The sequence below is a fragment of the Streptomyces sp. x-80 genome (genome assembly GCF_046549095.1).
In the GTDB taxonomy this organism is placed as follows: Bacteria; Actinomycetota; Actinomycetes; order Streptomycetales; family Streptomycetaceae; genus Streptomyces; species Streptomyces celluloflavus.
Genome location: NZ_JAJPWM010000001.1, coordinates 115,343 through 230,685 on the forward strand (window position 1 = coordinate 115,343; position 115,343 = coordinate 230,685).

General features: G+C 72.5%; 80 protein-coding genes, 1 pseudogene and 1 riboswitch (2 of these 82 running past the window's edge). Of the genes and pseudogenes, 37 read left to right on the forward strand and 44 right to left on the reverse strand.

The window, feature by feature from the left end:
* The 5 genes in view from ACLJWH_RS00465 to ACLJWH_RS00485 are tightly spaced (at most 26 nt apart) and all read left to right on the forward strand, a layout consistent with a single transcriptional unit that may run on beyond the window.
* A protein-coding gene (locus ACLJWH_RS00465; RefSeq protein WP_411139482.1) for a cytochrome P450 crosses the window boundary here: on the forward strand, positions 1 to 588 show its 3' end. It extends 603 nt beyond the left edge of the window; only the last 588 of its 1,191 coding nucleotides appear in the window; the start codon falls outside the window, past its left edge; the stop codon is at positions 586 to 588.
* Positions 589 to 594: 6 nt separating this feature from the next.
* Positions 595 to 1,287: a TenA family protein gene (locus ACLJWH_RS00470; protein WP_411139483.1), complete on the forward strand. Its 693-nt coding sequence runs from the start codon at positions 595 to 597 to the stop codon at positions 1,285 to 1,287.
* 26 nt (positions 1,288 to 1,313) lie between these two features.
* Positions 1,314 to 2,726, forward strand: a complete 1,413-nt coding sequence (locus ACLJWH_RS00475) for an MFS transporter (protein ID WP_411139484.1) — start codon at positions 1,314 to 1,316, stop codon at positions 2,724 to 2,726.
* The gene (locus tag ACLJWH_RS00480) at positions 2,726 to 3,925 is read left to right on the forward strand and encodes an FAD-dependent monooxygenase (protein WP_411139485.1); all 1,200 of its coding nucleotides are present in this window, start codon (positions 2,726 to 2,728) and stop codon (positions 3,923 to 3,925) included. Before ACLJWH_RS00475 ends, ACLJWH_RS00480 begins: the two co-directional genes overlap by 1 nt.
* A complete protein-coding gene (locus tag ACLJWH_RS00485) occupies positions 3,922 to 4,767 on the forward strand; it encodes an NAD(P)H-binding protein (protein WP_411139486.1) in 846 nt (281 codons plus the stop codon). The genes ACLJWH_RS00480 and ACLJWH_RS00485 overlap by 4 nt, the downstream gene beginning before the upstream one ends.
* A gap of 163 nt (positions 4,768 to 4,930) precedes the next feature.
* Here the strand turns inward: ACLJWH_RS00485 and ACLJWH_RS00490 are convergent, their stop codons facing one another.
* From ACLJWH_RS00490 to ACLJWH_RS00515, 6 genes are read right to left on the reverse strand one after another with little or no spacing between them, the layout of a single operon-like run.
* On the reverse strand, positions 4,931 to 5,299 hold the full coding sequence (locus tag ACLJWH_RS00490; protein ID WP_411139487.1) for a SchA/CurD-like domain-containing protein: 369 nt from the start codon (positions 5,297 to 5,299) through the stop codon (positions 4,931 to 4,933).
* Entirely contained in the window at positions 5,299 to 5,502 is a 204-nt protein-coding gene (locus ACLJWH_RS00495; RefSeq protein ID WP_411139488.1) for a ferredoxin, read from the reverse strand. The genes ACLJWH_RS00490 and ACLJWH_RS00495 overlap by 1 nt, the downstream gene beginning before the upstream one ends.
* Before the next feature lie 8 nt (positions 5,503 to 5,510).
* Complete coding sequence (locus tag ACLJWH_RS00500) at positions 5,511 to 6,719, reverse strand: cytochrome P450 (protein WP_411139489.1); 1,209 nt, start codon at positions 6,717 to 6,719, stop codon at positions 5,511 to 5,513.
* 32 nt (positions 6,720 to 6,751) lie between these two features.
* Complete coding sequence (locus tag ACLJWH_RS00505) at positions 6,752 to 7,426, reverse strand: TenA family protein (protein ID WP_411139490.1); 675 nt, start codon at positions 7,424 to 7,426, stop codon at positions 6,752 to 6,754.
* A 23-nt stretch (positions 7,427 to 7,449) separates the two neighbouring features.
* Positions 7,450 to 9,291 (reverse strand): asparagine synthase (glutamine-hydrolyzing), encoded by a 1,842-nt coding sequence (gene asnB, locus ACLJWH_RS00510; protein WP_411139491.1) that lies wholly within the window; start codon positions 9,289 to 9,291, stop codon positions 7,450 to 7,452.
* 20 nt (positions 9,292 to 9,311) lie between these two features.
* Positions 9,312 to 10,460, reverse strand: a complete 1,149-nt coding sequence (locus tag ACLJWH_RS00515) for a nucleotide disphospho-sugar-binding domain-containing protein (RefSeq protein WP_411139492.1) — start codon at positions 10,458 to 10,460, stop codon at positions 9,312 to 9,314.
* A gap of 170 nt (positions 10,461 to 10,630) precedes the next feature.
* Between ACLJWH_RS00515 and ACLJWH_RS00520 the strand changes: the two genes are divergently transcribed.
* The 11 genes from ACLJWH_RS00520 (at position 10,631) to ACLJWH_RS00570 (ending at position 17,382) form a co-directional block, all read left to right on the forward strand.
* A complete protein-coding gene (locus ACLJWH_RS00520) occupies positions 10,631 to 11,314 on the forward strand; it encodes an SDR family NAD(P)-dependent oxidoreductase (RefSeq protein WP_411139493.1) in 684 nt (227 codons plus the stop codon).
* 115 nt (positions 11,315 to 11,429) lie between these two features.
* On the forward strand, positions 11,430 to 11,765 hold the full coding sequence (locus ACLJWH_RS00525) for a TcmI family type II polyketide cyclase (RefSeq protein ID WP_411139494.1): 336 nt from the start codon (positions 11,430 to 11,432) through the stop codon (positions 11,763 to 11,765).
* Positions 11,762 to 12,190 (forward strand): cupin domain-containing protein, encoded by a 429-nt coding sequence (locus tag ACLJWH_RS00530; protein WP_411139495.1) that lies wholly within the window; start codon positions 11,762 to 11,764, stop codon positions 12,188 to 12,190. Before ACLJWH_RS00525 ends, ACLJWH_RS00530 begins: the two co-directional genes overlap by 4 nt.
* Entirely contained in the window at positions 12,187 to 13,479 is a 1,293-nt protein-coding gene (locus tag ACLJWH_RS00535; protein ID WP_411139496.1) for a beta-ketoacyl-[acyl-carrier-protein] synthase family protein, read from the forward strand. The genes ACLJWH_RS00530 and ACLJWH_RS00535 overlap by 4 nt, the downstream gene beginning before the upstream one ends.
* Positions 13,476 to 14,726 (forward strand): ketosynthase chain-length factor, encoded by a 1,251-nt coding sequence (locus ACLJWH_RS00540; RefSeq protein ID WP_411139497.1) that lies wholly within the window; start codon positions 13,476 to 13,478, stop codon positions 14,724 to 14,726. Before ACLJWH_RS00535 ends, ACLJWH_RS00540 begins: the two co-directional genes overlap by 4 nt.
* A complete protein-coding gene (locus tag ACLJWH_RS00545; protein ID WP_411139498.1) occupies positions 14,723 to 14,983 on the forward strand; it encodes an acyl carrier protein in 261 nt (86 codons plus the stop codon). The genes ACLJWH_RS00540 and ACLJWH_RS00545 overlap by 4 nt, the downstream gene beginning before the upstream one ends.
* Before the next feature lie 2 nt (positions 14,984 to 14,985).
* Positions 14,986 to 15,453: an SRPBCC family protein gene (locus ACLJWH_RS00550; protein WP_411139499.1), complete on the forward strand. Its 468-nt coding sequence runs from the start codon at positions 14,986 to 14,988 to the stop codon at positions 15,451 to 15,453.
* Positions 15,454 to 15,465: 12 nt separating this feature from the next.
* A complete protein-coding gene (locus tag ACLJWH_RS00555; protein ID WP_411139500.1) occupies positions 15,466 to 15,927 on the forward strand; it encodes an anthrone oxygenase family protein in 462 nt (153 codons plus the stop codon).
* A 44-nt stretch (positions 15,928 to 15,971) separates the two neighbouring features.
* A complete protein-coding gene (locus ACLJWH_RS00560) occupies positions 15,972 to 16,724 on the forward strand; it encodes an SDR family NAD(P)-dependent oxidoreductase (RefSeq protein ID WP_411139501.1) in 753 nt (250 codons plus the stop codon).
* Positions 16,724 to 17,083, forward strand: coding sequence for an antibiotic biosynthesis monooxygenase family protein (locus tag ACLJWH_RS00565; protein ID WP_411139502.1), 360 nt, complete (start codon positions 16,724 to 16,726; stop codon positions 17,081 to 17,083). The genes ACLJWH_RS00560 and ACLJWH_RS00565 overlap by 1 nt, the downstream gene beginning before the upstream one ends.
* Entirely contained in the window at positions 17,080 to 17,382 is a 303-nt protein-coding gene (locus ACLJWH_RS00570) for an antibiotic biosynthesis monooxygenase family protein (protein ID WP_411139503.1), read from the forward strand. The genes ACLJWH_RS00565 and ACLJWH_RS00570 overlap by 4 nt, the downstream gene beginning before the upstream one ends.
* Positions 17,383 to 17,617: 235 nt before the next feature.
* Here ACLJWH_RS00570 and ACLJWH_RS00575 read toward each other — a convergent pair whose 3' ends face one another.
* The 7 genes from ACLJWH_RS00575 to ACLJWH_RS00605 all read right to left on the reverse strand — a co-directional run bounded on the left by ACLJWH_RS00575 (position 17,618) and on the right by ACLJWH_RS00605 (position 27,435).
* Positions 17,618 to 18,991, reverse strand: coding sequence for an FAD-dependent oxidoreductase (locus ACLJWH_RS00575; RefSeq protein WP_411139504.1), 1,374 nt, complete (start codon positions 18,989 to 18,991; stop codon positions 17,618 to 17,620).
* A gap of 77 nt (positions 18,992 to 19,068) precedes the next feature.
* Positions 19,069 to 19,683, reverse strand: a complete 615-nt coding sequence (locus tag ACLJWH_RS00580) for a PadR family transcriptional regulator (protein WP_411139505.1) — start codon at positions 19,681 to 19,683, stop codon at positions 19,069 to 19,071.
* A 191-nt stretch (positions 19,684 to 19,874) separates the two neighbouring features.
* Complete coding sequence (locus ACLJWH_RS00585; RefSeq protein WP_411139506.1) at positions 19,875 to 21,383, reverse strand: right-handed parallel beta-helix repeat-containing protein; 1,509 nt, start codon at positions 21,381 to 21,383, stop codon at positions 19,875 to 19,877.
* A gap of 2,276 nt (positions 21,384 to 23,659) precedes the next feature.
* Complete coding sequence (locus ACLJWH_RS00590; RefSeq protein ID WP_411139507.1) at positions 23,660 to 24,904, reverse strand: ABC transporter permease; 1,245 nt, start codon at positions 24,902 to 24,904, stop codon at positions 23,660 to 23,662.
* Complete coding sequence (locus ACLJWH_RS00595; RefSeq protein WP_411139508.1) at positions 24,901 to 25,662, reverse strand: ABC transporter ATP-binding protein; 762 nt, start codon at positions 25,660 to 25,662, stop codon at positions 24,901 to 24,903. The genes ACLJWH_RS00590 and ACLJWH_RS00595 overlap by 4 nt, the downstream gene beginning before the upstream one ends.
* Positions 25,659 to 26,804, reverse strand: a complete 1,146-nt coding sequence (locus tag ACLJWH_RS00600; RefSeq protein ID WP_411139509.1) for a hypothetical protein — start codon at positions 26,802 to 26,804, stop codon at positions 25,659 to 25,661. The genes ACLJWH_RS00595 and ACLJWH_RS00600 overlap by 4 nt, the downstream gene beginning before the upstream one ends.
* Positions 26,791 to 27,435: a hypothetical protein gene (locus ACLJWH_RS00605; RefSeq protein ID WP_411139510.1), complete on the reverse strand. Its 645-nt coding sequence runs from the start codon at positions 27,433 to 27,435 to the stop codon at positions 26,791 to 26,793. The genes ACLJWH_RS00600 and ACLJWH_RS00605 overlap by 14 nt, the downstream gene beginning before the upstream one ends.
* A gap of 111 nt (positions 27,436 to 27,546) precedes the next feature.
* Here ACLJWH_RS00605 and ACLJWH_RS00610 point away from each other — a divergent pair, with 111 nt between their 5' ends.
* The 4 genes from ACLJWH_RS00610 (at position 27,547) to ACLJWH_RS00625 (ending at position 32,326) form a co-directional block, all read left to right on the forward strand.
* The gene (locus ACLJWH_RS00610; RefSeq protein WP_411139511.1) at positions 27,547 to 28,323 is read left to right on the forward strand and encodes a response regulator transcription factor; all 777 of its coding nucleotides are present in this window, start codon (positions 27,547 to 27,549) and stop codon (positions 28,321 to 28,323) included.
* The gene (locus tag ACLJWH_RS00615; protein WP_411139512.1) at positions 28,313 to 30,202 is read left to right on the forward strand and encodes a sensor histidine kinase; all 1,890 of its coding nucleotides are present in this window, start codon (positions 28,313 to 28,315) and stop codon (positions 30,200 to 30,202) included. Before ACLJWH_RS00610 ends, ACLJWH_RS00615 begins: the two co-directional genes overlap by 11 nt.
* 194 nt (positions 30,203 to 30,396) lie before the next feature.
* Positions 30,397 to 31,188 carry a Pr6Pr family membrane protein gene (locus ACLJWH_RS00620; protein ID WP_411139513.1) on the forward strand — a complete coding sequence of 264 codons (792 nt, stop codon included), beginning with the start codon at positions 30,397 to 30,399 and terminating at the stop codon, positions 31,186 to 31,188.
* Positions 31,189 to 31,651: 463 nt separating this feature from the next.
* The gene (locus ACLJWH_RS00625; RefSeq protein WP_411139514.1) at positions 31,652 to 32,326 is read left to right on the forward strand and encodes an HdeD family acid-resistance protein; all 675 of its coding nucleotides are present in this window, start codon (positions 31,652 to 31,654) and stop codon (positions 32,324 to 32,326) included.
* A 423-nt stretch (positions 32,327 to 32,749) separates the two neighbouring features.
* Here ACLJWH_RS00625 and ACLJWH_RS00630 read toward each other — a convergent pair whose 3' ends face one another.
* Entirely contained in the window at positions 32,750 to 34,384 is a 1,635-nt protein-coding gene (locus ACLJWH_RS00630; RefSeq protein ID WP_411139515.1) for an ABC-F family ATP-binding cassette domain-containing protein, read from the reverse strand.
* 526 nt (positions 34,385 to 34,910) lie between these two features.
* Here ACLJWH_RS00630 and ACLJWH_RS00635 point away from each other — a divergent pair.
* Positions 34,911 to 38,303, forward strand: coding sequence for a HelD family protein (locus ACLJWH_RS00635; protein ID WP_411139516.1), 3,393 nt, complete (start codon positions 34,911 to 34,913; stop codon positions 38,301 to 38,303).
* A 232-nt stretch (positions 38,304 to 38,535) separates the two neighbouring features.
* Here the strand turns inward: ACLJWH_RS00635 and ACLJWH_RS00640 are convergent, their stop codons facing one another.
* The 3 genes from ACLJWH_RS00640 to hcp all read right to left on the reverse strand — a co-directional run bounded on the left by ACLJWH_RS00640 (position 38,536) and on the right by hcp (position 41,780).
* Positions 38,536 to 38,925, reverse strand: coding sequence for a cupin domain-containing protein (locus tag ACLJWH_RS00640; RefSeq protein ID WP_411139517.1), 390 nt, complete (start codon positions 38,923 to 38,925; stop codon positions 38,536 to 38,538).
* A gap of 93 nt (positions 38,926 to 39,018) precedes the next feature.
* Positions 39,019 to 40,119: a 2Fe-2S iron-sulfur cluster-binding protein gene (locus tag ACLJWH_RS00645; RefSeq protein ID WP_411139518.1), complete on the reverse strand. Its 1,101-nt coding sequence runs from the start codon at positions 40,117 to 40,119 to the stop codon at positions 39,019 to 39,021.
* On the reverse strand, positions 40,116 to 41,780 hold the full coding sequence (gene hcp / locus ACLJWH_RS00650; RefSeq protein ID WP_411139519.1) for a hydroxylamine reductase: 1,665 nt from the start codon (positions 41,778 to 41,780) through the stop codon (positions 40,116 to 40,118). The genes ACLJWH_RS00645 and hcp overlap by 4 nt, the downstream gene beginning before the upstream one ends.
* A 147-nt stretch (positions 41,781 to 41,927) precedes the next feature.
* On the opposite strand from hcp, the gene ACLJWH_RS00655 reads away from it, so the two are divergent.
* On the forward strand, positions 41,928 to 42,623 hold the full coding sequence (locus ACLJWH_RS00655) for a Crp/Fnr family transcriptional regulator (protein WP_411139520.1): 696 nt from the start codon (positions 41,928 to 41,930) through the stop codon (positions 42,621 to 42,623).
* Positions 42,624 to 42,794: 171 nt separating this feature from the next.
* Here ACLJWH_RS00655 and ACLJWH_RS00660 read toward each other — a convergent pair whose 3' ends face one another.
* Positions 42,795 to 43,544: a thioesterase II family protein gene (locus ACLJWH_RS00660; protein ID WP_411139521.1), complete on the reverse strand. Its 750-nt coding sequence runs from the start codon at positions 43,542 to 43,544 to the stop codon at positions 42,795 to 42,797.
* 267 nt (positions 43,545 to 43,811) lie between these two features.
* Between ACLJWH_RS00660 and ACLJWH_RS00665 the strand changes: the two genes are divergently transcribed.
* Entirely contained in the window at positions 43,812 to 44,603 is a 792-nt protein-coding gene (locus ACLJWH_RS00665; RefSeq protein WP_411139522.1) for a SpcZ, read from the forward strand.
* Positions 44,604 to 44,764: 161 nt separating this feature from the next.
* On the opposite strand, the gene ACLJWH_RS00670 is transcribed toward ACLJWH_RS00665, so the two are convergent.
* The 7 genes from ACLJWH_RS00670 to ACLJWH_RS00700 all read right to left on the reverse strand — a co-directional run bounded on the left by ACLJWH_RS00670 (position 44,765) and on the right by ACLJWH_RS00700 (position 68,846).
* On the reverse strand, positions 44,765 to 45,640 hold the full coding sequence (locus ACLJWH_RS00670; protein ID WP_411139523.1) for a TauD/TfdA dioxygenase family protein: 876 nt from the start codon (positions 45,638 to 45,640) through the stop codon (positions 44,765 to 44,767).
* Positions 45,641 to 45,733: 93 nt separating this feature from the next.
* Entirely contained in the window at positions 45,734 to 46,429 is a 696-nt protein-coding gene (locus ACLJWH_RS00675; protein WP_411139524.1) for a hypothetical protein, read from the reverse strand.
* Positions 46,392 to 47,435 carry a GSCFA domain-containing protein gene (locus ACLJWH_RS00680; RefSeq protein ID WP_411139525.1) on the reverse strand — a complete coding sequence of 348 codons (1,044 nt, stop codon included), beginning with the start codon at positions 47,433 to 47,435 and terminating at the stop codon, positions 46,392 to 46,394. The genes ACLJWH_RS00675 and ACLJWH_RS00680 overlap by 38 nt, the downstream gene beginning before the upstream one ends.
* A gap of 17 nt (positions 47,436 to 47,452) precedes the next feature.
* Complete coding sequence (locus tag ACLJWH_RS00685; RefSeq protein WP_411139526.1) at positions 47,453 to 48,220, reverse strand: thioesterase II family protein; 768 nt, start codon at positions 48,218 to 48,220, stop codon at positions 47,453 to 47,455.
* A 27-nt stretch (positions 48,221 to 48,247) separates the two neighbouring features.
* The gene (locus ACLJWH_RS00690; RefSeq protein ID WP_411139527.1) at positions 48,248 to 57,481 is read right to left on the reverse strand and encodes an amino acid adenylation domain-containing protein; all 9,234 of its coding nucleotides are present in this window, start codon (positions 57,479 to 57,481) and stop codon (positions 48,248 to 48,250) included.
* Positions 57,481 to 61,605, reverse strand: a complete 4,125-nt coding sequence (locus ACLJWH_RS00695; protein WP_411139528.1) for an amino acid adenylation domain-containing protein — start codon at positions 61,603 to 61,605, stop codon at positions 57,481 to 57,483. The genes ACLJWH_RS00690 and ACLJWH_RS00695 overlap by 1 nt, the downstream gene beginning before the upstream one ends.
* Positions 61,602 to 68,846 (reverse strand): amino acid adenylation domain-containing protein, encoded by a 7,245-nt coding sequence (locus ACLJWH_RS00700; RefSeq protein ID WP_411139529.1) that lies wholly within the window; start codon positions 68,844 to 68,846, stop codon positions 61,602 to 61,604. The genes ACLJWH_RS00695 and ACLJWH_RS00700 overlap by 4 nt, the downstream gene beginning before the upstream one ends.
* A 1,075-nt stretch (positions 68,847 to 69,921) precedes the next feature.
* Here ACLJWH_RS00700 and ACLJWH_RS00705 point away from each other — a divergent pair.
* Complete coding sequence (locus tag ACLJWH_RS00705) at positions 69,922 to 72,936, forward strand: non-ribosomal peptide synthetase (protein WP_411139530.1); 3,015 nt, start codon at positions 69,922 to 69,924, stop codon at positions 72,934 to 72,936.
* Between the two features lie 33 nt (positions 72,937 to 72,969).
* Here the strand turns inward: ACLJWH_RS00705 and ACLJWH_RS00710 are convergent, their stop codons facing one another.
* From ACLJWH_RS00710 to ACLJWH_RS00725, 4 genes are all read right to left on the reverse strand, one after another.
* Positions 72,970 to 73,182, reverse strand: coding sequence for an MbtH family protein (locus ACLJWH_RS00710; protein WP_411139531.1), 213 nt, complete (start codon positions 73,180 to 73,182; stop codon positions 72,970 to 72,972).
* A gap of 107 nt (positions 73,183 to 73,289) precedes the next feature.
* Entirely contained in the window at positions 73,290 to 75,575 is a 2,286-nt protein-coding gene (murJ, locus tag ACLJWH_RS00715; protein ID WP_411139532.1) for a murein biosynthesis integral membrane protein MurJ, read from the reverse strand.
* A 208-nt stretch (positions 75,576 to 75,783) separates the two neighbouring features.
* Positions 75,784 to 76,842: a chitinase gene (locus ACLJWH_RS00720; protein ID WP_411139895.1), complete on the reverse strand. Its 1,059-nt coding sequence runs from the start codon at positions 76,840 to 76,842 to the stop codon at positions 75,784 to 75,786.
* 593 nt (positions 76,843 to 77,435) lie between these two features.
* Positions 77,436 to 79,586, reverse strand: a complete 2,151-nt coding sequence (locus ACLJWH_RS00725; protein ID WP_411139533.1) for an endo-beta-N-acetylglucosaminidase — start codon at positions 79,584 to 79,586, stop codon at positions 77,436 to 77,438.
* A 715-nt stretch (positions 79,587 to 80,301) separates the two neighbouring features.
* Between ACLJWH_RS00725 and ACLJWH_RS00730 the strand changes: the two are divergent.
* Positions 80,302 to 80,756 (forward strand): annotated as a pseudogene (locus ACLJWH_RS00730) (ASCH domain-containing protein).
* Positions 80,757 to 80,828: 72 nt separating this feature from the next.
* On the opposite strand, the gene ACLJWH_RS00735 reads toward ACLJWH_RS00730, so the two are convergent.
* Together ACLJWH_RS00735 and ACLJWH_RS00740 are read right to left on the reverse strand one after the other, a co-directional pair.
* A complete protein-coding gene (locus ACLJWH_RS00735) occupies positions 80,829 to 81,560 on the reverse strand; it encodes an HAD family hydrolase (RefSeq protein ID WP_411139534.1) in 732 nt (243 codons plus the stop codon).
* A 25-nt stretch (positions 81,561 to 81,585) separates the two neighbouring features.
* Positions 81,586 to 82,065: an Lrp/AsnC family transcriptional regulator gene (locus ACLJWH_RS00740; protein ID WP_411139535.1), complete on the reverse strand. Its 480-nt coding sequence runs from the start codon at positions 82,063 to 82,065 to the stop codon at positions 81,586 to 81,588.
* 279 nt (positions 82,066 to 82,344) lie between these two features.
* Here ACLJWH_RS00740 and ACLJWH_RS00745 point away from each other — a divergent pair, with 279 nt between their 5' ends.
* Entirely contained in the window at positions 82,345 to 82,575 is a 231-nt protein-coding gene (locus tag ACLJWH_RS00745; RefSeq protein WP_411139536.1) for a LuxR C-terminal-related transcriptional regulator, read from the forward strand.
* Positions 82,576 to 82,686: 111 nt separating this feature from the next.
* On the opposite strand, the gene ACLJWH_RS00750 is transcribed toward ACLJWH_RS00745, so the two are convergent.
* Positions 82,687 to 83,106, reverse strand: a complete 420-nt coding sequence (locus ACLJWH_RS00750; RefSeq protein ID WP_411139537.1) for a CBS domain-containing protein — start codon at positions 83,104 to 83,106, stop codon at positions 82,687 to 82,689.
* Positions 83,107 to 83,482: 376 nt separating this feature from the next.
* Here ACLJWH_RS00750 and ACLJWH_RS00755 point away from each other — a divergent pair, with 376 nt between their 5' ends.
* The 4 genes from ACLJWH_RS00755 (at position 83,483) to ACLJWH_RS00770 (ending at position 87,721) form a co-directional block, all read left to right on the forward strand.
* Positions 83,483 to 84,481 carry a dihydroxyacetone kinase subunit DhaK gene (locus ACLJWH_RS00755; RefSeq protein ID WP_411139538.1) on the forward strand — a complete coding sequence of 333 codons (999 nt, stop codon included), beginning with the start codon at positions 83,483 to 83,485 and terminating at the stop codon, positions 84,479 to 84,481.
* 28 nt (positions 84,482 to 84,509) lie between these two features.
* Positions 84,510 to 85,214 (forward strand): dihydroxyacetone kinase subunit DhaL, encoded by a 705-nt coding sequence (gene dhaL, locus ACLJWH_RS00760; protein ID WP_411139539.1) that lies wholly within the window; start codon positions 84,510 to 84,512, stop codon positions 85,212 to 85,214.
* 172 nt (positions 85,215 to 85,386) lie between these two features.
* Positions 85,387 to 86,460, forward strand: coding sequence for a lysylphosphatidylglycerol synthase transmembrane domain-containing protein (locus ACLJWH_RS00765; RefSeq protein WP_411139540.1), 1,074 nt, complete (start codon positions 85,387 to 85,389; stop codon positions 86,458 to 86,460).
* Between the two features lie 232 nt (positions 86,461 to 86,692).
* A complete protein-coding gene (locus ACLJWH_RS00770) occupies positions 86,693 to 87,721 on the forward strand; it encodes a zinc-dependent alcohol dehydrogenase family protein (RefSeq protein ID WP_411139541.1) in 1,029 nt (342 codons plus the stop codon).
* A gap of 233 nt (positions 87,722 to 87,954) precedes the next feature.
* On the opposite strand, the gene ACLJWH_RS00775 is transcribed toward ACLJWH_RS00770, so the two are convergent.
* Both ACLJWH_RS00775 and ACLJWH_RS00780 read right to left on the reverse strand, forming a co-directional pair.
* Positions 87,955 to 88,686 (reverse strand): BPL-N domain-containing protein, encoded by a 732-nt coding sequence (locus tag ACLJWH_RS00775; protein WP_411139542.1) that lies wholly within the window; start codon positions 88,684 to 88,686, stop codon positions 87,955 to 87,957.
* Between the two features lie 130 nt (positions 88,687 to 88,816).
* The gene (locus tag ACLJWH_RS00780) at positions 88,817 to 92,836 is read right to left on the reverse strand and encodes a Pls/PosA family non-ribosomal peptide synthetase (protein WP_411139543.1); all 4,020 of its coding nucleotides are present in this window, start codon (positions 92,834 to 92,836) and stop codon (positions 88,817 to 88,819) included.
* Positions 92,837 to 93,010: 174 nt separating this feature from the next.
* Here ACLJWH_RS00780 and ACLJWH_RS00785 point away from each other — a divergent pair, with 174 nt between their 5' ends.
* Entirely contained in the window at positions 93,011 to 93,628 is a 618-nt protein-coding gene (locus ACLJWH_RS00785) for a cold shock domain-containing protein (protein WP_411139544.1), read from the forward strand.
* A 456-nt stretch (positions 93,629 to 94,084) separates the two neighbouring features.
* Here the strand turns inward: ACLJWH_RS00785 and ACLJWH_RS00790 are convergent, their stop codons facing one another.
* Positions 94,085 to 95,242, reverse strand: a complete 1,158-nt coding sequence (locus ACLJWH_RS00790) for a serine hydrolase domain-containing protein (RefSeq protein WP_411139896.1) — start codon at positions 95,240 to 95,242, stop codon at positions 94,085 to 94,087.
* A gap of 399 nt (positions 95,243 to 95,641) precedes the next feature.
* Positions 95,642 to 98,428 carry a helix-turn-helix transcriptional regulator gene (locus tag ACLJWH_RS00795; protein WP_411139545.1) on the reverse strand — a complete coding sequence of 929 codons (2,787 nt, stop codon included), beginning with the start codon at positions 98,426 to 98,428 and terminating at the stop codon, positions 95,642 to 95,644.
* A 209-nt stretch (positions 98,429 to 98,637) separates the two neighbouring features.
* Between ACLJWH_RS00795 and ACLJWH_RS00800 the strand changes: the two genes are divergently transcribed.
* Complete coding sequence (locus ACLJWH_RS00800; RefSeq protein WP_411139546.1) at positions 98,638 to 99,552, forward strand: MBL fold metallo-hydrolase; 915 nt, start codon at positions 98,638 to 98,640, stop codon at positions 99,550 to 99,552.
* Positions 99,553 to 99,573: 21 nt separating this feature from the next.
* Positions 99,574 to 101,064, forward strand: coding sequence for a carboxylesterase/lipase family protein (locus ACLJWH_RS00805; RefSeq protein ID WP_411139547.1), 1,491 nt, complete (start codon positions 99,574 to 99,576; stop codon positions 101,062 to 101,064).
* Between the two features lie 62 nt (positions 101,065 to 101,126).
* On the opposite strand, the gene cobF is transcribed toward ACLJWH_RS00805, so the two are convergent.
* The 7 genes from cobF to ACLJWH_RS00840 form a co-directional block, all read right to left on the reverse strand.
* Positions 101,127 to 101,903 (reverse strand): precorrin-6A synthase (deacetylating), encoded by a 777-nt coding sequence (gene cobF, locus ACLJWH_RS00810; RefSeq protein WP_411139548.1) that lies wholly within the window; start codon positions 101,901 to 101,903, stop codon positions 101,127 to 101,129.
* 183 nt (positions 101,904 to 102,086) lie between these two features.
* Positions 102,087 to 102,872, reverse strand: coding sequence for an enoyl-CoA hydratase (locus tag ACLJWH_RS00815; protein ID WP_411139549.1), 786 nt, complete (start codon positions 102,870 to 102,872; stop codon positions 102,087 to 102,089).
* Complete coding sequence (gene mmsB / locus ACLJWH_RS00820) at positions 102,869 to 103,789, reverse strand: 3-hydroxyisobutyrate dehydrogenase (protein ID WP_411139550.1); 921 nt, start codon at positions 103,787 to 103,789, stop codon at positions 102,869 to 102,871. The genes ACLJWH_RS00815 and mmsB overlap by 4 nt, the downstream gene beginning before the upstream one ends.
* The gene (locus ACLJWH_RS00825) at positions 103,786 to 104,871 is read right to left on the reverse strand and encodes an enoyl-CoA hydratase/isomerase family protein (RefSeq protein ID WP_411139551.1); all 1,086 of its coding nucleotides are present in this window, start codon (positions 104,869 to 104,871) and stop codon (positions 103,786 to 103,788) included. The genes mmsB and ACLJWH_RS00825 overlap by 4 nt, the downstream gene beginning before the upstream one ends.
* Positions 104,868 to 106,016: an acyl-CoA dehydrogenase family protein gene (locus tag ACLJWH_RS00830; protein ID WP_411139552.1), complete on the reverse strand. Its 1,149-nt coding sequence runs from the start codon at positions 106,014 to 106,016 to the stop codon at positions 104,868 to 104,870. The genes ACLJWH_RS00825 and ACLJWH_RS00830 overlap by 4 nt, the downstream gene beginning before the upstream one ends.
* Positions 106,017 to 106,021: 5 nt before the next feature.
* Complete coding sequence (locus ACLJWH_RS00835) at positions 106,022 to 107,545, reverse strand: CoA-acylating methylmalonate-semialdehyde dehydrogenase (RefSeq protein WP_411139553.1); 1,524 nt, start codon at positions 107,543 to 107,545, stop codon at positions 106,022 to 106,024.
* A 265-nt stretch (positions 107,546 to 107,810) separates the two neighbouring features.
* Positions 107,811 to 108,009: riboswitch (cobalamin riboswitch) on the reverse strand.
* 151 nt (positions 108,010 to 108,160) lie between these two features.
* Positions 108,161 to 109,591, reverse strand: coding sequence for a short-chain fatty acyl-CoA regulator family protein (locus ACLJWH_RS00840; RefSeq protein WP_411139554.1), 1,431 nt, complete (start codon positions 109,589 to 109,591; stop codon positions 108,161 to 108,163).
* A gap of 183 nt (positions 109,592 to 109,774) precedes the next feature.
* Between ACLJWH_RS00840 and ACLJWH_RS00845 the strand changes: the two genes are divergently transcribed.
* From ACLJWH_RS00845 to ACLJWH_RS00860, 4 genes are all read left to right on the forward strand, one after another.
* Positions 109,775 to 111,295: an MmgE/PrpD family protein gene (locus tag ACLJWH_RS00845; RefSeq protein ID WP_411139555.1), complete on the forward strand. Its 1,521-nt coding sequence runs from the start codon at positions 109,775 to 109,777 to the stop codon at positions 111,293 to 111,295.
* Positions 111,295 to 112,200, forward strand: coding sequence for a methylisocitrate lyase (prpB, locus tag ACLJWH_RS00850; protein ID WP_411139556.1), 906 nt, complete (start codon positions 111,295 to 111,297; stop codon positions 112,198 to 112,200). The genes ACLJWH_RS00845 and prpB overlap by 1 nt, the downstream gene beginning before the upstream one ends.
* A 20-nt stretch (positions 112,201 to 112,220) precedes the next feature.
* Positions 112,221 to 113,360: a bifunctional 2-methylcitrate synthase/citrate synthase gene (locus ACLJWH_RS00855; RefSeq protein WP_411139557.1), complete on the forward strand. Its 1,140-nt coding sequence runs from the start codon at positions 112,221 to 112,223 to the stop codon at positions 113,358 to 113,360.
* Between the two features lie 140 nt (positions 113,361 to 113,500).
* The gene (locus ACLJWH_RS00860) at positions 113,501 to 114,280 is read left to right on the forward strand and encodes an SDR family oxidoreductase (protein WP_411139558.1); all 780 of its coding nucleotides are present in this window, start codon (positions 113,501 to 113,503) and stop codon (positions 114,278 to 114,280) included.
* 744 nt (positions 114,281 to 115,024) lie between these two features.
* On the opposite strand, the gene ACLJWH_RS00865 is transcribed toward ACLJWH_RS00860, so the two are convergent.
* Positions 115,025 to 115,343: the 3' portion of a winged helix-turn-helix transcriptional regulator gene (locus tag ACLJWH_RS00865; protein WP_411139559.1), read on the reverse strand. Its footprint extends 65 nt past the window's final position; the window shows 319 of its 384 coding nt (coding positions 66–384); its start codon lies beyond the right edge, outside the window; its stop codon occupies positions 115,025 to 115,027.

Below are 115,343 nucleotides of genomic sequence, written 5' to 3' on the forward strand. Positions count from 1 at the left end.
GACGACGTGCTGATGGCCCTGATCCACGCGGCCGACGACGGCGACCGGCTCGACGACGACGAACTCCTCGCCTTCGGCTACACGCTGCTCGGCGCGGGCTACCACGCCACGACGTCCGGCCTGGTACACGCGGTGCTCACCCTGCTGCGTCGACCCGCCGACCTCGAACGGCTCCGGGCGCACCCCGAGCTGCTGCCCCCCGCCGTCGAGGAACTGCTGCGCCGCTCCCAGGCGGGCGGGGGACTGGGGGCGCTGCGCATCGCCCTGGAGGACGTCGAGATCCAGGGGGTGCGCATCGCCGCCGGCGACGCCGTCCTCCCGCTGATCAACGCCGCCAACCAGGATCCCGAGGTCTTCGCCGACCCCGGCGAACTGCTCCTGGACCGGTCACCCAACCCGCATCTCTCCTTCGGCCACGGCATCCACCACTGCCTGGGAGCCCAACTCGGCCGTATGGAACTGGCGGCGGGGATCGGCGCGCTGCTGCGCGAACTGCCCGGCCTGCGGCTGGCGGTGGCGGAACGGGACCTGGAGTGGAGCCGCGGGCTGGCCTTCTCCCGCCCGCACACCGTCCCCCTCGCCTGGTAGCCGGCCATGCTCTCCGACGACCTCGCCGAGCTGGCCGCACCGGTTCTCCGCGAGGTGCTCGACCACCCCTTCTGGGCCGGCCTGCGCCGGGGCACGCTGCCCGGCGAGGCCCTCGTGCGCTTCGTGGAACAGGACACCGGCCACCTCCTGCCCTGCTACGGGCGGGCCTTCGCCCGATGCGCGGCGGGCACTGCGGATGACACCGACTTCGTCCTGCTCTCCCGCTGCGCCGTCGAGACCCTCGCCTCGGGCCCGCGGCTGTGGACGGCGCTGGCCGGTCTGGCGCCCGCACTCGGGGTGCGCCGGCCCGATCCGGGGGCCGGCCCCCACCACGCCGCCCGTGCCCAGTGCGCCACGGTGACCGCGGCCGCCGCCACATCGTGGGCGGCCGGCATCGGCGCGCTGCTGCCCTTCATGCTCTTCCACCTGGAGGTCTGCCGGGACCTGCGGGCACGGCACCTCCCGGACTCCCGCTATCTGCCGTGGCTGGCGGCCTATCTGCCCGGTGACGGCGCGGTGCACGCGGTGCACGCGGTGCGGGAGCTGACGGACAGGTTCGGTGCGACGGCTTCACCCGTCGAGACCGCGGAGACGGCCGACTGGTTCCTGCGCGGCGCCCGGTGCGAACTCGCCCTCGCGGACGCCGCCCTCGACGGCCCGGCCCCCGGCTCCGCCGCCCCTGCTCAGCCTCCCTGCTGAGCCCGCCCTCCACCACGAGGTCCGCCATGAGACAACCGTCCCCACCAGGGCTGCCGCCCGACGAGGCCGTCCCGCCCTCCCGTAGCACGGCCTCTCTGGTCGCCGCGCTGGTGCTCGCGGCGGTCGCCTGCCAGCTGTGCATCTCCATGCCCACCCCGGCGCTCCCGGACATCGCCCGGCGGCTGCACGCCGACACCGCCGCCGTGGGCCTCGCCCAGGCCCTGTTCTTCCTCCTGGGCGGGCTGCTCTCGGTGATCCTGGCGGCCTGCAGCGACTACGGACGCACCCGCACCCTGATGATCGGCGCGCTGGCGCTGGCCGTCGTCGGGGCGCTTGTCGCGGCGGCCGCTCCGACGATGGCCGTGTTCGTCCTCGGCCGTACCGTGCAGTCCACGGCGACCGCGGTGTTCCCCCTGGCGCTGCGCGTGATGCGGCAGACCCTGGAGCCCGGGCAGTTCGGCCGGGCCATGGGCCTGATCACCGCCGCAAACGGCGGCATCGTCGGGCTGGACGGCCTGCTCTCCGGTTGGCTCACCGACCGGTACGGCTACCGGTCGGTCTTCCTCGTCATGGCCGCTTTCGGGGTGCTCACCGCGATCGTCCTGGGCCGGACCGTGCCGGAGCCGGAACGGGTCGCGACGGGCCGCCTGGACTGGCTGGGGCTCATGGTGCTCTCGCTCGCCCTGGCCTGTGTGGAGCTGGGCATCGGCATGGCTGCCAACGCCCCGGCGGGTGGTGTGGCGGGGTTGCTGGTGCTCGGCGCTCTGCTCCTGGTCGCGTTCTGGAGCATCGAGCGCCGCCGGCCGAACGCGCTGCTGCCGCCTCGATATCTGAGATCCCGCCAGGCATGGCCCGTCCTGCTCACCTCGATCCTCGTCACCATGGGCATGCTCAGCACCATCAACTTCGTCATACCGGTGTTCAGCCAGAACCACGACGCCGGCTACGGCCTCTCCGCCACTGAGGCCGCGCTGCTCTTCATCGTGCCGGTGTGCCTGGTCAACGTTCTTCTGGCGCCCGCCGTCGGCGCGCTCGCCTTCCGGGTGGGCTGGCGCCGTGTGCTGCGCGTCGCCACCGCACTCACGGTACCGGTACTGGCCGCGCTCGCCCTGGGCCTGTCCTCACGATGGCTGGTGCTGGCCCTGGTGGTCCTCGTCGGCTTCGGTCTCGCGGGGGCCATGACACCGCTGAACGGTCTGAGCGCCCTTCTCGCCGCACCCCAGAGCCCCAGCCTGCTGCCCGGCATCAACTCCGCCGCCTACGGCGTGGGTTCGTCCCTCGGTTTCGTCCTGGCCGCCCAGCTCGCCGGACCGGCCGGGGTGCACTCCGCCGACGGCTACCGGGCGGCGGTGTGGACGGCCGCGCTCGTCATCGCGCTCGCGTTCGTGGCGTCGCTGCTGATCACCGGACGGCCCGACGCACCCGGGGAGCGGATCTGATGGCCGCCGACACGTCCGGCCACCCCTATGCGGTGGTGGTCGGGGCCGGTATCGGCGGACTGGCCGCAGCGGCCGGGCTGACCCGGATGGGACGGTCCGTGCTGGTGCTGGAACGCGCCGAGGCCCTGCGGGCCGACGGCGCCGGAATCTCCCTGCTGGCCAACGCCCAGCGCGCACTCGACCAGCTCGGAGTGGGCGACCAGGTCAGGGAGTTGGCGGCCACCATGCTGCCGGGTGGCGAGGGGGTGCGTACAGCCGGGGGGCGGCGGCTGATGAAGCCCACCGACCCCGCGTTCGTGCGACGCCACGGGCTCTCCACCGCCGTGCTGCCCCGGCCGTCCCTCCACCGCACCCTGCGGGATGCCGTACCCGCCGCCCACGTTCTGACCGGTGCCGAGGTCACCGGCGTGGAGCAGCGGGCCGACGGCACCGCACTGGTGCACTACCGGCGCGGCGCGGCCAGGATGAGCGTTCCGGCCCGGGTGGTGATCGCCGCCGACGGCCTCAACAGCCGCCTGCGCGCGCAGCTGTGGCCCGCCGCGGTGCCCCCGGTCTACAGCGGGCACAGCGTCTGGCGGGGGATCGCGGAGGTCGACCGTGAGGAGCCCGGCGGGACGACCTGGGGGCGCGGCCGGGAATTCGGCAGGATGCCACTCGCCGACGGCCGGGTCTACTGGTACGCCGTCGCCAACACCCCCCGGGGCGAGCACCACCTGGACGAACACGCCGAGGTGGTGCGCCGGTTCGGCACCTGGCACCGGCCCATCCCCGACCTGCTGGGCTGCACCCCGCCCGGCGTGGTCCGCCACGACGACGTCTTCGAACTCCCTCTCCCGCTCCCGTCGTTCGCCGCAGGAAACGCCGCGCTGCTCGGTGACGCCGCCCACGCGATGACCTCCGACCTCGGGCAAGGCGCCTGCCAGGCCCTGGAGGACGCCGTCGTGCTGTGCGCCGCACTGGCCGCCCACGCGGACCCCGGGGAGGCGCTCGCCGACTACGATGCGCGCCGGCGCCCCCGCGCCCAGGTGATCGTGGCGGCATCGCGCCGGGTTGGCCGCATGAAGTTGCGTGAGCGGTGGTGGCAGGTGCTGGCGCGGGACGGCCTGACGGCCCTGGCGCCGCCGCGGACCGGGGAGGCGGCGCTCGCCCGGATCGGCGACTGGCACCCGCCGCAGCTCCCCGCGGGAGCCGCCTCGTGATCACCGTGATCGGAGCCACCGGGAACGTCGGCCGCCCGCTCGTGGCAGGCCTCGTGGCGCGCGGGGCGCGCCCGCGGATCCTGACCCGTGACCCCGGCCGCGCCCGGCTCGTCCCGGGAGCCGAGACCGTCATCGGCGACCTCGACGCCCCCAGGTGCGCCGACGCCCTGCTGGCCGGTGCCGACGCCGCCTTCGTGGTGACGGCCGGCCCGGATGCGGCGGCCCACGACCGGAAGATCGCCGCTGCCGTCGCACGCCACGGGGTGCGCCGGGTGGTCAAAGTGACGTCGGTGGCGGCGCTGCCCCCGGTCCACGATTCCTACGGAGCGGCCCACGCCGCCGCCGAGGACGCCTACCTCGCCACCGGCGCCCACTGCACCTTCCTGCGGCCGGCCGCCTTCATGTCCAACACCCTGCAGTGGAGCTGGTCGGTCACCGGCAGCTCCACCGTCTTCCAGCCCTTCGGAGACCTCCCGCAGGCAGTGGTGGACCCCGCCGACGTCGCCGAGGTGGCGCTGCGGGTGCTCGACGCCCCCGGGGCGGGCGGCTGTGCCTACACGGTCACCGGCCCCGAGTCGCTGACCCCCCGTCAACGTGCGCAGCGCCTCGCCGCAGCCCTGGGCCGCTCCCTCACTTTCGTCGATGCACCCCCCGAACAGGCCCGTCGTGCGATGACCGACGTCGGGCTGCCCCCCGCCTACGTCGATGGCCTCCTCGCCTCCCAGTCCGACCCCGACCCCGCCCGCGGCGCCTTGCCCCTGCCCACCGTCCGGGACCTCACCGGCCACCCCCCGCGCACCTTCACCGCCTGGCTGGCCGCGCACGTGGACCTGTTCCGCTGACCCGGGGCGGGGGAGCTGCAGGCCCCCTGCTCCAAGTGGTTCGGTGGCCCTCTCCCCGTACGGGGAGAGGGCCACCGGCGGTCCGGGTGCCGGCGCTTCGGCCCGGGTGTACTGCGAAGTCCGCCCCGGCAGTCGTGAGACGGCCGGGGCGGTGGCGGGGCGCTCAGTCGCGGGGGGCGCCGAGGTGGGTGATGCAGCGCAGCAGACTTTGGTGGAAGGTCCGGACGAAGCCTTCGGGGGTGTCGGTGTCGCGCGGGGAGTTCAGGTAGGGCTTCAGCCGCCGTTCGACCTCCTGCACACTGGGCTGGCAGGCCATGTGGCGGGCGACGGCGTCGAGGTCGCCCTCGTACTCGATGACCCGCACCAGTGTCGCGTCGCGGAGGAACACCGCGGTGGCCAGGAGCCGGGCGGCCGGCGAGGCTCCGGTGCCGGGTACCGACGGGGAACCGACCCGGCGGAAACCGGCGAAGACCTCAGCCACCTCGTCCTCGCAACCCGGCCGGATGTCGTAGGTGAGCGCTGCGAACGGCACTACTGGCCCTCCTCGTCGATGTGGATCGAGCGGGTGGGGCAGCTGCGGGCGGCGTCGCGCACCGCCGCCCGGGCGGCGTCGTCCTGCGGTTCCGGGACCAGGACGACGACATGGCCCTCCTCGTTCTGGTCGAAAACGCCCGGAGCCCGGTAGACACACAGACTGCTGACGGTGCAGGTGGCGCGGTTGGCGGTAACGCGCATGGTTCCTCCTACCAGGTGACGGGGATCTCGGTGAAGCCCTCGGTGAACCCGCCCAGACCGCGCGGGAGTTGGTCGCCGGTGACCGCGAGTCGCAGATCCGGCAGTCGTTCGAGCAGCGACCGGGTGGCGACCTGGAGTTCCATACGGGCCAGTGCCGCCCCCGCGCAGTAGTGGAGACCGGCGCCGAACGTCATGTGGTGGTTGTCCGTACGGCGGATGTCGATCGTGAACGGTTCGGGGAACACCTCCTCGTCCATGTTCGCCGACTCCTCGGACAGCAGGACGCTGGTGCCTTCGGCGATCACGGAGCCGTCCGACAACGGGATGTCCGCCACTGCGTACCGCATCGTGCCGATCGAGGAACCCATGATCTGGGTCCGCAGCAGCTCCTCGACCGCGCCCGGAACCAGCGACCAGTCCGCCTGGATTTCCTCGACCAGGTCACGGTGGTACAACAGCACCGCCGTGCTCGCACCGATCTGACTGGCGGTGGTGACGTACCCGGCGATCAGCAGACCCTGGGTCCAGAACTGCAACTCGTGCTCGGAGAGGCGGTTGTTGTCCTCGTCCTGGGCTTTGATCAGCCCGCTGACCAGATCCTCGCCGGGATGCGCGCGCTTGCTGTCGATCAGCTCGCCCAGGTAGTGCCACAGCCCCTCACGGCACCGCTGCATCTCCTCGACCGGCAGTTTGCTCACGGACAGGAATCCGTCGACGAGGTAACGGAAGCGGTCCATGTCCTCCAGTGGCACTCCGAGCAGCCGGCAGATGACGCGGATCGGCAGGGGAAAGGCGAACGCCTCGTTGAGGTCGAGCGGGCGGGGACCGGCGACCATCGCGTCGATGAGCTCGTCACACACGGACTGCGCCACCGGACGCAGCGCCTCGACCCGGCGCGCGGTGAAGGCCCGGGTCACCAGGCCGCGTACCCGGATGTGGTCCGGCGGGTCCGGGTTGATCTCCGGGTCGGCGAACAGCTCGTTGTCGGCCGATATCCGTGCGACGTCGGGGCGTTGCCGGCGGGAGATGTTGCGGCTCAGCCGGTGGTCGGCGAAGAGGGAGCGCACGTCGGCGTACCGGGTGACCATCAGCGCGCGGTCACCGCTGGGCAGCGTCACCTCGACCGCCGACCTGCTGCGCAGCCCGCGCAGCGCCTCGGGTATCTCCATCGGCGGGGACCAGGGGAACGGGTAGCGGACGGGGGTTGGGGAAGTCATCGACGTCCTTGCCTCTCGTGGTGGGAGCAGGGTCAGGGTTTGACGGGCCAGTCGGGACGCGCCCAGGCGCTCTCGGCGAACGTCCACTCGTAGCGGACGCCCAGCGAGAAGAAGTCGGCGAGCTGTGCGCGGTCGTGGTCCGACCCCCGCTGCGCCGTTTCCTCGGCGACGCCCAGAAAGCGCTCGACGACGCGCGCATAGCCCTCCGTGGGCTGGTACAGCGCGGCCCAGGGCGCGTAGCGCGAACCGGGCGCGCAGCGCCGCGCCAGATCGGTGGAGACCTGGTGGTTGAACCAGGCCATGGGCAGCAGCGCGCCGAGGGCGGCCGCCGGTGACGTGGCCGCCGCGGCCTGGAAGAAGGAGCAGTGGGCCCGGGTGAGGGGGTCCGCCGGTGCGTCGATGGCCGGCGAGCGCAGGCCGAGGTCGGGGGCGGTCCCGGTGAAGGCGTCCCGCAGCCGGTCCCGGGCCTGGAGCGTGCCGACCGCGGATCGGGCGAAGAATGCTGCGTGCGCATCGTCCGCGGCGCCCGCGGCGCACCGGGCCAGCGCCCGTCCGTACGCGGGCAGCAGATGCCCGGTGTCCTGCTCGACGAAGTGGGTCAGCGCCTCACCCGGGAGCGAGCCCGAGCGCAGCCCCGCCCAGAACGGATGGTCGAGCACCTCGTGCAGCACCCCATCGGCGCTCGTGATCAGCTGGTCCCGCAGCATGGGAGCATCCTCTCTGGTAGGTGTCACAGCGCCAGCCGGACGTGATAGTGCCGCAGCCAGGCGTCGAGTTGGAGCACCATCTCCACGTCGCGGCGCTCCCCCCAGCCGGTGGTCCGCACCGGCCGGCCCTCCGCCAGCAGCTGCTTGGCGGCCGGCACGTTGAGCAGGGGCCGCACCGGGGAGTGCGGATCGGCGACCAGCTCCGCGAGCCGGTCGCGCAGCACCTGCCCGTAGCCCGGGTCCTGGGTGATCGGGAACGGGCTCTTGGGACGGTGCAGCACCCGCTTCGGCAGCAGCCCGGCCAGCGCCGCACGCAGCGGGCTCTTCTCCTCGCCGCCGTACCGCTTCAGCCGCCAGGGGATGTTGAAGGCGTACTCGACCAGCCGGTGGTCGCAGTAGGGCACCCGCACCTCCAGCCCGACCGACATGCTCAAGTGATCACTGCGGGTCAGCAGCAACGGCAGCCACCGCGTCATGTGGAGGTAGCCGACACGGCGCAGCAGGGCCTCCCGGGCATCCTCGCCCGGCACCGTGGGCACCTCGCGCACCGCCTGGACGTAGCGGTCCGCCGAGTAGCCGGGCACATCCACCTTCTCCAGCAGCGAGCGGTCCAGCAGTCCGGTGCTCATGCCGTGCGGGGCGACCCCGAACCCCATCGTGACCCAGGGGAAGTTGCCGCTGTCCACGAGGTTCTCGTCGCTGAACGACCGGTATCCGCCGAAGAGTTCGTCGGCTGCCTCGCCCATCAGTGCCACCGTCGAGTGCTGCCGCACGGCGCGCAGCAGCAGGTACAGCGAACGGTCCATGTCCGGGGTGGGCCTGGGCAGGTCCTGCGCCGTCATCGCGGCGTGCCCGACCACAGGGTCGGCCAGGTCCTCGGTGCGCAGCACGACCGGCTCGTGGTCGGTCCCCACGAAGGCGGCGACCTCCGCCGCGTGCGGGGCGTCCGGGCTCTGGTGCCAGAAGTCCTTGCGGAAGCGCTCCGCGTGCCCCTCGAAGTCCACCGCGAAGGTCGGCGGCCGCCGACCGTGCCGCGCCGCCAGTGCGACGAGGGCGCTGGAGTCCAGCCCACCGGAGAGAAGGGTGCACAGCGGGACGTCGGCCACCAGGTGGGAGGCCACCGCCTCGGACAGCAGCCCCCGCACGGTGTCCACCGTGGTGGGCCGGTCGTCGGTGTGCTCGCGCCCCGGCAGCGACCAGTAGGCGCGCTCACGGATCCCGCCGTCCCGGACGGTCAGGATGTGTCCGGCCCGCACCTGCCGGACACCGGAGTAGACGGCGTGCCCCGGCGTGGCGATGTACGACAGCAACTCCGCCAGCCCCTCGCCGTCCACCGCCGAGTCGACCAGTGGGTGGGCGAGGAGCGCCTTGACCTCCGAGCCGAACAGCAGGCCGCGGCGGGTCGGCGCGTAGTACAGCGGCTTGACCCCGAGCCGGTCGCGGGCCAGCAGCAGTTCCTGACGCCGGATGTCCCACACCGCGAAGGCGAACATCCCGTCGAGCCAGTCGACGCACCGCTCACCCCACTCCAGGTAGGAGGCCAGTACCACCTCGGTGTCGCCCGACGTGCGGAAGGTGTGGCCGCAGGCCGCCAACCGGGTCCTGAGCTCCCGGTAGTTGTAGATCTCACCGTTGTACACGAGGACCGCCCGCACCTCCCCGTCCCGCTCCGCAGTCATCGGCTGCCGGCTCCCCGACGGGTCGATGACGGCCAGCCGCCGGAAGCCGAGCGCGACCCGCCGGCCTGCCCACACCGCCTCGGCGTCCGGCCCGCGGTTGGACATCGCGGCCACCATCGTGCGGACCGTGCTGCCGTGCTCGGTCAGATCCCGCTCGAAGTCGATCCACCCGGCCACTCCGCACATGTCGTCCCCTCGTCAGTTGTCTAAGACCGGACGCGCCGGCCGGCGGCGGACACCAGGGCGCCGACACGTGCGGACGGCGGAGGCTGCCGTCGCATCTCCTCCCGCAGACGCCGGGCGGCCGTCCGCGCGGCGCCGTCCTCCAGCAGCCGCCGGCACTCCTCCCGCAGCCGCTCCGGCGTCGCGTCCGCAGCCGGCAGAAGCCTCCCGGCACCCACGCCCGCGACCACCCCCGCATGCCCCGCATGGTCCGGCAACTGCGGTATCAGCAGCAGCGGGAGACCGCGGCGGAGCGTGGTGAGGACGGTGCCGGCGCCGCCGTGCGCGACCACTCCGTCGCAGGTTTCCAGCAGACTGTGCAGCGGCGCGTCCACCACCACCCGCACGCCCTCCGGCAGCCGGCCGAGCAGCGGCACCTGCGCCGCGGAGACGGCCGCCACCAGCTCCACGCCGAGCGGATGCAGGGCGCGCAGCACCTCGGGGAGGAGGAACCGCCGGTCCGACAGCTTCGCCATGGTGTGTCCCCAGGTCACACAGACCCGAGGCGCGGCCGGTTTCGGCAGCGTGACCGGTCGGCCGCCGCCGTTGAACGGCACGTACCGCACCGGGACGGCCGGCGGCGCGGCGGACGGCCGCAGCGACGGGGGAGTGGGGTCCAGGGTCAGGGCGGAGAACGGGTCGACGGCTTCCAGCCCGTACCGCGCGGCCAGCGGCGCCAGCAGCCCCGGCAGCACCTGCCCCGCCCGGGCCATCAGATCCGTTCCGTACAGATGACGCACGGCCGGTACCCCTTCTGCCGCAGCGGCCAACGGGCCCGCCAGCGCGGTGGGTTCGTACACCACGACGTCCGGGCGGAACTCCGAGATCAGCTCGACCAGCCCGTCGGTCATGGACTCGGCGTGGGCGAGGAGCATCTCCGCGGCCCGCGGACCGCCGCCGCGCCCACCGGCACCGGAGCGCGGCGCGCCGATCACGTAACGCCGCACCATGGCCACCGCATCCACGTCATGGCCGGTGACGGCCGCCGGCAGCCCGCACCGGCCGATTTCCTCGGCCAGCGCCGGCTGACTGGCCACGAGCACCTCGTGTCCGGCGGCGCGGCACGCCCAGGCCTGTGGCACGAGCGCGTACAGGTGCGACGGCCAGGCCCAGGTGGTGAACAGCAAGCGCATCTCGGTGCGTCCTTCCGCCGCGGTTGCCGGTCATCGTGTGCGGCGCCGCTCGTGCCCGGCTCGAAGACCGCTGGGCACCCGGGCGGGCGCCGCCTCAGTGGGCGTCGAGCCCGCACGGCGAGGGTGGGTCCCGTCCGCACACCGAACCCGTCCGCACGGAGAGGAGAGCGATGGCGACCCCCCGCACCGCCCTGGTCACCGGGGCCAACCGCGGTATCGGCCTGGCCACCGCCCAGGCCCTGCACGGCGCCGGATGGCGTGTGGTGCTCGCCGCCCGGGACCCGGACGCGGCCCGGACCGCCGCCGCCGAGACCGGTTCCCGCGCGGTGGGCGTACCCCTGGACGTGACCCTGCCCGAGAGCGTGGCGGCTGCCCGGGCCGCGGCCGGTCCGGTGGACGCGCTGGTGAGCAACGCCGGCGTGCTGCTGGATGCGGGGTACGACCCGCTGACAGTCCCCGTCGATCTGGTCCGCGCCACCCTCGACGTCAACGTCCTGGGCGCCTGGCGGGTCTGCCAGACCTTCGTACCCGACATGGTCCGCGGGGGCTGGGGACGGGTGGTCCTCCTCTCCAGCGGCGCGGGCACGTTCAGCAACGGACTGTTCCCCGGTGCCCCCGGCTACGCGATGTCGAAGACCGCCGTCAACGGGCTCACCACGCTGCTGGCCACCGCGACGCGGGGCACCGGTGTGCTCGTCAACGCGGTCAACCCCGGGCCCACCCGGACCCGGATGCTGCCGGACGGCCGAGGCACCGCGCGGCAGGCCGCCACCGACGTCGTGCAGGCCCTCGGGCTGCCTGACGACGGCCCCACCGGGGCGCTGTTCCGCAGCGGGCGGATTGCCGGGTGGTAGCCCACCGGCGCGGCCCCGGCCCCGCTCCACACCCGATTGACGGCACCTCCAGCCGACTTCCAGAACGCTCTGCGACGGTCGGCCGAACAGCTCACGCACCCACGAGGAGGGCGATATGCACCGCACGTTGATCGTCGCCAGGCTGAAGACCGACGATCCCGCGCGCATCGCGGACGTCTTCGGCGCGTCCGACGCGACCGAGCTGCCGCACATGGTGGGCGTGTCCCGCAGGACGCTGTTCACCTTTCACGACCTGTACTTCCACCTGGTCGAGGCGGACGAGGACATCGGCCCGAACCTCCACCGTGCGCGCAGCCACCCGCTCTACTCCGACATCAACACCCGGCTCAGCGCGTTCGTGTCGCCGTACGACCCCGGCTGGAAGGAGCCCAAGGACGCCATGGCGTCACCGTTCTACATCTGGACGGCGGGGCAGGGGAGGCTCCGGTGACCACGGAAGGGCTCCGCAAGCTGAACGTCGTCGATGTCCCTGCCAACCGCCGCAGGGGCGGTGAGCTGAGGGTGACGCTCAGCCCCCGGACCGTCGGCTGCACCTCCGGCTTCGGGGGCGTACTGCACCTCGCCCCGGGCGAGGCCATCACCGAGCACTACCACCCGTACTCCGAGGAGTTCCTCCACGTGGTGGGCGGAGTGGTGGAGATGACGATGGACGGGGAGCCGGTCGTGCTCGCCGCCGGGGACTCGCTGTTCGTACCGATCGGGGTGCGTCACCGGCTGGTGAACGTCGGGACGGAGACCGCCACCGGCGTCTTCCACCTCTCACCGCTGGCCCCGCGCCCCGAGCTCGGCCACGTCGACACCGAGCCGGTCGCCGCCGCCGGTGAGCCGCACCCCGACGTCCGGGCGGACCGGTGAGCGCTGAGAAGGCGGTCATCACCGGGATCGGCGTGGTGGCACCGGGCGCGGTCGGGCGGGAGGCGTTCTGGGAGCTGCTGGCCGCCGGCCGCACCGCCACCCGGCGCATCACCTGCTTCGACCCGGCCGCCTTCCGCTCCCAGGTCGCGGCCGAGGTCGACTTCGACCCGGGGGCGTGCGGCCTGACGCACCAGGAGGTCCGGCGGATGGACCGGGCGGCGCAGTTCGCCGTGGTCAGCACGCGGGAGGCGCTGGCGGACAGCGGGCTGCACATGCCGACGGACGACCCCGGACGAGTGGCGGTCTCCCTGGGCAGCGCCGTGGGATGCACCACCAGCCTGGAGCGCGAGTACCAGGTTCTGTCCGATGACGGACGGAACTGGCTGGTGGACCACACCTACGGAGTGCCGCACCTCTACGGCTACATGGTGCCCAGCTCGCTGGCGGTGGAAGTGGCCCGGGAGGTGGCTGCGGAGGGGCCGGTGGCGCTGGTCTCCACCGGCTGCACCTCGGGCCTGGACGCGATCGGGCACGGTGCCCAGCTCATCGAGGAGGGCTCCGCCGACATCGTCCTCGCCGGGGCGACCGACGCGCCGCTCTCGCCCATCACCTCGGCCTGCTTCGATGCCATCCGGGCCACCTCGCCCAACAACGACGACCCCGCGCACGCCTCCCGCCCCTTCGACGCCGATCGCGACGGCTTCGTCCTCGGCGAGGGCGCCGCGGTCCTGGTCCTGGAGCGTGCCGGCGCGGCGCAGGCACGCGGTGCACGGATCTACGCGGAGATCGCCGGCTTCGCCAGCCGCAGCAACGCCCACCACATGACCGGACTCCGGCCTGACGGCCGCGAAATGGCCGAGGCGATCACGACCGCACTGCGGCGGGCCCGCCTCGCGCCGACTGCGGTCGGCTACGTCAATGCCCACGGCTCCGGCACCCGGCAGAACGACCGGCACGAGACGGCCGCCTTCAAACGCAGCCTGGGTGCCCACGCCTACGAGGTACCGGTCAGCTCCATCAAGTCCATGATCGGGCACTCGCTCGGCGCCATCGGGTCGCTCGAGGTCGCCGCGTGCGCCCTCGCCCTGCGCGAGCAGGTGGTTCCGCCCACCGCCAACCTGCGGACCCGCGACGCCGAATGCGATCTCGACTATGTGCCCCTGATCGCCCGGGAACACCGTATGCACACCGTCCTGAGCGTCGGCAGCGGATTCGGCGGGTTTCAGAGCGCAGCCCTGCTGTCCCACCCCCGCACCGGGCGGGTGCCCGCCGGAAGGGGGCGGCCGTGACCACGCCCCGCGGAGCCGTCGTCACCGGCCTCGGCGTGATCGCGCCCACCGGCCTCGGCGCGGACACGCACTGGCAGGCCGTGCTGGCGGGGAAGTCGGGCATCGGCGCCATCAGCCGCTTCGACCCCTCGCCCTACCCGGTCCGGCTGGCCGGTGAGGTACCGGGCTTCGATGCCCTGGAGTCGCTGCCCCGTCGGCTCGTCCCGCAGACCGACCGCTGGACGCACCTGGCCCTGTGGGCCGCACAGGCCGCGCTGGCGGATGCCGGTGTCGACCCGGCCGCCCTCCCCGAATACGGCATGGCGGTGGTGACGGCGAGTTCCTCGGGCGGGACCGAGTTCGGGCAGCACGAGATGGAACGCCTCTACCGCAACGGCCCGTCGTGGGTCGGTGCGTACCAGTCGATCGCCTGGTTCTACGCTGCCACCACGGGACAGATCTCTATCCGGCACGGAATGCGCGGACCGTGCGGCGTCCTTGCCTGTGAACAGGCGGGCGGGCTCGATGCGATCGGCCAGGCCCGGCGCCTGCTGCGGGACGACGTGCAACTGGTCGTCACCGGTGGCACGGACGCCTCCCTGTGCCCCTACGGTCTCACCGCCCAGCTGGTCGGCGGCCACCTGTCCACCGTGGAGGACCCGGCCCGCGCCTACCTCCCCTTCGACCGGGACGCGCGCGGCGCCGTACCGGGCGAAGGCGGGGCGATCCTTGTGGCCCAGGATGCCTCGACCGTCCCGGCCGGTGCCGGGTACGGCGCCATCGCCGGCTACGCCGCCGGGTTCGACCCGCCCCCGGGCTCGACCCGCCCGCCGGTCCTGCGCCGCACCCTGGAGCGCGCCCTGGAGGACGCCGGGACCACTCCGGGCGAGGTGGACGTCGTCTTCGCGGACGGCAGCGGGGTGCCGGAGAGCGACCTCACCGAAGCCCGGGCGATCAGCGCTGTCTTCGGGCCGTACGGGGTGCCGGTGACCGTGCCCAAGGCCCTCACCGGACGGCTCTACGGCGGCGGCGCGGCTCTCGACGTGGCCACCGCGCTGCTCGCCCTGCGCGACGGCGTCATCCCGCACACGGCGGGAACCACCCGCCCGGCGCCCGGCTGCGACATCGACCTGGTCACCGCGGCCCCGCGCCGCCGCCGACTGCGGGTGGCCGTCGTCCTCGCCCGCGGGCACGGCGGCTTCACCTCGGCCATGGTCCTGCGCCGGTCCGGGGCCGGTGCGAACGACGAAGGAGAGGAGACGGAATGAGCGACTACACGCTGGATGACCTCCGTGTGGTGATGCAGGACAGCGTGGGGGTGGACGAGTCGGTCGACCTGTCGGGGGACATCGCCGATGTCGCCTTTGCCGACCTGGGATACGACTCGCTCGCCGTACTGGAACTGGCGAACCAGGTACAGCGTGCGGTGGGGGTCCCCATCGCCGACGAACCGGCCCTGGAGGCAACGAGCCCGGGCGCCTTCGTGGCCTGCGTCAACCAGGCACTGACCGAAGCAGGGAGCTGAGCATGTCAGGACACGTCGACAACACCATCGTGATCGACGCACCGCTGTCCCTGGTGTGGGCGATGACCAACGACGTCCCCTCGTGGACGACGCTGTACAGCGAGTACGCGGAGGCCACCGTCCTGGAGCGGGAGGGCAACCGTGTCCGGTTCCGGCTGTCGTTGCACCCCGACGCCAACGGCACGACGTGGAGCTGGGCCTCGGAGCGGGTCAGCGACCCGGACGCCCACGTGGTCCACTCCCGCCGCGTGGAGACGGGGAACTTCAAATACATGTGGATCTACTGGGAGTTCACCCAGGAAGCTGACGGCGTGCACATGCGCTGGGTCCAGGACTTCGAGCTCAAGCCCGGTCTGCCGCTGGACGACGCCGCCATGACCGCCCGACTGCACACCAACACGGGCACCCAGATGCGGCGCATCAAGGAACAGATCGAGACGGCCGCCCGGCGCACCGACGCTCCCCGCTGAACAGGTACGGACGTGACGGCCCTCGTCGTGCCCCTCGTCCTGCTCGCCAACGGCCTGGCGGCGGGCGTCCTGATGGGCACCCAGCTCGGCGGCTGGCCCCTGCTGGCCTCCCTGCCGCCGCGGCACTACGTCCACGCCCATGCCTTCTTCGCCACCCGCTACGACCCGTTCATGCCCGTGTGCTTCCTCGGCACGGCCCTCGGCGACATCCTCCTCGCCGCCGGGGAGTCTCAGGCCGCGGCCCGCTGGGCCTTCGGCACGAGCGCACTTCTGGTGCTGGCCGCGGTCATCATCTCGGTCACCCGCAATGTGCCTATCAACCGGTGGATCCGCTCGCTCGACCCGCAGGACCTCCCGCCGGACTTCGCCGACCGCGACCCTCGCCCGGGCTGGGGGGCGTGGAACCGCGGTCGCTGCGTCCTCGCCGTCACCGCGTTGCTCACCAACTGCCTGGGATGCGGCCTGCTGCTCTGAACGGGCACGCCGCCCCCACCACCACTCATGAAGGGAAGGCTGCTGTGCAACTCAACCTGGAGGGCAAGAAGGCCCTGGTAACCGGCGGAACTCGCGGCATCGGACGCGCCGTGGTGCTGGCACTCGCCCGGGCAGGCGCCGACGTCGTCACCTGCCACCGCCAGGAGGGCGACGCCGTCGCCTCCCTGGAGAGCGCGCTGAAGGAGACCGGCGGTAACCACCATGTCCTCCGCGCCGACCTCGCCGATCCCGAACAGGTCGCCGGCCTGCTCCGGGAGTGCGCCGACCGGCTGGGCACCCTCGATGTCGTCGTCAACAACGCCGGGGCCATCAGCCATGTGCCCTACGGCGATCTGCCGCTCGCCGAATGGCAGCGGATCATGGACACCAACCTCACCGCCGCCCATCTGGTCATCCAGCACGCCCTGCCGATACTTGCCGCACGTGCCTCCGTCATCAGCCTCGGCTCCAAGTCCTCCGAGGTCGGCATCCCGCTGCGCGCGCACTACACCGCCACCAAGGCGGCGCTGCGCGGTCTGACCCGCTCGTTGGCCAAGGAGTTCGGCTCCCGCGGTCTGCGCTTCAACGTGCTCGCCGCCGGTGTCATCGCGACCGAGGCCCTGGACGCCATGAGCCCGGAACAGGCCGAGGCGATGCGCACCCGCTACAGCGCCAAGACGGCCCTCGGCCGGCTCGGCACCCCCGACGAGATCGCGGCGGCAGTGCTCTGGCTGGCCAGCGACCTCTCCAGCTACGTCACCGGGGCCACCCTCGCCGTCGACGGGGGGATCTCCTGATGGGCGGCGCGGCGCAGCCGTTCCGGGTGATGCTGCGGATGCAGATCAAGCCGGGCATGGAGCAGGACTTCGAGAAGGTCTGGCGGGAGGTCGGCACGTCGGTCACCTCCCACCCCGCCAACCGGGGGCAGTGGCTCTCCCGCAGCCTCGACGAGGACGGCGTCTACTACATCGTCAGTGACTGGGTGGACGAGCCCCGCTTCCGGGAGTTCGAGACGAGCCGCCGCCACCTCGACCACCGCCGCCATCTCCACCCCTACCGCAGCGGCGGTTCGATGACCACGATGACGGTCGTCGCCCACCTCACGGCGGACCCGGACGCGGCGACCGGCCACCAGGACTGGGAGGCCGAGGGATGAGCGAGGAGGTCCGGGTCCTCGTCCGGCACGTCGCCGAGGACGCCGCGGCGATCGAGAGCGCCTACCACCGGGTCAGCAAGGAACTGGCCGGAGTGGCGGGCATGCTCGGCAACGAGCTGTGGCGGGGCATGGGCGATGATGGCGTCTTCGTGGTGGTCAGCCGGTGGCGGGACGCGGCCGCGTTCCGCACCTGGGAGGCTGGAGCCGCGCACCGGGACAGGACCTCACCGCTGCGCCCGTTCCGAGACCACGACGGCGGCCGCCCATTCGAGATCTTCCATGTCTCCGCGGCCTACTGACCGCCGTGGACGGACGAAGGCGGCCGCGGGAACATGGCACGCCGTGGGGCGCGCCCTGCTGAACATGCTGGCCCACCTGGGGTATTCCGCCGGATGGCTGGTCGGTGTCCCGTTGCTCCCGTGGCCGGAGGAGGAGCCGGAACCCGGCGGCCCGCGGGTCCCGTGACCTGTCCGGAACACGCGGGGCACCCGCGTGTTCCGGACGGCGCGCGAGGCATCCGGCCCGCCCGTCAGGTCAGTCCTCGTCCTCGCGACCTGCTCCGCGGAACGAGCTTTCGGCGAGTACGATCTTGCGCTTGACCGGCGGCAGATGATTCATCGTGCGCATCGCGGTGCGCATACCCGTCCGAGCCAGAGTGCCGAGCAGGTCGCCCTTGTGCATGACGGAGTGACCGTCCATCTGGGCACGGGACTTGATGACGGCGTCCCAGGCGTAAGACGTCATGGTGGACTCGTACCCGCCCACCGCGTCGAGGAGGGACAGCTCCCCGCGGTGCGCGGCGGCCAGCTTGCGGGTGAGCAGCTGGGCATCGCGCAGCGCGGTGTTGGCGCCCACGCCGCGGCCCGGCGTCATGGTGTGGATAGCATCACCGATGAGCGTGACGCTGCTCGGCTTCCACGGGTCGATCGGCTCGGACGTCCGGATCACCAGGGGGAAGCTGCTGTCCGGGTCCCCGAGCGAGAAGATCCGTCGGTAGTCGGGGTGCCACGAGGCGGTCTTCTCCATCACGAGCTGCTGGATCCCGGCGCCGCGCAGCTGTGTGACGTCCTTCGGCAGCCACCGGTCCGACGCGGCGAAGCCCCACATGATGTAGTCGCGGCTGTTGTCGTAGAGCATCCCGGGCCAGGCGCGCAGCGCCTCCGTGTCAGTGCTGCCGATGCCGGCCTTCGGCCTTCCGTCCTCGTCCCACTTGAAGCGCATCACATGCAGGATGCACATGAACCCCTTCGGTCCGTGCACCATAGTGACGCCCTCCAGGACCTCCTTGGGCAGCAGCGCCCGGGTCTCGTCGGTGAGCGGCGTCTTGCCGGTGATCCCGATCAGCCCGGTGTCGACCAGCTTCGCGTGCGGCAGATACTGCTGGCGGACGAGGGAGTTGGCCCCTTCGGCGCCCACCAGGACATCCCCGGTCGCGGACTCGCCGTCCGCGAAGAAGGCAGTGACCCGCCCGTCGGCGTGCTGCTCGTAGTGGGTGAAGCGCTTGTCGAAGTGGACGATGTCCTCGACACCCGTCAGCAGGACCTGACGCAGCGTCATGCGGCTCACTGACTCGTCGGCGTCATCCTCCGAGGGTTGGTCCTCCGCCTTCAGTACCTCGGGACCGGCCGAGAAGAGGAACTTCTTCTCGTGCGTCATCTGGTTGCCGTACAAGGGGCGTTGAGCGCAGGTGGCGAGGAAGGTGCTGTACAGCTCGGGCGACAGGTTGGCCCGAAGGGCCCGCTTGCCGTCGGCGTCGATGCCGACCCGGTAGCCCTGCAGGCCGTCGCGACGGGTGCGGTCACGCTCGTAGACCGCGACGCTGACGCCCGCCCGCTTGAGGCCCTGCGCGAGGCAGAGTCCGCCCGTTCCGGCGCCGATGATGATGACATGTAAAGGTGAACCGGGCATTGGGGTCTCCCATTTCGTCATGAGGGTGGCGCGTCGGCGCCGTGGTCCGGGGCGCGGTGGCACGCCGCCGGCAGGTCCTAGCGGGCGTGGGCGGCCGCCATCGCGGCCAGCCACTCCTTGGTCCAGGTGATGCGCCCGGAGTGCAGATCTGCGATCACCGATTCCACCCAGTCCAGCTCCGCGGCGGTCGTGGCCCGCATGCACTCCATCTCCAGGGTGAACAGCCGGCCCCATTCGCCCGACGCCGTGATCTGCGCGTCGAGCCGGGCCAGTTCGGTGGCGAGGTTGGTGTGGCGCTTCTCCAGCTGTTCGGCCACCTCGTGCGGTTCGAGAAGAGGGACGAACGCCATGGCGGCCAGGAACTCCGGGTACTCACGGGTCGGAGCCGCCAGCGCATCGAGCATCCACTCGCGCCACACGGCGCGGCCCTCGTCCGTGAGGGCGTAGAGCGTCCGCTCGGGGCGGTTGTGCTCGCGACTGCTCTCCCGTACCTCGATCAACCCCTTGCGGTGCAGACGGTCGATGGTGCGGTAGAGGCTGGCCCGCTGGCCCACGTTGACCACTTCGCCCTTGCCGCGGTCCTTCATCAACCGCTGCATCTTGTAGGGGTGCATGCCGGGCTGCTGTTGGTGATCCACCTCGGCCAGCAGGGACAGTACGGCCAGAGCCAACGTTGAGCGCCTGTACGTCATAGTGTCCAGGTTACTAGTAAGGGTGCAACTAACTCAAGCGCCTGCGGTCGGGCCGACGCGCACACGTATGTGGCCGGTGGGCAAGCCCACCGGCCACATACGCAGAACTCCGGGCCCCGTCGCATACGTGGGGACGGCGCCCGGAGTTGTGGTGCGCCTTGCTGCGCCGTTCCGTCAGCCGTTCCGTCCGGTCACAGACCGGCTCCTTGGTCCGCCCCCATGTTCGGGTGCGCGGCGGGGACGGGGTTGCCGAAGAAGTCGCGTGGCGCGTCCTGGGGCAGGCGGACTCCGCTGCCCAGCGCCGGGGAGGACTTCTTCAGCTTGTACCCGGCGGCGTCGTCGACGGAGGTCGCGGTGCCGGGGCTGACGAACCGCGGGTCCCCCACCACCCGATGCGCGTCCCCGGGGGCCGTCGAGACGTTCCGGTAGAGGTTCCCGCTGAAGGTGCTGGTGGTGTCCTTGAAGGCCGAGCCCCCGGGCTTGCCGACGAAGATGTTGTTCGCGACCAGCGGGGTGTCAGGACTGGTGTTCCACCACAGTGTGTCGGCCGTGGGGGCGTAGACGGTGTTGCCGTAGATCGAGATGTTCGTCTGCTCGGTGCAGCCCAGGATGATCACGCCACCGGAGGCGTCGCGGTCGTTCTGGCTGATGTTGTAGCGGATCGTCGGCCGGTCCGACGGCAGCCCCTCGACCGAGCAGATCAACATCATTCCGCTGTTGTCGTGGCTGACGTTGTACTGGTAGAGATCGTCGACGTCCGCGCCGTCGACGTCGAAGGCGAACGCCCCGAACTTGCCGGCGTCGCCACCGCCGATGGTGTTGTACTGCATCGTGGTGTAGTCGGAGTTCCACGCCCAGATGCCTGCGTGATCGGTGGTCGCCTTGAGGCCGAACCCCTCGACGGTGTTGTGTTGGATCATCGCGTGCTGGCCGTTGGTGATGTTGATCCCGTCACCGCCGAGCCGGCTTAGGTGGTTGCGCTCCACCACGACGTCCGTGTCGGGTCCGTAGGCGCTGCCCGGTCCGCCCGGGTAGAGCGCCCGGCGGGCCCAGAGTGACGAAGTGCCGATCCCGATGCCGCTGACGTCGCGGAGGGTGTTGTCGGTGACGGTGATCCCGGAGAAGGCGGTGACCTTCCGGGAGCCAGTCGCGTTGAAGACGATCCCGCCGCCTGGCTGGCCCGGGTTGGTGCAGTCGCAACCGGCGACGTCGTGCACGTAGTTGTCGGCGAAGACGTAGTGCGAGCCGGTGCCGTAGTCCGTCAGCTCGACGTAGATGCCGGTGCGGGGATCGGTGACGTTGTCGCCCGGGGCGGAGATGTCCAGGCCGCGGATCTCCCAGCCCTCGGCGTTGTGCAGATAGACGGTGGCGCGTGCGTCGGAGGCCACCAGCTTCGGCCGGGCGCCCGATCCGTAGGACATGACCTTGATCGGCGACTTCGCCGAGCCCGAGCCCTGGGGTGTCAGCTGGCCCCGGCAGGTGGAGCCCTTGTGGAAGAGGATGTTGTCCCCGGGGTGGAAGGCGACGCTGTTCACCTTCTGCAGCGTGCGCCAGGCTGTACCGGCAGAGGTGCCGGCCCCGGTGTCGTTCCCTGAGGAACAGTCGACGTAATAGGTGGCCCCACTCAGCCGGTGCTTGTCGGCCGCGGTGGAGGTGGCCATGGCGGCGGTCGAGCAGGCGAGAATGAGGGTTGAGATCAAAGCTGTCGCGGACTTTCGCGCATGTAACACGGAACTCTTCGCTCCCCCGTTGTTGTGTTTCCGAAGTTCCGGGTGCGTCTTCCTTCGCTGTCGTGTTCCGGTGCGGACCGTCCCGCCGTGGCGGGGGTATCGACGTAGGGCGTCGTATCCCGCGCCAGGGAAGAGGCTGCCCGAAAGCCGCCGGAAGAACGGCTGATTACCGTATTTCTGGATGGCGAACGCAGGATACATGATGGTCGGTCTTTTGTGTCGTGAAAAATAGAATTGCTTCAGCGCCGCTGACGTGTGAATTGTCCGGAGAGGTTTCGGAGGATTGCTTTCCGATTTGTCTCGCCGGAAACTTTCATCTCAGATGCCTATCTGGAGGGCCGCTCGGGTTCCGCTCAAGCTGCGGACTCGCCGCCTCGGTCGGGCGCCGCACCGGGGCCCGCGGCCAATCTTGTTCGTGACAAGCAGAGGTCGACGCGCGAACAAGATCGGCGCGAGCACTTCACGACCACCCGCCCGAGCCCGATCCCCGCCCTGCGGGGGCCTCGCCACCGTCGGCGGAAGTGGTCGCTGAGCCGACCCGGGGTGAAGGTGATGGGCTGGCCGGCGCCGAGATCGGTGCCGATGATGAACTCGGGATACGACCGGCGGTTGTGTATGGGGAGGCGAGGCTGGCCGGTGTGGAGTCGATGGACCGGATCAGGTGCTTGCCGCACAGGCGCACGAAGGTTGGTGGTCCCTCGTGGCCGCTATTGACGTCGAAGACGCTCACCTTCGTGCGGGCGGTTGCCATGAACCATGGGTCGGTCGTGGTGTCGAGATCCAGTCGTACTGGACGACGAGGAAGCGCTCGCGGACGGCCAGGTAGCGGCGCAGCGGCAGTGCTGCTACCTCGAGGCGAAGGTAGATGTCGTCGCGGTAACGCGGACACGCTTTTGGTCGCGGCCAGCGCCGTCGGGTATATGGCAGCTGCCGTCGGGGCGGTCGACTTCGCCTGCCGACGACACCTGTGAGCCACCCGGGTGTCTGAACTGCCCATCCGAACGCCCAGCTCGTAGCGTGTTTCTGTGACCTTGTCATCGGTCGACGCCGTGACCACGGTCTCGATGTGCTTCCTGCAGGCGGCACAGCAGTACGCCGGAGTGCTCTCGCCGGTGACCAAGTGATTTGTCCCCAGTCTGCTGGAGAGCATGGCGACCTGGCTCGCCGATGTGTTCTGCGCCCGTCATTACCTCCGTTCTCAAAACCGGTACAGGATCCTCCAGAAGATGACGCGCGACCGCATCGCCGTCTTCGTGGAGGGCAACTGTGGACGGTGTTGGGCCGCGACTTCGGCAAATCTGCGGAACTGTTCGAACTGGCCGAGTGCTGCACGGTCCACGCCGCAGGCTGTCTGGCTCAGCTGACAGATCGTTCCTGGGCCTGATTGACAGAGCCCTTTCCCAGTGGGCTGTGCCGCCGACCTGCCTTGACCAGGTCAGGCGGCAGCTCCATCCGACACAGCACGTCACCGACCGCAGCGTCATCGACGCCGCGGCGGCTGTCCTGTACCGACTGCGCGACGACGACCGGTTGTCCCCCTGAGACGTCGTCCTGGCTCGTGTCTCCACCTGATCCAGAGCCCGTGCGGGGCGAGTGGGAACTTACAGACCGCCGGGATGCCGTCGGCGGCCAGACAGCGTTGAGCTGGCGCCGATCCACTGCCGACCATTGGGCGCCGGAATCGATTACCCTGACGGTCGTCTTAGCGGAGTTTGGCGGACACGAATCGCGATAATCCGCGCCGTCAGGTGAGGCTGACCTTTCTCGGGTGACGCATCGACGCGACGAGCCGGTTGAGGCCCGAGCACGAGTCCGGGCCCGGTCACGCTGCCGCGTCTGTGCGTCTGCGCGTCCGCCTCGGCGGGCCCGGTCAGGCCGGGGGCGACCAGGTGCTTGCGGAAGTCGCCGGCTACGCCGTACGGACAGTCGCACTCACCTCCCAGGCTGTCGGGTCCGCCCGGGGAAAGCTCCCCCCGTATGCGTTGGTCCCATGGACCGTGGCCGTGAGGCAGCTGTCGCCCACTTTCCTGACGGTCACGGCGTCCAGGTGTCCCCGCCCCGGCCTCGTTCGAAGGAGCGGGGACCGGCCGACGCGCGCAGCCCGGCCTCGTCGGATCCGGTGTTCCGCGTCACCCGGTCATTCCACCGGAGGAGGGGCGCGCCGCGCTGCGGCACCGGGCGGGGGTCGGCGCATATCGCCTCCGGCGGCCGCCCGACCCGGATTCCGGGCCCCGCCGGGCGCTCCCTCACCCCGTCGCCAACGCCTCGGTGGGCGCCAGTCGCGCAGCCCGCATCGACGGGTACACGCCCGCGACCACCCCGATCGCGATCGCTCCGGCGGTGCCGGCGCCCACTGCTGACAGGGGGATGACCGGGGGCCAGCCCTGATAGATGGCGTAGGCGAGGGAGGTCAGGACGCCTACGGCGGTGCCCAGGATGCCGCCCAGGAGGGACAGGGCCACCGACTCGGTGAGGAACTGGCCGCGGATCTGGCCGCGGTGGGCGCCCAGAGCGCGGCGGAGGCCGATTTCGCGGCGGCGTTCCAGTACGGAGATGTACATCGTGTTGGCGACGCCGACGCCGCCGACCAGCAGGGCGACGCCCGCGAGGCCGAGGAAGAGGGCCGAGAACGTCGATGCGGTGGCGCGTTTCGCGGCCAGGGCGTCGGAGGGGCGGCTGACCTGGATCAGGCCGGGGGTCTGCGGGTAGACGGTGGCCGCGAGTACCGAGGCGACGTCTTCGATGGAGTCCTCGCGTGCCGTCGTGTAGACGACCGTCGGATGCCCGTCGAAATGCAGGGTCTTTTTGGCGGCGCCCCAGCCCACCAGGACGGAGCGTTCCAGGTCGGGGGCGAGACGCATCGGGCCGAGGATGCCGACGACGGTGAAGTAGGTGTCGTCGATGATGACCTGGGGTGGTTCCTGGCCGGGGGCCAGGCGGGGGATGCCGAGCCGGGCCGCCGCCTCGTAGCCGAGGACGACCGTCGGGAAGTTCTCGGTCGCGGCCTTCAGGAACGTACCGGACTGGACGGTGCCGTTCACCGCGGGCAGCAGGTCGGTCCGGGCCGCGAGCACCGTCAGGCCCAGTCCGTCGTTGGGATCCGTGCGGTCCGAACGGCGCACCAGGGCATGGGTGTTGGCGACGGCGCTCGCATGGGTGACCGGGCCGATCCGCCGGACCATGTCCGGTGCCTCCTCGGGCAGCAGGACGGGCGTTTTCTGGTTGGTCATGGGCTCGGCGCGCAGCGTGTTCGTGCCCAGCGCGGACAACTGCTGGTCGAGGTGGCGCTGGCTGGAGGCCGGGATGCTGGTCACCAGGATCAGGGTGGCGATGCCGATGGAGATGCCGAGCGCGGAGAGCGCGGCGCGCATCCGGCGGGTGCGGATCCCGAGCAGGCCCAGACGCAGCACGTCGGAGGGGGCGAGCCGGACCGGGCGGCTGGGGTCGGCGTCCAGGGCGGTCGGGGCGGGGACGGTGTCGGTGCGTTTCACTGGGGGCCCTCGGTGTGCGCTGCGGTGTCGGCGACGATGCGGCCGTCGCGGATCTCGATCCGGCGCGGGAGCCGGGCCGCGAGGTCCCGTTCGTGGGTGATGACCGCGATGGTGGTGCCCTCGGTGTTCAGCCGGATGAGCAGGTCGAGCACGGCCTGGCTGTTGGCCGTGTCGAGGGCGCCGGTCGGCTCGTCGGCGAGGACCAGCGCGGGCCGGTTGACGAGTGCGCGGGCGATGGCCACGCGCTGGCGTTCACCGCCCGAGAGCTGGTGCGGCAGGTGCCCGACACGGTGGCCGAGCCCGACCCGTTCCAGCGCGGCGACCGCCAGCGGTCTGCGCTGCCGCCGGGGCACGCCCGCGTACAGCAGTCCGGTGGCGACGTTCTCCGCCGCGCTCAGGCCCTCGGTGAGGTGGAACTGCTGGAAGACGAAGCCGAGCCAGCGTCCGCGCAGCGCCGACAGGCGGCGGTCGGACAGCTGGGCCGGGTCCTTGCCGCCGATCTCGACCGAGCCGCTGGTCGGCAGGTCGAGGGTGCCCATGATGTTCAGCAGCGTCGATTTGCCGGATCCGGACGGGCCGACGATGGCCAGCAGATCGCCTTCGGCGATGGTGAGCGAGACGTCGTCGAGCGCCTTGACGCCGCCGTGGTACGCCTTCGTCGCGTTCCGGACGGTGAGGACGGGTGAGGCGGGATCGCGGGGGAGGACGGCGGCCGGCGACGCGTCGCCGGCCGCCGGTGGGGTGTACGGCAGGCTCACGACGTGGTCACCACCCGGTCGCCTTCCTTGATGCCCGCGCCCGAGACCTCGACCATGCCCTTCGCGAACAACCCGGTCTTGACGGCGACGAGTTGCCCGCCGGGCCGCTGGAGCGCGTAGCCGCCCTCGCGCAGCGCCAGCAGCGCGCCGACCGGGACGGTGAGCACCTGCTTCCGCGTCTCGGCGGTGAAGGTGACCTGCACGGATGCCGATTTGAGGTCCTTCACCGCGGCGCTGTCGACCGGCTCGACGGTGACCTGGAGCGTCGCTTCGGAGGCCGATGCCGAACCCGGGGCGTCCGCCTCGGGCCCGCCCTGCACGGTCTGCCCGATCGACGTGACCTTGCCCGGCACGGTCTTGGTGCTGGGCAAGGCGAGGGTGACGGGGTCGCCCTTGTGGATCGGACCGGCGTCCCGCGCGTCCATCTTCACCTGGACCGACTTGCGGACGGACGTGAGGGTCAGCACCTCTTCCGCCACCGGGTCGCCGAGCTGCGCCTTGAGCCCGCTGACCCGGTACGGTCCGGGCACCACGACGACCTCCCCGGGGACGAGCTTCCCGGTCTCCTGCTGTCCGGTGTCGTGCTGCCAGCGCTTCAGGGCGGCGAGCAGCGTGGCGGTCAGTTCGGTGCCGGGCTCCGCGCCCTGGCCGGAGCCGCCCGCCCGCGGGGGCGGGGCGCTCGCCACCGGGCCGGTGTCGTAGCCGAGCGCCCGGAGGTTCTCGGCGAGCAGGGTCACGTCCCGCCCGTGCACCCCCGCGGTGCCGAGGGCGCGGAAGACGGGGGTGTCGCCGAAGAACACCATCACGGGCCGGTCGTCGACCCAGTACAGCGGCTTGCCGCGGGCCACCGCCGTATCCGCCTTCGGCAGCCGGGTCAGGAGCCCCTTGCCCACGCCCTTGACCGTGGTCTGCCCGCCGAAGCCGAGGGTGCCGGTCAGCGTCCGGCTGTCGGCGAGGTCCTGCCGCGCGACGGCGGTCGTCTGCGCCGAGGGGACGCCCGCTTCCTTGGGCTCCTGGTCCCGGCCGTGCGCGGAGAGCGCCACCGCGCCGACGGCGCCTCCGGAGAGCACGGTCAGGGCCGCCGCCACGGCCGCGATCCGCCTGCCCCGGCCGGACGCCGGGGCGTCGTCACTTCTTGCCACCGAACGCCTCCAGCTGGCACTTCTTGTCGATCTTGGTCTGCTCGGCGTCGGAGAGCCCGCCGTTGCCGTTGTCGTCGTAATTCCAGCCGTTCGCGATGCCGTGCTCGTCCTGGAGCATGTGGACCCGCATACCCGAGCTGTTGATGCACTTCACGTAGCTGCGGTAGTCGTCCGTGTAGTGCGGGTTGATCTCCGGGTCCTGCTCCGGTGGCTGCCGGGGCTTCTTCACCAGACACGCGTCGAAGGCCGGCTTGTACTTCGTGGTGATGTCCTTGCCCTGCATCGGCGCCGCCTGCTTGGCGCCCGCCAATTCGGCCCGCTTGGTGTTCATGGGGACGCCGTGGGACTGGAGGCAGGCGTTGTAGGCGTTGTCGAGCTTGTCGATCTCCTCCTCCGTGCTGTCCATGCGCAGTTGCGGCCGCCGGGAGTCGGTCTTCGCGGACGCGGACGTATCGGACTTGCCGCTCGGTGCCGGGCTGCCGGATTCCAGGGTCGAGACGCCGTCCTTGGCGCCCTTGACACCGGTGTCGCCGCCCGCACCACAGGCGGTCAGCACGGTTGCTGCGAGCAGCGCGCAGACGGAGAACGCGGCGGTACGGACCGCGGGGGAGGGATGTTTCGTGTTCCGCATGATGGCAAGCATCGCGATGACTTGTCAGAAAGCTGTCAGGAACTCATGGTGTGCTCATAGGGGTCGCGCACGGCCGCCCCGGGCGGCGCACGGTATTCCTAGACTCACCGCATGTGTGCACGTGTGGTCGTCGCCGAGGACGACGGGAAACAGGCGGATCTGGTCCGCCGCTATCTGGAACACGAGGGCCACGACGTGGTCGTGGTGTACGACGGTGCGACGGCGCTCGCGGAACTCCGGCGCCGGCTGCCCGACCTGCTGATCCTCGACGTGATGATGCCGTTCGTCGACGGTCTCGACGTGTGCCGGACCGTGCGCGCCGAGGCGGGCCTCGCCGCCCTGCCGGTGCTGATGCTGACCGCCCGTTCCGCCGAGGACGACCTGCTGCTCGGCCTGGACCTGGGCGCGGACGACTACCTGCGCAAACCGTCCAGCCCGCGCGAACTGGTGGCCCGCGCCCGGTCCCTGCTGCGGCGCGGCGGCCGCGCGGGCACGGGCGGGGGCGTGGTCGTGCCGGACCCCGTACTGCGGGTCGGGCCGCTGACCGTGGACCCCGGGCGCCACGAGGTGTGGGCCCACGACCGCCGTATCCACTGCACACCGGGCGAGTTCCGGCTCCTGGAGGTGCTGGCATCGCGGCCGGGACAGGTTTTCAGCCGGGCGCAGATCCTGGAGCAGCTGCACGGCTTCGACCGCTACCTCAACGTCCGGACCGTGGACATGCACGTCATGAACCTTCGCAAGAAGATCGAACAGGACCCGCGCAGAGCTCGCCGGCTGGTGACGGTATACGGCTTCGGCTACAAACTCGTCGGCAAGGAGCCGCCCGCCGACCGGGCGGACCCCGGCCCCGCCACCGGCCGGAGGAACCCGGACCATGGGCTCTGACCCGAACCGGACCGGCGGCGATCCGGCAGCCAAGTCCCGCCGCCGCACGGCCCGTTGGCGCATCATGCCGAAACCGCCGCGCCGTGAGGTACCGCTGCGCCACAGTCTGCTGCTGCGGCTGCTGGCGGTGTCCGTGGTCGTGTCCGTCTGCTCGGTCGCCGCCACCGCGTATGTCGTCGTCCAGATGACGGCCGTCGCGATCCGCGAGGAACAGGGCCAGGCGCTGGCCGACGACGCCAAGGCGTACGACGCGCTGCTCGGCTACGCGGCCCGGCATCCGGACTGGTCGGACGTGAGCGGCACGGTGGCCGCGCTCGCCCGCAGGACGGGCCACCGCATGGTGCTGACCGTCCGGGGCCACCCGCGGCCGGTCGCCGACTCCGACCCGGAACCCGGTGTACCGTTCCGGCCGCCCGCCAAGCCCACTGCCGTCATCGACCCGCTCTCCGTCGACCCCGACCTGCTGCCCCGCTCGGCGAGCGACCGGATCGACCCGCGTGCGGCGGGACCGTTCCTGCTGCCCAGGGACGAACGCGACATGCTCGACGTCCTCGCCTCGCGCCTCCAGGCATGCCTACAGAGGACGGCCGGTGCCGACACCCGTATCGAGCGGGGGCCGAGCGGGCGGCCCCGGCTGCTGCCGGCCGGTGTGAGCGCCACCTCCGGGTGCCCGACCACGGCGCTCGCCGAGCCGACCCCCACCGAGACGAAGGCGCTGTCCGCGCTGAGTACCCTCGTCAACACCTGCCTCGCCCACCGCGGCGTGCCCGCCGTGACCCTGTCGCTCGACGCCGGCGGCAGGCCGGTGGCCGCGGGGCGCTGGTCCGGCGGGACCCAGGTCCCCTCGTGCGTCGCCGCCGGCCGCGCGGAACAACTCGCCCCGTACGTCGCGCCCGCCGCGCAGCTGTACGTCGCCAGTCCGGGCCGCGCCGCGACCACCTTCTTCGCCCTGTCCCCGGCCAACAAGGCGCGGATCGCCGGGAGCGCGGCGCTGGTGCTGCTGGTGACCGTCGCCGTCACCGTCCTGGCCGGCATCCGGCTGGTGCGTCCGCTGCGCGCGCTGACCGCCGCGGTGCAGCGGCTGGCGGAGGGTGACGCGTCCGCCCAGGTGCGGGTGACCGGCGGTGACGAGATCGGCCGGCTGTCGGTCGCCTTCAACTCGATGGCCGGGCGGCGCGCGGAGCTCGAACGGCTGCGCAAGGCGATGGTCAGCGATGTGGCGCACGAGCTGCGCACGCCGCTGAGCAACATCCGGGGCTGGCTGGAGGCGGCGGAGGACGGCGTCGTCGACAATGACGGGGACCTGCTGGCCTCCGTACTCGAAGAGGCGCTGCTGCTTCAGCACATCATCGACGACCTGCGCGATCTGGCGGCGGCCGACGCGGGCGAGCTGCGGCTGTGGAAGGTGCCGGTGCAGGTCGCGGACGTGCTGGCGCAGACCGCGAACGCCCACCGCGCCGACGCGGACGCCGGTGGCGTGACGCTCACCGTCACCGCCGCCGACGAAACGCTCATCGACGCGGACCCGGTCCGGCTGCGGCAGATGACCGGCAACCTGGTCTCCAACGCGATCCGGCACACACCCCGCGGCGGCACGGTGACCCTGCACTCCCGGGCGGCGGACGGGACCGTACGGATCGACGTGGCCGACACGGGTGCGGGCATCGCGCCGGACGAACTCCCGCACGTCTTCGACCGTTTCTGGCGCGCCGAGAAGTCCCGCAGCAGGCAGACCGGCGGCAGCGGCCTCGGCCTGTCGATCGTGCGCAAACTCGCGGAGACGCACGGTGGCACCGTCACGGCGCGCAGCACCCCGGGCGTGGGCTCCGTCTTCCGGCTCACCCTTCCGCTGCTCCCGCGGACGGTCGACGACGGCTGACGGCGACGGGCCCGGCGGCGGCCCGGACGGACCACGGTGCCGTCCGGGCCGCCGCCGCAGCGGTGTGCCGGGCGCCGATCAGGCAGCCACGGCGGCCGGTTCACGGCCTGGAGAGTGCGCCGCCGCACAGCGGTGGCCGACGCGCGGTACGTCGGCACGGAGGCCGTCTCGGAGCCGGGCCGTACGGTGGACCAATGCTTGATCCGAAACCCGCCACCACTCCCACGGCCCTTGCCGCTTCCGCCGAGTCCGTGGCCCGGCCCGGCCTCCCCGAAGATCCGGCCGCCCGCACACCCTCCTCAGGAGGCCGCCGCCCTGTCGCGGCGGCCTTCCGGGCGCTCGCGGCCCTGACCGGGGTCACCGGCATCGTCCTGGACACGATCGCCTCCCATGATCTGGGCCGTCTCTTCAGCTACTTCACGATCCAGTCCAACATCCTGCTGGCCGTCGTCTTCGCCTGGTCCGCCCACCGGGCCTGGACCGGGCGTCCCGCCCTCTCGCCGCGGATCACCGGCGCAGCGCTGCTCTACATCTGCATCACCGGGCTCGTCTTCCACTTCGTCCTGTCGAACGACTCCAGTGGCTTCTCCATGACCAGCCACCGAACGCCCCTCGAAACGGCCGCCAGCCAACTCCTCCACACCGCGACCCCCCTTGCCGCCGTTCTCGACTGGCTCGTCCTCACCGCCCCCGGCGCCTTCCTGCTCCGCCACGCCGGGCAGTGGCTCGCCTATCCCTTCTTGTACCTTCCCTTCGCCCTCATCCGCGGCGCCCTCCTCGCCCCCGGCACCGATGGCCGTTACCCCTATCCCTTCCTCGATGTCGACCTCCAGGGCTATGCCGGTATCGCCACCAACACCGTCGTCTTCGGCCTGGCCTTCTACGTCCTGGCCCTCGCCCTCGTCCTCCTCGACCGCATACGCCCCCACCTTCGCCGCCCCCGGAGCCGGATGTCGTCCATGGGCCCCGGCCCGCTGGACGGCTGACGCCAAGGGGTGCGCAGCACGCACGTCAGGGGCGAGGAAGCCCGAGGAGTGGGACGTCAGCGTTCCCTTCTTCCGGCCGGGGCGCCGGGGCGCCGGCCGCGACGGTCCGGCAGAACCGGCAGCGCACAGGGCAAGGCCGAGGCCGTGCAGGCCCTCGCGATCGCATCGAGCGCCATCGGGCCGGCCGGGAGGACGGGATCCCGCGCAAGGTGATCGGCCGGATCCTGTGCGTGCTGCCGGTTCTCCGCTAGATGCTGCCGGTTCTCCGCCTGCCGGCCTGGTGGGAAGCGGCGCCGGTACCGGACCGGATGGTGACGGACCGGTGACGGAGGGAACGCGGTAAGTACCCGGGACGGGCGTCTTCCCGCGCGCGACGAAGCGCTCCCCGAGCGGGACGGGGCTGACGGGGTGACGATGGAAGCGTCCGTATCGACCGTGCTGATCCATGAGAGAGGTGGGAGGTATGACAGACCCCTCCACAGCCTCGGGCGACAGCCCGCCGCAACCCCGAGCCACCTCGGCGGAGGGCGAAGCCCTGGGCATCCTGGCCAACCTCGGCTGGCAGACCCTGTTCACCATCGGCCTGGCGTCGATCGCCCTGGGTGTGGTCGTCCTGGTGTGGCCGGGCAAGACCCTGCTCGTCGTCGGCATCGCCTTCGGCGCCTACCTGTTGGTCAGCGGTGTCTTCCAACTGGCCAGCGCCTTCGGCTCACACGTTCCCGGGCATCTGCGGGCACTGCACTTCATCACAGGCGCGATCAGCGTGCTCCTCGGACTCATCTGCTTCCGGGGCACCATGCAGTCGATCCTGTTGCTCGCCCTCTGGATCGGCTTCGGCTGGCTGCTGCGCGGCATCCTGATGACCGCGGCCGCCGGTTCGGCACCCGGAGCGCCCGCACGTGGCTGGCAGCTCTTCGTGGGCATCATCACCCTGCTCGCAGGCATCGTGCTGATCATTTCGCCGTTCGGCTCGATCGCCGCGCTCACGTTGGTGACGGGCATCATGGCCATCGTCCTGGGCATCGCGGAGGTGGCCAACGCCATCCGTCTGCGTATGGCCATCGGACGCGGCACCAAGGGCACCACCACCAAGCACCGGCGGTCCATGTTCCAGCCACGCCCGCACCCGCAGCACTGACACCCCGACGCCCGCCGCAGGCCGATGGCCCGATACCCCATCGGTCTGCGGCAGCGTGCCGGTCCGGGCTGTCCGGCCGGCGGGTGCGGAGCGTCCTTGAGGGGCCGTTCCGCCCGGCCGCGCCGATGGCCCGGCGTCGGGAAGTGCCCGGCGTCCGGGTGCGGTTGCGCCGGGAATTGCTGCGATCAGGGACTCATGTGTGGTGGCGTCGAGCGTCACCGCGGTGTCCTTGGGGCGGGCGGGGCCGGGTGAGATCTCCGGCTCCGCCCGCCCTGACCTCGTCCGCCGAGGGTGCGGACGAGGTCAGGGCGAGGTCGTGGGCGTGCAGGGCGTGCCGGGGCATGGAGTCCGTCCCACGTGACCGGTGCTCGGCCCGTGGGGCGGAACGCCTCGGGCGCGGACCGGGCCTGACGCGCCGGCGGCTCACACCTCAGGGGCTCCCGTCTCCGTCAGCTCGCCGGCGGTCAGCCGCAGCCACCGGTTCACGCGGATCTCGCGGAGGAACCGCTCATCGTGGCTGACCACCACGAAGGCACCCTGATAGGAGTTCAGCGCGCTCTCCAGCTGGCCCGCGCTGATCAGGTCCAGGTTGTTCGTCGGCTCGTCCAGGAGCAGCAGGTGCGGGGCGGGTTCCGCGCACAGTACGCAGGCCAGGGTGGCGCGCAGCCGCTCGCCGCCGGAGAGCACCCCGACGGGCAGATGGGCGCGGGCACCACGGAAGAGGAAACGGGCGAGCAGGTTCATCCGCTCGGCCTCCGGCCGCTCCGGGGCGAAGGCGGCGAAGTTCTCGGCGACCGTACGGTCCAGGTCCAGCAGGTCGAGGCGCTGCGAGAGGTGGGCGACGCGTCCGTCGGCCCGCTTGAGCTCGCCGCTGTGTGGTGTCAGATCGCCGTTGAGCAGACGCAGCAGCGTGCTCTTGCCGGCACCGTTGGGGCCGGCCAGGGCGATACGCTCCGGGCCCCGTACGGTCAGGTCGACGCCCTGGCCGGCGAACACCTCCTTGTCGCCGAGCCGGACGCCGAGCTGTTCACCGAGGAACAGGTTGCGTCCGGCGGGCACGTGGGTGTCCGGCAGGTCCAGCGTGATGCGCTGCTCCTCGCGCAGCGCGCGCCCGGCCTCGTCCAGCCGGGCCTTCGCGTCGCCGACCCGGCCGGCGTGCAGCTGGCCTGCCCGGCCCGCGGACTCCTGCGCGCCCCGCTTCATGTTGCCGGCGAAGATACGGGGCAGACCGGCGCTCTTCAGGTTGCGCGCGGCGTTGCTCTGCCGACGCTCGGCGCGCTCACGGGCCTGCTGCATCTCCCGCTTCTCCCGCTTCAGTTCCTGTTCGGCGTTGCGGACGTTCTTCTCGGCGACGTCCTGCTCGGCCCGCACGGCCTGCTCGTACTCGGTGAAGTTGCCGCCGTGGAAGGACAGTTCGCCGCGGTGGAGTTCGGCGATGCGGGCCATGCGGTCGAGCAGGGCGCAGTCATGGCTGACCAGGAGCAGGCAGCCGTTGAAGTCCTCCAGCACGTCGTAGAGCTTGTGCCGGGCGTCGAGGTCGAGGTTGTTGGTGGGCTCGTCGAGCAGCAGCACGTCGGGCCGCTTCAGCAATTGGGCGGCGAGCCCGAGGGAGACGATCTGGCCGCCGCTGAGGGTGCCCAGGCTGCGGTCCAGGGCGAGGCCGGCGAGGCCGAGGCGGTCCAGCTGGGCGCGGGTGCGTTCCTCGATGTCCCAGTCGTCGCCGATGGCGGTGAAGTGCTTCTCGTCGACGTCCCCGGACTCCACCGCGTCGATGGCCCGGACGACCGCGGCGACGCCCAGCACCTCGGCGACCGTGAGATCGCTGGTCAGGGGGAGGCTCTGCGGGAGGTAGCCGAGGGTGCCGGTCACGGAGACCGACCCGCTGACGGGCCGCAGCTCACCGGCGATGAGCCTGAGGAGCGTGCTCTTGCCGGTGCCGTTGGGCGCGACGAGACCGGTGCGGCCGGAGCCGATGGTGAAGGAGAGATCCCGGAAGACGGGAGTGTCGTCGGGCCAGCTGAAGGACAGGTTCGAGCAGACGACGGAAACGCCGGACATGGAGATGACCTCGTGAGGACGGAGGCAGAAATGACACTTCTGCCTCGGCGGGCAGCAGACAAGAAGAAGGGGGAACGACAACGAGGCCACGACAGCGGTGCTTCCGCGCACCGGCCGGTGGCCAGTCGAGTCCGGGTATCACCCGGAGATGTCGTCGTCCACCACCATGTCCGGTCTCCTCCATACACGATCAACGTCTTCGCCACTGTAACAGCGGGTGTTGGACCGGAGGCGCGACGGGTCACCCGGCCTCTCCCGGACCACGGGCCGCGCCATGCTCCGCCGCCCGCACTGTTCCGCGGCAGCGGAGACGGCCCGCCGCGCGTCCGGTCGCAGCCGCGCCCGGGAGGCCCTTGGCGCCAGTACGAGAGAGGCCCCACGTACGACCCGGTGCGCGCCCGGCGGGCGGCGGCCGAGGAACTGACGTACTGACTGTTCGGCACCGTCCGGTCTCTGATAGTTGTTTCAGCGGGGTACGGGCACAGGTCCGTGGCGGTGTCCCTTCGGCACCGCAGGGAGGACATACATGAGCACCACCACTCGGGACGATGTCCTTGCCGTCGAGCAGGAGGCGGTGGACCACGCCTACGACTGCTATGCCGTGCGGCTGGCCGAGATGAGCGGAACGTCGGCCGCCATGGCGTCGGCGAGCGGCAAGGACGGCATCGCCAACCGGCTCGAAGTGGAGGCGCGGGCCGCCGCATATGACGGGCTCGGCGACGAGGCCCTCGTCTTCACCCGCGTCGACGTGCCGGAGGAACCCGGCGCGGCACCCCGCCCCTGGTACATCGGACGCCGAGGTGTGCAGGACGCCTCGAACGAGCCGGTGGTCCTGCTGTGGACCAGCCCGCTGGCGAAGAAGTGGCGGGAAGCCCGCCCCGAGAACCCGGGCGAGGTCGTCCTACGACGCCAACTGCGCTGTGTGCAGCGGGTGGTTGAAGGCTATTTCGACGAGATCGCTCCGCCGGTTTCCGAACCCGCCCCCACGTCCGTCCCGAAGCCCCGGCAGACCACCGACGGCGCCGGGACGGAGACTCCGCGCGAAGTCCCCACCCCGGTACGGAAGGAGCACCGCGAGCCGGCCCCCGCCCCTGGCGACACCGTCCGGCGCCGGCGCCCCAAACCGCTCCAGCCGGACGACTTCCTGCTGCGGGAACTCCAGCGCTCGCGCAGCGGCCGCATGCGGGACATCGTCGAAACCATCCGCCGTGATCAGATGGACCTGGTCACCGGCTCCCCCTCGGACGTCCTCGTCGTGCAGGGCGGCCCCGGCACCGGCAAATCCGCGGTCGGCCTCCATCGCGTCACCTGGCTGGTCAACAACGACCACTTCAAAGCCCAGGACATCCTCGTCATCGGCCCCCACCAGCGGTTCCTCGACTACGTCGGCCAGGTCCTCCCGACCCTCGGCACCCGTGACGTCAACGCCGTCCAGCTCAGCCGCCTGTGGGAGGGCGAGGTCCTCGGGACCGACTCCCCGCGGGCCCGGCTCGTGAAGCTGGACGAACGCATGGCGGCCGTTCTGCGGCGCCGGGTGGAGAACGACTACCGCCCCGAAGCCCTCGACGGCCTCACCGTCGCCCCCGCCTTCGAAGGCGACGAGCCGGCGGTCGTCGTCACCGCGGGGAGCACGACCCTGCGCGTACCACGGTCCGAGGTCCTCGCCCTCCTCGGCCAGGCCCATGACAGCGACGGACCCTACCGGGAACGCCGGGACCGCTTCCGGGGCCTGCTCGTCGACCGCCTCCTCCAGGAACTCGCCGTCATGGCGCCCCGGCGCGGGCAGGCCGGCACGATCCGCCGTGACCTGGAACGCAACCGCCGGGTCGAGCGCCTCATCGAACGCGTCTGGCCGTCACCGGGCCCCCGTGAGGCCCTGCGCAGCCTCTATGACTCGCCCGACCTCCTGCGCGGCTGCGCCGACGGCATCCTCGACGCGGACGAGCAGGCGGCTCTGCTGCGTGCCCGCGCCGCCAGCGCCGACGCCGACCCGTGGACTCTCGACGACCATGTCTGTCTCGAAGAGCTCCGGGTACTCATCAGCGGGGACACTCCGCGGCGCTACGGGCACATCGTCGTCGACGAGGCACAGGACCTCACCCCCATGCAGGCCCGCGCCTTACGGCGGCGCTGCGCCGCGGGCGGCTCCATGACCGTCCTGGGTGACCTGGCGCAGGCGACCGGCCCCCACATCCCGACGAGCTGGGACCGTATCGGCGCGCTGCTGTCCGACCACGGCGACTGGCGCGTGGCCGAACTGAACACGAGTTATCGCGTCCCCGCCGAGATCATGGAGTTCGTCGCCCCGCTCGCGCGGGCGGTCGCCCCGAATCTGCCCTACCCACAGGCCGTGCGGGAGGCGGGCGAGGACGCCGTACGGACGGTGGCGACCGAGCCGTGGAAGCTCCTCGACGACACGGTCACCCAGGTGTCCCGTCTGGTGGGTACCAGTGACGGAAGCACTCTCCGCTCCGTCGCCGTCATCGTCCCCGACGACTCGGACTGGCTGGACGCGATCAGCCGCAGAATCGACGAAGGCGGTGACATCGGTGAGCAGAACCGCGAGGCGGTGTCCGTTCTGGCCGCCACCCAGGCCAAGGGCATGGAATACGACCATGTCCTGGTCATCGAGCCCGCCACCATCGCCGACCGCGGTCCCGCCGGTCTGCGGCAGCTGTACGTGGCCCTGACCCGCAGCACCCAGAGCCTGACCGTCCTGCACACCGCCCCGCTCCCGGACGCACTCATCGGCTCCGGGGACAACGGGGAAGCGGCGGCAGCCGGTGCCCGGCCGGCAGATGCGCCGGCACGGCTGCCCCGGATCGGCACGGATGTCAGGGTCGAGGTCGTGGGCCGGGCCCCTGGCGGTCGCTACCGGGTCAAGCCCCTCTCCCCGGTGATCGACCGACCGCTGGTGCTCACCGTCCGCCACGGATCGGTTCTCCCGCAACAGGGCGAGAAGCTGGACTGCTGGGTGTTCGCGAACGAGACGAACCAGACCGTGCTCGCCGCCGACCAGCGCGGCAGGTCGCCCGTCTCGGAGCGGATGGCGGGGCGCTACAGCGCGGCACTGGACGTGCTCGGTGAGCTGATCGAGAACAACGGCGACGTGCCGGACGCCCGCAGCCGCCTCGCCGAGCTCCAGGGCATGGCCCACCGCATCCTCCGGCGGGACCAGGCCGACTGGGTCGACGTACTGCACCTGTTCGGCGAGCCGGGCAGGGACGAACTGGGCGTGCTGCGGGACCTCACCGCGACAACCCATCGCGCGCTCAAGGACGGCACCTTGGACGCGGGCCGTCTCAAGGACGATCTGGCTGCCTCCGGTTGGGCAGTGCCGCTCGCCGAAGCGCAACGGGTACTTCAGGCCCGCTTCGCCACCGAGGCGGGGGAGCACCCCGAGGACACGGCCCCCGTCGCCCCGCGGCACCCCGAACAGAAGGAAGAAGTACAGATGACCACCGCGGACACCACCTCCGCCGCACCGGCCCCGACCGCGAACGAAGGCTTCCTCCGCGCACTGGAGGCGGCCGCCGACGCCGACCGCACCTGCAAGAAGCACGAGGCGATCCGCCATGCGCTGAAATCGTCACTCCTCTGGGCGGATCTCCAGCCGACCGACTCACCGGTCGTCGACGTCAGCTGTGTCACCGAGCGCGGTCTCTTCCTCTACGAGGCCCTGGGAGCAGGCTGCTCCACCTATGCGGACCTCCGCTCAGGCGCGACCCGTCTGCTGGAGATCAACCACACGCTGCCCACACCGGCCGACGGCCTCTATCTGGTCCTCCCCGAACCCCCCGCCGACGAGTGGTCCGCGGATACCGTCCGTGACATCTTCCATGTTCACCTCATCTGGCGAAGCCCGGAAGGATGGGGCGGGAGGAACACGGACATCGCGCTGGGCTCCTCCGGGGCATGACCTCGACGAGATCGCCGGCAGAGTCCCGGTAGCGCGTCCAGGGGCGTGGCGACCGGACCGGGGGGCGGCCCCGGAGCTGGGCCGTCTGTCGATGCGGCCGGTCACAGCCCGTGGATCCGGCCAGGGCGGAGCGGCTGTCCCGGAGGGCTGTTCCCCCGGGACAGCCCGCGCTCCCGCCGGTCGTGCCGGGCTCGGCGGGAGCCACGGTGACGCGGTCGGCGGGTGGCACTCCTCAGGCGTGGTGACGGCCCTGGCAGCCGCAGCCCTGGGCGCCGGCACGTGGCAGGTCTTCGGTGAACTCGCTCTGGGAGAAGACGGCGAGGAGCGTGGCGTCCTCGCGGCCGGCGTTGGTGAGGGTGAGTTCCTTCCCCGCCAGCAGCATGGCGATGGTTCCTGGTGCCACCGTCCTGGAGCCGCAGCCGCAGGATGCTTCCACGACGCCTGCCAGGCCGGTGAGCAGCAGCTCGGACGCGCCGTGTCCGTGTGCCGGGATCGTGCCGCCCGCCGGGACCTGTATGCGCACCGCGGCGAGCGTCCGGAAGGGGCTGCCCTCGGGGTCGAGGCGCAGGGCGTGGCCCTGGGCGCCGGGGGTGTGGGTGGTGTCGATGCTGATGCCGAACACGAGAGTGTTCCTCTTCTCGTTTGGTGGAGTGTCTGACGGGGCGTGCCGGGGCTGTGGTGTGGCGGACCGCCCGGCCCGACCGGGGTGGGCGGGTCAGGCCGCGGAGGAGTTGAACTTCTCGCTCAGGATCCGGTCCGGGGCGAGGCGGTGGTCGGCGGCGGCCCGTTCGACGGCGTCGATGAGTCCGGGGGAGCCGCAGATGTACAGGTCCGGGTCGGTTCCGCCGCTCGTGCGGAGCTGCGCGAGGTCGGCGACGAGCGCGTCGATCATGCGGCCGTGCCGGTAGCCCACCCGGTCGACCGGTTCTTTGACCGAGAACACGGTTTCCAGTTGGGGCAGCTCGTCGCGCAGGGCCGATATCGCATCCGCCCCGCACAGCTGTGCCACGGTGTCCGCGCCGCTGTAGAAGCGCAGCGGGTGGCTCTCGCCGAACTCCGCCATGCGGCGGGCCATCGACAGCAACGGTGCCGTGCCGGTGCCGCCGGCCACGAACCAGCGCGGTCTCAGCCCGGTCTCGACGAGCCCGAACGCACCCTGCGGCCCGAGCACGGTGACGCTGTCGCCGGGCGTCGCACGGGTGTCGAGCCAGGTGGAGAAATGCCCGCCGGGGCGGAGCCGCACATAGAACTCCAGCTCGCCGTCCCAGTTGGGGGCGTTGGCGTACGAGTAGGCGCGGGACTCCTCGGTCTCGCCGGGGATGCGCAGCTGGGCGAACTGACCGGGCTCGAACTCGGCCCCGCTGCCGAGCTGCTCGTCCTCGTCGAGTTGCAGTACCAGGCGTACCAGATCACCGGTGAGGCGCTCCAGGGCGGAGACGGTGGCGGTGCGTTCGGTGAGCCGTCCGCCGAGGATCCGGGACCGTTCGTAGGGCAGGCTGACGGCCAGTGGTCCCTCGGCACAGGTGCGGCACAGCAGCGCGCCGCCGGCCTGTGCGCGCTCGGGGCTGAGCGCTTCTGGGCTGTGCGGCCCGAGGGTGTACGGACCGTCGGTGACGGTGACTGCGCAGGCGCCGCAGGTGCCCTTTCTGCACAGCGACGGCAGCAGGTACCCGGCGTCGGCGGCCGCGTCCAGGACGGACCGGCCCGGCAGGCACTCCGCCTCAAGGATCTCGCCGTCCAGCGTGGTCATGCGCAGGGGGACCGGCCCGCCCTCGGTGGGGGTGCGCGCCGTGCCGGGTGCCGGTGCGGCGGTCATCGGGTGGCCCCGAGGGCGTCGGCGAGATCCTTCTCCGCGCTTTCGCTGGTACGCAGCCCGAACCGCTCGCTGAGGAGGCGCCAGACGGGCTCGGTGACGAACGCCGGGACGGTGGGGCCGGTGCGGACGTTGCGCAGGCCCAGGTGGATGAGGGTGGCGAGGACCGCCAGGGCCTTCTGTTCGAACCAGGCCAGCACGATGGTGAGCGGCAGGTCGTTGATGTCCGTGTCGAGCGCGGCGGAGAGGGTCTCGGCGACCCGGAGCGCGGCGTAGGTGTCGTTGCACTGGCCGACGTCGAGCAGGCGCGGGAGGCCGCCCGGAGCGGTGCCGTGACTGAGCTTGTTGAAGCGGTATTTGTTGCAGCCGAGGGTGAGGATCACCGACTCCGCCGGGGTGGCGCGGGCGAGCTCCGTGTAGTAGTCGCGGCCGGGCGCGGCGCCGTCGCAGCCGCCGATCAGGAACATGTGGCGGATGTCGCCGGAGTGCACGGCGTGGACGATGTCCTCGGAGATCGACAGCAGTGCTTTCCGCCCGAACCCGATGGTGATCAGCTGTTCCGGTGCGGTCTCGGCGAAGCCGGGGGTGGCCTTGGCCGCGCGGACGACGGCCGTGAAGTCGTGGTCGGCGATGTGCCGCACGCCGGGCCAGCCGACCGGACCGGTGGTGAAGGTGCGGGTCCTGTACGCGGGCAGCGGCTCGACGAGGCAGTTGGAGGTCATCACGATCGGGCCGGGGAAGGCCGCGAAGTCCTGCTGCTGGTCCTGCCAGGCTCCGCCGTGGTTACCGGCAAGGTGCGGATACCTGCCGAGTTCGGGGTAGGCGTGCGCGGGCAGCATCTCGCCGTGCGTGTAGATCCGGATGCCGGTTCCCTCGGTCTGCTTGAGCAGCTCCAGCAGCTCGTCGAAACCGTGCCCGCTGGCCAGGATCGCCTTCCCGGCGACAGGCGACGTACGGACCTTGGTGGGGGAGGGCGTACCGAAGGTGCCCGTGTTGGCACTGTCGAGCAGCGCCATGACCTGAAGGTTCACCCGCCCCACTGCCCCCACGTGCGCGAGCAGATCCTCGATGTCGGTGGGCTCACCGGCCAGGTAGTCCAGTGCCGCCTCCATACCGGCGTCCACCTCGTCACTCTGGTACCCGATCACCCTGGCGTGGTGCAGGTATGCGGCGACCCCCTTGAGGGCGTACAGAACGAAGGCACGCAGGCCCACGACGTCCTCTCCGGCCAGCTCCACCCCGACCCTGATACCGGCCTGCCCGGCCTGCGCGAGCAGCCCGTCCACCTCGCCGGCGGGCTCGAACACGGCCGGGCCGCGCGGCCGCTCGGGGCGCCGGCCGGCCGCGAGGGCCGCTTCCTCATAACCGGCCCGCACCCGGTCACGCACCGCGGCCGCCTCGTGGATCAGCTTCACCAACCGGGCGGCGTTGAAGTTGACGTTGGTGAGGGTGGAGAACAGGCCGTACGCGACGACGGCGGAAGCCTCCCGGTCGACCGCGCCCAACGCCCGGCCGCGCACCGCGTACTGGGCGACCCCCTTGCACAGGTGCACGAGCAGGTCCTGGAGCGCCGCGGTGGTCTCGTCCTTGCCGCAGGTGCCCTTGGCGCGGCACCCGGGGGTCTCGCCGGTCCGGTCCGTCTGCTCGCACTGGTAACAGAACACGCTATTCCTCTGATCCTCGCTGGTCAGCACCGGATGTCCGGCCTGTCTGGCGGGCGCGGCTGTCGCGCCGACTTCCATGACGCTAAGGAAAAGCGGCTCATAGCGCCTTGACCTGGATCAAAAACCGCAAAATCTATACTTGACGGCATGCGCCAGCCCTTCCCCGTATCCGAGCTCGCCCGGATCCCACAGTTCAGCGAGATCGACACGGCCGACCTACGGCTCATCGCGGAGAGGGTTCGCACGGTCACCGCACGCAAGGGAGAGGTCCTCGTCGAGGCCGGGGACCTGCACCGCTGGTTCTACTTCGTGCGCCAGGGCCAGGTACAGCTGGTGGTGTCGGCAGCCACCGCGGAACAGAAGGTGATCTCACTGGTGTCGGCAGGACAGACCTTTGGGGACGCGCTGCTGTTCACCGGCCGCCCCTACCCGGTATCGGCGATCGCCCTCTCGCCCGCGACCCTTGTGGCCATCCCGCACGAACCGGTGCTCCGCCTCGCCCACCACAGCCCCGGCTTCGCGCTGCGGATGGCCGGCGGGCTGGCGCAACGGCTGCACCAACTGGTCTCCGACGTGGAGTCCTACGCACTCCACAACGGCACCCAACGAGTCCTGGCCTATCTGGAACGGCTGGCGGGCAGCGGCGACGACGGTCCGCCACGCGGATACCCGGTCCGGGTCGAACTGCCCACCGACAAGGGGATCATCGCGTCCCGGCTCAGCCTCAAGCCGGAGACCTTCTCCCGCATCCTGAGGGGGCTCTCCGACACCGGGACCCTCACGGTGGACGGCCGCCGCATCACCCTGATGAGGCCGCCGACCGCTGGTCCTGGACTGCTCTGAGCTGCCCACGTCAGCAGGGCCGGGGCCGGCACGGTGGCTGATGCTCCGTTTCCGCGCCGTAGGCGAAGGCCCTGCCCGGCCGCCGCCGGGCCGCCCGGTGACCACCGACGCGTCACGTGCCGGTGGCGGCGCTCCGTCGCCGGGCGCCGCCACCTGGCCGGGGCTGCGGTGTCAGACCGCCAGCTGCTGCGAGATCTTCCGCAGGATCGCCGGCTGGTGCCCGGTGAGGAAGAAGTGCCCGCCGGGGAAGACGTCCAGGTCGAACGCGCCGGTGGTGTGGGTCGCCCAGGCCCGCGCCTCGTCGAGTGTCGTCTTCGGGTCGTCGTCCCCGGTGAACACCGTCACCGGGCAGGTCAGTTCGGGGCCGGGACGGTAGACGTAGGTCTCGACGGCGCGGTAGTCCGCGCGGATGGCGGGCAGTGCCATCCGCAGGAGTTCCTCATCGTCCAGGATCCGGGAATCGGTGCCGCTCAGCTTGCGCACATCGGCCAGCAGCCCCTGGTCGTCGAGCAGATGCACGCTCTCGTGCCGGGGCCGGGACGGGGCCCGCCGCCCCGACGCGAACAGCCGCGACACCGGCTGCCCGGCCTGCTCCATCAGCCTGGCCAGTTCGAACCCGAGCGTCGCCCCCATGCTGTGCCCGAACAGCGCCATCGGGCGCCCCATCAGGGGCCGCAGAACGGTGAACAGCCGCCCGGCGAGTTCGTGGATGTCGTCGACGCAGCTCTCCTGTCTGCGGTCCTGCCGCCCCGGGTACTGGATGGCCAGCACCTCGACGGCGGGTGCGAGTGCGGTGGCGACGGGAAAGTAGAAACTGGCCGAGCCGCCCGCATGGGGCAGACACACGAGCTGCGGGGCGTTCTCGGCCGAAGCGGCGAAGCGCCGGATCCACAGACCGTTGTCGGTGTCGGTAACGCTCATAGCGGCAGCGATCCTCCGAAGAAGTAATGATCACCAGACGCTAAGCCCGCCGCGCCCGAACGGCCAACCCCTACCTCCCGGTTCGATTCCCCGACGGACCGGACCGGACAGGGCAGGGGGCTTCGCCTGCGGCGGCGGATACGGCAAGCTGCGGTGCAGGGCCGGGACGGGGGCGGGCAGGGGTGGGACAGGACCTGCGCGGCAGCCCGGAAGGCCGAAACCCGCGAACCGGGACGAAGTCGAGACATGAGACATGGAGAGCACCAAGTGAGCTGTTCCCCGGCCGCCGCCGAGGCGTTCCCGTACTTCCTCGCCCAGCTCGAAGCCGGTATGGCCGGCCGGGACGAGGACGATCCGGGGTCCCGCCCCCGTCCCGATCTGCCGGCCTGGGCAGCGCAGCTGGTCAGTGTGCTGTTCGACGGTCAGGATGCCGCCGCGGCGAGGGACTGGGCGCGGCGCGTGCACGGCGAACTCGGGCGTCTGGGCGGCCAGGTGCCCCTCGGCGTCGTGCACGACTGGCACGCCCGGGTCGTCGCGCCGATGCTCGCGGAGGCGAGCGCGCGGCACGGCGGGGCCACCGGGCCGCACCGGGCGGTGGGGCTGCTGCACACCCGGGCGCTGGCCGGCGAGCGGGTCGCCGAAGCGGACTGGACCGCGGCGCTGGAGCCGGCGCTGCGGGAGGTCTACCGCCACGCCTACGGCTACGCCGACGCCTGTGCCACGGCCCGCGCCCAGGCCCATGCCTACGCCATCGCCAACGGGTTCGGCGAGGAACGGGCCGTCGAGTTCGCCGAGACCTACGCCCAGCTCAACACCGGCGCCAACGCCCGGTCCTACGCCGACGCCAACGCCCTCGCGAACGCGCGGGCGCTGGCGGCCGCCTACGCGGCGGGGGATGCGCGCGCATACGCCCGGACCTATCCGTTCGCCCGCGTGCAGGCGTACGCCCACGCCCATGCCGGCCGGGACGGAGCGGCCGGCCAGGACGGGCGGCGCCGGGCGGCTTACGGGCGGCTCGCCGACGGGCTGGCCGACAGCCTGGCCCGGACCGCCGCCTGAGCCGGGCCGGGCCCGCCCTCCGTGCCGCCGGTGCCCGGTCCAGGGCACCGGCGGCAGGCGCCGTATCCACGGTCCGCCGGTGCGCCGGATGTTCCGGGCGTGTCGACGGCATGGTGCCTGCCGCGCGGTGCCGGGCCGACGGCGCCCCTGGCGCGCACCGCTCAGGCTTGCGGCCGGCCGCCGTTGATGGAGATCCGCCGGGCATGGCGGGAGTGCGGGTAGTAGTCCCATATCGCGTGGTGCTGTGTGCAGCGGTTGTCCCAGAAGACCAGGGTGTTGGGCGCCCAGCGGACGCGGCAGCTCAGCAGGGGCTCGCTGGCGACCAGGCCGAACAGCAGGTCGAGGAGTGCCCGGCTCTCGCCGCGCGACAGCTGCACGATGTGCGAGGTGAAACCCACGTTGACGTAGAGCAGTTTGCGGCCGGTCTCGGGATGGCGGACCACCACCGGGTGCTCGCTCTTCGGGACGACGTACTCGGGCGGCGGGGTGTAGCCCTGCCACGGGATCAGGCCGTCGTGCACGGCGGTCAGACCGTCGAGGAAGGACTTCATGGGCGGCGACAGCAGATCGTAGGCCAGGTGCATGTTGGCGAACAGGGTGTCGCCGCCGCTGCCGATCTCCGGTGTATGGGTGACGTAGAGCATCGAGCCGAGCGCGGGTTCGGCGTCGGCGGTGCCGTCGGAGTGCCAGTCCTCACCGGCCACGAAACGCGAATCCTTGGTGGCGGTGAGGTCGAGAACGGCCGGGTCGCCGTCGTCGGTACCGGTCAGCGGCATCTGGCGCAGCTCGCCGAAGTACCCGGCGAAACGCTTGTGGTCCGCGGGCGACAGCTCCTGGTCGCGGAAGACCAGCACATGGTGCTCCAGGAAGGCGCGCCGCACCTCGTCCCGCTGCTCGTCCGAGAGCTCCTTCGACAGGTCGAGGCCGGACACCTCGGCGCCGATCACCGGGGTCAGCGGATCGACCCCGATCGTGTCGTGGACCGCCCGCGGCCGCGTGGTGAGGCGCTCGACCGCATCCAGTGCGAACTGCTCCATTCCGTCCTCCTGAAGTGGGGTGGTGGTGCTGAGTGGGGTGAAGTGAGGGGAGTGGGCCGGGTACCGGCCGGTGGTGCTACGCGGGGGCGGGGGTCACAGTCCGCGCTCCAGGAGGTCGGCCAGGATCAGCCGGCCGAAGGCGAGGTTGCCGTGGATCGGGTCGTCGGCCTCGCACAGTTCGGGACGCTGGAAGCCCGTCCCGTCGGTGACGCGGGCGCGCAGATCGACGATCTCGACGCCCAGGGCGTCCAGCGCGCGGCGGACGGTCTCCTGCGCCGCGCGGAAGACCAGCGGGTCGGACTGGCCCGGCACCCGCTGCGGCGGCATCGCCGCCAGCACCCGCAGGCCCAGGCCGCGCGCATGGCGGTAGAAGGCCAGCGCGTCGCGGACCATGGCGTGGACGATGCCGTCGAACAGCCCGCTCGACAGGAAGTCCGGCGCGAGGCCACCGCCGCGGACACGGTAGACCTCCCAGTTCTCGGTGGTCGCGACGAAGTGGACGCTGAAGCCGAAGGTCGACACCAGCGGCACGGTGAGCCGGTCGAGGCCGGTCACGCCCAGCTCGGCCAGGAAACCGCGGTAGAGCGTCTCCGCCGCCGGCTTGCGGAAGACGACATCGTCCTCGCGCAGGTCGAAGAAGCCGGCGGTGAACTCGCGCCCGGCGCCGATCGGGCCGCCGCGGAACGGGATACCGGCCGCCTTCGCCGCCCGGCCGATCGGACCGGCGTGCGAGTCGCCCAGCAGCAGGAACCTAGCGGGGGTTGTAGTAGTCGAGTACGGCGTCGTCACACCAGAAGTCCTCTCCGCCGGCGGGTGTGGTGCGGTGGGCGGGCCGTGGCTCGGCCGGGCGCCGGTCGAGCGCGTCGAAGAACTGGCGCATGACGAAGGCGACACCCGCCGGCGAGACCGTGCGCAGATTCGGTTCGAAGAACACCGCCTTGAAGGGGAAGCCGGTGATCATCTCGTAGGCGGGGAAGTAGTCGATGTGGTCGTGCTCCTGGGCCAACTGCCCGGCCACGGCCCGCAGTACGGACTTGGAGTACGTGGTGGCGGTGAGCGCGTGGCCGCCGGTGGCGGTCGCGGTGAGCGGCACCGGCGACACGGTGAGCAGGACGCGCAGCCGTGGATTGGCGGCGCGGGCCAGCGCGAGCGCGGCGGACAGGTCGCGGTGCACCTCGTCGAAGGTGAAATTGTGGAAGACGTGCCGCTCGGCGTCGAAGGTGCCGAGTACGGTGCCGGGGCAGACCGGGTGGACGGTGCCGTCGCCGCGGTCCAGCCAGGCTTCGGTCAGGCCCAGGGTGAAGACGAGGCAGCTCGCCTCGGCGACGGCCGCGCGGATCGCCGCCAGCGTCGCCCGGCGCGCGGCCGCCACCTCCTCGGCCGTGGCATGGCCCGCGGGCTCGACGGCCGGGCGGAACGGGTCGAAATGGCGGCCGTCCTCGCACCAGACCTCGTCGGGCGGTGTGGCGTGGCCGTAGGCCCAGGCCAGCCACTGCCGCAGCATGGCGGCGGTGTAGATGTTGCCGGTGCGGAACGAGAACACGCCGTAGTGGCGGTCCCGGCGCTCGGCCGCGGTCAGCCCCGGTGGGGCCGGCTCGGCGTCGCGCCAGTTCATGCCCCGGTCGCGCAGGGCGCGGCCGATGTGGCGGGCGAAGCAGGAGCCGGCGGTGAGGACCGGGTCGTCCTGTCCGATGGCGAACTTCGGTGTCCACAGCTCACCGATGTCCGGTAGCTCCGGCTCGGCCACGGCGGAGCGCCAGAACGAGCGCGGCGGCAGCGACTGATAGGGGTTCATGGCGGGACCTCGGCGCGTCAGGCGAGCGGCCGCGGGCCGACGGGGCCGGCGGCCGGTGCCGCCGCCAGCAGCGTGGTGATGGCGGCCTGGTGGGAGTGGATGAAGAAGTGGTCGCCGGGGTACTCGTGCCGGTGCAGCGGCTGAGTGCTCTCGCGCGCCCAGCCGGCGGCGCGGATGGCGTCCACATGGGGATCCCGGTCGCCGAGCAGCAGGTGGAAGGGGATGTCCAGCGGCGCTTCGGCGCGGTAGACGTACCGCTCGTCCAGGGCGAAGTCGGCGCGCAGGCCGGGCAGCAGCAGCCGCATCATCTCCTGGTCGTCCAGGATTTCGGCGGGCGTGCCGTTGTAGTCGCGCAGGGCGTCGATCAGCTCGGCCTCCGGCAGATCGTGCAGGTGGCGCTCGACCGCGCGGGTCTGCGGCCCCTCGGCGCCGGACACATACAGGACGTCCGGACCCGGCAGGCCCTGGCGGCGCAGGGCGCGGGCGACCTCGAAGCCGACCAGGGCACCCAGACTGTGGCCGAAGAAGGCGAAGGGCCGGTCGGCGAGGTCCGCCACCGCCCGCGTCAGCCGGTCGACCAGTTCGTCCATATCGTCCAGCGGCGCCTCGAACAGCCGCAGGCCGCGGCCGGGCAGCAGGGCGACCCGCAGTTCCAGCCGCGTACCCAGCAGCGCCTGCCAGGGCAGGAAGGAGGCGGCGCTGCTGCCCGCGAACGGGAAGCAGAACAGGCGCCTGGCGCCCGCGGCACCGGGGGCCGGGCTGAACCAGGGGGTGGGCGTGTTCAAGTCGACCTCTTTCGTGCGTGGACGGCGTCAGCGGTTCTCGGGAACCGGCAGCAACGCCGCGTTGATGGCCTCGGCCACCGCCTGTACGTGCGGCGGCCGGACGATGTCGTAGTGCGTGGTGTCGAGGCAGTACCGGCCCGCCGGCTGCGGCAGCCGTGTCCGCCACAGCAGTTGCTGCTCCGCCGGCGAACCGAGCGTCGGCAGGCCCGCCACCGGCCGGCTCGCCAGCCACAGGTGACCGGGGGTGCCGGCCAGCCGCGGCGGTTCGTACTGCGCCATGCTCGCCAGGTTGGCCCGGCAGCAGCGCGCCAGCCGCTCGGCGTAGGCCCTCGCCTCCCGGCCCACCGGGGCCCCCGTGCCGCCCTGGCCCAGCTCGTGTGCGAAGACCGCTTCGAGCTGCGCCTCGTCGTAGTCCCGGAAGTGCCGCCCGGCGCCGGGCGGCGGCGGGTCCAGCAGATACAGCCCCTCCGCCGGCCGGCCGGCCGTCTCGGCCTCGGCCGCCATCGCCAGCGCCACCCAGGCGCCGAAGGACCAGCCGGCCAGCCGCCAGCGCCAGGTGTCGCGCGGGAAGCGTGCCTGGAGCGCGGCGTGGTAGCGCCGGGCCCGGTCCGCCAACGGCCAGGCCGGCAGGTCCGGTTGCCGGAGCGCGGGGTCGGCGATCAGGCAGACGGTGAGCCGCGGATCGAGTGCCGACACCAGCGACCGGTACGCCTGGATGTCGCCGCCGACCGGATGGACCAGGCACAGCAGGTCGTCCCCGTGGCCCTCCTGCCAGACCTCCGGCGCCACCGGGTCCGCGCCGGGCGGGCCGGCGGGCAGCGCCTCGGCCAGCCGCGCCAGTATTTCGGTGAGGCTGACCCGGTGGCTCAGCCGGGACAGTTCGAGATCGACGCCGAAGTGGCGCTTCACCTCGTCGATGAGGTCCAGCAAGGTCAGCGAATCGGCGCCCAGGTCGTAGAGCGAGGCGGCGGGGTCGAGATGGTCCAGGCCCAGCCAGTGACACAGCCGGTCGGCAAGCCGTGCGGCTGTCGGGGCCGTGGCCGTGGCTGCGTCGACGGTGGTGGCGGCCGTGGTGGCGGCCGTGGCGGCAGCCGTGGGCGCCGCGCTCGTCGCCGGTGGCGGGGGCGGCGCCGCGTAGAAACCGCGGGCCCGCTCCAGGGCGGTCGTGGAGACCAGCAGCTGCGGCAGCTGGAGGTGCAGGGCCCGCGCGAAGAGCCGCTGGCCTTCCGCCACGTCGAGGCCGACCGCCAGATGGGCCCGGTGGCGGGCGTCCGTCGGCAGGGCGTGCCGCGCCATCCCGGCCTCGCGCCAGATGTCCCAGTCGATACCGAGCCGCACCGTGGTCTCCGCCGCGTCGGCCCGGTGGCGGGCGAAGCCGTCCAACAGGCCGTTGGCGGCGGCGTAGTCGAGCTGGCCGACGCCGCCGAACAGCGCCGACATCGACGAGCAGTAGACCGCGAAGTCCGGCCGGTGGCGCGCCACCACCTGCTCGACCAGCAGGGCGCCGTGCAGCTTGGCCGCCGTTGCCTGCCGCAGCGCCGCGGCGTCGCGGCGGGCTATCAGGCCGCCGGCCGCCACGCCCGCGGCATGGACCACCCCGTCGATCCGGTGGGTGTGCCGGTCGAGCCGGGCCAGGACCGCCGCCGGTGCCTCCTCGGCCAGATCGGCCGCGCACAGCGTGACGCGGTCGGCCCACGGCGCCAGGCCGGCGGGCAGCTCCGGCCGCCGCGCCAGCAGGATCACCCGGCAGTCGGTCCGGGCCAGCAGCCAGGCCGCGATACCGCTGCCGATACCGCCGGTGCCGCCCAGGATCAGGTGGACGCCCTGCGTGGCGGGCAGCACCGAGGGGGCCGCCACGGCCGGGCTGCCGGTGGCGGCCACCGGCAGCAGCGTCGGCTGCCACCAGTAGCCCTGACGCAGCGCCAGCCGCCGGGGCAGCGCCGCGGCGTCCTCGGCCAGCACCGCCGACAGCTCCGGCGCCCAGCCGGCCGGGTCGTCGCCGGGCAGGTCCAGCCAGTGGCCCTCGACGGCGCATTCCTGCGGTGCGACCTCGCAGACGCCGGCCAGCAGGCCCAGTTCGGGCCGCTGGACGGCGCCCTCGACGGGCTGCGCCCGGTGCGACAGCCACCAGGTCCGCAGCCGCGGCGCGCCGGGCATCGCCGCCACCGCCTGGAGCAGCGCGGCGGGTGTGTCGAGGCAGGCCCAGCGGGCGCGGGCCAGCGTGTCCTCGTCCACCGCCCCGGCGACCGCCAGCGGCAGCGCGTGCAGCCAGTCGATACCGGCCCGGCCCGCGTCGGGCAGCGCGTCGAGGAGCTGCCGCAGCGAGGCGGGGTCGGCCGGGTCGACCTGGTAACCACCGTCCGCCAGCCGGGCGAAGGAGCCGGCCGCGCAGACCCGGACCACCTGGCGACCGGCGGCCTCGAAGGGGCGCCAGGCCGCCGGTGCCGACGGTGTGGCGCTCATCAGCACCACCAGGCCGGGCGCGCGGGAGGTGGTCCCGGCGGCGGCGCGGCGCAGCCGCACCCAGTGCGGCTGGTGCAGCCAGTCGGCCTCGGGCAGCCGCGCCTCGGTGCCGGGCGCGGCCGGGCCGGCCGCCGGTGCGGCCCGCGCGAAGTCGTAGTCGGCCAGTTCGAAGGCGGGCGGCGGGAAGTCCCAGGGCGCCTGCGCCGGACCGGACGGCCAGCGGATCGCCCGCCCGGCCAGCCAGGCGTCGGCCAGTTCCCGGGCCGGATGGTCCGCGGCGCGGCAGCTCGCCCCGCTCGGCGCCACCTCGACACCGGCCGCCGTACGCAGCCAGGCCACCGCCTCGGCCGCGTCCGCGCAGACCGCCGCCAGCCGCCAGCGGCGTGGCGGGCGGCCCGCCTGGAGGTGGCGCAGCACATGGCCGTACGCCTCGGGCCGGGCCGCCAGATAGTCGGCGACGCGCGCGGCATCGGCGCGCAGTCCCGCCGCGCTGCTGCTGGAGAGCACCAGGCAGGGCACGGCGCCGGGCGGCGCCGCCGGTTCGCCCGCCTCCAGCACCAGGTGGGCGTTGGTACCGCCGATGCCGAAGCTGCTCACCGCCGCCACCCGCGGCCGGCCGGGCGGCCAGGGCCGGGCCTCCGTGGGGATGTAGAACGGCGCCGGGTCGGGGCCGAGCCGCGGGTTGAGGCGGTGGAAGTCGACATTGGGCGGGATCAGGCCGTGGTGGACCGCCAGGGTGGCCCGCACCAGACCGATCACGCCGGCGGCGGCGCCCAGGTGGCCGAGCTGGCTCTTCGCCGAGGCCAGTGCGCAACGGCCGGACCCGGTCAGGCCGTACGCCTGGCGCAGCGCGCCGACCTCGACCGGATCGCCGAGCTGGGTGCCGGTGCCGTGCGCCTCGACATAGCCGAGGTCGGCGGCGTCCCGGCCGCTGCGGCGCAGTGCGGTGCGGATCACCTCGCGCTGGCCGGCCAGTGCGGGCGCGCTGTAACTGAGCTTGTCCGCCCCGTCGTTGTTGAGGGCCGAGCCGGTGATCACCGCGTACACGGTGTCGCCGTCGCGCTGCGCCAGCCGCAACGGCTTCAGCACCACCACGCCGACCCCGCTGGCCCCGATGGTGCCGCTGGCGTCGTCGCTGAACGGCCGGCAGTGCCCGTCCCTGGAGAAGATGTGCTGCGGCCGGTAGCGGTAGCCGTCCGTCAGCAGGGTGTCGACCAGCACGCCGCCGGCCAGCATCACCTCGGCGTCGCCCTGGCGCAGCAGACCGGCCGCGACATGGACCGCCGCCAGCGAGCTGGCGCAGGCCGCCTGCACGGTGAATGCCGGGCCCGTAAGGCCCAGGTGGTAGGCGGGTTTGGTGGCGAGGAAGTCCTTGTCGTGGTGGAGGGCCAGCTGGAAGCCGTCGGGCAGCTGCGCCGGGTCGGCCTCCCGCAGCATGGCCTGGAAGTAGGTGTTCTCGCCGCAGCCGGCGACGAGACCGACGCGCCGCCCGGCCGGGTCGGCGATACCGGCATGGGCCAGCGCCTCGACACAGCTCATCAGCAGATGGCGCTGCTGCGGGTCCATCAGCCGCGCCTCCTGGCGGCTGATGCCGAAATGCTCCGGGTCGAAGGCCAGCAGGCCCGCCATCTGGCTGCGGGCGCCGACCAGCCCGGCGGCGGCGTCGAAGTGCTCGATACCGAGGCCGCCCGCCCGCACCATGTCCCAGAAGGCGGCCAGGTCCGGGGCGCCGGGCAGCCGCACCGCCATACCGATGACGGCCACCGGTTCGTCGGCGGCGGCCACCGGGGCCGCGTCCCGCCGCGCGGCCGGCCGGCCCGCCAGAAAACGGGCCAGGCGGCGGACGGTGACATGCTCGAACAGGTCGGGGATGGTCAACGGCAGGCCCAGCTCGGCGGTGCAGCGCAGATGGAAGCGCATCAGGCCGAGGCTGGAGGCACCCGCGTCGAAGAAACGCTGCTCCGGTCCGATGGGCTTGCCGATCACCGCTTCGAACAGTTCGGTCAGCTGCGCCTCGCGGTCCGACAGGACGGGCGCGGCGGCGGCACGCGGGCGCAGCTCCTCGCCCGGTGCGCCCAGCGCCCGGCGGCGGTCCAGCTTGCCGCTGGGGGTACGCGGCAGCGCCGTCAGCCGGCGGAAGCGGGCGATCCGCACATGCGGCGGCAGCAGCGGCGCCAGATGGCCCGCCAGGTCCTCCGGCGTCGGCGTCGCACCCCGGCATTGCAGGCACCCCACCAGGTGCTCGCCGTCCAGCACCACCACCGCGTTGACGATCTCGGGGTGCCGCAGCAGCGCCGCCTCGACCTGTCCCAGCTCCAGCCGGTGGCCGCTCAGCTTGATCTGCTGGTCGTCGCGGCCCAGGTAGTGCAGCAGTCCCCGCCGGTCGAAACGGGCCCGGTCGCCGCTGCGGTAGAAGCGTCCGAGGCCGGGCAGTTCGACGAAGCGGGCCTCGTCGAGCGCCGCGTCGCCCAGGTAGCAGGGCGCGGCCATCGGCCCGCCGATCAGCAGCTCACCGGGGCAGTCCGGCGGTACGGCCTGGCCGGCCTCGTCGACCACCCGCAGCCAGGCGTTGGCGACGGGGCGGCCGATGGCCGGACGGTCCGGCCAGTGCGCCGGGTCGCCGTCGAGACAGAGACCGCTGACGACATGGGTCTCGGTCGGCCCGTAGTGGTTGAACAGCCGCGCGCCGGGCAGCCTGCCGAACCAGCGGCGGATGGCGTCGGTGCACAGCAGCTGCTCGCCGGCGGTGACCACCTCCCGCAGCCGCGACGGGTGGCGGCCCAGATGGACACCGTGCTCGGCCAGCAGTTGCAGCGCCACGTACGGCATGAAGACGCGCTCGATGCCGGCCGTTTCGAGGTGCTCCAGCAGCGCCGGGGCGTCCTGTCGCCAGCCGGGCCGCACCAGGTGCAGGCGGCCGCCGCCGCAGAGCGTGCCGAAGATCTCCTGGAAGGACACGTCGAAGGAGAGCGGGGCGAACTGGAGGGTGACGGCGTCCGCCGCCAGACCGCCGCTCTCGCGCTGCCAGTGCAGCAGGTTGCACAGGGTGCGGTCGGGTACCTGCACGCCCTTGGGCGTGCCGGTGGAGCCGGAGGTGAACAGGGTGTACAGCGGCCGTCGGCCGGTGTGCGGCGGCGGGGCGGGCGCGGGCGCGGTCGACAGCGTGACCGCATGGCGCGGCAGGCCGTCCGCGGCGATCGCGTCGAGCGCGGCCGGATCGCCCGGCGGCAGCAGGACGCAGAGCGGCGCCACCTGGTCCAGGATCTGCCGCAGCAGCGCCGGGGGGTAGGCCGGGTCGAGCGGCACGATGGTGAGGTTGAGCCGGGCCAGCGCCAGGAGCGCCACCACGTGCTCGACCGAGGGCGGGAAGTGCAGCGCGACGCAGCGCGGCCGGTCGTCCGCCGGCGGCAGCGGGTAGCGGTCCTGCAACTCGGCGGCCAGCGCCGCGGCGTGCGCGTCGAGTTCGGCGTAGCTCAGGCTGCGGCCGTCGGCGGTCACCAGCGCCGGCGCGGCGGGCGCCCGGCGGACCTGACGGGCGAAGCCCTCGGCGACGGTGGCGAAGGCCGGTTCGGACGCGGGGCCGCGGCCGGGCTCGGGCAGCGTGCGCCGGTAGGGGGCCACCAGCTCGGCCAGGGTGGTCTCCGTACCGTCGGCCAGCTTGTCCAGTCCCTGCCGGAACAGGTCGGCCAGCGCCGCCACCTCGGCGGGGTCGAAGTGATCGGCGGCGTACTCCCACAGGCAGTCGAAACCGGCCGCCTGCTCGACCACCGACAGTGTCAGCGGGCACTTCGCCTCGGCCGGCGCCAGCCACTCGGGGCGGGAGTCGCAGCCCGGCAGCGCCAGCGCGGTGAAATCGGTGTTCTCCAGCACGAAGAGAAAGTCGAACGGCGGGCCGTCGGCGGGGAATTCCCGGTCGGCCAGGACATCGGCGAGCGCCACGTCCTGCCGGTCCAGCACCGCCCGCAGACCGGCGCCCTGCCGCGTCAGCTGGGTACGCAGCTCCTCGTGCGGCGCCGCCGTCAGCGGCAGCAGCACCGTGTTGGTGAACATGCCGACGCTGGCCTCGAACTCCTGCACCGGCCGGTTGGCCACCGGGCCGGCGATCCGCGGCTCGGTGCGGCCGGTCACGCCGTACAGGCTCCAGGCGAACACGCTCAGCAGCAGCTGGAAGCGGGTGAGCCCCAGCTCGGCGCCCAGCCGGTCGAGGGCGGTGCGGCGGTCCGCGTCGACGGACGTGCGCAGCAGCCGGGCCTCGGCACGGGCCCCGGAACGGATCGGCCGGAGCGGTTCCGCCGCCTCGTCCAGCCCGTCGTAGTGGGCCTGGAGCGCGGCGCGCTGGGACAGATAGGCGGGGTGGCGGAACCAGTCGGCCTGCCAGACGGCGAAGTCGAGCGGGGTCGGTACGGGGGCGCCCGCGTCCGCGGCGGTCGTGACCGCGCCCGCTTCCGCGCGCTCCTTCGCTTCCTGCTCTCCCTGTTCTCTGTCGCCGTCCGCGCGTGACGCGGCCGCGTAGTCGGCCGAGAGCTCGTGGAACAGGACGTTGAGCGACCAGCCGTCCACCGCGATGTGATGCAGATGCAGCAGCAGTACACCGCCGTCGTCCTGCGCCAGCCAGCACGCGTCCAGCAGCCGGGGCCGCGCCAGGTCGAAGGGGGTGGCGAAGAGCCGGTGGGCGACGGCGCGCCAGCCGGCCCCGGCCCCGGCGCCGTCCGGGGCCGGGCCGGGCTCCGTCCACGGGTCGTAGGGCTCGGCCACTGTCTGGCGCAGCCCCTCGGGCGTGGCCGCGAAGGCGGTCCGCAGCGCCGGATGGCGTGCCACCAGCCGCCGCAACGACCCCCGCAGCGCGGCGGTGTCGACCGCGCCGCGCAGCCGGAAGGCCAGCCCGACGTTGTACGCGCACGACCGCGGCGTCCGCTGTTGCAGCAGCCACAGCCGCTGCTGCTCGGCGGTGGCCGGCGCCGAGCGGGCCCCCGCCGGGGCGGGCGGGGCCGGGTAGGGCGCACCGTCCGCGGTCCGGCCCGCCGCGACCGCGGCGGCCAGCTGCGCGAAGTCCCCCTCCAGGACCAGCGCTTGCGGCAGTTCGCAGCCCCAGCGCCGCCGGACCTCGAAGCGCAGCCGCAGCGCCTTGAGTGAATCGCCGCCGTGGGCGAGCCAGCGGTCGCCCGGCCGCAGCCCCGGTACGCCCAGCACCTCGCCCGCCAGCTCCAGCACCTCGCGCTGTTCGGCGGTGGCGGCCGGGCCGGCCACCTCGGCGCCCCGCCAGGGCGGGTCGGCGCGCCGCAGCAGCGCCGCCCGGTCGACCTTGCCGTTGGCGTTGAGCGGCAGCGCCTCGACCAGGTGGACCCGGTGGGGCCGCATGTACGGCGGCAGCCCGGCCGCCACATGACGCCCGAAGTCCTCGAAGGACAGGTCGGCCCGGAGCACCAGGTAGGCCACCAGCTCGTTCACCCCGGTCGCCGCGTCGCGCCGGGTGCAGACATAAGCCTGCTGCACCGCCGGGTGGGCCACGATCTGCCGTTCCAGCTCGCCCGGTTCGATGCGGAAGCCGCGGACCTTGACCTGGCGGTCGGCGCGGCCGACGTACTCGATGTGGCCGGCGGCGTCGCGGCGCACCAGGTCGCCGCTGCGGTAGTAGCGGCCGTGGCCGCCGTCGTACCAGGGCAGCCGCACGAAGCGGCGCGCGGTCTCGTCGGGCAGGTTGCGGTAACCGGCCGCCAGCGCCTCGCCGGCCAGATGGAGCTCGGCCACCTCACCGGGCTCGGCGAGCCGGGTCCCGTCGGCCACCAGCAGCGCCTCGGTGCCCGGCAGCGCCCGGCCGATCGGCACCACCGCCGCGTCGAAGTCGCGCGGGACGGGATGGCACAGCGCGAAGGTGGTGGCCTCGGTGGGCCCGTACACGTTGTGCAGCCGGGTGGCGCTCGCGGCGTTGTCGCGGTACCAGCGGTGGATCAGCCGGGCGTTGAGCTGCTCGCCGCCGACCAGTACCTGGCCGGCGTCGGCGAAGCAGTCCGGCACCTTGTCGACCACCGCGTTGAACAGCGCCACGGTGATGAACAGGGTGTCGATGCGCTCGCGCCGGAGCACGGCCGCCAGCAGGTGGGGCGTCTGCACCGTCTCGTCGTCGAGGACCACGCAGCAACCGCCGGTCAGCAGCGGTACCCAGACCTCGAAGCTCAGCGCGTCGAACGCCGGGTTGGACAGCCAGGCGTAGCGCGCCGCCGCGCTCAGCCGGATGTAGCCGGGCCGCGCCAGCCGCAGGATGCCGGCGTCCCGCACCTCGACGCCCTTGGGCCGGCCGGTGGTGCCCGAGGTGTAGAAGAGGAAGGAGACGGGTGCGGCGGCGAACGGCGGCGGGGGAGTGGTGCCGGTGGCCGGGCCGGTGCCGAGCAGCGCGGACACCGCCAGCGGTGCCACTTCGTCGGGCAGCCCGTCGGGCGCCGCCTCGCCGTGGATCAGCGCCATACTCGCCGAATCGGCCAGGATGTGGCGGCGGCGCTCGGGCGGGCTCAGCGCGTCGAGCGGCACCACCACCGCGCCCAGCCGCAGAATGCCGAGCATGGCGCAGACCAGTTGCCACGAACGGGGCAGGCAGACCGCCACCGCCTGGCCCGGCCGCACACCGTGGCGGTGCAGGGACCGGGCGACGGCGGCGCCCGCGGCGTCGAGGGCGGCGTAGTCGAGGCACCGGTCGCCGTCGACGAGCGCGACGGCGGCGGGGGTGCGACGGGCCTGGGCGTGCAGGCTGTGGGCCAGGCCGGGGGCGGCGGAGCCGGCCGGTGCGGGCGATCCGGTTTCCATCATGACTCCTGCGCCAGGGCCGCCGCGGTCCGCCGGGCGGCGGACGGCAGCGGACGGGATACCGGGAAGCGGGCGAGTTCGGAACTGATCAGCGCGGCCACCCGGCGCACCTCGGCGGTCTCCAGCATTTCCCAGTGGTCGCAGGGCACCTGTTCCACCAGGAGTTCCGCGTCCGCGCGGCGGCGCCAGAAGGCGCGCACCGCCCGCAGGTGGTCGGTGTCCTGCCCGTCCGCGACGGCCTGGAGCAGTACCAGCCGGGCCGACGACGACGGCGCCGGATAGTCGCGCATGGTCAGCCGGTTGTGGTTGTAGATGTGGAAGTACTGGTCGATCTGCTGGTCGTCGATGCCGGGATACATGCCGTTGAACTTGACGAGCTTCTCGCGGAACTCGGCCATCTCCACCGGTTCGATCAGGGCCCGCCGGGCCGGGTCGTCGGTGCCCTGGGTGTCGAGCAGCACCACGCTCAGCTCGGTGTGGCCGGCCGACGCCAGCCGGCGGCCCATCTCGTGGGCGATCAGGCCGCCGTAGGAGAGCCCGGTGAGGACCAGCGGCCCGTCGAGCAGCGGTTCGATGAGCTTCAGATAAGCCTCGGCCATGGCCTCGACCGTGGGCAGGGGCGTCTCGCCGGGGTTCACCCCGGGCGACTGGATGCCGTGGACGCCGTAGTCGTCCGGCAGCGCCTTGGCCAGTGACAGATAGCAGAAGGCGGTGCCACCGGCCGGGTGGACGCACACCACCCGCCGCCGGCCCTCGCCCGCGCGGAACTCGATCAGATTGCCGGGGGGCCGGCCCGAGGCGCCCTGCCGCAGCCGCCCGCCCAGCTCCTCGATGGTCGGGTGCAGCAGGATGTCGCGGATCGGCAGGGTCTCGCCGAACGCCTCGCGGATGGCGTGGGACATCTTGATGGCCGAGATGGAGCTGCCGCCGATGTCGAAGAAGCTGTCGCGGATGCCGATGTCGGGTTGCAGCAACAGCTGCTGCCATATCTGATAGAGCGTCAACTCGATATGGTCGCGCGGGCTGGCCAGGTTGACCTGGACGGACCCGCCCTCCCGCGCCCGCAGCAGCAGCGCCGCCCGGTCGAGTTTGCCGTTGGCGGTCCGCGGCAGCCGCGGCAACTCCACGAAGAGCGCCGGGATCATGTAGCCCGGCAGCCGCTGCGACAGCGCGGTGCGCCAGGCGCCCGGCGCCAGCGGTGGCGCCGTGCCCCGGCCGACGCCGGCCACCAGCCGCGGTTCACCGGCCGCGTCGCGGTCGGCCAGCACCGCCGCTTCGCGCACCCCGGGCTCGTCGAGCAGCGCCGCCTCGATCTCGCCCAGCTCGATGCGGAAGCCGCGCAGCTTGACCTGGTGATCTCGGCGGCCGAGGTACTCGGCATCGCCGTCGGGCAGCCAGCGGGCCAGATCGCCGGTGCGGTACATCCGCGCACCGCGGACGAAGGGGTCGGGCAGGAAGCGCTCGGCGGTCGGGCCGGGACGTCCCAGATAGCCGCGGGCGAGTCCGGCGCCGCCCAGGTAGATCTCGCCGGCCACCCCGACCGGTACCGGTTCGAGCCGCTCGTCGAGCAGGTAGAGACGGGTGTTGGCCAGTGGCCGGCCGATCGGGCACTGCCGCGCCAGCGGCCGCGGGTCGGCATAGGCGGTGCTGTAGACCGTGGTCTCGGTCGGCCCGTAGCCGTTGAGGACGCGCAGGCCCGGCAGCAGCTGCCGGATGCGGTGCAGGCCCTCCTCGGGCAGCGGCTCCACCCCCACCAGCAGCTGGCGCAGCGCCAGCCCGGCCAGCCGCGCCGCGGGCGCTTCGTCGATCCACTTGACGAAGGCCGGCGGCAGATACGCCTGCACGATGCGGTGGGTGCGCAGCCAGTCCATCAACGCCTCGGGATCGGCGCGGAGTTCCTCCGGCACCAGGTGCAGTACGCCGCCGCTGGTGAGCGGCAGCAGGATCTCCTGCACCGACACGTCGAAGCCGATGCTCGACCACAGCGCCGCCGCCTCACCGGGCAGGGCGCCGAGCCGCGTCAGCCAGTGGTCGAACAGGTTGGCCACGCTGCCGTGCGTCACCGCCACGCCCTTGGGTCGACCGGTCGAGCCCGAGGTGTAGATCACGTAGGCCAGACCGGCGGGGTGGCACACGACGGCGGGCGCGTCGTCGCACCGTCCCTCGGCCTCGACCGCGGCCAGCGACCGCCAGCCGGGCGGCGGCGCGGCGGCCTCGCTCAGCACCAGGGCCGGCCCGGCGTCCGCCACCATGCCCGCCAGCCGTTCCGCGGGCAGGGCGGGGTCGAGCGGCAGATAGGCGGCGCCGGCCTTGAGGATGCCCAGGATGCCCACCACCAGCTCCGCCGAGCGCCGCGCGTGCAGGCCCACCACCTGGTCGGGACGGACCCCGCGGGCGACCAGGGCCTGCGCCAGCCGGTTGGCGCGACCGTCCAGCGTGGCGTAGTCCAGCCGGTCGTCGCCGCAGACCAGCGCCAACTGGCCGGGGCGCGCCCGCACTTGGGCCGCGAAGCGCTCCGCCAGGCCGGCCGGCGCGGTGCCGTCCTGTCCGGTGGCGTTCCAGTCGTGGAGCTGGCGCCGCCGTTCGGCCGTGCCGAGCAGCCGCAGGGCGCCGACCGGCCGCGCCGGTCCGGCCGCCACCTGCTCCAGGAGCCGTACGTAGTGGCCGGCCATCCGGGCGACGGTCGCGGCGTCGAACAGGTCGGTGTTGTACTCGAAGGAGAGCTCCAGCCCGTCCGCGTCCTCGGACACCTCGACCGCGAGGTCGAACTTGGCGGCCCCGGCGTGGGTCGGCAGCGGCTGCATGGTCAGGCCCGGCAGTTCCAGCCGGCCACGCGGCATGTTCTGCAACACCAGCATCACCTGGAACAGCGGTGAATGGCTGGTGTGCCGCTCCGGCCGGAGCGCCTCGACCAGCTGGTCGAAGGGCAGGTCCGGGTGGGCGTAGGCGTCCAGGACCTGGTCGCGCACCTGCGCCAGCAGCGCCTCGAAGGACTCCTCCGGGTCGAGGTGCTGACGGATGACCAGGGTGTTGACGAAATGCCCGATCAGGTCCTCGGCCTCGCGGTGGCCGCGGTTGGCGAAGGGCGTGCCGACACAGATGTCGTCCTGGCCGCTGTAGCGCCACAGCAGCACCGACAGCGTCGCCATCAGCGTCATGAACAGCGTCGCCTGGCCGGCCTGGCCCGCCGTGTGCAGCCCGCGGGTGACCTCGGCGCCGACCGTCACCGCATGGCGCTGTCCCCGGTAGCGCTGCACCGCGGGGCGCGGCCGGTCGGTGGGCAGGGCCAGCAGGGTGGGCGCACCGGCGAGCCGGCCGGTCCAGTGGTCCAGCTGGCGCGCCAGTGCCCCGTCGTCCAGCTGACGCCGCTGCCAGAGCGCGTAGTCGGGGTACTGGACGGGCGGCTCGGCCAGCGGTGAGGGCCGGTCCTGCGCGTAGGCGCCGTAGAGCGCGCCGATCTCCCGCACCAGGATGCCGATCGACCAGCCGTCGGCGACGATGTGGTGGACATTGAGCAGCAGGCGGTGCTCGTCGGCGGCCAGCCTGATGAGGCGGCCGCGGAAGAGCGGCCCGGCGCTCAGATCGAACGGCACCCGGGCGTCGGCCTCGGTCTCCCGCCGGGCCCGCACCGGCCGCTCGGCCGCCGGCAGCGCGCTGAGGTCGGTGACCGGCAACGCGACCGGTCCGGCGGGCCGTACGCGCTGCCACGGCTCGCCGTCGACGCTGCCGAACACGGTACGCAGCGCCTCATGACGGCGCGTCAGCTCGGTGAGGCTGCGCGTCAGCGCCGCCACATCGAGGGCGCCCTTGATGTCGATGGCGGCCGGATTGTTGTAGAAGGGATTGCCCGGCGCCAACTGGTCCAGGACCCACAGCTGACGCTGGGCGAAGGACAGTGGCAGCGGAGCCGCCGGGTCCGGCCGGCGGACCAGGGTCCCGTCCGCGTCGCCGTCGCCGTCCTGGCCGGTCAGGATGGCGATCAGCTGGCGCTTGTGGCGCTTGAGCGCCGCCAGCAGCTCGGGGGTCAGGAAGCCGCGCGGCGCCTTGCAGCGCAGCCTGTCGCCGTCGACGACCAGGGTGATGGCGTGCCGGTTGAAGAGATCCAGCAGTGCGTAGGCGTTCAAATCTCGATGTCTTCCATCTCGTCCCGGCCGGAGGTGTGTACCGCGTGCCCGGCCGGTGCGGCCGCGAGCGCGTCCGGTCCGCCCGGCGGGCGGCGGCCGCCGACCATCGAATGGACCAGCCGGTGCGTGGGCCCCAGCTCCAGCAGCGGATCGAGCTGGGCGGTGTCGAGGGAGCCGATACCGCACAGGCCCAGCCCCTGTTCCGGCGCCGTCATGGTCAGCAGCTGCCCCATGGCACCGGCCTCGATCTGGCAGAAGCCGAGGCTCCGGTCGCCGTAGAGCGGCTGGATCGCCGCCAGTTCGGCCACCAGGAACAGCGCGAACGCCGCCGCCTCGAACAACGGCCGGTTGACGAAGTAGTCATAGGCGTCGGGGCTCAGCGTGCGGCCCCGGCCCAGCGCCACCAGCCGGTGCCGGCCCGGGTCGTAGTAGTACGCGCCGCCCGCCACCCCGGCCACCCGCCCCGGCTTGACGTAGAGATACGCCTGCACCGGATAGCTGCCGCCGGCGGAGCCGTAGAGATACTTGCGCCCGCCGTGCAGCTCGTACTGCGACAGACAGGCGAGCAGCCCGGCCAGCGCCGCGGCGTCGACGGGCTCGCCGCCGAACTGCCGCACCGAGCGGTAGTCGGCACAGCGGCGGGCGAGGGCCGGACCGTCCGGCGCCGGCAGGGCGAGGTCCGGTACGTCGTCGCCGAAGCTGCGGCCGCCCCGTCCGCGCGCCGTGAACTCCTTGCGGGCCGCCGGATCGTCGAGCACCGCACCGCCGTCGCCCGCGCCGGCCGCGCCCGCCGCGGCGCGCTGCGCCTGCGCGGCGATGGCCTGCTGCCGGACGTGCTCGCGGTACATGCCGAGCAGGTCGGCCAGGGTCGGCTGCCGCATCAGCTGCGCCAGCCGCGGCCGGAAACCCAGCTCACCGGCGAGCGCGTTGCCGATGCGCACGATGTCGATCGAGGTGGCACCGAGGTGCAGCAGGTTCGCGTGCGGCGCGATCTCCGCCCGGTCGAGAACCTTCTGGACGGTCGCGACCAGGCGGCGCTCGGCCGGATCGTCGAGCTCCGGCGCAGCGGCCTCCGGCCCGGCCGCCGGTACGGCCTCCGGCGCCGGCTCGGGCAGCCGGCCCCGGTCGACCTTGCCGTTGGCCGACAGCGGCAGCACGTCGAGGAAGGTGAACGACGCCGGCACCATGTACGCCGGCAGCTTCCGCGACAGGTACCGGGCCAGCGCGGCGCCGTCGGCTCCCGCCCCGCCCGCCACGACGTAGGCGGCCAGCCGCTTGTCGCCCTGGGCCGCACCCAGAAGGCGCAGTACGGCGCTCTCCACCGCCGGGTGGGTTTCGAGCGTCGCCTCGATCTCGCCCAGCTCGACGCGGTAGCCGTGCACCTTGACCTGGCTGTCCTCGCGGCCGAGGAACTCGATGGTGCCGTCGGGCAGCAGACGGCCCAGATCGCCCGTGCGGTAGAGCCGCTCGCCGGTGGCCGGATGGCTGACGAAACCGGCCGCGGTGGCCGTCTCGTCGCGCCAGTAGCCCCGGGCGAGGCCGGCCCCGCCGATGTAGAGCTGGCCCGGCACCCAGGTCGGCCGGGGCCGTAGCGCGTCGTCGAGGACATGGCACCGCTGGTGCTTGAGGGGTTTGCCGTAGGGGATGCTGCGCCAGGCCGGGTCCACCTCGCCGATCGGGTGGTGGACCGACCAGATCGATGCCTCGGTGGCGCCGCCCAGGCTGTCGATCCGCACCGCGGGCAGCAGTCCGCGCAGCCGCCCCGGCAGCGTCAGGGGGATCCAGTCGCCCGACAGCATGGCCAGCCGCAGTGACGACGGCAGCGGATGGCCGCCCTCGGCGTACTCGACCAGCATGCCCAGCAGCGCCGGCACCGAGTTCCAGACGCTGACCTCGTGGGCCCGCAGCAGTTCGAGCCAGTGGGCCGGGTCGCGCGCCGGCTCGGGCGCCAGCGTCACCACCGCCGCACCGGCCGCGAGCGTGCCGAAGATGTCGTACACCGACAGGTCGAAGTGGAGCGCGGAGAGCGCCAGCACCCGGTCGGCCGGTCCGACGGCGAAGCGCTCGTTGATGTCGAGCAGGGTGTTCACCGCACCGCGGTGGTCGATCATCACGCCCTTGGGTGTGCCGGTGGAGCCCGAGGTGTAGACCACGTAGGCGAGGTCGGTGCCGGACCGCGCGACCGGCTGCCAGTCCGGCCCGCCCTCCCCGCAGGCGGCCCGGTCGACCACCAGGCACTCGACGTCCCCGGGCAGTTCCGGCGCCGCCGGCCGGTCCGGGCCCACCAGGGCCAGCCGGGCCTCGGCCCGCTCCAGCAGGTGCGCCACCCGCTCGGCCGGCAGCTCCGGATCGACCGGCAGATAGGCGCCGCCGGCGTAGAGGACGGCCAGGGTGCCGGCCACCTGCTCCCAGCCGCGCTCCAGCAGCACCGCCACCAGCCCGCCGGGCCGCAGACCACGGGCCTGGAGACGGCCGGCCAGCCGCTGTGCCTCGCGGCGCAGCGTGCCGTAGCTCAGCTGCCGGCCGGGCGCGAGCACCGCGGGCGCCTCCGGCGTCTCCCGCGCCCGCCGGTCGAACAGCTCGTGCATCAGGGGCTGCGCCGGCGGCTCCGGCAGGGCCGGTGCGAAGCGGGCGACGGGCAGCAGCGCGTCCGGTGCGGCGTCCCAGGCTTCGGGCTCCGCGAGCCGGGTCAGCAGCGCGCAGTACGCGGCGAACATCTCGGCCACCATGCCCGCCGGGAACAGTTCGTCGATGCAGTCCCAGTTGAAGTGGAGCCGGCCCTCGGACTCCATGAGGGTGTGGTCGATCCACACCTGCGGGGTCTGGGTGATGCCGTGGACGGTGGTGCCGCCCAGCCCGGCCTCCAGCCCGCGGCCGTCCGCCTCGGGCGCCAGCTCGCTCAGCGTGCTGTTGAACACCACCGGCATGGCGGTCTGGCGGGTGCCCCGGGCCTGCGACAGCTCACGGGCGACCTGTACTCCGCTCACCGCGGCGTGGTCGATGTCCTGCCACAGCCGCTCCTGCACCGCGCGGGCCTGCGCGGCGAAGCCCTCCTCGGCCGTCACCTCGACCTCCAGCAGGACCAGCGAGGTGAAGTCGCCGATCACCGCGTTGATGCCGGGGTGCAGCGGCAGCCGGTTGAACAGCGGCAGGCTCAGGGTGAAGCGCGGCCGGCGGCTCCACCGCGCGAGCACCTGGGCGAAGGCGGTCAGCAGCAGCACCGAGGGGGACAGCCCGTGCTGGGTGGCGAGGTCCTTCAGCCCGCTCCAGCGCGCGGCCGGCAGGACCTGCTCGTAGCGGGTGAAACGGGGCCGTTCGACGGTCTCGGGCCGGCGTACCAGCGGCAGGTCCGGCGCCGGAGCCAGTTCGGGCGCCCGCTGCCGCCAGTAGCGCAGCGCGCGGGCGTACCGCGGCGTCTCGCGCAGCGCCCGCTCGGCCAGCACATAGTCGCGGAAGTCCACGGTCAGGGGCGGCAGTTCGGCGTCCGGGTCGGCGTAGCGGTGCATCAGCTCGCGTTCCAGGAGCCGGCTGCTGGCGGCGTCGACGATCAGCGCGTCGAGGCTGATGTGCAGGCGCACCTCGTCGTCGAGCAGCGTCAGCGCGAACTCGAACAGCGGCCAGCGGCCGGCGTCCAGCAGCTGGTGCGACATCCGCTCGCGGGTCTCCGCCAGCCGCGCCTCGACGGTGGCCGGGTCGAGACCGCGCAGGTCCACGCGCGGCATCCGGTAGGGCGGCACCGTCTCCAGCACCTGCTGGGTGCCGTCGCCGTGGAACACCGCGCGCAGCATGTCGTGACGGCCGATCAGCCCGTTGAGCGCCGAGGTGAAGCGCTCCTCGTCGAACTCGCGCACGGCGATCTCGCGGTAGCCGTGCGCGCCGACGCCGCCCAGCTCGATGGCGGACTCGCGGCCGACCCAGTACGCCTGCTGGATGTCGGTCAGCGGGAAGGGCCTACAGCGATCCGCCGGGGCGGGGGTGAGCTGCGGGAACACGAAGGCCGCCGCGGCGTCGCCCGCACCGCGCGCCAGCTCGGCCGTGAGGTCGGCCAGCACCGGATTCCGGAACAGGCTGCGCAACGACAGCTGTGCCGACATGCGCTGGTTGACGAGGTGGATCAGCCGGGTCGCCAGCAGCGAATGGCCGCCCAGGGCGAAGAAGTCGTCGTGCACACCGACCCGCTCACGGCGCAGCACCTCGGCCCAGATGGCGGCCATCCGCGCCTCACGTCCGTTGCGCGGCGCCTGGTAGGCGGCGTCGCCCGCCTGCTGGCCGGGCGCCGGCAGCGCGCGCCGGTCGAGTTTGCCGTTCACCGTCAGCGGCAGCCGCTCCAGCGCCACCCAGCGGGTCGGCACCAGGTGCTCCGGCAGCCGCAGCCGCAGTTGGTCACGGACGGCCCGCACGGTGACCTCGCCCACGACGTAGGCGACCAGGTGCCGGTCGCCGGGCGCGTCCTCGCGCAGCAGCACGGCCGCCTCGCGCACCCCGGCCACTTCCTGGAGCACGCTCTCGACCTCGCCCGGCTCGACCCGGAAGCCACGCAGTTTGACCTGGTCGTCGGCGCGGCCGGCGAAGTCGACGGTGCCGTCGGCCAGCCGGCGCGCCAGGTCGCCGCTGCGGTACATGCGGGCGCCGGGCCCCGCGAAGGGATCGGGCAGGAACTTCTCGGCGGTGAGCGCGGGCCGGCCGAGGTAGCCCCGGGCCAGGCTCACCCCGCCGATGTAGAGCTCGCCGACCGTACCGGCCGGCACCGGCTCCAGCCGCGCGTCGAGGACGTAGAGCCGGGCCTCGGCGATGGGCCGGCCGATCGGCGGCAGAGTCGGCCAGTCGGCGGCGTCGGCGCAGGTCAGGACGTGCTGGCTGACCACATGGGTCTCGGTCGGGCCGTACTGGTTGTAGAGCCGGGCGCCGCCCAGCCCCGTCAGGCAGGCGCGCAGTTCGTCGCTGACGCGCAGCGCCTCGCCGGCGGTGATGATCTCGCAGCCGAGCGGTGGCCCTGGGATGGCATCGTTGTCGAGGACGGCGATCTGCTGGAGCACCGCCGCGGGCAGGAAGGCGCGCTGCACCGCCTGGCCGGCGAGGAAGTGCCGCAGCCGGCCCAGTTCCCGGTGGCGCTCCGCACCCATCAGCACCAGGGTGGCGCCCTGGCAGAGGGTGCTCCAGATCTCCTGGAACGAGACGTCGAAGCTGACCGAGGCGAACTGGAGCACCCGGGCCGGTGCCGGGCTGTCCGGCGCGGCGTGGTGCAGCTGCCAGTGGATCAGGTTGTCCAGGCTCCGCCAGGTCTGCGCCACGCCCTTGGGCCGGCCGGTCGAGCCGGATGTGTAGATCACATAGGCGAGGTGATCGGGCAGGCGTGGTACCACCGGGTCGGACGCGGGCGCCGCCGCCCAGGCCGCCTGATCGGTGTCGAGGCAGAGCACGGGCGGTGCGTCGGCCGGCAGGGCCGGGCGCAGACTCGCCTGGGTCAGCAGCAGTGCCGGCGCGCTGTCCCGCAGCATGTAGGCCAGCCGCTCGGCCGGATAGGCCGGATCGAGGGGCACATAGGCACCACCGGCCTTCAGGATCGCCAGCAGCCCCACCACCATCTCCAGCGAGCGCTCGGCGCAGATCGCCACCAGGGTGTCGGGACCCACACCGTGCTCCGCGAGGTGATGGGCCAGCCGGTTGGCCCGCGCGTTCAGCTCTCCGTAGCTCAGCGACCGCCCCTCGCAGACCGCCGCCACCGCCGTCGGCGCATCCGCCGCCCGCGCCTCGAACAACGCCTGCACGGTCCGGCCGGCCGGGAGCGGCGCGGTGTCGTCCGCCCACCCCACCAGTTCGCCGCGTTCCCGCTCGTCGAGGAGGGGGAGGTCCGCCGCCACCGCGCCGGGCCGCTCCGCCATCCGTTCCAGCACCCGCCGCAGATAGTGGGCGTGGCGCTCCACCGTCGCCGCGTCGAACAGCGCACTGGCGTAGTCCAGGGTGCCGACGATGCGGCCGTCCTCCTCCGCCAGCGACAACGTCAGATCGAACTTGGCCACGGTGTAAGGGGATTCCAGCGGCGTCACCTCGACCTCCGGCAGCGCCAGCTCGCCGACCTCGTTGTTCTGCCAGGCGAACATCACCTGGAACAACGGCGTGTGCGCCAGATCGCGGACCGGGTTGACCAGCTCCACCACCTGCTCGAACGGCAGGTCCTGGTGTTCCATGGCCGCCAGGGACACCCCGCGTACCCGCTTGAGCAGCTCGGCCACCGTCGGTGTACCGGAGAGGTCGATGCGCAGCGCCAGGGTGTTGACGAAGAAGCCGATGAGGTTTTCGAGTTCGGCGCGGCGGCGATTGGCGGTGGGCGTGCCGATCACCACGTCGCTCTGCCCCGAGAGCCGCGACAGCACCAGCGCCCAGCCGGTCAGCAGCGTCATGAACAGGGTGCTGCCGTGGCGCCGGCTGAAATCCTTGAGCGCCGCGGTCAGTTCCGCGTCGAAGGCGAGCCGCAGCTGTCCGCCGCGGTAGTCCTGCTCGGCCGGGCGCGGCCGGTCGGCCGGCAGGGCGAGCAGCGCCGGGGCGTCCGCGAGGGCCTTGCGCCAATAGGCGCCCTGGCGGGCCGGCCCGCCGTCGGACAGCCACTGCCGCTGCCAGGCGGCATAGTCGGCGTACTGCACCGGCAGCGGCGGCAGCGGGTCGGGTCCGCCCCGCCGGAACGCCGTGTAGAGCACGCCGATCTCCCGGGCCAGCACGCCCATCGACCAGCCGTCCGACACGATGTGATGCAGCGTCAGCAGCAGTACCTGGTGGTCCTCGGTCAGCGCCACCAGACGGCCGCGGGCCAACGGCCCCCGGGCCAGGTCGAACGGCGCGGTGGCCTCCTCCCGCTGAAGGGCGGCGAGTCGCGCTTCGGCATCCGCCTCGCCGGTCAGGTCGTGGACCTGCAAGGGGAAGCCCGCGCCGGGCGGGTCGATCCGCTGGCAGGCCGCACCCGCCGCGGGGACCAGCCGGGTACGCAGGACCTCGTGACGGGCGACCAGGGTGTCCAGCGCCCGCGCGAGCGCCGCGCGGTCCAGCGGTCCGTGGAGGCGGACCGCCTGCGGCATGTGGTACGCCGCGCTCGCGCCCTGCATCTGCGCCAGGAACCACAGCCGCTGCTGCGCGAAGGAGAGCGCCAACGGCGCGGCGCGGTCCGCCAGCGGCTCGATCGCGGTCTGCTTCGGCGTCGCCCGGGACTGCCGGGGGGTCACATCGCGGAACGTCTGATTCGTCGGCAAAGCGGGCCCTTTTCCTCTGCGGGAGGGTTGTTCATAGGGGTGACTGACGGCGTGTGAGCGTGCGCCGCCGACCCCGGAGTGCTGTCCCGTACGGGGGAACGGCAGGGGTCAGGAGCGGTACGGGTCAGCCGGTACGGGGCAACGGGTGTGGGGCGTGCGGTATCGGCTCAGGCGTTGCGGGGAGGATGCGCCGGGAAGGCGCGGGGGCCGGGGCGTGCCCGGCGCGGGCACGGACTCGCCTGCCTGCGGCCGGTGTCGAAGTCCTGCTCACGCTGAGGCGTGACGCCGAGGCTCTTGCGGGACGGGGCGGTGGTCAGGCCGTGCGGGGGCGCCGCATCCCGTCCGTGATCGGCAGGGCGCGCCCGGTCCGTGGGTGACCGGTGGAGCGGTCGGCCACGGAGTGGGTTAATCGGCCCCGCGGCTGACAACGGACACGGTGGTTCCGGACGGTCGGGAAGCGGGACCCGTACCGCTGGCCGGTACCGGTTCGCCCACCACTGCGAGTAACCATGGTGCGCACCCACTTCCTTGACTGCCGGACCGACAGACCCCTTGAGACGGCACCCGATATCCCGGGCGTCCTGCTGGTCACTTGGTCAACGCCCTGATGATCGAACAAGCCCTCAGAGTGTGTCAATGGTCAGGCGGGCAGACTCCCGGCGTCGCTCCGTGGTGCCGCCGGTCCTCGCCCACCTGCACGTTCGTCGCGCAGGAGGGCGGCTGCACCTGATCCGGACAGGTCGGTTCCGGTGTGCTGCGGGGGCCTGCGCTCCGGCCGATCGGCCCCGGGTGCCGCGGAGTTCGGACGGCTTTCCCGATCGGTGACGGGCAAGGAAGAGCAAGAAAGAGCAAGGGGAAAGCCGGGGGATCGAGGGACGGCAGGAGAAGCCCACCTGAGTTGGCAAAGGGCGAGAAAGTGCGTCAAGAAGCAGAGAAGAGCGATCAAGTTATTGCAAATGTCGGTCATGATCGGGCAGATTGAGGGCGCCCGATCGGCTTGGAGTCACTCCTCAGCCGCCGCACCCGGGATAGCGCCCCCAACGGGCCTCCCCACAACGGTGACAGGACGTGTTCGATGTCCGATGCCCCGGCGAATCCGCATGCCTCGGTCGAGGGGCGGCCACAGGCGCGTCCCGCCTCCGCCGCGCAGAGCGGAATCTGGTTCAACGAACTGCTCGACGACTGCGGGGCCGTGCACCACGTCTCGTTCACCGTGCACTTCGACGGCGACCTCGACACCGACGCGCTGCGCCACGCCTGTGCCGCCGTACTGAGCAGGCACCCCGAGCTCACCAGCGCGGTCGAGGACCGGGACGGTGTGCCCTACCTGCGCCCGGCCCCGGTCCGGCCCACGCTGGTGGTCGAGCCGGCGGGCGAGGACGCCACGGCGCAGCACATCCGGACGCCGTTCGACCTCGCCCGTGGACCGCTGTGCCGCCTGGTGCTCCAGCTCGCCGGCCCGCGCACACACCGGCTGCTCGTCGTCGTCCACCACCTGGTCTTCGACGGACACTCGTTGGAGCTTTTCGTGGCCGACCTCGCGGCGTGCTACGCGGCGGCGGCCACGGGCGGCGATCCCGCACCGCCGGCACTCCCGCCGGCCGGCGCGGCCGCCGACGAGGAGCGGCGCATCACCGCCAAACTGCCCGCCGCCCGCCGCTACTGGGCGGCGCACCCGCTCGGCGACGACGACGTGGTGCTCCCCGGCCTGGACCGGCCCGCCCGCGGGGTGCAGGACGGCGCGTCGGTGGAGCTCCGGCTGCCCGGGAAGCTGCGGGAGCACCTCGGACCGGCGGCGGCCCGGATCGGCGTGACCCGCTTCGAACTGCTCGTCGCGTCCCTGCACGCCCTCCTGTTCCGGTACGGCAACAGCGTGCCGGTCACGGCCCTCGACCTCGGCACCCGGACGCCGGATCAGCAGGAACACATCGGCGTCCACGTCAACGAACTGCCCTTCTCCTCCCCGCCGGAGGGCGGGATGCCCTTCGAGGACTTCGCCCGCGCCGTCCGGACCGGGCTGCGGGAGCTGTACCGGGTGCGTGAGGTGCCGCTCGGACGCGCCGGCGCGGGGGTACGGCCGGGCGTCGCCCTCGCACCGGTCTCGCTGTCGTACCACCGCCCGCCCGCCGCCCCGGAGTTCCCCGGGGTCGCCGCCTCGGTGGAACGGGGACTCTCCCACGACACCGCCCGCAACGCGCTGCGCGTCGAACTGATCGACGGCTCCGACGAGTTCCGCGTGCTGATGCAGTACCCGCCGCGGTCGATCGCGCGCCCGGCCGCCGAGAGCATCGCCCGGCACTGGCTGACCCTGCTCGGCCACGTCGTGGACGACCCGACGGCCGAACTGGCCGCGCTGCCGCTGCTCGCCCCGGACGAGCGCGACCGGCTGCTCACCGGCTGGAACGACACGGCCGTGGCGCACCCGGTACGGACCGTCCCCGCACTGATCGCGGAACAGGCGGCCCGCAGGCCCGACGCCATCGCCGTCAGCCATGCGGACCGCCACCTCACCTACGCCGAACTGGACGCCGCCGCGACCCGGCTCGCGGCCCGGCTGCGCGGCGACGGCATCGGGCCGGGCTCCCTCGTCGCGGTGCGGGCGAACCGGTCGGAGCGGCTCGTGGTGGGCCTGCTCGGCGTCCTCAAGGCCGGGGCGGCCTACATTCCGCTCGACACGGACTACCCGGCCGAACGGCTCGACTTCATCACCGCCGACGCCCGGGTCGCCCGCGAACTGGGCGACGCCGACCTCGCGGCCGACGCCGACCGCCCCGTCGGAGCCGCCGCGCCGGCCGCCGCACCGGCACCCGACGACCTGGCCTATGTCATCTACACCTCCGGCTCGACCGGCCGCCCCAAGGGCGTGCAGATCGCGCACCGCTCGCTGACCAACCTGCTGCTGGCCATCCGGGACCTGCTCGACGCCGGCCCCCAGCACCGCTGGCTGGCACTGACCTCCGTCTCGTTCGACATCTCCGGCCTGGAACTCCTCCTCCCGCTGATCACCGGCGCCACCGTGGTCGTGGCGAGCGAGCAGCAGACCCGGGACGGCGCGGCGCTCACCGAACTGGCCGCCCGGCACGGGGTCACCCATGTCCAGGCGACCCCCACCGGCTGGGCGATGCTCCTGGACGCCGGTTTCGACGACCCGGCGGTCACGGCCCTCACCGGCGGCGAGGCGCTCCCGCTGACGCTCGCCCGGCGGCTGCGCCCGAAGGTCGGCAGGCTCGTCAACGTCTACGGGCCGACGGAGGCGACGATCTGGGCGACCTCGGACGAGATCGGCCCCGACCCGGACCGGGTGACGATCGGCCGGCCGCTCGCCAACACCCGGGCCTTCGTGCTCGACGCCCGCCTGACGCCGGTCCCGGTCGGTGTCCCCGGCGATCTCCACCTCGCCGGGACCGGCCTCGCCCGCGGCTACCTCGGCAGACCGGAGCTGGACAGCGAGTGCTTCCTGCCCGATCCGTTCGGCCCGCCGGGCAGCCGGCTGTACCGGACCGGCGACCGGGTGCGCCGGCTCGACGACGGACGGCTGGAGTTCCTCGGCAGGGCCGACGACCAGATCAAACTCCGGGGCCACCGGATCGAGTTCGGCGAGATCGAGTCGCGGCTGCTCGCGGTGGACGGTGTGGACCGGGCCGCCGCCGCGGTGCGGGACGGCCGGCTGATCGGCTATCACACCGGAGTCGCGGGCGCGGACGAGCTCCGGCGCGCCCTGGCGGCGTCGCTGCCCGCGTACATGGTGCCCGAGGTCTTCGTCGGCCTCGACGCCCTGCCGGTCACCCCGAACGGCAAGCTCGACAGGTCCGCGCTGCCGTCCCCGCCCGAGCTGGTCGCCGTACCGTCGGCGGACTCCGGCAGCACCCTCGACACGGTGCGGGAGATCTGGCGCGAGGTGCTCCGGCTCCCCGGGCTGGGCGACACCGAGAACCTCTTCGACCTCGGTGGCCACTCCATCACGATGACCCAGATATCGGCCCGGATACTCGACCGGCTCGGCGTCGACGTCCCGCTCTACGCGTACTTCGACGAACCGACGGTCCGCGGTATCGCCGCAGTGGTCGCCGACCTCGGGCCGGCGGACTGACGGCGGTACCGCGTCACCCGCGCGGCGCGTCCGTCAGCGCGCGTCCATGGCCGCGGCCAGGCTCTTGGGACGCATATCCGTCCAGTGCTCCTCGACGTAGTCGAGGCACGCCTGCCGGTCCGCGGCGGCGAGGGCGACCGTCCAGCCGGCGGGCACCTCGGCGAAGTCCGGCCACAGCGAATGCTGCCCCTCGTCGTTGACGACGACGAGGTACTGCGCGTCGGGGTTCTCGAAAGGATTGCTCATCGCTCTGCTCCGTGGTGAGGGGGAGTTATCGGGTGCGGTGATGATCAATTGGCGTTCGCCGCCCGGTCATGATACGGGCGGCCCCGCCGAAGTGACAGGGCGAAAGCTCAGCGGCCGAGGCGGCCGCGGACCATCGCGACCATGGCGTTCAGCTCCGCCACCCGCAGCAGCCGCGCGAGAACCAGGAAGATGCCCAGCAGCACGCAGCCGCCGCCGAGCAGCGCCGCGAGCGAGCCGAGGACGCCGCTGCCGAGGGCCTGGGTGAGCGCATTGGCCACACCTCCGCCGGCGAGTGTCGCGGGGGCCGCGGCGGCGATCAGGCGGAGGTAGGTACGCAGGACCCGCGAGCCGTCCAGATCACCGCCCAGCCGCTTGCGCAGCCGGCGCCAGGCGATACCGAGACCGACCGCGAAGGACAGCCCGTAGGAGGCGGCCATCCCGGCGACGGCCCAGCGCGCGGGGAGGACGAAGAAGCTCAGCGCGGAGGCGGCGGCGTTCACCACGGCGACGATGACGGTGTTGTAGAAGGGCGTGCGGGTGTCCTCGTACGCGTAGAAGCCGCGCAGCACGACGTACTGCACCGAGTAGGGAATGAGGCCCAGGCCGAAGGCCATGAGGACATGGCCGATGCCCCGGGCGCCCTCGGCACCGGAGCCCGCGTAGAGCAGGGTGGCGATCGGCACGCCCAGCGCCAGGAAGGCGAAGGCGCAGGGCACGATGGCGACGGCCGAGGTCCGCAGGCCGTAGGAGATGTCGGCGCGGACCGCCGCCGGGTCGTCGTCCTGGGCGGCGCGGGAGATCCGGGGCAGTACGGCGGTCATCACCGACACGGTGATGATGGCCTGCGGCATCTGCCACAGCAGCAGGGCGAAGTTGTACGCGGTGATGCCCGAGCCCGGGTGCCCGGACCGTTCGGCGGCGGAGCCCGCCGTGGTGGCGAGCCGGGTGACGACCGTCAGCCCGATCTGGTTGGCGAGCACATAGAGAATCGTCCACTTGGCCAGGCCCATGGCCCTGCCGAGGCCATGGCCCCTGAAGTCACCGCGCGGGCGGATCCGGAAGCCGGCGTTGCGCAGGTACGGCAGCATGGCCAGCGCCTGCACCGCGAGGCCGAGCAGGGTGCCCAGGCCGAGGAGCCGGACCCCTTCCGGGGTGACGGTCGCCGGGCCGACACCGGAATCGGTGAAGCCGCCGAAGGCCCAGATGAACCCGGAGAACGTCGCGATGGTCACGACGTTGTTGAGCACCGGGGTCCACATCATCGCGCCGAAGCGGCCACGGGCGTTGAGGATCTGACCGAGCACCACATGTACGCCCATGAAGAACATGGTGGGCAGGCAGTACTGCGCGAAGGTCACGGTGACGGCCATGCGCTGCGGATCGTCGGCGACGTCCGGCGACATGAGCCGGATCAGCAGCGGAGCCCCCAGCACACAGATCACCGTGACGCCCGCGAGCACCGCCACGACCAGGGTGAGCAGCCGGTTGGCGTACGCCTCGCCGCCGTCGTCGTCCTTCTTCATGGCCCGTACGAGCTGCGGGACGAACACCGCGTTCAGCGCGCCGCCGCCGACCAGGGTGTAGATCATCGTGGGCAGGACATTGGCGACCTGGTAGGAGTCGTTGAGCGTGCCGACCCCGATCGCCGTGGCCATCACGAGGGTGCGCAGAAAGCCGGTGATACGGGACACCATCGTGCCCGCCGCCATCAGGGCGCTGGACTTCATCAGGCTGGTGCCGCCGCCCGTCGGCTTCGGTTCGGGAGCAGGTTCGGCGGGCGGCGCCGGAGCCGGTTCGGGCGACTCGGACGGGAACGGATCGCCGGGCCCGGCGACCTGGGTCCCGACGGCCGCGGCGGCGGACTGCGGCGGCGCGGCCATCCCGTGGTGGAGGGGCTCGCCCTGCGCGGCGGGGTCCGGACCCTGCGCGTGCGGTACCGCGCCGTCGTAGCCATGGGCCTGCGCAGGGACATGGCCGTACCCGTACCCGTACGCGTGGCCGTAGTTGTAGCCGTGGCCATAGCCGTAGCCGTAGTGCGGGGTGGCCCCGTCGTCCTGGATGACGAGCTCCGGTGCGGGGTACTGCGGCGCGGCGTACTCCGGTGCGGGCAGCGGCGCCTGGCCGTGGTGGCCGGTGTAGTCGTGGTAGCCGTAGTACGAGCCGTCGTGACCGGTGTAGTCGTCGTGACCGAGGTAGCCGTGGTGACCGGTGTAGCCGTCGTGACCGGGGTGGCCGGTGTAGCCGTCGTGACCGAGGCGGGTGCCGTCACCCTGGTGGGCGTCGGCGCCGTGCCGGCCGGCGCTCCCGGTCGGTGGCTGCGGTGGGACGTGCCACCCGGCAGCGAAGTCGCCCTCCGGGCCCCGGCCCTCGTTCTCGCCGTACGGCGCGTGCATGCTTGCCCCACTTTGTCGGTATCCGGACCGTCGATGGCCGGCCGTCACTCGACGGACACTCTCTCACCCGCCGTCCGGCGACCTGACATGGTGAGGTGGTGGACGCCGTCATGGGGAGCGCACAACGGACCGCGGGCGGGGGCGGGGGAGGCGTCGGAGGAGCCGGGCCGGATCTCCTTGCACCCCCTCGCCCTGACCGCACTCGACGTCAGCGACCCTGAAGCGCCTTGACGTTGTCCCCGAAGGTCCAGCCCTTCGACCCGTCCCAGTTGAGGGACCAGGTCATCAGCCCTTTCAGCTGGCCGCTGTAGGTGTTCCAGGCTTGCGACACCTGATTCGGCGCCAGGTAGCCGCCGCCGGCCCCCGGTTGCGCCGGCAGTCCCGGCACCTGCTTGTCGTAGGGCACCTTGATCGTGGTGCCCTGGACGACCAGCCCCTTGTTCAGGCAGTCCGTCTGCGCGGTGAACCCCTCGACCGTACCGGCCGAGTACGAGTCGCCGGAGCAGCCGTACATGCTGCCGTTGTAGTACTGCATGTTCAGCCACCAGAGCCGGCCGTTGTCCGCGTACTTCTTCACGATGGGCAGGTACGCGCCCCAGATCGAGCCGTAGGTCACGCTGCCGCCGGTGACATACGCCGTCTCGGGTGCCATCGTCAGGCCGAAGTTCGGGGGCATCTGGGCGAGTACGCCGTCGATGATGCGGATGAGGTTGGCCTGCGAGGCCGACAGCGTGTTGATGTCGCCGCTGCCGGTGAGGCCGGTCTCGATGTCGATGTCGATGCCGTCGAAGTTGTACGCCTTGAGAATCGGCACCACCGTCGCGACGAACCGGTCGGCGACGGTGCTGGAGCTGAGATCGATACCGGCCGTGGCGCCGCCGATGGACATCAGGGTGGTGAGCCCGGCCGCCTTGGCCTGGCACATCTCGGCCGGGGTCGCGACCTTCACCGTCGAGTCCATCCCGTCCTCCCACAGGGCGGTGCCGTCCGAGAGGATGACCGGGAACGCCGCATTGATCACGTTGTAGCCGTGATCGCCGATCCGGGTGTCGGTGACCGGGATCCAGCCGAGCGGCGGATGAACTCCGTTCGACGCGCCGTCCCAGTTCTCCCAGTACCCCTGGAGCACCTTGCCCGAGGGCTTCGACTTGACCGCGCAGGTGTCGCTCCGCGGTGCGCTCGTCGTCGGCGGCGCCGCCGCGACCAGCAACTGCGTGATGAAAGCCGTCGCCAGGCCGATTCCCAGCAGACGTGACATCCGACCGATCACGTGGTGCTCCCTTCCGGCCATGACGGATCATCACCACATCGGTGCGGGTGTCCTGTCCATGGCGGTCCGACTCCGGGTGAGTGGGCAGCAGCCACCGTCTCGTCGTGCGGCCGTCCGGGGTTCAGGGCCGGTCCTGGGGTTCGGGACCGCAGGCGCCGCCGGTCACCGCCCGGCCGCCGACGGCGACTGGCGTGCTGACTTGGCGGGCGTGAGCGTGACCGGTGGGGGAGGGGGCGTGGGGGTGGGGGTGTGGGGGTGGGGCACGCTTGCCGACTGGACTGAGGGGGGCCTGGAGACGTACGTGGCGTGACGCGCCACACGGTAGATTGGTCCAGACCTTCCGTCAATGGGGTGGGAACGACCCGGGTGCCGGTGCAGGTCGGCACCCGCCGAGGCGCCGGGTTGCGGGGTGGTGCCGGTGCGCTGCTCCGTGCGGTGCGCCGGCCGGACCCACGGCCGACGGGCCCGCGCCAAGAGGCGCGGGCCCGTGACGAGTTGCTCGTACGGCGTCCAGGACGGTGGTGACGCGGCACGGCCGCCGGTCTCCCCGCCGGCCGGACCGGCCGGACGTGCTGCGCGGGGCGGTGCGATCAGGCCCAGTCGACCCGAGCGGTCGCCGGAGCGGAGCGCGTACCGTCCGGGGCCACCGCCACCAACGACAGCGTGCTGGTGGCCTCACTGCCCTGCCGGGTCAGGGACTTGACGTAGTACACCCCGTCATGGACCCGGCCCAACGGCTCCGGGGTGCCGTCCGCCCGCTGCCGCCAGATGTCGTAGTACCAGACGCCCTGCGCGGCGAAGTCCCAGGACAGGAAGACCTCGGCGCCGGTGCCCGCGGCGTTCGGGTGGACCTGGTCGACCGTGAAGCCGGCCGGTTTGGCGGGGGCGGCGGGGGTGCCGGCCGGAAGGAGGGCCAGTTCGCCGAGGTTGAGCCGGTAGGAGGCGGCGGCGTCGGCCGAGACGCGGACCGCGATCGCGGCGACGGTGCGCCCCGCGTAGGCGGCCAGCGGGAGCCCGGCGGTGGTCCAGCCGGACGCCGCGGTCTTTCCCGCCGGCAGCCAGACGAAGTCGGCCGGTGCGTCCTGGAAGGCCAGCCCCAGTTCCAGACCGCTCTGCTGTCCGGGCCGGTCGGTACGGAAGACCAGCCGGGCGCTCTCGCCGCCGCCGACGCGCAGCTGGGTCTTGAAGAGCCGGACCGTGGTGGGGTTGGCCGGGCCGAGCGTGCCGGAGATCAGCAGGGAACAGCCGCCGTCGTACGCGGTGGTGTGGTCGTAGTCGACGCTCAGCGGCGCTCCGCTGCCGCCGCTGGCCGTCCACCACTGCCAGGTGGGCAGCAGGTCCTGGCTGCCGGCGTTGTTCCACTCCCGGTCCGAGCGCTGCACACCGTCCAGGAAGAAGGCGCGGCCATGGCCGGTGTTGAAGCGGGTGACGAAGGGGAACGCGCCGATCACCGAACGCTCGGCGATGTAGTGTGCGACGCCGTCCCACTTCCGGTGGTTGTCCGCGTCGTTGGGCCTCCCGTTGTCCGGCCACGGCACGTACTCGGTGCGTCCGGTGCGGGTGGGGTCCTCGTTCGGCCCGGACCAGTAGCGCCGTTCCCGTACGAAGGTGTTCTGCTGCTTGTCCGGGTCGTCGCGGTCGGGGTTGTTGGCCCACGCCATATGCGTACCGAACAGGGCCCAACTGGTCTGCGCCTCACCGCCTTCGGGGAAGACGAGCCGGGGGTCGTAGGGCGGGTTGAAGCCGTACTTCTCGTTCTCGGTGCCGAGGTACACGACCTCATGGGCTGCCATGCCCAGCCGCTTGGCGGTGGCCACCGAGGCGGCCGCCCGGCTCGCGTTCCAGGCGTAGTTGACGAAGACGCTGTGGTTGACCGGCCGGCCGTCGTGCTGCACCCAGGCGGCGTTCACGTCGTTGAACTGGTTCTGGTACTGAAGCTGCCCGCCGGTGGTGATGGTGTCGTACCACTGGAGGTGGAAGCGGGCGGGCGCCTTGGCCCGCAGATACTTCAGGAACGCCATCAGCTGCGTGGCGTCCGCCTGCGAGACGGACGCTTCCTGGTTGATGAAGTAGCCGTCGAAACCGAAGTAGTCGGCCATCTCGATGAGCTTGTCGGCGACGACGAAGGAGCCGTCCGGACGCTGTTCCAGATACGCCGAGAAGGCGCCGTTCCGCGGCCAGAACCACCCGGCCAGCGACTTCACGCCGTTGCGGTGCGCGGCGTCGGTGTACGCGGGGTTGGGCAGGTTGATCAGCCCGTGCTCCGGGTCGCTGGTCGACGAGCCCCATACCGGCATTCCGTGCCAGGAGCTGTACAGATCGCTGTACTGCCAGAAGCGCAGCAGCCGGCGGGCGAACTGGTCGTTGTAGCGGTAGGCGGTGAAGAACGCGTTGTCGTAGTCGTACGACATGTTCATCACCTGCGCCTTCGAAGCCAGGGCGGGCTTCGCCTGGGTGGCGGTGAACGGCGCGATGCGGGTGGCCAGCGGCACCCGGGAGCGGAAGTACTTGGCGTACGCATCGCCGTCCGGGGTCCACGCCTTGAGGCCGGCGGCGTTGTATCCGTGGAGGTACGGCTGGTGCGGTGCGCGGGTACGCCCTTCCTCCGCGGCGAACGCGACCCCGGCCATCGGTCCCGCCAGCGTGGCCGTGCCGGCCAGCCCGACGGCCACCCCCGCCGCGCCGAGCATCCTGATGAACGCACGTCTGTCCACTCGGGCCGCTGCCGGTCGTTCTGCCATCACGTGTCTCCTCCACCAAACAGTGCATGACAACACTGTCATGCCGGGCGAGATGTTCTTATCCGAGGGCTTGATGGCCCGTCAATGTATCTGCCGAGAATGCCGGAAGCGACACATGCGGCCACGCTATGGGTCGTTCCCCCGGCGGAGAATTCCTTTTATGGCGCTCGTGGCCCGATAGCAGCTAAACCACTTTAGTGCAACAAGATCACGGGGGTGTGATGCTCCCTCGGCTTCCCCGGTGATCACCTCTTGACAGTGAAACCGACGGGGTGGAACAGTTACGGAAGGGCGTCAATTCGGACATGTGCCACGCGTAACCCGGGTACCCCGCGCTCGCGTCCGCCGGAGACTACTCGCGTCCGCGGGAGACGAAGAGGCGAATCCAATCCTTCCGTCTGCCGCCGGCTGTCACTTGGGAGTTCCTTCGTGCTGCGAATGACGAGATCACCCGGAAGCTCGGCATTCACGTCATTGTCGAGGAACTTACTCCGGCGACTCTCCCGCAAATAATCTCCGACTCGCCATTCCGGCGGCACTCAAAGAGTTCGGCGTGGCCCGCTGACCGGACGCCCGCCGACTCGGTAATCAGGGGGAGCCCGCCGGTCGCTGCGCGCGACGGACCCGCGCGGTGTATCCCGGCCCCCGTATGCGATCCGGTGAATTCCCTTTGTCCCGGGGTCCGTTGCCGGGTGGCGAGAAGAACTCCCTCCCGATGGGACATGACGACCTTCCGGCTCTTGAACTCGCCTTTCCCGGTCCGGAACGTGACCGTGGTGTGGCGGCGATCCTGAGCGGTCGGAAGACCGCGCTCACGGGCCTCCTGGAGATCTTCGAGCATGCCGGAGAGGCGGTGCCGACGGTCGGCCGGCGACTCGCAGTGCTCGATTCCGGAGGCCGTCCAGCCGTCACGATCGAACTCGTCGACGTGCGCGTCGTTCCCATGAAGGAGATCGACGACGGCTTCTGAAGGAGATCGACGACGACTTCGCATGAGACGAGGGGCGCGGCTACTCCGAAGTGGCGCAGTGGCGGGCTGCCCACGAAGAGTTCTTCCGGAGCGACGGCGTGAGCGAGTTCCTGGGGCACACCCCGGTCATCGATGACGACACTCTCGTCGTCGCCGAACGCTTCCGAGTGGTTGAGCCCGGCGGCCCGGGTAATCCGTGACCCGCATCCGAGCTCGAAAAAAGTCGGGAGTCCGGGAGGATCAGCCGGGGCGCGATCCCGGCGAGTCCAGGCTCACCCCCCGAGCCAGTCGTACGCGGCCCGCGCCGTGAATTCCGCCTGGCCGCCCCGGAAGAGCAGTCCGGCGCTCGCGAACGCCGGATCGTCGGCCGTCCGCGCCACATACGGGATCGCGATGCACCGCATCCCCGCCCGGTACGCCGCCTGCGCGCCGGGCGGCGCGTCCTCCAGCACCACGCAGTCGCCCGGCCCGACGCCCAGCCGCCGCGCGGCCTCCAGGAACACATCCGGCTCGGGCTTTCCGCGCGCCACCTCCTCAGCGGAGACCACCGTGGTCAGCAGCGCGTCCAGACCCGTACCGGCGAGCACCGCCTCGATCGCGGCCCGCGACGAACCGGACGCCACCGCCATCGGATGCCCGGCCGTGTGCAGCCGCTCCACGAACCCGCGCATTTCGGGGAAGACCTCGGTATGGGCCCGTGCCAGCTCCAGGTAGTGCCGGTTCTTCCCGGCCAGCATCTCTTCGAGCGGCGCGTCGATCCCGAACTCGCGGCTGAGGATCTCCAGGGTCTCGCGCGTCCCGATGCCGATGAAGCGGGTGTGATGCTCCCAGCTGAAGTCCGCGATGCCGTAGCCGGCCAGCAGCCGGCGACCCGCCTCGTAGTAGTTCGGCTCGCTGTCCACCAGCGTCCCGTCGAGATCGAAGATCACCGGGGTGGGCGATGCGGACGGTGCGGAAGAAGCGGGCGGTGCGGTGGAGCCGTGGGCGGCGGGGGAGGTGCTCATGCCCTCCAGCATGCCAAGAAGTCCCTCAGCGCGGCTTCGCGGTGCCGCCCACGGCTTCGACCAGCGGCAGCATCCGGTGGGGCACCCGCTCGCGCAGCGCCACCTCCGTACGGGTACGGACCACACCCGGCAGACTGATCAGCCGCTGGATCACGTCCTCCAGATGCGCCGCGTCCCGCGCTGCCACCCGCGTCAGCAGATCCCCGCCACCGGTCGTGGAGAACGCCTCGATGATCTGCGGTACCTCCGCCAGCGCGTCGGCGACCTCCTCCAGATGCCCCTGCGTGACCTCGATGTGCACGAACGCCAGCACCGGATGGCCGAGGGCCGCGGGGGACAGCCGCGGTCCGTACGCCGTGATCACCTCGTCCCGCTCCAGCCGGTCCAGCCGTGCCTGCACCGTGCCGCGGGCGACGCCGAGGAGGCGTGCGTACTCCCGCACGCTGGTGCGCGGCTGTTCCAGCAGCAGCCGGAGGATCTTCGCGTCGAGGGCGTCCACGGCCATGGTCCGGTGGCCTCCTCACGGTCGGCGGGCAGTTCACCGAATGTACCAATGGCTCAATTCACGCAGAGGCCGTCGGGCTGCCGGTCCGACCCGCCGGGACCGCGCCGCGCGTATCCGCTGAGCCGGCGGGCGTGCGGCGGCCTCGTGCAGAGGCCGGTACCGCCGGAACCCTGGCTGGCGCCACCGCCGGCGGCACCTCTCCGGCCGCCCGCACCACACCTGCACCGCCCTCCCCGCGGCGGCCTTCACCGGCGAGTGCGCGACCTACCGCTCGGTGGGATGACGGGCACCAGGCCGCCCCCTGACACGGCCCGGGAGGGGAAAATCGCGCCGCACACCGTACGAGGCCGCGGCACCCGCGATATCGCCACCGCGCGCCACCTGACCCCGGCCACCGTCCAGGACCACCTCAGGTCCGTCTTCGGCCAGACCGGAGTCCGCAGCCGCCGGGATCTCGTCGCCGTTCTCCTGACGCCCCGTCCGGCCACCGCCGCCCGGCCGCCGCGCTGACCTCCGCGCGGACCGGGCCGGGGCGGACACCCGTTGCGGCCGCGCGGTGTGCGCGGCGCCGGGTGCCCGCCGCAGTGCGTTCTGCGCGCCGTCCGGCGCGGCGGCGTGCGGTCAGCGCGCGGCACAGATGGCTTCGACGAAGTGCCCCAACTGCTCCTCCGACAGATGCCGGGAGAGGTCGGCTTCACTGATCATGCCGACCAGCCGGTGTTCGTCGATGACCGGCACCCGCCGGATCCGGTGCTGCTCCATGGTGTGCAGGACCTGCTCCGTGCCGGCATCGGCGGTGACGGTGACGGGCTTGCCCTGCGCCAGCTCGCCGGCGGTCATGACCTTGGGGTCCTCGCCCTTGGCGAGGCACTTCAGGACGATGTCGCGGTCGGTGATGATCCCATGGAGCCGGTTGTCCGCACCGCAGATGGGGAGGGCGCCGACATCGAGATCCTGCATTCGGCGTGCCGCGGCTTCGAGGGTTTCGTTCTCCTGCACGCAGGTGGCGCTGTCGTGCATGATGTCGCGTGCGGTGGTCATCGCGGTCTCCTTACGTGTGGGGACTGGGTGCGCAGCAGGCGCACACGCGCACACCCCCGCTGCGCCCGCTACAGGAAAAGTCTCCGGCTCGCGGACTTCGGGCGGGAAGGGGCCGAATGGTCCCGACCTCCGCGGCGGCCGGCCACCGGCTCGTGGGCGGGCGGGCCAGTGCGCACGTCCCGACCGCGTCACCCGGCCGGTGGCGCGGCGAAGTGAAGGGGGCGCGCCGCGGCCCCCACGGGTCCACCGGCGGCGGTGTACGCCCGACGGGACGTGGGCGAGTTGCCGCGCTCCGCGTGTCGGCTCACGATAGGCGGACACGCGGGACATCGGGGACCTCGCCCGCCGGGCACTCCGGAGAGGTCAGTGAGCGGTCATGGCCTTGTATTTCGCGAATTCCTCCGAGGGCATGGTGCCCGACGCGCTGGCCGGTTTTGCGCGGGCCCATGCCGATCTGGTGGTGTGGGAGCGGGAGCACGGTTTCGTGCGGGCCCGGCACAGTTCCCCGGCCCGGCGGGTCGGCCTGGTGTCCGGGGGCGGCTCGGGGCACGAACCGCTGCACATCGGCTACGTCGGCGGCGGCATGCTGGACGCGGCCTGCCCGGGACGGATCTTTGCCTCGCCGCACAACCGGCAGATCTTCGAGGCATCGCGCGCGGTCGGGCGGGAGGACGGCGTACTCCACCTGGTGAAGAACTACACCGGGGACCGCATCAACTTCGGTATCGCGGCGGAACGGCTGGGGCGGCAGGGGATCCCCTGCGCACGGGTGCTGATCGACGACGATGTGGCGTCGGAGTCCGACGGCGTCGCGGCCGGGCGCCGCGGTACGGGGGCGACCGTCCTGGTGGAGAAGCTGCTCGGCGCCGCGGCGGACACCGGCATGGGACTGCGGGACCTGGTCGCGCTGGGCGAGGGCCTGGTGGAGCGCTGCCGCAGCCTCGCCGTGGCGTCGGCCCCGCACACCGCCCCCACGACCGGTCGGCCCGCCTTCGCGCTGTCGAACGGTGCCCTGGAGTACGGCGTGGGCATCCACGGGGAGCGCGCGGAACACACGGCGGCCCACCGGCCGCTGTGTGACCTGGTGGGAGAGATGACCGGCACGCTCGCCGACGCGCTGCGGCTCGGCCGGGGAGCATCGGTGATCGCCCTGGTCAACGGCCTCGGCGGGGTCACCCAATTGGAGCTGTACGCGGTGCTGGGCGAGGCGGCACGCCTGCTCGACGACCGCGGCGTGGCGCTGGAGAGGGTTCTCGTCGGCGACTTCGTCACGGCGTTGGACATGCACGGCTTCTCGCTCTCCCTCCTGGAGGCGGACGGCGAGACGCTCAAGTGGTACGACGCGCCGGCCCAGGCCCCGGCCTGGCGCCGATAGGAGACACCGGACGACGGGAGGCGGCCGCATGCGGTTCGACGGGACCTTCACGGACGGCTGGATGCGACGGTTCGCGGCATCCGCGTCGGCTACGGAGGCCGAGCTGACGGCACTCGATCAGCAGGCCGGCGACGGCGACTTCGGCGTCAACCTCACCACCGGACTGGACGCCACGGTCCGAGCCCTGAACGGTGCCCCCACCGGGAGCCTGGCCGCGGCCCAGCAGCCTTTGCAGGCGGCGGCCACGACCTTCCTCGACGAGGTCGGCGGCACGAGCGGCCCCCTGTTCGGGCTGCTGCTGGAAGAGCTGGCCCTCGCCGCCGCCGACGCGGGCACCGCGCTCACCGTGCCCGCACTGGCAGCGGGCGCGGGCGGCGGCCTGTCCGTCATTCAGCGCATCGGGGAAGCGGCGCCGGGCGACAAGACACTCATCGACGCACTCGCCCCCGCCTGCGACGCGCTGAACTCGCGCGGCACGGACGCCGATGTGCGCACGGCGCTCGCCGCCGCGGCCGGCGCCGCCTGGGACGGGGTGCGGAACACCGCGCAGCTGCGGGCGCGCCGTGGCCGGGCCAGCTACCTCGGCGAACGTGCCACCGGCGTTGCCGACCCGGGTGCGGTCGGCATCGGGCTGCTCTTCGCCTCGGCGGGGGAGACCGTCACCGCGCTCGCGCCCTTCCTGACCTGCCTGCCGGTCTCCCTGCCGGGTACGGAGACCCGGCCGCCGCCGTGACGCCCCGGTGCGGTGGGCCGGCGGGACACCCGGCGGGGGCGGGGCCACCGTCGATGACGCGCCGGCCGGCTCGGGTGGCGGCCCGGATGCCGCGGGGAAGGCTTCGGCGGCGAGGGCGGCGGCGGGCGCCGGGCCGCGGTGCGCCGAACAGCCGCGTCGTACCGTAGGAAATGTGGTGATCCCTCCCGGAGGGCAAACCGGCGGACAGAAGGGCTCGGGACAGGTCTCTGCCGGGGCGGTACGCCCGGTGTGGTGGGTGGTGTCGGCCGTCCTCGTGGCAGCCGCCGCGGCCGTCGCCGTGACCCGGCGTGCCGAGGTCGGCGCGGCCGTCCGGCTGATCTCCGAGGTACACCCGGTCCGGCTCGTCGCGGCCGGTGCGTTCGAGGCGGCGTCCCTGGGCTGTCTGGCGGCCGTGCAGCAGTGGCTGCTGCGCGCGGGCGGTGTACGGGTACGGTTCGGGGTCGTCGCCGCCATCGTTCTCGCCGCCAACGCCATCGCGGGGGCGCTGCCCGGCGGGGCCGCGTTCGCGGTCGCCTGGATCTTTCGGCAGCTGCGCCGCCGGGGCGTCGAGCAGGCTCTCGCGGGGGCCGTGCTGCTGGTCGCCGGAGTGCTGTCCGGGCTGAGTCTCTTCGTACTGCTGGCGGCCGGTGTGCTGCTGGGCGGCTCCTCCGGGCCGGTGGCCGGACTGCGGCCCGCGGTACTGGGACTGGTGCTCTGCGCAGCAGTGGTGACGGGCGCGGCGGTCGGTCTGTCCAGGCTGCGCTGGGTACGGCGCCGGGCCTGGCGTGCCTGGCGGCGGCTCGGGGTGCGGTCCCGGCGGCTCTGGGATGCCGAGCAGGCGTTGAGCAGGCTGGGGCGGCAGGTGCGGACCGTGCGGCCCGGAGTGCGCCCGTGGCTGTGGCCGGCCACTCTGGCGCTGCTCAACTGGGCCCTGGACCTGGCGTGTCTCGTCGCCTGCATGTGGAGTCTGGGCGTCGGCGTGCCCTGGCACGGACTCCTCGCGGCGTACGCGCTGACACAGTTCGCGGGAAGCCTGCGGCTGACACCCGGGGGCCTCGGCGTGGTCGAGACGAGTCTCGCGGCGCTGCTGGTGCTGTACGGCCTCGGCGCCGAGCAGGCCATCGCGGTGACGCTGCTGTACCGAGCGGTGAGCTACTGGGCCCTGCAACCCGTCGGCTGGGCAAGCGGACTCGGGCTGACCCTGACCCGCGGCGACACGCCATCACGGGATGGCACCGGCCACTGATCCGTACCTGCGGAACATGCGGCCTCGGCGCGGGTCCGAGGGGTTCGGACAGCGGCGGGGCCGGCGCATGGGCACGTGGAGGCCGGCGCAGCGGGCCGGTGGAACGGTGACCGGGCGGCGATCGGGTGGACCGCCACACCGTCATGTTTTACGTGAAACATTCGGGCCGGCGGCGCCTCATGCATACCGGCGAGCGTTTGCCGGCCCCACCGGTCGGCCGCAAGCTGGAGACATGGCGCAGGTGCCGGGTCCGCACGAGCTGACCGGATGGGCTGTGCACCACCCCGGGCCGATCGCGGCCGGCCCGCTGGTGTCCGTACGCCGTCCCGTCCCCGTGCCGGGCCCTGATGAGCTGTTGCTGCGGGTGGAGGCGTGCGGCGTCTGCCGAACCGACTTGCACCTGGCCGAAGGCGATCTGCCCCCGCACCGGCCGGATACCGTCCCCGGTCATGAGATCGTCGGCCGGGTGGCCGCCGCCGGCGAGTCCGTCACACGATTCCGGGTCGGCGACCGGGCCGGCGGGGCGTGGCTGCGCGGTACGTGCGGCAACTGCCGTTACTGCCGGGCCGGTCGCGAGAATCTCTGTCCGGCCTCCCGCTACACCGGCTGGGACGCGGACGGCGGTTTCGCCGACACCACCCTCGTCCCGGCGGATTACGCCTACGCGCTCCCGGACGAACAGGACGCCACGTTGCTGGCCCCACTGCTGTGCGCCGGGATCATCGGCTACCGGGCGCTGCGCCGCAGCGCACTGCCCGTCAACGGCCGGCTCGGGATCTACGGGTTCGGCGCCTCGGCCCATCTGGCGGCGCAGGTCGCCCTGGCCGAAGGCGCCACCGTGCACGTGCTGACCCGGTCGGCGGCGGCCCGTGAACTCGCCCTCGGTCTGGGTGCCTCCTCCGCGGGCGACGCCTACGCCCGGCCGCCCGAACCGCTGGATTCCGCGATCCTGTTCGCCCCGGTGGGCGACCTGGTGCCCGTGGCCCTGGAGGCACTGGACCGCTCGGGAACCCTCGCCATCGCGGGCATCCACCTCACCGACATCCCCGTACTCCACTACCAGCGCCACCTCTTCGAGGAGCGGAACCTGCGCAGCGTCACCTCCAACACACGGCAGGACGGCCGCGACTTCCTGGACATCGCCGCCCGGATCGGCATCCGGGTCACCGCCAGCCCGTACCCGCTGAGCCGCGCGCCCCAAGCGCTGAGCGACCTGGCCGCCGACCGGATCAACGGCGCCGCGGTGCTCGTGCCCGAATGACCCGCACGCCGCACGCCGCACGCCGCACGGCAACGCGCATGATGGCGCGTTGCCGTGCGCAGGGCCTGTTCGCGTGGTGCCGGTCGCACGGATCGCACCGGTGGTCCGTCGGCCGGGAACGGGAACCGGCGTCAACGGATCCGGCGCCGTAACGACCGCGCACATCCCACCGTCGGGTCCCCGCCGCAAGCCGGTCGGCCGGGCCCGCGCCGCGGGCGGTTCGGCGCCCTGGGTCAGCTCGCCAGCACCGCAGCCGCGAGATCGAGTCCCAGGTCGTGGGCGCGATGGACCGGCAGACCGGCATCGGTGAACCAGTCGTCGGTGGCCTCCGGATGCGGTCCGACAACGCCGACGCGGCCCGCGCCGAACGGTGTGACGAGAGCGGCGACCGAGCCGTTCGGGTAGGTGGCCAGGACCGTCGCGTCCGCGCCTTCGTCGAGTACGAAGTGCGGCCCGTCCTGGAAGAAGAGGGTGCGCGGCTCGCCGCGCCACGCCACATCGACCAGGGTGTCGCTCTCATCGCCGACGGTGGCGCCCGGCGTGGCGATGTACTGGTCGGTGTCGCCGGGCAGCAGGCCGAACCCCGGGGTCGCCCCGGCCAGGTATCCGCCGAGGCAGAAGCCGAGATAGCGGCCACCGCCGCGGACGTAGTCGCGGATCGCGTGGCGCCGCCGCCGTAGCCGCCAGTAGGCCGGGGCCAGCGAACCCCCACCGGGCTGGGCGTACACCGCGGCCCGGGCCAGCGACTCGGCCGTCAGCGACAGCGCCTCGCGCGGACCGGTGTAGCGGATGTCCAGGCCCCAGCCGCCACCGGCGAGCAGCTCGGCGACCGCCTCCGGACAGCCGGGCAGCGCGGCCGGTCCCCGGTAGACGAGTGCGAGCGGGCGCTCCTCGGCAGCCAGAAGGGGAGCGCTTCGGGGCCCGGAAGACCGGCCGAGCGGGTCGGGTGCGGCGCTGGAGGTCATGCTGTCCTCATCGCGTTGTCGACAGTGGGAGTGCGGAGGTACGGCGGGCCCCGCCGCCGTGATGGAGTCCGGGCCGCAGCCGGTGGCGGTACCGCTTCACCGGCCCGAGTCGAGCCGACCCGAGCCGGGGTTACGGGCGACGGGACGGTGGCGGCCGCCGGCCGTCGGCGGACCGGTGGGTCACGCCCTGGGCGGGGATACCGCGCCAGCTCGTGCCCGGCATGAGGCGCTCGCCCTTCATGAGCAGCGACAGCGCGCCGAGCCGGACACCCGCGCCGACCACGGCGTCGTAGAGCACGATCGCGCGGGTGCCGACGCTCGCCCCGCTGTGGACGCTGACCTGCGACATTTTCATGACACGGTCTTCGAACAGGTGCGTCTGCAACGATACGCCCATGCCGATCGCGGCGTCGTCGCCGATTTCCACCAGGTCGAACTCGGTGAGATAGGTGGTGCCGATCCAGGTGCGCCGGCCGATGCGGGCGCCGAACCAGCGCAGCACCGCCGGCAGGAACGGGGTCCCCACCAGGGTGCCCGCCCCGGCCGGGACCGCGGCCGCCTCGTAGAGGCCGGTGACGAACTCGGTACGGCGCACGAACCAGCTCCACAGCGGTTCGACCCGCGGCCGGTAGGTCCCGACGACCGCGCGCTTGACCGCCGCGCAGTACGCGATCACCGCGAGTCCCGCGCCCATCGCGAGCACCGGCGACACGAGCACCGGCACCAGCGGGCCCCGGGAGCGCGCCACACCGGCCAGCGCCAGCAGATAGAGGTAGACGCCCATGCCCAGCACCGTCGCGGGCAGGGTGGCGCGGAAGAACTCGATGCCGAGACGGTGCCGCACCGCCTTGCGGGTCGGGCGGAACGTCAGCTCCTCGGGGAACGTACCGCTGCTCTGGCGTACCGGCAGATGCATCGCGGGCGACCCCAGCCACGAGGTGCCGTCCGGCGCACCGTCCTGCGGCGGTACCGTGCCCACCCCGACCAGGGACCCCGGTCCCATCCGGGTGCCGGCCGGTACGAACGCGGCGTTGCCGACGAATGCGCGCCGGCCCACCTCGGTGGGCCCGAACGCGACCCGGCCGGCCGCGAAGGTGGCGGCACCGACGCTGGCCATGTCCGCGACGAAGCTGCCGTCGTCGAGGGTGAGCAGGTCCGGGTCGAGGTGCGCGGCGGTGGCGACTTCGGTGCCCCGGCCGACCCGCGCGCCGAGCAGCCGCAGCCACGGCACCGTATAGAGGGTGGCGTAGAGCGAGTTGGTGAAGGCCAGGCTGAACTCCAGCAGCTTGTCCGCCACCCACTTGCGCACGCCGAGCGACGAACGCACCGGGTGCACACCGATCGGTACCTCGGACAGGACGAGGCGCTTGCCGACGGCGACCACACAGCAGACGGTGAGCACGTACACCGGACCGGACACCACGATGGCGGCGGCGCCCGCGAGCGCGCCCCAGCCCCAGAAGCCCCACCACACCAGTGCGAGGCCCGGCAGGACCATCGCGACCACGGCGACCTCCAGGAGCACCAAGCCGGACAGCGCGGCGGCGAGATGACGTGGCCGCCATCCGTCCAGGTGGCCGCGAGCACGCAGCATGGTCTCCATGGCGGGGGCGAGCGCATCGACCGGATACGGCGGCGAGCCGGCCCAGCGCGCTCCGGCGGTGACCACCTCGTCCTGCTCGACCACCGACTGCTCGCCGAGCCCGGCCCCGGCCCCCAGCCGCGCGCCGGGTTCGAGGACCGCGTTGGCCCCGACGCAGGCGCGCGGCCCGATCTCGATCGGCGCGACCGTCACCCAGCCGTCCGCCACCCGCCACGGGCGCAGCGAAACGCCGTAGCCCACCGAGGCGTCGCCGCCGATGCGCAGCAGGGTCGGCAGGCTGACCATGCTCGTCGCGATCGTGGTACGCGGCCCGATGCGCGCGCCGAGCAGCCGCAGGTACGGGGCCATCATGGGGGAACCGGACAGCACCTGGAGCGGGCTGAGGGTCATCAGCAGGTTCAGCAACCACAGCCGCAGGTACGTCCCGCCCCACAGCCGGTAACGGCCCGGCCGGATCCCTGCCGCCAGCGGACGTGCCAACACCACCGGCACGATCCAGCGCACGCCGAAATAGCCGGCCAGCGCCGCGAACACCGCCTGCACCGCGGCCGGCTCCGAGAACTGACCGCCGTGCCGGCTGTACACGAAGGCCAGCGGCAACGTGGTCAGGAGCAGCCACAGATAGATCGCCCCGGCCTGCGCCGTCCCGGCGGCCGCGATCCGGCCGCCCCGGTGGCGGATCGGTTCCGGGCGGGGCGGCGCGGTCAGCCGCGGGGTACCCGCCGACGCGCCCAACCGCGCTGCCAGGCCGCGTACGGTCGGGGCCGCGTAGAGATCACGCATGGTCGGGCTCGTGCCGATGTCCCGGCCGCGCAGCAGCGATACCACCCGGGCCGCGAGCAGGGAGTGGCCGCCGAGCTCGGTGAAGAAGTCCGCCTCGGCCGACAGCGACCCGGGTTCGGTGCCGAGCACCTCCGCCCAGACGTCCCGCAGCCGCGTCTCCAGCTCACCGCGGGCGGCCACCACCCGGCCGCCGCCCACCAGACGGCGGCCGGTCGGGGCGGGCAGCCGGGTGCGGTCCGCCTTGCCGCTGGGCATGGCCGGGAGCTCGGTGAGGATGTCCACGAAGGACGGCACCATATAGGCGGGCAGCCTGCGCCGCAGACGCGTGTGCAGCCGGGTGACGAGAGCCTCGTCGTCGTCCTCGTCCGTACTTCCGGGTGTCCGCATCACGTAGGCGGCCAGCTCGCTGCTGTCGCCGCCGCCGTCCGGCGCGGGCACCAGCGCGGTGACCGCCTCGGCCACGCCGGGATCCTCCAGCAGCACGCTGTCGATCTCACCGAGATCGACCCGGTAGCCCCGGATCTTCACCTGGGCGTCGGTGCGGCCCAGGTACTCGATCTCCCCGTCCGTGGTCATCCGGCCGAGGTCTCCGGTGCGGTAGAGCCGGCCGCCCCCGGGCGCGAGCGGATGCTCGATGAACCGGTCTGCGGTCAGCTCCGGCCTGCCGATGTAGCCACGGGCGACGCCAGGGCCGCCCACACAGATTTCACCGACCGCGCTGTCGGGTACCCGCTGCCGCCGCTCGTCGAGCAGCACCACCGAGTAGGTCGGCAGCGGCCTGCCGATGGTCACGGGCCGCTCCGGCAGCAGCTCCGCCCAGGTCGCGGTGACGGTGGTCTCGGTCGGTCCGTAGGTGTTGAGCATCCGGCGTCCCGGTCTGCTCCACCTCTCGACGAGCTGACCGGGGCAGACTTCACCGCCGACCACGATGCTCCGGATACGCGGCAGGTCCCGCGGAATCGTCTCCAGCAGCGTCGGTACGCAGTACAGCAGCGTGATCTCGCGGTCTTCCAGGAAATCGGCGAGCTCCGGGCCGAGCCGCCCGGAATCGGCGGTGCCCGCGACAACCGTGGCGCCGACCGACCACGTCGGCCAGATCTCCTCGATGGAGAAGTCGAAGGAGATCGTCATGCCCTGGTACACCCGATCGTACGGCTGCACGTCGTACACGCCGGGCACGACGTCGAGGAAGTTGCAGATGCTCGACTGGGCGATCTCCACGCCCTTGGGCCGGCCGCTGGAACCCGAGGTGTACATGATGTACGCGACGGGGTCGTCGTCTCCCGAACCGTGCGCCACCGTCTCGGGACGCGGGCGCGCGGTGGGCACGGAGGCGAGCTCGGGCGCGCACGAGTCGAGCTCGATCACCCGGCAGGGGAGCTCCGCCAGGGCCGGCGCGAGAGCGGAGGTGGTCAGCACCAGGTCGACGCCGGCGTCCCCCGCGATGTAGGCGATACGGTCCGGAGGCAGCGCCGGGTCGATGGGCACGAACGCCGCACCGGCCTTGCCCACCCCGAGCAACGACACATAGGTGTCCACCGAGCGCGGTAACAGGATCGCGACCCGTGCCCCGTGGCCGATGCCGAGACCACGGAGGTGGTGGGCGAGCTGATTCGCGTGCGCGTCGAGTTCGGCGTACGTCAGCCGGTGGTGCCGGTATTCGAGTGCCGTCGCCGACGGATTGCGGTCACAGGCGGATTCGAAGACGAAATGCAGTCGCCTGCCCGCTCCTCCCGGAGGCAGTTCGCTCAGGTGCTGTGCCACCACCACACGTTAAGTCCCCGGTCTTGGACGGAACGGGATAGACACCGCCCACGTTCCCCGGCGGGCGGAGCGGCGGAGCGGTCCCGGTGGGCGGGAATCTCTCGCGAAGCTGCGGGCCGTGACCCATTGACATCGAGCCGAGCGACTTGATCTGCTGGCCGCTGCAAGCAGCTGATGGTGGTCGGCGAGGGCGGACCTGCCGAGAAGTTGGCGCAGTCGCCCGGCCGTCGTATCGTGCGTCTTCACGGTGTGGCAGCAGGTGATCCGGCCCCACACCAGATGTGTTGTGTGCAGGCGCCAAAGGGGCGTCAGTATTTTGTGGTAGCAGTATTGCGAGAAGGTGTGGTTGTTGTGTTGATGACGGGGAAGGTCCTGCGGTTCGACGAGGTGCGTGGTTATGGCTTCATCGCCCCCGATACGGGAGATGAAGACGTTTTCATGCATGCGAACGACTTGATTGACGAGAAGGGTTTCTACCAAGCGGGCAGCGAGGTGGAATTCTTCATGGAGTCGGGGGAAAAAGGCCCCAAGGCATCACAGATCCGCCTCGTTCACAAGCCGGTCGGGCAGCAGCTCACGCGCAATTCGCTGGCATCCGGGTCGCTGCGCACGCCTCCGCAGGGAAACCGGGCGGACGACGAGATGTGCGACGTGCTGAGCGCCGCTGATCTGCGGAGTGAGCTGATCGAGGTTCTCGTCGCGGCCGACGAGACCCTGACGGCCGCGCAGATTCAGCGGATCCGTGCGAGCGTCGTCGACATGGCGCGCGGATACGGATGGGTCGAAGGCTGACCCACGGCACCACTGCTGGACCAGGCGTCGGCGAGGAGCGTCCAGCCGGGCAGGCGGCAGGGCCCGTGGCCCACGCCGCCGCCCGGCCCGCCGAGGTCCACCGGATGCGGGCCGGGCCTCGGTTGTCCGCCCGCATCCCCAGGGTTCCGCACCCCGGCTCCCGGCCTTCGGTACCGACGAGGCCGCCGGGGGCGGAACGTGGGAGGGCGGGTGTCTTCCCACAGCACCCTGACCGCCGCGGCCATCGGCCGCCGGCTCCGCGCAGGACCCGCCTGATGGAACCTGGCGGGGCCTGAGGGCTGTCCCGTCATACCTGGTGGGTCAGCGCGCGGCGTCAGATGCGGTGCATCGCAAGGCGGAGGAGCGTCCGCGTACTGGGTGTATGTGGACGTTCCGACAACGCGGCGAGGTGCCGTAGCTGTCGTCGCGCGCCCGCCAGGCATGACGGGACAGCCCTTAGCGGAGCCCGCCGGCCGCAGCGTGCAGTGCGCGGATCAGACGGTCGTTCTCCGGGGCCGGGCCGCCGGGGAAGGGGAACCGCCGACGGCTGTAGCCGTAGGCCAGGCCATTGCGCGGATCGGCGAACGCCTGCTGGCCGCCCGCACCGCTGTGCCCGAACGTGCCCTGCCCCAGCACGGGATACACCTCGGACGTGGCGTGGAAGCCGACCCCGAAGGTCTTGTGCTCGCGGGTGACCAGGTCGTAGCCGATGGAGTGGATCTGCGCGAACGCGGCGGCGGTGTCCGGCTTCAGCAGCGGCGCCGCGCCGTCCAGCGGACCGATCGCGGCCGCGTACATCCGGGCCAGGCCGCGCGCCGAGGCGACGCCGCCCAGCGAGGCGGGCCCGAGGGAACGGACCGCCCGGAAGTTCGGCAGCTCCCACAGTTCCGGGTTCCGCGGATGATTCCGGTTGAACGCGATGCCGGACAGGCTGTGCGCACCGGTGGCGCGCGCCGCCAACGCGGCCAGCCGCTCAGGGGTCGCCAGCATCGGCTGGGTGCTCAGGAAACGGGATTCCTGGTCCTCCGGCAGTCCGAGGTGGACGTCCACCGCGTACGGCACGCGTACGCGTTCGGCGAAGTGCTCCTGGATGGTCCGCCCGGTGGCGCGGCGTACCACCTCGCCGCTCAGCGCCCCGATGACCAAGGCGTGGTAGCCGAACGTGCTGCCCGGCCGCCAGTACGGGCGCTGCCCGCCGAGGCGTTCGGCGACGATCCGGTCATCGGCGAGTTCCTCAAGCGTGAACCCCGTGTCCGAGCCGACCAGACCGGCCCGGTGCGACAGCAACTCGCGCAGGGTGATGTCCCGCTTGCCCGCCACGGCGAATTCCGGCCAGTAGTGGCTGACCCGCTGATCCAGGTCCAGGGTGCCGTCCTGCACGAGCAAGGCGACGATCAGGTGCGCGGCACCCTTGGTCGCGGAGAACACACCGAGCAGCGAATCGCCGGTGATCTCCGGGCCGGTCCACAGGTCCACGACCCGCTCGCCGTGCCGATATGCCACCAACTGCGCGGCGAAGTCGCCGCCTTCCTCGGCCGCGACCGCCGCGAACTCGTCCCGTACCGAAGCGAACCCGTCGGCCACGATGCCCTGTAACGCGCTGTCTTCCACCATCGTTTCCTCCCACGCCGTCGTGGTGTCCGATCGCCCGGACACGTCGCGAGCCTAATGCGATGAATGACCGCTGTTCATGAATAGGTGGGGCAGTCCCCGTCCCGTCTGTGGCAGTCCACGCCGCCGGCAGGGGTTTCGTTATACGTGGCCAAGGCTGATCCCGTGAGACCCCGACAGCGCCCGGGGCGCCCCGCCCCGTCGTCAGCCGGCCCGCCGTCCAGGAGAACCCCCTCGGCCCCGGCCACGGCGCCCCTCGCTGCGCGCTGTTCCCCGACGCCCTTCTCCGGGGCCTGCCGGCGCGGGAACCGGGCACCGGACGACGACAGGCGCCCAGGCCCGCGATCATTCGGAAGCCGTGCGGTATGCGCCGTGCGACCGCCTCCCTTGCCGGACGCGTCCTCATTCCTGGTGGCAGGAGGTCGCGAGCGGGCCCTCGATGAGGTCGCGCAGCTGGGAGCGGGCGGTGATGCCCAGCTTGGGGAAGCTGCGGTAGAGGTGCGAGCCGACCGTGCGCGGGGAGAGGAAGAGCTGCTCGCCGATCTCGCGGTTGGTCAGCCCGCGGGCGGCGAGCCGGATGATCTGCCGTTGTTGCGGGGAGAGCGCGGTGAGCGCGTCGGGGGGCGAGTCCGCGACGTCGAGACCGGCGGCGCGCGCTTCGGCGCGGGCGCGCTCGATCCACGGGCGCGCGCCCAGGCGCCGGAAGATCTCCAGGGCGTGGGTGAGCGGCGGTCGTGCCTCCGCGATGCGCCGGCGGCGCCGCAGCCACTCGGCGAAATCCAGCAGGGTCTGGGCGTGTTCGAACGGCCAGTGCGCCAGCGCCGGGTCCGCCAGCGCCGCCCGGAAGTGCGGTTCGGCCTCCTCGGGGTCCGCCAGCAGGCCACGGGCCCGGCTGAGCAGCGCGCACAGGCGGGGCGAGGCGTTCTCCGCCAGGGCGCGTGCGGAGCGCTCGACGAGCGCGGCGGCCTCCGCGCGCCGGCCGCCGCGCACCGCCGCGGCGGCCAGCTCCGCGAGCGCCGGATAGGAGGCGTGATAGTGCACGGGCGCACCATCTGCCGTGAAAACCATGCGGAGTTGGTCGTAGGCCCTCTCGTACGCGCCTTCCACGGCTGCCGCGGCACCGAGCGCACGACGGGCGTAGACGGATACGGAGCGGCTCTCCAGGGGGTCGATCAGGGCGAGCGCGTCCTCGGCTCGGACACGGGCTGCCGCCGCGTCACCCTGGAAGGCCAGTACGGTGGCATCCACCGCGGCGGCACACGCCACGGCATGGTCGAGGCCGGCCGCCGAGCCGACCGCGGTGGTGCGGGCGCACGCCGTACGGGCCTGTTCCCATCGTCCGTGTTCCACATACGCCCAGGCGGCCGCGCCGGCCAGGCCCTCCGGTAGCGGTCCCGGCAGCTCGCGGTCGAAGGCCGCGTCGTAGGCGCGGACGGCCTGCGGGGTCTCGTCCAGGAGCCACGCCATGACTCCGAGAGCGGTGAGCCGGTCGGGCCGGCGTTCCGCCTCGGCGGCGAACCGCGGGAGCAGCGAGACGAGTTCGGCCCGGTCGGTGAGGGGATCCGACACGGCCCGCACCCAGGTGCGCAGCCAGGTGTGGGACGCGTGCCGGGGCAGGCGTCGCAGGACGTCCTGGACGCGGTGGCGCTGGGCGTCCTCGCCGGAGTAGAAGCGGACCACGGCGGCGCCGGCCAGGAGATCCAGCGCGGTGCCGGGCCGGGAGACCGCCGACTGCTCGGCGGCGTGGATCAGCCGGGAGAAGACCACGGTGTGGCGCACGGTCAGCGCCGCCAGCCGTCCGACCTGCACGGTGACGGAGGCCAGCAGCGACGCGTCGTCGGTCCGCGCGCGTGCCGCGGCGGCCAGTTCCTCGACCCAGGCGAGGTCACCGGTGAACACGGCCGCTCCGGCGGCTTCGACCAGCAGCCGGGCGCTGTCCGCGCGCCGCGGTGCGAGTTCCGCGGCGCGTTGCAGGGCCTTGGCGGCTGCCGCGTGGCCGCCGCGCCGACGGGCCCGGTCGGCGGTCCGCGCCAGCTCCGCCGATACGGCCGCGTCCGGGCGCGGGGTGGCGGCGGCGAGGTGCCAGGCACGCCGGTCCGGTGCGTCCCGCAGCGTCTCGGCGAGCGCGAGATGGGCCTCGCGCCGCGCCTCGAAGGGCGCGGCGTGATACAGGGCGGACCGGACCAGCGGATGGCGGAACCGGACGTCCCGACCGGTCCGCCGGACCAGACCGGCCCGCTCGGCGGGCAGCCATGCGCCGTCCTCGGCGTGCGGCAGCCCGGCCGGGACGGCGATCGCGGAGTCGACGGTGTCCATGGCGGCCAGGAGCAGCAGGGCCCGCCGGGTGGCGGTGGGGAGGGTGTCCAGACGGGCGGCGAAGATCCGCTCCAAGTGCTCGGTGAGCGGGAGCGGCCCCGCGGACAGCACCTCCGCGGCCGCGCCGGGTGCGGCGGCCGCCCTCGCCAGTTCGGTCAGCGCCAGCGGGTTGCCGCCGGCCTGGTCGAGGATCCGGGCCCTGGTCCGGCCGGTGGGGCCGGCCGGTAGGCGGTCCAGCAGGCCGCGGGACGCCGCGTCGTCGAGCGGTCCGAGGGTGAGCGTCGGCAGGTGCCGGCCGAACCCCGGGAGGTGCTCGCCGGCGCGGGCCCCGATCAGCATCGTGACGGGTTCACCCCCCAGCCGCCGGGCCACGAAGGACAGCGCGTCCAGCGAGGCCCGGTCGAACCACTGCGCGTCGTCCAGCACCACGAGCACGGGGCCCGCATCGCCCAAGGCTGACAGCAGGCTCAGGACGGCGACCCCGATGACCATGAGGTCGGGTGCCACCACGGCCGGCCCCGTGCCGAAGGCGTCGTGCAGCGCCGCGCGCTGCCTCCCCGGCAGAGCGTCCACCTCGGTCCGCACCGGCCGCAGCAACTGATGCAGCGCGGAGAACGCGAGGTTCGACTCCGACTCGCTCCCGTCGGCGCGCAGGACGCGAGTGCCTCGCGCGCCGGCCCGGCGCACCGCGGAGTCCAGCAGCGCGCTCTTCCCCGTGCCCACGTCACCGACGAGCACCACGACCGGGTCGTCCGATGCCGTGTCCACCGCACGAAAGAGGCGTGCCAGCTCCGCGTCCCGGCCGACGATCAGCTCCGGGGTGTCCGGATCCGGTCGCGTGATCGCACCGGGGTCCGCTGCGTGCTCGTCCACGGAGTCTCCAGAAATCGTGGCTCTCCGAGCGGAGCCGCCGTGCCATGTCCCACCCCGACTGTAGGCGGCGGGGCGGATGACCGGGGTGCCCGCGCGCAGGTGCGGTCATCTGACGGATACCGCGCGGATCCGGGCCGCCCGTACGGTTCCAGGAGATTTCCCGAACGCCCCTGAATTCCCCGAATTCCCCGAATTCCCCAGGACAGGCTATGGACACGATTGTGCTCGGCGATATCACCATCACCCGTATCCGGGAGTACTTCGGACCCGTGGAGATGACGCCCGATACGTTCTTCCCCGGCAGCCCGAAGGAGGTGTGGGACGACAACGAACCCTGGCTGGCCCCGCACTTCCTGGATGCCGGAACCCATATCGTGAATTCCGCGATCCAGACCTGGCTGCTGCGCAGCGAGGGCAAGACGATCCTCGTCGACACCGGCGTCGGCAATCACAAGGAGCGCCCGTACTCACCGGTCTGGAGCCATCTCGACACCGATTTCCTGGCCGGTCTCGCGCGGGCGGGTGTCGCACCGGAGGACGTGGACATTGTCATCAACACGCATCTGCACGTCGATCACGTGGGCTGGAACACGTATCTGGACGGGCGGAGCTGGGTTCCCACCTTTCCCCGTGCCACCTATCTCCTGCCGAGGGACGACTTCGATTTCTGGAATCCCGCGAACGGCCACACGCCGCTGCTCGGCCGCGGCAACCAGAACGTCTTCGAGGACAGCGTGGCCCCGGTGCACGAGGCCGGTCAGACGCTGCTGTGGGAGCACAGCCACCGGATCGACGCCGGCCTGCGCCTGGACGCGGCTCCCGGGCACACCCCCGGCTCCTGCGTGCTGACCCTCGAATCCGGGCCGGATCGCGCGGTGTTCGTCGGCGACCTGCTGCACAGCCCGGTGCAGATCCTCGAACCGGACACCAACAGCTGCTTCTGCGAGGACCCGGCGGGCGCTCGCGCCACCCGCCGCAAGGTACTGGGCTGGGCTGCCGACAACAACGCCCTCCTGATCCCCGCGCACCTGGGCGGCCACGGCGCCGCGGAAGTGGCACGCGACGGAAGCAGGTTCGCAGTCAAGGGCTGGGCACCCTTCGCCCCGTACACCGAACAGGGCTGAGGCCCGCGGAAAGGTACCACTGTGAACCACCACCCCGACCCCATCGTGACCACGGCGCAGGGGGCGGTCCGCGGCCTGCGTCAGGGCGGCACCGCCGCCTTCCTCAACATCCCCTACGCCGCCCCGCCCCTCGGCGCCGGCCGGTTCGCGCCACCGCGGCCGCCCGAACCCTGGGACGGCGTACGGGACGCCACCGTGCCGGGGCCCACCGCACCGCAGTCCGCGCGCACGCTCGGCAGCGTGGACCTGTCCCCCTACTTCGGCACCGGCTGGAGCCGCGGGGCGGACTACCTCACCGTCAGCATCCGGACGCCCGAAGCCATGGGCCGCGGCCTGCCCGTCATGGTCTTCGTCCACGGCGGCGGATTCGTCGCCGGATCGACGCGGTCCGCGCTGTACGACGGCTCCGGCTTCGCCCGCGACGGCGTCGTCCTCGTCACCCTGAACTACCGGCTGGGCATCGCGGGGTTCCTCGACCTCCCCGGCGCGCCCGCCAACCGCGGCCTGCTCGATGTCGTCGCCGCGCTGCGCTGGGTGCGGGAGAACATCGCCGCCTTCGGCGGTGATCCGCACCAGGTCACCCTCTTCGGCCAGTCGGCCGGGGCGACCCTCGTCGGCGCAGTCCTCGCCACCCCCGAGGCAGCGGGTCTCGTCCGCCGGGCGATCGTCCAGAGCGGCAGCGGCCTGGGGGCGTTCACGGCCGAGCAGGCCGCCCGCGTCACCAGGGCAGCGGCCCGGTCCCTCGGCATCGCGCCGCAGGCCGGCGCCTTCGCGGAAATCTCCGACGAGCGCCTGGTCGAGGCCGCCTCCGGGCTCGCGGGCATCGACCTGAGGACCGCGACGCACCGCGACCCGCTGGCCGGGCTCAGCCCCTTCGGCCCGGTCCTCGACACCCAGCCCGCCGCCTCCGTCGCCGCCGGCCTCGGCGCCGGCGTCGACCTGCTCATCGGGACCAACACCGAGGAGGGAAACCTCTACCTGGTCCCCGTGGGCCGGTACGCCACCTCGACCGCCGGGGACGTCGACGCGGTGGCGGCGCGCTCGCATCCGGACCCGGCGCGGCTCGTCGCGGCGTACCGGACGGCACGCCCCGGGGCGTCCGCCGGCGCACTGCGGTCCGCCGTCCTGGGCGACGCGCTGTTCGGTGCGGGCAGCTGGGCCCTGGCGGGCGCCCATGCCGCCCACCCCGGGTCCGCCACTTTCGGCTACGAGTTCGCCTGGCGCTCCCGCGCCCTGGACGGGGCGCTCGGCGCCACCCACACGATGGAGCTCCCCTTCGTCTTCGACCTCGCGCACCTTCCCCGGTTGCGCGGGCCCCACGGCCTGCTCGGCCCCGACGAGCCCCCCGCGGATCTCGCCGCCCGGATGCACGCGGCCTGGGTCCGGTTCGCCAGGACCGGCGACCCCGGCTGGGACCCGTACGACACCGAGCGCCGGGCCACGATGCGTATCGACACCGAGTGGACCCAGGTCGACGACCCTCGCGGCCGGGAACGACGGGCCTGGAGCTGACCCGTCGCCCCCGTCCCGCCGCGCGCGCGGCACCACGGCCGGCCGGCTGACGCCGCGCCGGATTACGGGCAGATCCGCAGCAGATAGGTGTCCATGATCCAGCCGTGCCGGGCCCGAGCCTCGGCGCGCAGGGCCACGATGCGGTCGGCGACCTCGGACAGGCGGCCGGACACCAGGATCTCGTCGGGGGTGCCGAGGTAGGCGCCCCAGTAGATCCACAGCTCTTCACCGGCGAGTCGGGTGAAGCTCTGGTGGGCGTCGAGCATGACGATGACATCGCCGTCGTCGTGGGGCAGGCCCTCGGCCAGCCGCCTGCCGGGGGTGAGGTGTACGGGGCGGCCGACCTGGTTGAGGGTGATGCGGTGGCGCGCGGCGAGGGTGGAGACGCTGCTGATGCCGGGGATCACCTCGTAGTCGATGAGCACGGCGCCGCGCGCGCCGATGTCGTCGAGGATGCCGAGCGTGCTGTCGTAGAGGGCGGGGTCGCCCCACACCAGGAAGGCTCCGCACTCGCCGGGCGCCAGTTCGTCGCGGATGAGGCGCTCGCAGATGTCGGCGCGCCGGCGCCGCCAGTCGTGCACCGCCGAGGTGTAGCCCGGGTCGTCGTCCCGGGTACGGTCGCGCCACGGATCCTCGGCGCTCACGAGCCGGTAGGACCCCGGGACGTGCGTATCGAGGATGTCCCGGCGCAGGTCGGTCAGGGCGGATTTCTCCGGTCCTTTGCCCAGGACGAAGAAGACATCGGCGCGGCGCATCGCTTTCACCGCTGCGAGGGTCAGATGGTCCGGATCGCCGGCGCCCATGCCGATGACGAGGATGCGCCGTGGTGCGGAGCTCATGAGGTGACGGCCGTTCTCGGTGGTGGTCCGGGGTGTGCGGGAGTGGCGTACCACTCGGGGGGTGTGGCGTACCGCTCAGGAGAGTGGGTGCGCCGACCGTTCGGGGATGGCCGGATGCCGGCCCGTTGCCCGTGACGCCGACGTCATGGGCAACGGGCCGGCCGCGCACGCCGGTTGTCGTCGTCAGCGGTGGACGAAGCCGGGCGGGCGCTTGTCGACGAAGGCGTTCATCCCCTCCTTCTGGTCGGCGGTCGCGAACACCGCGTGGAAGAGCCGGCGTTCGAAGCGCACGCCCTCCGCCAGGGTGGTCTCGAAGGCGCGGGCCACCGCTTCCTTCGCCATCATCGCCACCGGCAGGGACATGCCCGCGACGGTCTCGGCGACCGCGAGTGCCTCGCCGAGCAGTTCCTCCGCGGGAACGACACGCGAGACCAGCCCGGCCCGCTCCGCCTCGGTGGCGTCCATGGTGCGGCCGGTCAGGCACAGCTCCATGGCCTTGGCCTTGCCGACGGCCCTGGTCAGTCGCTGGGAACCGCCGATGCCGGGGATCACCCCGAGTCTGATCTCCGGCTGGCCGAAGACCGCGGTGTCGGCGGCGAGCAGGATGTCGCAGAGCATCGCGAGTTCGCAGCCGCCGCCGAGCGCGTATCCGGAGACGGCGGCGAGGGTGGGCGTCCGCAGCGAGCCGAGCCGGTCCCAGGCGGCGAACCAGTCGCTGAGGTACATGTCCATGTACTCCTGCGGCCGCATCTCCTTGATGTCGGCCCCGGCGGCGAACGCCTTCGGCGAGCCGGTCAGCACGATGCAGCCGACGTCCGGATCGCGGTCGAGCGCCTCGGTGGCCGCCACGACCTCGTTCATGACCTGGAGGTTGAGCGCGTTGAGGGCTTCGGGACGGTTGAGGGTGAGCAGGGCGGTGCGGCCCTTGCGTTCGACGAGGATGGTCTCGTACCCGGGTTGCGTGGTCATGCCTGGTCCCCGCCCCTTTCCGAGGCGTCCCTGATCGCGCGGACGATTCCGGAGAAGTCCTCGGTGGCGCCGGAGTTCGCGGCGAAGTCGGCGTACAACTCGGCGGCCCGCAGCCCCAGTTCGGTGTGCACACCCCCGGCGCGGGCGGCGCGGGTGGCGAGACCGAGATCCTTGGCCATCAGGGGCGCCGCGAACCCGGGCCGGTAGTCGCGGTTGGCGGGACTGCCCGGGACCGGTCCGGGCACCGGGCAGTTGGACGTCAGGGCCCAGCACTGACCCGACGCGGTGGAGGCCACGTCGAAGAGGGCCTGGTGGGACAGGCCCAGGCTCTCGCCGAGCACGAACGCCTCGCTGACCGCGATCATCGAGATCCCCAGGATCATGTTGTTGCAGATCTTGGCGGCCTGCCCGGCGCCCTCGCCGCCGCAGTGCACGGCCTTCTTGCCCATCGCGGCCAGCAGCGGTTCGGCCTCGGCGAACTCGGCCGCACCGCCACCGGTCATGAAGGTGAGCGTGGCCGCCTCGGCCCCGACGACCCCGCCGGAGACGGGTGCGTCCAGTGCCCGCATCCCGGCGGCGACGGCGGAGGCGTGGGCGGCGCGTGCGTCGGCGACGTCGATGGTCGAGCAGTCGATGAACAGGGTGCCCGGCCGGGCCGCGGCGAGCAGTCCCTCGTCGGCGTACAGGCCGAGCACCTGGCGCCCCGCGGGCAGCATGGTGATCACCACATCGGCGGCCGCGGCCGTGGCGGTGGCCGATCCGGGCGCCTCCACCCCGGTGCCGACGGCGGTGGCGAGCAGTTCGGGCACGATGTCGTGGCCCAGGACGCGGTGGCCGGCCTTGACGAGGTTCGCGGCCATCGGGCCGCCCATATGACCCAGACCGATGAAACCGATGGTGCGGATGTCGCCGCTCACCAGGGCATCTCCTCTGCGGAGTCGGAGACGGCGAGCCGGAGTTCGCCGTGGATGGATGGCGCGAAGTAGCGTTCGACGTCTGCCCCGCTCACCTCGGCGAGAGTCCGCGGGGACCACCGCGGGGCGCGATCCTTGTCGATCACCTGGGCGCGGATGCCCTCGACGAGGTCCGGGGCGGACAGGGCGGCGCAGGAGATACGGAACTCCTGCGCCAGGACCCGCTCCAGCGGTCCGAGCCCGCGGGCCCGGCGGATCGCGGTGAGCGCGACCTTGACGGCGGTGGGGGATTTGGCCAGCAGGGATTCGGCCGCTTCCTTGGCCGCCGGGTCGCCGTGCGCCAGCAGACGCTCGACGATGTCCTCGACGTCGCCGGCGCCGTAGCAGGCGTCGATCCAGGGCCGCCGGCCCGCCAGTTCGCCCGCGGGTGCCTCCTCGGCGTACCGGCCGAGCACCTCCCGTACCGGTGCGTCCGCGAGGTCGTCGAGGAAGCGGGGGAGGGCCTGGGACGGGACGAAGTGGTCCGCGAGTCCGCACAGCAGGGCGTCACCGGCGCCGATCTGTGCGCCGGTCAGCGCCAGGTGCGTACCGAGTTCGCCGGGGGAGAGGCCCAGGAGATAGGTGCCGCCGACATCGGGGACGAAGCCGATGCCCGTCTCGGGCATGGCCAGGCGGGAGCGTTCGGTGACGATCCGTACGTCGCCGTGCGCCGAGACGCCGACGCCGCCGCCCATGACGATGCCGTCCAGCACGGCGACATACGGCTTCGGGTAACGGGCGATGCGCGCGTTGAGCCGGTACTCGTCCGCCCAGAACGCGGCGGAGGCGGCACCGCCCCCGCTGGTGACGTCCTCGTGGATCGAGCGGATGTCGCCGCCCGCGCAGAGTCCGCGTTCCCCGGCCCCCGTCAGCACCACGGTCTCGACGGCGGGGTCGTGCTCCCAGGCCGTGAGCGCCGCGTCGATGCGCCGCACCATGTCATGGGTGAGCGCGTTGAGTGCCCTGGGGCGATTGAGGACGAGGTGGGCGGCGCGGCCTTCGGTGCGGAGAAGGACGGAACCGTCGGTGGCACCGGTGGCGCTCACCGGAGTCCCTCCGTGAGGCCGCGGGCCACGATGAGGCGCATGATCTCGTTGGTCCCTTCCAGGATCTGGTGGACCCGCAGGTCCCGGACGATCTTCTCGATGCCGTACTCGCTCAGGTAGCCGTATCCGCCGTGCAGTTGCAGGGCGCGGTCGGCGACCGTGTAGCCGGTGTCGGTCGCGAACTGTTTGGCCATGGCGCACAGCTGCGGCGCCTGCGGATCGCCGCGGTCCAGGGCCTGGGCCGCCTGCTGCACCAGGGCGCGGGCGGCGGCCAGCTCGGTGGCCATATCGGCCAGCCGGAACTGGAGGGCCTGCGCGTCGAGGAGCGGTTTGCCGAACGCCTCGCGGTCGGCGAGGTACGCCAGGCTCTGGTTGAGGGCGGTGCGGGCGCCGCCGAGTGAGCAGGCCGCGATACCGAGGCGGCCGCCGTTCAGCCCGCTCATGGCGATGCGGAATCCGTCGCCCTCGTGGCCGAGCAGCCGATCGGCCGGTACGCGGACCGCATCGAGGACGACCTGGCGCGTGGGCTGCGCGTTCCAGCCCATCTTCTTCTCGTTCGGGCCGAAGGAGAGGCCCGGATCGTCGCGGTCGACGAGGAACGCCGAGACGCCGCGGGGGCCGTCCTCGCCGGTGCGGGCCATGACGATGTAGACCTGGGAGGCGCCCGCGCCGGAGATGAACTGTTTCACGCCGGTGAGGACGTAGTGATCGTCCTCCCGGACCGCGCGGGTGCGCAGCGCGGCGGCGTCGGAGCCGGTGCCGGGCTCGGTGAGGCAGTAGCTGCCGAGGTCCTCCATGGCACACAGCCGGGGCAGCCACCGCTCGCGCTGGGCGTCGTCGCCGTAGTGGTCGATCATCCAGGCGACCATGTTGTGGATGGACAGATAGCCGGCGATCGACGGACAGCCGGAGGCCAGGGTCTCGAAGACGAGGACGCCGTCGGCGCGGGTCAGCCCGCTGCCGCCGGATTCCTCGCGCACGTACACGCCGCCGAGCCCGAGCCCCGCGGCCTTGCGCAGCACGTCGAGGGGGAAGTGCTTGTCCTGGTCCCAGGTCACGGCGTGCGGCGCCAGGTGGTCCTGCGCGAAGTCCAGGGTGGTCTCGACGAGGGCGAGCTGGTCCTCGGTGAGCATCGTGGTGGTCATCGCGCTCACCCCATGGTGGGGAGGGTGAAGCTCGCGCCTTCCTTGGTGCCCGAGGGCCAGCGCGAGGTGACGGTCTTGGTACGGGTGTAGAAGCGGATGGCGTCGGGGCCGTGCTGGTTGAGGTCACCGAAGCCGGACCGCTTCCAGCCGCCGAAGGTGTGGTACGCGACGGGCACCGGGATCGGCACGTTCACACCGACCATGCCCGTGTTCACCCGGCGGGTGAAGTCGCGCGCGGTGTCGCCGTCCCGGGTGAAGATGGCCACGCCGTTGCCGTACGGATGCTCGCTGGGCAGCCGCAGCGCCTCCTCGTAATCCGCCGCGCGTACGACCGACACGACAGGGCCGAAGATCTCCTCCTGGTAGATCCGCATGGCCGGGGTGACCCGGTCGAAGAGGGACGCGCCGGCGAAGAATCCGCTCTCGTGCCCGGCGAGGCGGAAGTCCCGCCCGTCGACGACGAGTTCGGCACCCTCCTCGACCCCGAGATCCACATACGAACGGACCCGCTCCAGGGCGTCGCGGCTCACCAGGGGCCCGAAGTCCGCCTCGGGGTCGTCACTGCGGCCGATGCGCAGCGCGCCGATCCTCTCCTTGAGGCGCGCCACCAGGGCGTCGGCGGTGCGCTCGCCGACCGGCACGGCGACGGAGATGGCCATGCACCGCTCGCCGGCCGAGCCGTAGCCCGCGCCGATCAGCGCGTCCACCGCCTGGTCGAGGTCGGCGTCCGGCATCACGATCATGTGGTTCTTGGCGCCGCCGAAACACTGGGCGCGCTTGCCGTGCGCGGCGGCGGTGGCGTAGATGTGCGCGGCGATCGGCGTGGAGCCCACGAAGCCGAGCGCGCCGACCCGCGGGTCTTCGAGGAGGGTGTCGACCGCCTCCTTGCCACCGTTCACGACGTTCAGGACGCCCGGTGGCAGCCCCGCCTCCAGGAACAGCTCGGCGAGGCGGAGCGGCACGGACGGGTCGCGCTCGGACGGCTTGAGGAGGAAGGAGTTGCCGCAGGCGATCGCCGGTGCGGCCTTCCACAGCGGGATCATGGCCGGGAAGTTGAACGGGGTGATGCCGGCGACGACACCGATCGGGCTGCGCAGGGAGTGCACGTCGATGCCGGTCCCCGCGTTGTCGGTGAAATCTCCCTTCAGCAGGTGCGGAATGCCCGCGGCGAACTCGACGACCTCCAGGCCGCGTTGCAGGTCACCGTGGGCGTCCGCCACCGTCTTGCCGTGCTCGGCGGAGAGCAGTCGCGCCAGGGAGTCCCGCTCGGCCTCGACGAGCTGGAGGAAACGGAGCAGCACACGCGCGCGGCGCTGGGGATTCCACTCGCCCCACCCGCGCTGTGCCTCGGCGGCGTCGGCGATCGCCGCCTCGGTCTCCGCCCGGTCGGCGAGCGGGACACGGGCCTGCACTTCGCCGGTATTGGGGTCGTACACATCGCCGAACGCCCCCGACGTCCCCGGGGTGTGCTTTCCGCCGATGAAATGGGTCAACTCACGTGCGACTGCGCGGACATGTTCACGGGCCATGGGTACCTGCTCTCGTCAGGTGAGGTCCGAGGACGGCCACACGGCACGGAACGCGCGCGGCTGAGCGCGCGGACCTGCGGTGCGGGAGAACGGCATGGAGGGCGGCGAGCCGACCGGGTCAGGTGCGTACGGCAGGGTGGCCGCTCAGCAGGGGAGTCCCGGGGCTCGGCGGCCCTCAGGCGGGAGCTGTCGGTGCTCGCCGGGCCGGATCACCAGAATCGTGGATACACACCGGTGCCATGCGTGTCTGCTCCATCCTCGTGGACAACACGGAACATCCCGCGGCAGGTATCCTGACTCCCGGATCAGCACACGCTCCCCGGCCTTCCCGACGGACTTCTCCGTCAGTGGCCTGTCCAGCTCGAAGAGCGTATTCCCCGGTCACAGTGGCGGGACCGCGCCGGAATCACACCGGCTTCCCTGCACCGCGGGCCTTCGCCCCGACCATATAGTTGGACGTCCTAGTAAGTCCACCCCCGGCCTGCCGCCCCTGATGGTGCACCGCCAACTGACCTCGCGGTATGGGGTTCGGGGGCGGAGACCTGACCGAGCCGGCGGCCCGCGTCCGGCGCACGCACCCCGTTCCCCGCCAGGCCCGGTCGCCGCCCGAGCGGCTCAGCTGTCCGCGATCACCGGATAGGGCACATGCGTACGCCGGTCCGGGTCGACGGCCAGCCGTCCGCCGGCCGGGGGCCGGGCCCGCTGGGCGCAGTCCCGGCGTTCACAGATGCGGCAGCCCAGCCCGATCGGCGTCGCGGAGCCCGGATCGTCCAGGGCGATGCCCGCCGCGTACACCAGGCGCTGGGCGTGCCGGAGTTCGCAGCCCAGCGCGACGGCGAACTCGGCGCGCGGCGCCCGGTGTCCGAAGCCGCCCCGGGTGACGGTGCGGGCCACCCAGAAGTACCGCTTGCCGTCGGGCATTTCGGCGACCTGCGTGAGGATGCGGCCGGGGGCCGAGAACGCCTCGTACACCGTCCAGAGCGGACAGGTGCCGCCGAGCCGGGAGAAGTGGAAGTCGGTGGCGGACTGCCGCTTGGAGATGTTGCCGGCCCGGTCGGCGCGCAGGAAGGAGAAGGGCACGCCGCGGTGGCCGGTGCGCTGGAGGGTGGAGAGCCGGTGGCACACGGTCTCGAAGCCGACACCGAAACGGGCCTGGAGCAGTTCGATGTCGTAACGCAGTTCCTCGGCGGCCCGGTGGAAGGCGGTGTACGGCATGAGCAGGGCGCCGGCGAAGTAGTTGGCCAGCCCGATCCGGGCCAGCCCCGCCGACCGGGACGAGCCGAGTGCGCTGCCCGCCACCAGGGCGTCCAGCAGCGCGGCATGTTCCAGGAGGGCGAGCTGGGTGGCGAGCTGGAAGGCGCGCTGCCCCTCGCTGAGCCACGGTGACAGCAGGAGCAGCCCGCTGCCGGCGTCGAAGTGCCGGGCGTCGGCCGACCGTTCGGGATCGGCCTGGACCACCTTGACGCGATACCGGACGGCGAGCAGGTCCACGAGCGCGTCGGCCGCCCGCCCCGCCGGACCGAGACCCAGGCTCGCGGCGGTCCGCTCGGCCGCGGCGTCCAGATCACCGAAGTGGTTGTGGTGGGCGTAGAAGAAATCCCGTACCTCGTCGTGGGGCTCGATGGGCAGCAGGGCCGCGGTGTCCTCCGGAGCGGCGAGCGCGACGACCCGTTCGGCGGCGTCCCGGTAGCGCTGATGCAGCGCGACGAGTGCGCGGGCGACCTCGGGATGGTCGCGCGCGACATCGGCGGCCTCCTCCTGCGGCACCGGGGCGCCGCACGCCTCGTCCCCCAGGGCCGCCCGCAGCGCGGTGGCGAGCCGCTCCTCGTCGGCCTCGGAGAAGAACTCCGGATCGACGCCGAACACCTCGGCGATCCGCAGCAGCACCGGAGCGGTGAGGGGGCGCTGACTGTGCTCCATCTGGTTCAGATAGCTGGTGGACAGCCCCAGGGCGCGGGCCAGCTCCACCTGGTTCATGCCCCGCTCACGGCGCAGTCTGCGCAGTTTGGCGTGGGCGTAGATCTTCCGTCCTGCGGGCCGTCCCATCGCGGTGACCAGGTCCTCTCCTGCGCTCCGTGCTGCGAAGGCAGCATCCGCACCTTTTGCAGGATTCGCAGATTCGCAGCTCATGGACGGCAGGATTCCGCACTGTGGAGCTGTCGCGCCGCGGTGGCGCGAGGGGAAGACTGAATCCGGTACACCGAACCACCGCACGCCGCGAGGAGCCCCGTGATCGATCACCAGGTACGCGTCCACCCCAGTGCCGACCGGCTGCCCCGCGAGGAGCAGCTCGCCTGGAAACTGGCGGCCGTGGCCACCGGCACCCAGGACGCCCCCGACCTCGACCCCGAAGCCGCGGCGATGGCGGTCAACCGGGTCATCGACAACGCCTCGGTCGCCCTCGCCTCCCTGCGCCGCCGCCCCGTCGCGGTCGCCCGCGCCCAGGCGCTCACCCACCGGGCCGCCCCCGGTGCCTCGCTCTTCGGCACCGCCGCGGATACCCGGGTGTCACCGGAGTGGGCGGCCTGGGCCAACGGCACGGCCGTGCGCGAGCTGGACTTCCACGACACGTTCCTGGCCGCCGACTACTCCCATCCCGGCGACAACATCCCGCCGCTGCTCGCCGTCGCCCAGCACACCGGACGCGGCGGCGCGGATCTGCTGCGGGCCGTCGTCGCCGCGTACGAGATCCACGTCGCGCTGGTCAAGGGCATCTGCCTGCACCGGCACCGCATCGACCACGTCGCCCACCTCAGCGCGGCGACCGCCTGCGGCATCGGCGCCCTGTTGCGGCTGGACACCGCGACCACCTGTCAGGCCGTCCAGCAGGCGGTGCACACCACCACCGCGACCCGGCAGTCCCGCAAGGGCGAGATCTCCAGCTGGAAGGCGTACGCCCCAGCCTTCGCCGGCAAGGCCGCCATCGAGGCGGTCGACCGGGCCATGCGCGGCGAAGGCTCCCCCTCACCGATCTACGAGGGCGAGGACGGATTCCTCGCCTGGATGCTGGACGGCCCCGACAGCGCGTACACGGTCTCCCTGCCGGAGCCCGGCGAAGCGCGCCGGGGCATCCTCGACACCTACACCAAGGAACACTCCGCCGAGTACCAGGCGCAGGCCGTCATCGACCTCGCCCGGCGGCTCCGGGAGCGGACCGGACCCCTGGAGAACGTCCGCGAGATCGTCCTGCACACCAGCCACCACACCCACCACGTCATCGGTTCCGGCTCCGGCGACCCGCAGAAATACGACCCCACGGCCAGTCGCGAGACCCTCGACCACTCGGTGCCGTACATCTTCGCCGTCGCCCTGGAGGACGGCGGCTGGCACCACGAGCGTTCCTACGCCCCCGAACGGGCGCAGCGGCCCTCGACCGTCGCCCTGTGGCAGAAGATCTCCACCGTCGAGGACCCCGAGTGGACCCGCCGCTACCACGACCCCGACCCGGCACACCGGGCGTTCGGCGGACGCGCGGTGGTCACGCTCGCGGACGGCACCGTCATCGAGGACGAACTCGCGGTCGCCGACGCACACCCCGCCGGGGCCCGCCCCTTCGACCGGACCGGATACACGGCCAAGTTCCGCGCGCTGACGGAGGGGATCGTGGCCGCCGCCGGCCAGGAGAGGTTCCTGGCCGCCGCCGGGCACCTCGCCGAACTGGACAGCGACGGCCTCGACGCGCTGTTCCCCGCCGTCGACACGGACGCGGTCGCCGCATACGACGCACAGCTCCCGAAGGGCCTGTTCTGATGCTGCACACCCGCACCACCCCCGCGTCCCGCCGCCGCGCCCTCCGCGAACACCTCGCCTCCGGCCGTCTGCTGAGGATGCCGGGCGCCATCAACCCGTACTCGGCGCGGCTCGTCCAGGAGGCCGGATTCGACGCCGTCTATCTCTCCGGAGCCGTGCTCGCCGCCGACCTCGCACTGCCCGACATCGGCCTGACCACCTCCACCGAGACCGCCGCCCGCGCACAGCAGATCACCCGGGTCACCGACCTGCCCGCGCTCATCGACGCCGACACCGGCTTCGGCGAACCCATGAACGCCGCCCGCACCGTGCAGCTCATGGAGGACGCCGGACTCGCCGGCCTGCATCTGGAGGACCAGGTCAACCCCAAGCGCTGCGGTCACCTCGACGGCAAGGGCGTCGTGCCCCGCGAGGAGATGGCCCGCCGCGTGCGGGCCGCCGCCGACGCCCGCCGCGACCCCGACTTCCTCCTCATGGCCCGCACCGATGCCCGCACCGTGGAAGGACTCGCCGCCGCGATCGACCGGGCCAAGGCGTACGTGGACGCGGGTGCCGAGGCGATCTTCCCCGAAGCGCTCGCGGACGAGGCCGAGTTCGAGGCGTTCCGCGCGGCCGTCGACGTCCCGCTGCTGGCCAATATGACCGAGTTCGGCAAGAGCAGGCTCCTCGACGCGCGCACCCTGGAGAACCTCGGCTACAACATCGCGCTCTACCCCGTCACCCTCTTCCGCCTCGCGATGGGCGCGATCGAGGACGGACTGCGCACCCTCGCCGCCGAGGGCACCCAGGAATCCCTCCTGCCCCGGATACAGACCCGGTCCCGGCTCTACGAGGTGCTCGGCTACGAGGAGTACGCCACCTTCGACTCCGCCGTCTTCGACTTCACACTCCCGCCCGGCACCTGACCCGCACCGGAGGCCACGCCATGACCACCACCACACCCGAGATCCACCGCGGCCTCGCCGGCGTCGTCGTCGACACCACCGCGATCTCCACCGTGATCCCGGAGACCAACTCCCTCACCTACCGCGGCTACCCCGTCCAGGACCTGGCCGCCCACCGCTCCTTTGAGGAAGTCGCCCACCTGCTGTGGTACGGCGAACTCCCCGACGCTGCCCAGCTACGCGATTTCCGGGCCCGGGAAAGCGCCCTCCGCCCCCTGGACCGCACCACCTCCGAACTGCTCGCCAGACTGCCCGAGACGTGCCATCCGATGGACGTGCTGCGCACCGCGGTCAGCTTCTTCGGCGCCGAGGACCCCACCGAGGACGACGGCAGCCTCGCCGCCCACCACGCCAAGTCCCTGACCCTGCTGGCGAAACTGCCCACCGTGGTCGCCGCCGACCAGCGCCGCCGCCGGGGCCTGGACCCGATCCCGCCGCACCCCGAACTCGGCTACGCCCAGAACTTCTTCCAGATGTGCTTCGGCAGCGTGCCCGCTCCCGAGGTGGTCCGCTGCTTCGAGATCTCGCTCATCCTGTACGCCGAACACAGCTTCAACGCCTCGACGTTCACGGCCAGGGTCGTCACCTCCACCCTCTCCGACCTCTACAGCGCGGTCACCGCCGCCATCGGGGCCCTCAAGGGCCCGCTGCACGGCGGGGCCAACGAGGCCGTGATGCACATGCTGGAGGAGATCGACGACCCGCAACGCGCCGCGGAATGGCTCGACGAGGCCCTGGCCGCCAAGCGCAAGATCATGGGCTTCGGCCACCGCGTCTACCAGCACGGCGACTCCCGCGTCCCCATCATGCAGGCCGCCCTGGACCGCCTGGTGACCCGCGCCGCCGACCCCGGGACGACCCGCCTGGCCGCGCTCCACGCGGCCCTGCGCGACGCCGTGCTCACCCGCAAGGACATCCACCCCAACCTCGACTACCCCGCCGGCCTCGCCTACCACCTGATGGGCTTCGACACCCCCACCTTCACCCCGATCTTCGTGATGAGCCGCATCACCGGCTGGACCGCCCACATCACCGAACAGCTCGCCCACAACGCCCTGATCCGCCCCCTGGCCTCGTACGCGGGACCGGGACAGCGGGCGGTGCCGGCGACGGGCGGGTAGTGCGCCGGGGCGGGAGATGAGGTGCAGACAGCTGTCAGGCGGGCGGCCTCCACCCCTACTTGCCGCACACGCCTTCTCCGAACTGGGTAGATTGAATCGTTCCTGGGTTCGACCGGGGCATCACGAGAGGAGAGGCGATCATGGGGGAACTGGACGGCAGGACCGCACTGGTGACGGGCGGCTCGCGCGGGATCGGGCGCGCGGTCGCCCTGCGGCTCGCCGCCGACGGTGCGCTGGTCGCGGTCCACTACGGCGGCGACGACGCGGCCGCCGCGGAGACCGTGGGGCGGATCACTGAGGCCGGCGGCCGGGCGTTCGCGGTGCAGTCCCGGTTCGGCGAGAGCGGTGCGGTGGACCGGTTGTTCGAGGGGCTCACCGCCGGGCTGGCGGACCACGGCGCGGACGGCCTGGACATCCTGGTGAACAACGCGGGCATCCACTCGGTCAGTTCGATCGGGCAGCTCACCGAGGAGGAGTTCGAGCGGCTGGTGGCGGTCAACGTGAGCACGCCGATCTTCGTGGTCCAGCGGGCGCTGCCGCTGCTGCGGGACGGCGGACGGATCGTCAACATGGGCTCGGCGGCCATCCGGATCGCGGCCCCCGGCCAGATCGGCTACACCGTCACCAAGGCGGCGCTGGCGGCCCTCGGCCCCTCGCTCGCCAACGAGCTGGGCCGGCGTGGCATCACCGTGAACACGGTCACCCCCGGGGTGGTGCGGACCGACATGACCGCCGGCTTCACCACGGTTCCCGAGGCGTCGGCCGAACTTGAGTCGATCACCGCGCTCGGGCGGATCGGTGAACCGGAGGACGTCGCGGACGTGGTGGGCTTCCTGGCGGGTCCGCAGGGGCGCTGGGTGACCGGCCAGACCATCGACGTCTCCGGCGGTACCTACCTCGGACCGATCGCGGCCGAGTGATCCACCCGGGGTGCGTACCGGGGGCGTTGACGTCGGCCTGTCGTGGCGCGGAGGTGGACTACGGCGAGGTGGCTCCCGGGGTTCTGCCGTAGCGGGTGGCGATGTCTCGTCGGCCACCCCGACTGCCCTTGCTTCCCGTGGTTGGCGGCCTGGTCCTTCCTCCTGGTCCTTCCTCTCCGGGATGACCGCTTGCTTCGATACGGCGTTCGCACAGGTGGGCGCCGTGAGCGCGGGAGGCGTGGCGGGCGCGGGAGGGGTGTGCCTGTCGTCGGCGACTGCGTCGGGCCGGGTACGGGTACGGCCGACCGGGGGCCGGACCCGTACCTTCCCGACGGGGGTGAACCGGGGGGTGCCGGCGGCCTGTCCGGCAGTCAGGGCAAGCTGCGCCGGGCGGCAGCGCTTCCTCCGGAGCGGCCATGACTCCCTCGTCGGACGGACCGCCAGGCACCGAACCGCTCGGGCATCTCCCGCCCCCGACGGCCCTGCCCGGAACCGCCGGACCACCCCCTGGAACTGCACAAGCAGCCGCCCAGGGTACGGGCCGAGCCCGCCGACCGGCAGGGAGGACCGGACCGAACTCCAGCCGCTGATCGGTCAGTTGCGCATGCGTGACGCGAACGTCTCTGCCGGACCGCCAGCCCCACGGAACCGCATCCCGACTCCGGCCAAAGCCAAGAGCGCGCCCCGTACGGCCGGCCCGGCGAACCGCCCGAGTGGGGCCCGGGCATGCGCGTGCGCCGGCAGTCAGACGTCGAATTGGCGGCGGGCGGTCTCGATGTGGCCGAGGTACCGGTGGGTCCAGTCGCACATTCCGTCAACTGTCGCGCGCAGGGCTCGACCCGGCTCCGTGAGGGTGTACTCGACCCGCGGCGGCACGGTGGGGTGCACGCATCGCTCGACCAGGCCGTTGCGCTCCAGCATGCGCAGGTTCTGGGTGAGCATCTTGTGGCTGATGCCCTCGATCTCGTTGCGCAGCTCGGTGAAGCGCAAGGTGCGTTCACCCACGGTTTCGGTGATCAGGAGCGCCCACTTGTTGGCGATGTCCGAGAAGATCTCCCGCGCC

Coding starts and splice junctions, on each gene's coding strand:
- ACLJWH_RS00470 (WP_411139483.1), top strand. CDS start 595: ATGCTCTCCGACGACCTCGCCGAGCTGGCCGCACCGGTTCTCCGCGAG.
- ACLJWH_RS00475 (WP_411139484.1), top strand. CDS start 1,314: ATGAGACAACCGTCCCCACCAGGGCTGCCGCCCGACGAGGCCGTCCCG.
- ACLJWH_RS00480 (WP_411139485.1), top strand. CDS start 2,726: ATGGCCGCCGACACGTCCGGCCACCCCTATGCGGTGGTGGTCGGGGCC.
- ACLJWH_RS00495 (WP_411139488.1), bottom strand. CDS start 5,502: ATGCGCGTTACCGCCAACCGCGCCACCTGCACCGTCAGCAGTCTGTGT.
- ACLJWH_RS00500 (WP_411139489.1), bottom strand. CDS start 6,719: ATGACTTCCCCAACCCCCGTCCGCTACCCGTTCCCCTGGTCCCCGCCG.
- ACLJWH_RS00505 (WP_411139490.1), bottom strand. CDS start 7,426: ATGCTGCGGGACCAGCTGATCACGAGCGCCGATGGGGTGCTGCACGAG.
- asnB (WP_411139491.1), bottom strand. CDS start 9,291: ATGTGCGGAGTGGCCGGGTGGATCGACTTCGAGCGGGATCTGACCGAG.
- ACLJWH_RS00515 (WP_411139492.1), bottom strand. CDS start 10,460: ATGCGCTTGCTGTTCACCACCTGGGCCTGGCCGTCGCACCTGTACGCG.
- ACLJWH_RS00520 (WP_411139493.1), top strand. CDS start 10,631: ATGGCGACCCCCCGCACCGCCCTGGTCACCGGGGCCAACCGCGGTATC.
- ACLJWH_RS00525 (WP_411139494.1), top strand. CDS start 11,430: ATGCACCGCACGTTGATCGTCGCCAGGCTGAAGACCGACGATCCCGCG.
- ACLJWH_RS00545 (WP_411139498.1), top strand. CDS start 14,723: ATGAGCGACTACACGCTGGATGACCTCCGTGTGGTGATGCAGGACAGC.
- ACLJWH_RS00550 (WP_411139499.1), top strand. CDS start 14,986: ATGTCAGGACACGTCGACAACACCATCGTGATCGACGCACCGCTGTCC.
- ACLJWH_RS00565 (WP_411139502.1), top strand. CDS start 16,724: ATGGGCGGCGCGGCGCAGCCGTTCCGGGTGATGCTGCGGATGCAGATC.
- ACLJWH_RS00570 (WP_411139503.1), top strand. CDS start 17,080: ATGAGCGAGGAGGTCCGGGTCCTCGTCCGGCACGTCGCCGAGGACGCC.
- ACLJWH_RS00575 (WP_411139504.1), bottom strand. CDS start 18,991: ATGCCCGGTTCACCTTTACATGTCATCATCATCGGCGCCGGAACGGGC.
- ACLJWH_RS00580 (WP_411139505.1), bottom strand. CDS start 19,683: ATGACGTACAGGCGCTCAACGTTGGCTCTGGCCGTACTGTCCCTGCTG.
- ACLJWH_RS00605 (WP_411139510.1), bottom strand. CDS start 27,435: ATGCGGAACACGAAACATCCCTCCCCCGCGGTCCGTACCGCCGCGTTC.
- ACLJWH_RS00610 (WP_411139511.1), top strand. CDS start 27,547: ATGTGTGCACGTGTGGTCGTCGCCGAGGACGACGGGAAACAGGCGGAT.
- ACLJWH_RS00615 (WP_411139512.1), top strand. CDS start 28,313: ATGGGCTCTGACCCGAACCGGACCGGCGGCGATCCGGCAGCCAAGTCC.
- ACLJWH_RS00620 (WP_411139513.1), top strand. CDS start 30,397: ATGCTTGATCCGAAACCCGCCACCACTCCCACGGCCCTTGCCGCTTCC.
- ACLJWH_RS00625 (WP_411139514.1), top strand. CDS start 31,652: ATGACAGACCCCTCCACAGCCTCGGGCGACAGCCCGCCGCAACCCCGA.
- ACLJWH_RS00630 (WP_411139515.1), bottom strand. CDS start 34,384: ATGTCCGGCGTTTCCGTCGTCTGCTCGAACCTGTCCTTCAGCTGGCCC.
- ACLJWH_RS00635 (WP_411139516.1), top strand. CDS start 34,911: ATGAGCACCACCACTCGGGACGATGTCCTTGCCGTCGAGCAGGAGGCG.
- ACLJWH_RS00645 (WP_411139518.1), bottom strand. CDS start 40,119: ATGACCGCCGCACCGGCACCCGGCACGGCGCGCACCCCCACCGAGGGC.
- ACLJWH_RS00655 (WP_411139520.1), top strand. CDS start 41,928: ATGCGCCAGCCCTTCCCCGTATCCGAGCTCGCCCGGATCCCACAGTTC.
- ACLJWH_RS00660 (WP_411139521.1), bottom strand. CDS start 43,544: ATGAGCGTTACCGACACCGACAACGGTCTGTGGATCCGGCGCTTCGCC.
- ACLJWH_RS00670 (WP_411139523.1), bottom strand. CDS start 45,640: ATGGAGCAGTTCGCACTGGATGCGGTCGAGCGCCTCACCACGCGGCCG.
- ACLJWH_RS00680 (WP_411139525.1), bottom strand. CDS start 47,435: ATGAACCCCTATCAGTCGCTGCCGCCGCGCTCGTTCTGGCGCTCCGCC.
- ACLJWH_RS00690 (WP_411139527.1), bottom strand. CDS start 57,481: ATGGAAACCGGATCGCCCGCACCGGCCGGCTCCGCCGCCCCCGGCCTG.
- ACLJWH_RS00705 (WP_411139530.1), top strand. CDS start 69,922: ATGTCCGATGCCCCGGCGAATCCGCATGCCTCGGTCGAGGGGCGGCCA.
- ACLJWH_RS00710 (WP_411139531.1), bottom strand. CDS start 73,182: ATGAGCAATCCTTTCGAGAACCCCGACGCGCAGTACCTCGTCGTCGTC.
- murJ (WP_411139532.1), bottom strand. CDS start 75,575: ATGCACGCGCCGTACGGCGAGAACGAGGGCCGGGGCCCGGAGGGCGAC.
- ACLJWH_RS00725 (WP_411139533.1), bottom strand. CDS start 79,586: ATGGCAGAACGACCGGCAGCGGCCCGAGTGGACAGACGTGCGTTCATC.
- ACLJWH_RS00735 (WP_411139534.1), bottom strand. CDS start 81,560: ATGAGCACCTCCCCCGCCGCCCACGGCTCCACCGCACCGCCCGCTTCT.
- ACLJWH_RS00740 (WP_411139535.1), bottom strand. CDS start 82,065: ATGGCCGTGGACGCCCTCGACGCGAAGATCCTCCGGCTGCTGCTGGAA.
- ACLJWH_RS00745 (WP_411139536.1), top strand. CDS start 82,345: ATGACGGGCACCAGGCCGCCCCCTGACACGGCCCGGGAGGGGAAAATC.
- ACLJWH_RS00750 (WP_411139537.1), bottom strand. CDS start 83,106: ATGACCACCGCACGCGACATCATGCACGACAGCGCCACCTGCGTGCAG.
- ACLJWH_RS00755 (WP_411139538.1), top strand. CDS start 83,483: ATGGCCTTGTATTTCGCGAATTCCTCCGAGGGCATGGTGCCCGACGCG.
- dhaL (WP_411139539.1), top strand. CDS start 84,510: ATGCGGTTCGACGGGACCTTCACGGACGGCTGGATGCGACGGTTCGCG.
- ACLJWH_RS00770 (WP_411139541.1), top strand. CDS start 86,693: ATGGCGCAGGTGCCGGGTCCGCACGAGCTGACCGGATGGGCTGTGCAC.
- ACLJWH_RS00775 (WP_411139542.1), bottom strand. CDS start 88,686: ATGACCTCCAGCGCCGCACCCGACCCGCTCGGCCGGTCTTCCGGGCCC.
- ACLJWH_RS00785 (WP_411139544.1), top strand. CDS start 93,011: ATGGTGGTCGGCGAGGGCGGACCTGCCGAGAAGTTGGCGCAGTCGCCC.
- ACLJWH_RS00790 (WP_411139896.1), bottom strand. CDS start 95,242: ATGGTGGAAGACAGCGCGTTACAGGGCATCGTGGCCGACGGGTTCGCT.
- ACLJWH_RS00800 (WP_411139546.1), top strand. CDS start 98,638: ATGGACACGATTGTGCTCGGCGATATCACCATCACCCGTATCCGGGAG.
- cobF (WP_411139548.1), bottom strand. CDS start 101,903: ATGAGCTCCGCACCACGGCGCATCCTCGTCATCGGCATGGGCGCCGGC.
- ACLJWH_RS00815 (WP_411139549.1), bottom strand. CDS start 102,872: ATGACCACGCAACCCGGGTACGAGACCATCCTCGTCGAACGCAAGGGC.
- ACLJWH_RS00830 (WP_411139552.1), bottom strand. CDS start 106,016: ATGACCACCACGATGCTCACCGAGGACCAGCTCGCCCTCGTCGAGACC.
- ACLJWH_RS00835 (WP_411139553.1), bottom strand. CDS start 107,545: ATGGCCCGTGAACATGTCCGCGCAGTCGCACGTGAGTTGACCCATTTC.
- ACLJWH_RS00840 (WP_411139554.1), bottom strand. CDS start 109,591: ATGGGACGGCCCGCAGGACGGAAGATCTACGCCCACGCCAAACTGCGC.
- prpB (WP_411139556.1), top strand. CDS start 111,295: ATGCTGCACACCCGCACCACCCCCGCGTCCCGCCGCCGCGCCCTCCGC.
- ACLJWH_RS00855 (WP_411139557.1), top strand. CDS start 112,221: ATGACCACCACCACACCCGAGATCCACCGCGGCCTCGCCGGCGTCGTC.
- ACLJWH_RS00860 (WP_411139558.1), top strand. CDS start 113,501: ATGGGGGAACTGGACGGCAGGACCGCACTGGTGACGGGCGGCTCGCGC.